This is a genomic window from Aeromonas sp. R9-2 (assembly GCF_040908025.1).
Taxonomy (GTDB): domain Bacteria; phylum Pseudomonadota; class Gammaproteobacteria; order Enterobacterales; family Aeromonadaceae; genus Aeromonas; species Aeromonas veronii.
In genome coordinates this window covers 53,425-153,663 of the sequence record NZ_JBFOCX010000029.1, presented here as the reverse complement: position 1 = coordinate 153,663, position 100,239 = coordinate 53,425, and the positions used below count along the sequence as shown (strand labels likewise).

89 protein-coding genes and 1 tRNA gene are annotated in these 100,239 nt (G+C 59.3%); 48 read left to right on the top strand and 42 right to left on the bottom strand.

Features of this window, described 5'->3' with window-relative positions:
* The first annotated feature begins 266 nt into the window (after positions 1 to 266).
* Complete coding sequence (gene tcdA / locus AB5Y71_RS16680) at positions 267 to 1,103, top strand: tRNA cyclic N6-threonylcarbamoyladenosine(37) synthase TcdA (RefSeq protein ID WP_368172038.1); 837 nt, start codon at positions 267 to 269, stop codon at positions 1,101 to 1,103.
* 21 nt (positions 1,104 to 1,124) lie between these two features.
* On the opposite strand, the gene AB5Y71_RS16675 is transcribed toward tcdA, so the two are convergent.
* Entirely contained in the window at positions 1,125 to 1,559 is a 435-nt protein-coding gene (locus AB5Y71_RS16675) for a SufE family protein (RefSeq protein WP_204480576.1), read from the bottom strand.
* 13 nt (positions 1,560 to 1,572) lie between these two features.
* Positions 1,573 to 2,793, bottom strand: coding sequence for an aminotransferase class V-fold PLP-dependent enzyme (locus tag AB5Y71_RS16670; protein ID WP_368172037.1), 1,221 nt, complete (start codon positions 2,791 to 2,793; stop codon positions 1,573 to 1,575).
* 181 nt (positions 2,794 to 2,974) lie between these two features.
* Between AB5Y71_RS16670 and rep the strand changes: the two genes are divergently transcribed.
* Positions 2,975 to 4,987, top strand: coding sequence for a DNA helicase Rep (gene rep / locus AB5Y71_RS16665; protein WP_368172036.1), 2,013 nt, complete (start codon positions 2,975 to 2,977; stop codon positions 4,985 to 4,987).
* A 2-nt stretch (positions 4,988 to 4,989) separates the two neighbouring features.
* Here rep and AB5Y71_RS16660 read toward each other — a convergent pair whose 3' ends face one another.
* The 5 genes from AB5Y71_RS16660 to AB5Y71_RS16640 all read right to left on the bottom strand — a co-directional run bounded on the left by AB5Y71_RS16660 (position 4,990) and on the right by AB5Y71_RS16640 (position 11,038).
* The gene (locus AB5Y71_RS16660; RefSeq protein ID WP_368172035.1) at positions 4,990 to 7,266 is read right to left on the bottom strand and encodes a putative bifunctional diguanylate cyclase/phosphodiesterase; all 2,277 of its coding nucleotides are present in this window, start codon (positions 7,264 to 7,266) and stop codon (positions 4,990 to 4,992) included.
* Between the two features lie 84 nt (positions 7,267 to 7,350).
* The gene (locus AB5Y71_RS16655; RefSeq protein ID WP_058056430.1) at positions 7,351 to 7,806 is read right to left on the bottom strand and encodes a cytochrome c5 family protein; all 456 of its coding nucleotides are present in this window, start codon (positions 7,804 to 7,806) and stop codon (positions 7,351 to 7,353) included.
* Positions 7,807 to 8,003: 197 nt separating this feature from the next.
* Entirely contained in the window at positions 8,004 to 9,032 is a 1,029-nt protein-coding gene (gene tdh, locus AB5Y71_RS16650) for an L-threonine 3-dehydrogenase (protein WP_368172034.1), read from the bottom strand.
* Between the two features lie 55 nt (positions 9,033 to 9,087).
* Positions 9,088 to 10,278 (bottom strand): glycine C-acetyltransferase, encoded by a 1,191-nt coding sequence (locus tag AB5Y71_RS16645; RefSeq protein ID WP_368172033.1) that lies wholly within the window; start codon positions 10,276 to 10,278, stop codon positions 9,088 to 9,090.
* A gap of 115 nt (positions 10,279 to 10,393) precedes the next feature.
* Positions 10,394 to 11,038, bottom strand: coding sequence for a TetR/AcrR family transcriptional regulator (locus tag AB5Y71_RS16640; protein WP_005340848.1), 645 nt, complete (start codon positions 11,036 to 11,038; stop codon positions 10,394 to 10,396).
* 158 nt (positions 11,039 to 11,196) lie between these two features.
* Here AB5Y71_RS16640 and rfaD point away from each other — a divergent pair, with 158 nt between their 5' ends.
* The 6 genes from rfaD to AB5Y71_RS16610 all read left to right on the top strand — a co-directional run bounded on the left by rfaD (position 11,197) and on the right by AB5Y71_RS16610 (position 18,276).
* A complete protein-coding gene (gene rfaD / locus AB5Y71_RS16635) occupies positions 11,197 to 12,153 on the top strand; it encodes an ADP-glyceromanno-heptose 6-epimerase (RefSeq protein ID WP_040069912.1) in 957 nt (318 codons plus the stop codon).
* 118 nt (positions 12,154 to 12,271) lie between these two features.
* Positions 12,272 to 14,032, top strand: coding sequence for a polysaccharide deacetylase family protein (locus AB5Y71_RS16630; protein WP_323918340.1), 1,761 nt, complete (start codon positions 12,272 to 12,274; stop codon positions 14,030 to 14,032).
* Between the two features lie 39 nt (positions 14,033 to 14,071).
* Complete coding sequence (locus AB5Y71_RS16625) at positions 14,072 to 15,391, top strand: O-antigen ligase (RefSeq protein ID WP_120416324.1); 1,320 nt, start codon at positions 14,072 to 14,074, stop codon at positions 15,389 to 15,391.
* The gene (locus AB5Y71_RS16620; protein ID WP_120416325.1) at positions 15,388 to 16,119 is read left to right on the top strand and encodes a glycosyltransferase family 25 protein; all 732 of its coding nucleotides are present in this window, start codon (positions 15,388 to 15,390) and stop codon (positions 16,117 to 16,119) included. The genes AB5Y71_RS16625 and AB5Y71_RS16620 overlap by 4 nt, the downstream gene beginning before the upstream one ends.
* Position 16,120: 1 nt before the next feature.
* Entirely contained in the window at positions 16,121 to 16,831 is a 711-nt protein-coding gene (locus AB5Y71_RS16615) for a glycosyltransferase family 32 protein (RefSeq protein WP_120416326.1), read from the top strand.
* 245 nt (positions 16,832 to 17,076) lie between these two features.
* Positions 17,077 to 18,276 carry a 3-deoxy-D-manno-octulosonic acid transferase gene (locus tag AB5Y71_RS16610; RefSeq protein WP_368172041.1) on the top strand — a complete coding sequence of 400 codons (1,200 nt, stop codon included), beginning with the start codon at positions 17,077 to 17,079 and terminating at the stop codon, positions 18,274 to 18,276.
* Positions 18,277 to 18,317: 41 nt separating this feature from the next.
* Here AB5Y71_RS16610 and AB5Y71_RS16605 read toward each other — a convergent pair whose 3' ends face one another.
* Positions 18,318 to 18,857 carry a hypothetical protein gene (locus AB5Y71_RS16605; RefSeq protein ID WP_227272787.1) on the bottom strand — a complete coding sequence of 180 codons (540 nt, stop codon included), beginning with the start codon at positions 18,855 to 18,857 and terminating at the stop codon, positions 18,318 to 18,320.
* Positions 18,858 to 19,156: 299 nt separating this feature from the next.
* Here AB5Y71_RS16605 and AB5Y71_RS16600 point away from each other — a divergent pair, with 299 nt between their 5' ends.
* From AB5Y71_RS16600 to AB5Y71_RS16575, 6 genes are all read left to right on the top strand, one after another.
* A complete protein-coding gene (locus AB5Y71_RS16600) occupies positions 19,157 to 19,873 on the top strand; it encodes a substrate-binding periplasmic protein (RefSeq protein WP_368172032.1) in 717 nt (238 codons plus the stop codon).
* Between the two features lie 59 nt (positions 19,874 to 19,932).
* Complete coding sequence (locus tag AB5Y71_RS16595; protein WP_005357044.1) at positions 19,933 to 20,754, top strand: AraC family transcriptional regulator; 822 nt, start codon at positions 19,933 to 19,935, stop codon at positions 20,752 to 20,754.
* Positions 20,755 to 20,794: 40 nt separating this feature from the next.
* Positions 20,795 to 21,430 (top strand): LysE family translocator, encoded by a 636-nt coding sequence (locus tag AB5Y71_RS16590; RefSeq protein ID WP_368172031.1) that lies wholly within the window; start codon positions 20,795 to 20,797, stop codon positions 21,428 to 21,430.
* A gap of 57 nt (positions 21,431 to 21,487) precedes the next feature.
* A complete protein-coding gene (locus AB5Y71_RS16585; protein ID WP_368172030.1) occupies positions 21,488 to 22,618 on the top strand; it encodes a PotD/PotF family extracellular solute-binding protein in 1,131 nt (376 codons plus the stop codon).
* A 390-nt stretch (positions 22,619 to 23,008) separates the two neighbouring features.
* Entirely contained in the window at positions 23,009 to 23,665 is a 657-nt protein-coding gene (locus AB5Y71_RS16580) for a DUF3313 domain-containing protein (RefSeq protein WP_005340820.1), read from the top strand.
* 265 nt (positions 23,666 to 23,930) lie between these two features.
* Positions 23,931 to 24,443 carry a cupin domain-containing protein gene (locus AB5Y71_RS16575; RefSeq protein WP_368172029.1) on the top strand — a complete coding sequence of 171 codons (513 nt, stop codon included), beginning with the start codon at positions 23,931 to 23,933 and terminating at the stop codon, positions 24,441 to 24,443.
* A gap of 100 nt (positions 24,444 to 24,543) precedes the next feature.
* Here the strand turns inward: AB5Y71_RS16575 and AB5Y71_RS16570 are convergent, their stop codons facing one another.
* Positions 24,544 to 25,044, bottom strand: coding sequence for a DUF1993 domain-containing protein (locus AB5Y71_RS16570; protein WP_194494868.1), 501 nt, complete (start codon positions 25,042 to 25,044; stop codon positions 24,544 to 24,546).
* 311 nt (positions 25,045 to 25,355) lie between these two features.
* Between AB5Y71_RS16570 and ydfZ the strand changes: the two genes are divergently transcribed.
* The 3 genes from ydfZ (at position 25,356) to AB5Y71_RS16555 (ending at position 26,931) form a co-directional block, all read left to right on the top strand.
* On the top strand, positions 25,356 to 25,553 hold the full coding sequence (gene ydfZ / locus AB5Y71_RS16565; protein ID WP_005342516.1) for a putative selenium delivery protein YdfZ: 198 nt from the start codon (positions 25,356 to 25,358) through the stop codon (positions 25,551 to 25,553).
* Positions 25,554 to 25,756: 203 nt separating this feature from the next.
* Positions 25,757 to 26,194, top strand: coding sequence for a DUF2846 domain-containing protein (locus AB5Y71_RS16560; protein ID WP_017788673.1), 438 nt, complete (start codon positions 25,757 to 25,759; stop codon positions 26,192 to 26,194).
* 209 nt (positions 26,195 to 26,403) lie between these two features.
* Positions 26,404 to 26,931, top strand: coding sequence for a transposase (locus tag AB5Y71_RS16555; RefSeq protein ID WP_368172028.1), 528 nt, complete (start codon positions 26,404 to 26,406; stop codon positions 26,929 to 26,931).
* 78 nt (positions 26,932 to 27,009) lie between these two features.
* Here AB5Y71_RS16555 and AB5Y71_RS16550 read toward each other — a convergent pair whose 3' ends face one another.
* Positions 27,010 to 27,969: a hypothetical protein gene (locus AB5Y71_RS16550; protein ID WP_368172027.1), complete on the bottom strand. Its 960-nt coding sequence runs from the start codon at positions 27,967 to 27,969 to the stop codon at positions 27,010 to 27,012.
* Between the two features lie 180 nt (positions 27,970 to 28,149).
* The gene (gene uvrD / locus AB5Y71_RS16545; RefSeq protein WP_255939153.1) at positions 28,150 to 30,321 is read right to left on the bottom strand and encodes a DNA helicase II; all 2,172 of its coding nucleotides are present in this window, start codon (positions 30,319 to 30,321) and stop codon (positions 28,150 to 28,152) included.
* Between the two features lie 507 nt (positions 30,322 to 30,828).
* On the opposite strand from uvrD, the gene AB5Y71_RS16540 reads away from it, so the two are divergent.
* From AB5Y71_RS16540 to AB5Y71_RS16525, 4 genes are all read left to right on the top strand, one after another.
* Positions 30,829 to 31,827 (top strand): BMP family protein, encoded by a 999-nt coding sequence (locus AB5Y71_RS16540; RefSeq protein WP_005340803.1) that lies wholly within the window; start codon positions 30,829 to 30,831, stop codon positions 31,825 to 31,827.
* An 85-nt stretch (positions 31,828 to 31,912) separates the two neighbouring features.
* Positions 31,913 to 33,478, top strand: coding sequence for an ABC transporter ATP-binding protein (locus tag AB5Y71_RS16535; protein WP_043821432.1), 1,566 nt, complete (start codon positions 31,913 to 31,915; stop codon positions 33,476 to 33,478).
* Positions 33,478 to 34,596, top strand: a complete 1,119-nt coding sequence (locus AB5Y71_RS16530; protein ID WP_042656568.1) for an ABC transporter permease — start codon at positions 33,478 to 33,480, stop codon at positions 34,594 to 34,596. Before AB5Y71_RS16535 ends, AB5Y71_RS16530 begins: the two co-directional genes overlap by 1 nt.
* 2 nt (positions 34,597 to 34,598) lie before the next feature.
* Complete coding sequence (locus AB5Y71_RS16525; protein WP_021230728.1) at positions 34,599 to 35,564, top strand: ABC transporter permease; 966 nt, start codon at positions 34,599 to 34,601, stop codon at positions 35,562 to 35,564.
* Positions 35,565 to 35,830: 266 nt separating this feature from the next.
* Here the strand turns inward: AB5Y71_RS16525 and AB5Y71_RS16520 are convergent, their stop codons facing one another.
* Entirely contained in the window at positions 35,831 to 37,822 is a 1,992-nt protein-coding gene (locus tag AB5Y71_RS16520; RefSeq protein WP_368172026.1) for a bifunctional 2',3'-cyclic-nucleotide 2'-phosphodiesterase/3'-nucleotidase, read from the bottom strand.
* Between the two features lie 363 nt (positions 37,823 to 38,185).
* Between AB5Y71_RS16520 and AB5Y71_RS16515 the strand changes: the two genes are divergently transcribed.
* Positions 38,186 to 39,127 carry a hypothetical protein gene (locus AB5Y71_RS16515; protein WP_368172025.1) on the top strand — a complete coding sequence of 314 codons (942 nt, stop codon included), beginning with the start codon at positions 38,186 to 38,188 and terminating at the stop codon, positions 39,125 to 39,127.
* Positions 39,128 to 39,207: 80 nt separating this feature from the next.
* Here AB5Y71_RS16515 and mgtE read toward each other — a convergent pair whose 3' ends face one another.
* From mgtE to argS, 10 genes are all read right to left on the bottom strand, one after another.
* Complete coding sequence (gene mgtE, locus AB5Y71_RS16510) at positions 39,208 to 40,632, bottom strand: magnesium transporter (RefSeq protein WP_244774793.1); 1,425 nt, start codon at positions 40,630 to 40,632, stop codon at positions 39,208 to 39,210.
* 146 nt (positions 40,633 to 40,778) lie between these two features.
* Positions 40,779 to 42,179, bottom strand: a complete 1,401-nt coding sequence (cysG, locus tag AB5Y71_RS16505) for a siroheme synthase CysG (protein ID WP_244774791.1) — start codon at positions 42,177 to 42,179, stop codon at positions 40,779 to 40,781.
* Between the two features lie 12 nt (positions 42,180 to 42,191).
* On the bottom strand, positions 42,192 to 43,004 hold the full coding sequence (nirC, locus tag AB5Y71_RS16500) for a nitrite transporter NirC (RefSeq protein WP_368172024.1): 813 nt from the start codon (positions 43,002 to 43,004) through the stop codon (positions 42,192 to 42,194).
* Positions 43,005 to 43,061: 57 nt separating this feature from the next.
* On the bottom strand, positions 43,062 to 43,379 hold the full coding sequence (gene nirD / locus AB5Y71_RS16495) for a nitrite reductase small subunit NirD (protein WP_005342540.1): 318 nt from the start codon (positions 43,377 to 43,379) through the stop codon (positions 43,062 to 43,064).
* Positions 43,379 to 45,925, bottom strand: coding sequence for a nitrite reductase large subunit NirB (gene nirB, locus AB5Y71_RS16490; RefSeq protein ID WP_368172023.1), 2,547 nt, complete (start codon positions 45,923 to 45,925; stop codon positions 43,379 to 43,381). Before nirB ends, nirD begins: the two co-directional genes overlap by 1 nt.
* Positions 45,926 to 46,189: 264 nt before the next feature.
* Positions 46,190 to 47,518, bottom strand: coding sequence for an HslU--HslV peptidase ATPase subunit (gene hslU / locus AB5Y71_RS16485; RefSeq protein WP_368172022.1), 1,329 nt, complete (start codon positions 47,516 to 47,518; stop codon positions 46,190 to 46,192).
* A 66-nt stretch (positions 47,519 to 47,584) separates the two neighbouring features.
* Complete coding sequence (gene hslV / locus AB5Y71_RS16480; RefSeq protein ID WP_101318598.1) at positions 47,585 to 48,118, bottom strand: ATP-dependent protease subunit HslV; 534 nt, start codon at positions 48,116 to 48,118, stop codon at positions 47,585 to 47,587.
* 186 nt (positions 48,119 to 48,304) lie between these two features.
* On the bottom strand, positions 48,305 to 48,499 hold the full coding sequence (locus AB5Y71_RS16475; protein WP_083243790.1) for a DUF1737 domain-containing protein: 195 nt from the start codon (positions 48,497 to 48,499) through the stop codon (positions 48,305 to 48,307).
* Positions 48,500 to 48,528: 29 nt separating this feature from the next.
* A complete protein-coding gene (locus tag AB5Y71_RS16470) occupies positions 48,529 to 49,374 on the bottom strand; it encodes an SPOR domain-containing protein (protein WP_368172021.1) in 846 nt (281 codons plus the stop codon).
* Between the two features lie 3 nt (positions 49,375 to 49,377).
* Positions 49,378 to 51,123 carry an arginine--tRNA ligase gene (gene argS, locus AB5Y71_RS16465; RefSeq protein WP_368172020.1) on the bottom strand — a complete coding sequence of 582 codons (1,746 nt, stop codon included), beginning with the start codon at positions 51,121 to 51,123 and terminating at the stop codon, positions 49,378 to 49,380.
* A gap of 310 nt (positions 51,124 to 51,433) precedes the next feature.
* Here argS and AB5Y71_RS16460 point away from each other — a divergent pair, with 310 nt between their 5' ends.
* The 3 genes from AB5Y71_RS16460 (at position 51,434) to AB5Y71_RS16450 (ending at position 53,404) form a co-directional block, all read left to right on the top strand.
* Positions 51,434 to 52,000: an LON peptidase substrate-binding domain-containing protein gene (locus AB5Y71_RS16460; protein ID WP_100652269.1), complete on the top strand. Its 567-nt coding sequence runs from the start codon at positions 51,434 to 51,436 to the stop codon at positions 51,998 to 52,000.
* Positions 52,001 to 52,140: 140 nt separating this feature from the next.
* A complete protein-coding gene (locus AB5Y71_RS16455; protein WP_005355542.1) occupies positions 52,141 to 52,710 on the top strand; it encodes a sigma-70 family RNA polymerase sigma factor in 570 nt (189 codons plus the stop codon).
* Positions 52,703 to 53,404: a ChrR family anti-sigma-E factor gene (locus tag AB5Y71_RS16450; protein WP_201995021.1), complete on the top strand. Its 702-nt coding sequence runs from the start codon at positions 52,703 to 52,705 to the stop codon at positions 53,402 to 53,404. Before AB5Y71_RS16455 ends, AB5Y71_RS16450 begins: the two co-directional genes overlap by 8 nt.
* 66 nt (positions 53,405 to 53,470) lie before the next feature.
* Here the strand turns inward: AB5Y71_RS16450 and bacA are convergent, their stop codons facing one another.
* The 5 genes from bacA to galE form a co-directional block, all read right to left on the bottom strand.
* Positions 53,471 to 54,286, bottom strand: coding sequence for an undecaprenyl-diphosphate phosphatase (bacA, locus tag AB5Y71_RS16445; protein WP_005355537.1), 816 nt, complete (start codon positions 54,284 to 54,286; stop codon positions 53,471 to 53,473).
* 115 nt (positions 54,287 to 54,401) lie between these two features.
* Positions 54,402 to 55,391 (bottom strand): galactose-1-epimerase, encoded by a 990-nt coding sequence (gene galM / locus AB5Y71_RS16440; protein ID WP_368172019.1) that lies wholly within the window; start codon positions 55,389 to 55,391, stop codon positions 54,402 to 54,404.
* Complete coding sequence (galK, locus tag AB5Y71_RS16435) at positions 55,388 to 56,536, bottom strand: galactokinase (RefSeq protein WP_368172018.1); 1,149 nt, start codon at positions 56,534 to 56,536, stop codon at positions 55,388 to 55,390. The genes galM and galK overlap by 4 nt, the downstream gene beginning before the upstream one ends.
* Positions 56,533 to 57,591 (bottom strand): UDP-glucose--hexose-1-phosphate uridylyltransferase, encoded by a 1,059-nt coding sequence (locus AB5Y71_RS16430; RefSeq protein WP_368172040.1) that lies wholly within the window; start codon positions 57,589 to 57,591, stop codon positions 56,533 to 56,535. The genes galK and AB5Y71_RS16430 overlap by 4 nt, the downstream gene beginning before the upstream one ends.
* 60 nt (positions 57,592 to 57,651) lie before the next feature.
* Positions 57,652 to 58,665 carry a UDP-glucose 4-epimerase GalE gene (gene galE, locus AB5Y71_RS16425; protein WP_368172017.1) on the bottom strand — a complete coding sequence of 338 codons (1,014 nt, stop codon included), beginning with the start codon at positions 58,663 to 58,665 and terminating at the stop codon, positions 57,652 to 57,654.
* Between the two features lie 202 nt (positions 58,666 to 58,867).
* Here galE and AB5Y71_RS16420 point away from each other — a divergent pair, with 202 nt between their 5' ends.
* From AB5Y71_RS16420 to AB5Y71_RS16395, 6 genes are all read left to right on the top strand, one after another.
* Positions 58,868 to 59,875, top strand: coding sequence for a substrate-binding domain-containing protein (locus AB5Y71_RS16420; protein ID WP_088868202.1), 1,008 nt, complete (start codon positions 58,868 to 58,870; stop codon positions 59,873 to 59,875).
* Positions 59,876 to 60,064: 189 nt separating this feature from the next.
* On the top strand, positions 60,065 to 63,124 hold the full coding sequence (locus tag AB5Y71_RS16415; protein WP_368172016.1) for a beta-galactosidase: 3,060 nt from the start codon (positions 60,065 to 60,067) through the stop codon (positions 63,122 to 63,124).
* A gap of 276 nt (positions 63,125 to 63,400) precedes the next feature.
* Complete coding sequence (mglB, locus tag AB5Y71_RS16410) at positions 63,401 to 64,387, top strand: galactose/glucose ABC transporter substrate-binding protein MglB (RefSeq protein ID WP_005340747.1); 987 nt, start codon at positions 63,401 to 63,403, stop codon at positions 64,385 to 64,387.
* Between the two features lie 53 nt (positions 64,388 to 64,440).
* Positions 64,441 to 65,961 (top strand): galactose/methyl galactoside ABC transporter ATP-binding protein MglA, encoded by a 1,521-nt coding sequence (mglA, locus tag AB5Y71_RS16405; protein ID WP_069527674.1) that lies wholly within the window; start codon positions 64,441 to 64,443, stop codon positions 65,959 to 65,961.
* Positions 65,962 to 65,977: 16 nt separating this feature from the next.
* The gene (gene mglC / locus AB5Y71_RS16400) at positions 65,978 to 66,988 is read left to right on the top strand and encodes a galactose/methyl galactoside ABC transporter permease MglC (protein ID WP_005342585.1); all 1,011 of its coding nucleotides are present in this window, start codon (positions 65,978 to 65,980) and stop codon (positions 66,986 to 66,988) included.
* A gap of 51 nt (positions 66,989 to 67,039) precedes the next feature.
* Positions 67,040 to 68,773: a methyl-accepting chemotaxis protein gene (locus AB5Y71_RS16395; RefSeq protein ID WP_368172015.1), complete on the top strand. Its 1,734-nt coding sequence runs from the start codon at positions 67,040 to 67,042 to the stop codon at positions 68,771 to 68,773.
* A gap of 67 nt (positions 68,774 to 68,840) precedes the next feature.
* Here the strand turns inward: AB5Y71_RS16395 and trmA are convergent, their stop codons facing one another.
* Positions 68,841 to 69,974, bottom strand: a complete 1,134-nt coding sequence (gene trmA / locus AB5Y71_RS16390; RefSeq protein WP_236322909.1) for a tRNA (uridine(54)-C5)-methyltransferase TrmA — start codon at positions 69,972 to 69,974, stop codon at positions 68,841 to 68,843.
* Between the two features lie 170 nt (positions 69,975 to 70,144).
* Here trmA and AB5Y71_RS16385 point away from each other — a divergent pair, with 170 nt between their 5' ends.
* The gene (locus AB5Y71_RS16385) at positions 70,145 to 71,287 is read left to right on the top strand and encodes a DUF5610 domain-containing protein (RefSeq protein WP_368172014.1); all 1,143 of its coding nucleotides are present in this window, start codon (positions 70,145 to 70,147) and stop codon (positions 71,285 to 71,287) included.
* A gap of 89 nt (positions 71,288 to 71,376) precedes the next feature.
* The gene (locus AB5Y71_RS16380; protein ID WP_042059505.1) at positions 71,377 to 71,910 is read left to right on the top strand and encodes an ATP--cob(I)alamin adenosyltransferase; all 534 of its coding nucleotides are present in this window, start codon (positions 71,377 to 71,379) and stop codon (positions 71,908 to 71,910) included.
* Positions 71,911 to 72,010: 100 nt separating this feature from the next.
* Here the strand turns inward: AB5Y71_RS16380 and malZ are convergent, their stop codons facing one another.
* The 9 genes from malZ to AB5Y71_RS16335 all read right to left on the bottom strand — a co-directional run bounded on the left by malZ (position 72,011) and on the right by AB5Y71_RS16335 (position 80,298).
* Positions 72,011 to 73,840 (bottom strand): maltodextrin glucosidase, encoded by a 1,830-nt coding sequence (gene malZ, locus AB5Y71_RS16375; RefSeq protein WP_368172013.1) that lies wholly within the window; start codon positions 73,838 to 73,840, stop codon positions 72,011 to 72,013.
* Between the two features lie 5 nt (positions 73,841 to 73,845).
* Complete coding sequence (locus tag AB5Y71_RS16370) at positions 73,846 to 74,676, bottom strand: HDOD domain-containing protein (RefSeq protein WP_005355498.1); 831 nt, start codon at positions 74,674 to 74,676, stop codon at positions 73,846 to 73,848.
* 88 nt (positions 74,677 to 74,764) lie between these two features.
* Positions 74,765 to 75,181: an META domain-containing protein gene (locus tag AB5Y71_RS16365; protein WP_108542636.1), complete on the bottom strand. Its 417-nt coding sequence runs from the start codon at positions 75,179 to 75,181 to the stop codon at positions 74,765 to 74,767.
* 165 nt (positions 75,182 to 75,346) lie between these two features.
* Entirely contained in the window at positions 75,347 to 76,708 is a 1,362-nt protein-coding gene (gene yegD, locus AB5Y71_RS16360) for a molecular chaperone (RefSeq protein WP_064339148.1), read from the bottom strand.
* A gap of 104 nt (positions 76,709 to 76,812) precedes the next feature.
* Entirely contained in the window at positions 76,813 to 77,802 is a 990-nt protein-coding gene (locus AB5Y71_RS16355; protein ID WP_005340720.1) for a 2-hydroxyacid dehydrogenase, read from the bottom strand.
* Between the two features lie 74 nt (positions 77,803 to 77,876).
* On the bottom strand, positions 77,877 to 78,371 hold the full coding sequence (locus AB5Y71_RS16350; RefSeq protein ID WP_005355485.1) for a CreA family protein: 495 nt from the start codon (positions 78,369 to 78,371) through the stop codon (positions 77,877 to 77,879).
* 26 nt (positions 78,372 to 78,397) lie between these two features.
* Positions 78,398 to 78,844, bottom strand: a complete 447-nt coding sequence (locus AB5Y71_RS16345) for a DUF962 domain-containing protein (RefSeq protein ID WP_368172012.1) — start codon at positions 78,842 to 78,844, stop codon at positions 78,398 to 78,400.
* A 62-nt stretch (positions 78,845 to 78,906) separates the two neighbouring features.
* Positions 78,907 to 79,764, bottom strand: coding sequence for a hypothetical protein (locus AB5Y71_RS16340; RefSeq protein WP_199415565.1), 858 nt, complete (start codon positions 79,762 to 79,764; stop codon positions 78,907 to 78,909).
* Positions 79,765 to 79,911: 147 nt separating this feature from the next.
* Positions 79,912 to 80,298, bottom strand: a complete 387-nt coding sequence (locus AB5Y71_RS16335) for a TraR/DksA C4-type zinc finger protein (protein WP_005356952.1) — start codon at positions 80,296 to 80,298, stop codon at positions 79,912 to 79,914.
* Between the two features lie 478 nt (positions 80,299 to 80,776).
* Between AB5Y71_RS16335 and AB5Y71_RS16330 the strand changes: the two genes are divergently transcribed.
* The 9 genes from AB5Y71_RS16330 to AB5Y71_RS16290 all read left to right on the top strand — a co-directional run bounded on the left by AB5Y71_RS16330 (position 80,777) and on the right by AB5Y71_RS16290 (position 89,975).
* Entirely contained in the window at positions 80,777 to 82,108 is a 1,332-nt protein-coding gene (locus tag AB5Y71_RS16330; RefSeq protein WP_088868211.1) for a glutamine synthetase family protein, read from the top strand.
* A 186-nt stretch (positions 82,109 to 82,294) separates the two neighbouring features.
* On the top strand, positions 82,295 to 83,656 hold the full coding sequence (locus AB5Y71_RS16325) for an aspartate aminotransferase family protein (RefSeq protein WP_111900450.1): 1,362 nt from the start codon (positions 82,295 to 82,297) through the stop codon (positions 83,654 to 83,656).
* A 53-nt stretch (positions 83,657 to 83,709) separates the two neighbouring features.
* Positions 83,710 to 84,807: an extracellular solute-binding protein gene (locus tag AB5Y71_RS16320; RefSeq protein ID WP_139747019.1), complete on the top strand. Its 1,098-nt coding sequence runs from the start codon at positions 83,710 to 83,712 to the stop codon at positions 84,805 to 84,807.
* A gap of 119 nt (positions 84,808 to 84,926) precedes the next feature.
* A complete protein-coding gene (locus AB5Y71_RS16315; RefSeq protein ID WP_139408855.1) occupies positions 84,927 to 86,012 on the top strand; it encodes a polyamine ABC transporter substrate-binding protein in 1,086 nt (361 codons plus the stop codon).
* Positions 86,013 to 86,090: 78 nt separating this feature from the next.
* The gene (potA, locus tag AB5Y71_RS16310; protein WP_216952652.1) at positions 86,091 to 87,245 is read left to right on the top strand and encodes a polyamine ABC transporter ATP-binding protein; all 1,155 of its coding nucleotides are present in this window, start codon (positions 86,091 to 86,093) and stop codon (positions 87,243 to 87,245) included.
* Positions 87,242 to 88,147 (top strand): ABC transporter permease subunit, encoded by a 906-nt coding sequence (locus tag AB5Y71_RS16305; RefSeq protein WP_216952653.1) that lies wholly within the window; start codon positions 87,242 to 87,244, stop codon positions 88,145 to 88,147. Before potA ends, AB5Y71_RS16305 begins: the two co-directional genes overlap by 4 nt.
* The gene (locus AB5Y71_RS16300) at positions 88,147 to 88,989 is read left to right on the top strand and encodes an ABC transporter permease subunit (protein WP_368172039.1); all 843 of its coding nucleotides are present in this window, start codon (positions 88,147 to 88,149) and stop codon (positions 88,987 to 88,989) included. Before AB5Y71_RS16305 ends, AB5Y71_RS16300 begins: the two co-directional genes overlap by 1 nt.
* A 49-nt stretch (positions 88,990 to 89,038) precedes the next feature.
* A complete protein-coding gene (locus AB5Y71_RS16295; RefSeq protein WP_368172011.1) occupies positions 89,039 to 89,743 on the top strand; it encodes an MOSC domain-containing protein in 705 nt (234 codons plus the stop codon).
* Positions 89,744 to 89,898: 155 nt separating this feature from the next.
* Positions 89,899 to 89,975 (top strand) — tRNA-Pro (locus AB5Y71_RS16290).
* Between the two features lie 259 nt (positions 89,976 to 90,234).
* Here the strand turns inward: AB5Y71_RS16290 and AB5Y71_RS16285 are convergent.
* Complete coding sequence (locus AB5Y71_RS16285) at positions 90,235 to 90,762, bottom strand: hypothetical protein (RefSeq protein WP_005356927.1); 528 nt, start codon at positions 90,760 to 90,762, stop codon at positions 90,235 to 90,237.
* Positions 90,763 to 90,886: 124 nt separating this feature from the next.
* A complete protein-coding gene (locus tag AB5Y71_RS16280) occupies positions 90,887 to 91,351 on the bottom strand; it encodes a thioesterase family protein (RefSeq protein ID WP_005355465.1) in 465 nt (154 codons plus the stop codon).
* Positions 91,352 to 91,484: 133 nt separating this feature from the next.
* On the opposite strand from AB5Y71_RS16280, the gene recQ reads away from it, so the two are divergent.
* On the top strand, positions 91,485 to 93,320 hold the full coding sequence (recQ, locus tag AB5Y71_RS16275) for an ATP-dependent DNA helicase RecQ (protein WP_042081697.1): 1,836 nt from the start codon (positions 91,485 to 91,487) through the stop codon (positions 93,318 to 93,320).
* 67 nt (positions 93,321 to 93,387) lie between these two features.
* Here recQ and AB5Y71_RS16270 read toward each other — a convergent pair whose 3' ends face one another.
* The gene (locus AB5Y71_RS16270) at positions 93,388 to 93,690 is read right to left on the bottom strand and encodes a cytochrome c (protein WP_139430082.1); all 303 of its coding nucleotides are present in this window, start codon (positions 93,688 to 93,690) and stop codon (positions 93,388 to 93,390) included.
* Between the two features lie 105 nt (positions 93,691 to 93,795).
* Between AB5Y71_RS16270 and AB5Y71_RS16265 the strand changes: the two genes are divergently transcribed.
* From AB5Y71_RS16265 to AB5Y71_RS16255, 3 genes are all read left to right on the top strand, one after another.
* The gene (locus AB5Y71_RS16265; protein WP_368172010.1) at positions 93,796 to 95,223 is read left to right on the top strand and encodes a YdiU family protein; all 1,428 of its coding nucleotides are present in this window, start codon (positions 93,796 to 93,798) and stop codon (positions 95,221 to 95,223) included.
* A 10-nt stretch (positions 95,224 to 95,233) separates the two neighbouring features.
* A complete protein-coding gene (locus tag AB5Y71_RS16260; protein WP_368172009.1) occupies positions 95,234 to 95,521 on the top strand; it encodes a DUF3630 family protein in 288 nt (95 codons plus the stop codon).
* A 159-nt stretch (positions 95,522 to 95,680) separates the two neighbouring features.
* On the top strand, positions 95,681 to 96,355 hold the full coding sequence (locus tag AB5Y71_RS16255; protein WP_368172008.1) for a 7-cyano-7-deazaguanine/7-aminomethyl-7-deazaguanine transporter: 675 nt from the start codon (positions 95,681 to 95,683) through the stop codon (positions 96,353 to 96,355).
* A gap of 269 nt (positions 96,356 to 96,624) precedes the next feature.
* On the opposite strand, the gene rraA is transcribed toward AB5Y71_RS16255, so the two are convergent.
* Positions 96,625 to 97,110, bottom strand: coding sequence for a ribonuclease E activity regulator RraA (gene rraA / locus AB5Y71_RS16250; protein WP_005340678.1), 486 nt, complete (start codon positions 97,108 to 97,110; stop codon positions 96,625 to 96,627).
* A 146-nt stretch (positions 97,111 to 97,256) separates the two neighbouring features.
* Here rraA and AB5Y71_RS16245 point away from each other — a divergent pair, with 146 nt between their 5' ends.
* A complete protein-coding gene (locus tag AB5Y71_RS16245) occupies positions 97,257 to 99,110 on the top strand; it encodes a methyl-accepting chemotaxis protein (RefSeq protein WP_216976328.1) in 1,854 nt (617 codons plus the stop codon).
* Between the two features lie 122 nt (positions 99,111 to 99,232).
* Positions 99,233 to 99,883 carry a chromophore lyase CpcT/CpeT gene (locus AB5Y71_RS16240; RefSeq protein WP_005340675.1) on the top strand — a complete coding sequence of 217 codons (651 nt, stop codon included), beginning with the start codon at positions 99,233 to 99,235 and terminating at the stop codon, positions 99,881 to 99,883.
* 101 nt (positions 99,884 to 99,984) lie between these two features.
* Here the strand turns inward: AB5Y71_RS16240 and rpmE are convergent, their stop codons facing one another.
* Complete coding sequence (gene rpmE, locus AB5Y71_RS16235) at positions 99,985 to 100,200, bottom strand: 50S ribosomal protein L31 (protein WP_005340673.1); 216 nt, start codon at positions 100,198 to 100,200, stop codon at positions 99,985 to 99,987.
* Positions 100,201 to 100,239: the final 39 nt, after the last annotated feature.

Genomic DNA, 100,239 nt, shown 5'->3' with positions numbered 1-100,239 from the left:
ACTCAGAAGTGAAACGCGGTAGCGCCGATGGTAGTGTGGCATTCGCCATGCGAGAGTAGGACACTGCCAGGCACCCAATACAAGGAACCCCGCTCGATGAGCGGGGTTTTTTATTGCCTGCAATTCAGCAAATAGTCTGATAATTGACCGTTCATTCTCTCTTCTCCGCCGTTTTCTCTGTTTTCCCTCCCCGATTTTCTCCGGTTATGCCATCGCCGCTGGCTCTGGTTGCCGTTATAATGGCCGCCCTCAAGCAAGGTGGTGGTATGAAAGCAGAATATCTACAGCGATTCGGGGGCATTGCCCGTCTTTATGGTCAGAACGCCTTGCGTTCCTTTAGCCAGGCCAAGGTCTGTGTGGTGGGGATCGGCGGCGTTGGCTCCTGGGCGGCGGAGGCGCTGGCCCGTGCCGGTATCAACCAGATCACCCTGATCGACATGGACGATATCTGCATCACCAACACCAATCGCCAGATCCACGCCATGAAGGGTACGGTTGGTCGCCTCAAGACCGAGGTGATGGCCGAGCGCATTCGCTCCATCAATCCGGATTGCGAAGTGATCGAGGTAGACGATTTCGTCACTGCCGATAATCTGGCCGAGCATATCAAGCGGGAGTTTGACTATGTGGTGGACGCCATCGACTCAGTCAAGGCCAAGGTGGCGCTGATTGCCTTCTGCAAGCGCAACAAGATACCGGTAATTGTGGCCGGTGGTGCTGGCGGGCAGATGGATCCGACCCAGATCACCGTGGCCGATCTGGCCAAGACTATTCAAGACCCGTTGGCGGCCAAGGTTCGCTCCGACCTGCGCCGCTTGCACAACTTCAGCAAGAATCCGGCGCGCAAATTCGGGGTGGAGTGTGTCTTCTCAACCGAGCAGCTGAGCTATCCGGATGGCAATGGTGGTACCTGTCAGGCCAAGGCAGCCAGCGATGGCACCATGAAGATGGATTGCGCCTCCGGCTTTGGCGCTGTGACGCCGGTGACGGCAACCTTTGGGCTGGTTGCCGCGTCCCGGGTATTGAAGAAGATTGCCGAGCGGGGGGCCCGTGCCGAGAAAGAGGCCGGGAATGAAGAAGTAGGGTCGATTGGCGAAGCCTAATCGACCTCTGCACAAAGCGGATTAGACTGCCTGCTCCCGGATCGCCAGCACGATCGCTCTGAGCCCGTTACCTCGTGACGGGCTCAAGTGTTTCTCAAGTCCCAGTTCGCTGAAATAGTCTTCCATATCAAAAGCCTGGATCGCCGCAGACGATTGGTGGTTGAGTGCCGCCAGCACGATGACGATAAGGCCCCGCACGATGCGAGCATCGGAATCACAGGCAAAGTGCCAGCAGCCATCCTCGCTTTGTTCTCCCTTCAGCCAAGCCTGGCTTTCACACCCCTTGAGGCGAAACTCCTCCTGCTGCCATTCGCCGGGTAGCGCTGGCAGCTGCTTGCCGAGCTGGATGATGAGTCGGTACTGGTTCTCCCAGCCATGAGCGGCGGCAAACTGCTGGCGGATGGTGTCGGCGTTGGGCTCAAGGCCAATCTGGGTATAGCTTGCGAGGTCACTCATTCGGTTGTCTGCCTTAGAAGAAGTCACTGAGTTTGTGCAGGGCGGCCAGCAGGGCGTCGACATCGTCCCGATTGTTGTAGCAGGCCAGCGAGGCGCGCATCGTGCCGCCGATCCCGAGCGACTCCATCAACGGCATGGCGCAGTGATGGCCGACTCGCAGGGCGATCCCCTGCATATCGAGCAGGGTAGCGGCATCCTGCGGGTGGATATCCTCGAGCAAGAAAGAGACAGCACCGGTGCGCTGATTGGGTTCGCCGATCAGACGAAGCCCCGGCACCTGTTGCAGACCTGCGACCAGATAGTCGGTCAGTGCCTGTTCATGGTTGGCGAGCCATTGCTGGTCTTGCCCCATCACAAAGTCGATGGCGGCGGCGAGGCCGATAGCGCCAGCGATATGGGGGGTGCCCGCCTCGAATTTGAAAGGCAGGGTATTGAAGGTAGTGCCGCTGAAACTGACCCGATCGATCATCTCGCCACCTGCTTGCCAGGGCGGCATCCGCTCCAATAGCTCGGTGCGGCCCCACAACACACCGATGCCGGTCGGGCCATAGAGTTTGTGGCCGGAGAAGGCGTAGAAGTCGCAGCCGATGGTTTGCACATCCACCTCGAGATGAGCCACCGCCTGGGCACCGTCGATCAGCGTCACGGCGCCAACCGTTTTGGCGGCCGCCACCATCTCTTTGACTGGATTGACGGTACCGAGGGCATTGGAGACGTGGGTCACGCTCACCAGCCGGGTACGTGGCCCCAGCATGGCGTGATAGGCGGCCAGATCGAGATCGCCCCGTTCATCGAGGGGGATGACCCGGATCACCGCTCCTGTGCGTTGGGCGACCAGCTGCCACGGGACGATGTTGGCGTGGTGCTCCAGCGTGCTGAGGATGATCTCGTCCCCCGCTTTGAGCTCGCTCATCCCCCAGCTCTGGGCTACCAGATTGATCGCTTCTGTGGTACCACGGGTCCAGATAACTTCGTGGCTGCGGGGCGCATTGATAAAGCGGGCGACCGTCTCGCGGGCAGCCTCAAAGGCGCGGGTAGCGCGGCCACTCAGAGCATGGGCGGCACGGTGCACATTGGCGTTGTCGGCCCGATAGTAGTGAGCGATGGCATCCAGTACCGCGCGCGGCTTCTGGGTGGTGGCGGCGTTGTCCAGATAGACCAGAGGGTGGCCGTTTACCTCCTGCGCCAAGGCCGGAAACTGGCTGCGCAGTTGGTCGTGCTGTTGCTGATTCATGCTCCCCTCATCATCTGGAAAAAGTCATCATCTCGAAAGGTCGGCCATGATCCTGAAAATAGCGCCCGAACACAAGGCGCGATAAGCCCGATTGGCGGTTGCCTGCCGTGCAGCAGGTACGGCTCATCGAGTGATTTCTGGTACAATGCCGCCCCTCATCATAAGCCAAGAGATCCGGCCCATGAAGCTCAACCCCAATCAGAACGAAGCGGTCAAGTATGTCTCCGGCCCTTGCTTGGTGCTGGCGGGTGCCGGATCGGGCAAGACCCGCGTCATCACCAACAAGATTGCCTATCTGGTGCAGCAGTGCGGCTACAACGCGCGCAACATTGCCGCCGTCACTTTCACCAACAAGGCGGCACGGGAGATGAAGGAACGGGTTGGCCAGACTTTGGGTCGCAAGGAAGCGCGGGGGCTGATGGTCTCCACCTTCCATACTCTGGGGCTCGAGATCATCCGCCGGGAGCACAAGAGCCTGAATCTGAAGGCGAACTTCTCCCTGTTCGACGACACCGATCAGCTGGCGCTGCTGAAAGAGCTGACCGAGGCGGAGCTCGACAACGACAAGGACAAGCTCTCGGCCCTCATTACCCAGATCTCCAACTGGAAGAACGACCTTATTCTGCCTGCCCGTGCGATGCGTATCGCCCGCGGCCCGGAAGAGGTGCTGATGGCCCAGCTCTATGAGCGTTATCACCGCCAGATGGTGGCCTATAACGCGCTGGATTTTGACGACCTCATCGTGATGCCGACCCTGCTGCTCAAGAGCAATCAGGAGGTGCGCGAGCGTTGGCAGAACAAGATCCGCTACCTGCTGGTCGACGAGTATCAGGACACCAACACCAGCCAGTACGAGCTGGTGAAGCAGATCGTCGGCGAGCGCGCCCGCTTCACCGTGGTGGGGGACGATGACCAGTCCATCTACTCCTGGCGCGGCGCCAAGCCGCAGAACCTGGTGCTGCTGAACGAAGACTTTCCGAACCTGCGGCTCATCAAACTGGAGCAGAACTACCGCTCCAAGGGGCGCATCCTCAAGTGCGCCAACATCCTGATCGCCAACAACCCCCATGTGTTCGACAAGGTGCTCTTCTCCGAGCTCGATTACGGGGTGCCGGTCAAGGTGCTGTTTGCCAAGAATGAAGAGCATGAGGCGGAGCGGATCGCCGCGGAAATGATGGGCCACAAGTTTATGAACCGCACCCGGTTCAAGGATTACGCCATCCTCTATCGGGGCAACCATCAGTCGCGCATCTTCGAGAAGGCGCTGATGACTAACCGGATTCCTTACCGCATCTCCGGCGGCACCTCGTTTTTCTCCCGCACCGAGATCAAGGACATCATGGCCTACCTCAAGTTGCTGGTGAATCCGGACGAGGACACTGCCTTCCTGCGGGTGGTCAACTTGCCGCGCCGCGAGATTGGCCCCACCACGCTGGAGAAGCTGGGCCAATACGCCAACCAACGGGGCAAGAGCCTGTTTGCCGCCAGCTTTGAGTTGGGGCTGGAGCAGCACCTCTCCGGGCGGGGCCTCGTGGCCCTGCAGGCATTCACCAACTGGTTGGTTCGCCTTGGCGATCAGGCGCTGCGCGGCAATCCGGTGGAGGCGGTGCGGGACATGATCAAGGAGATCCACTACGAAGAGTGGCTCTACGAGACCTCGCCCAGCCCGAAAGCGGCCGAAATGCGGATGCAGAACGTCTCCACCCTCTATCGCTGGATCACCGAAATGCTGGAAGGGGATGAGCTGGAGGAGTCGATGACGCTGGCTCAGGTGGTCACTCGCCTCACCCTGCGCGATATGATGGAGCGCAACGAAGGGGAGGATGATGCGGATCAGGTGCAGTTGATGACCCTGCATGCCTCAAAGGGGCTGGAGTTCCCCTATGTCTACATGGTGGGGATGGAGGAGGGCTTGCTGCCTCACCAGACCAGCATAGATGAAGATAATGTGGAGGAGGAGCGGCGTCTCGCCTACGTGGGGATCACCCGGGCCCAGACCGAACTGACCTTCACCCTCTGCAAGGAGCGGCGTCAGTTTGGCGAGTCGGTACGGCCAGAGCCGAGCCGCTTCCTGCTGGAGCTGCCGCAGGATGATCTTGAATGGGAAAACCAGAAGAAGGTGACTGCCGAGGAGCGCCAGCAGAAGGGGCAGGTCGGTGTTGCCAACCTGCGGGCGTTGTTCAAGAAGGATTAACCCTAAGGATTGGCCGGGGTCAGTAGCGGCACTATGTCTGCTCCCGGCATGGGCGGAGAGATATAGCGCCCTTGCCCCATTCGGCAGCCAATATCAATCAGCTTCTGCAACTGCTGCTGGTTCTCGATCCCCTCGACGACCAGGGTGTAATCGAGATCCTGACAGATATCCCGCATGGCGCGGATCAGCGCCAAATCTTTGGGCGATTGCAGCATCCTCTGGGTAAAGCTGTCATCCACCTTGATGTAGTCCACCGGGAAGTGGAATAGGGCGTTGAGGGAGGAGAAGCCGGTCCCAAAATCGTCGAGGCTGATCTGGATGCCCTTGGCGCGCAGCTCGTGCAGGGATGCCAGCGCATCGGAATCTTGCCGCGACAGCTCCCGCTCGTTGAATTCAAAAATCAGATAGCCGGGGGCGACCCCTTCCTCTTCGATGATCCCCATCAGTCGCATGATGTGGTCATGGTTGACCAGATGCTTGCCCGACAGATTGATGGCGATCTTGAACTTGCCCTGCCCGGAGATTGGCAGCCAGTTCTTCAGTTGCTGACAGGTGTGGCGCAGGATCTGGTAATCCAGCTCCAGAATCAGGCCGCACTGCTCTGCCAGCGGAATAAAGTCGAACGCATCCTTCAGGATGCCCTCCTCGGTCAGCCAGCGCGCCATCACCTCCAGTCCGGTCAGGCGGCTATCCTGCAGCCGGATCACCGGTTGGAAATAGGGGACGATACGCCCCTCCCGCAGGGCTCTGGCCAGCATCTCTTCCGGCGAATTCCAATTCTGGTTGATGCAATCATCCGAGTAGCTGACGATGCGACTGCGACCATTGCGCTTGGCCTGATACATGGCCAGATCGGCCTGATGGAGCAGCTGGCTGATATCTGAGGTTTGCTCGGAGACGCTTGATACCCCCAGACTGACGGTAATGCTCAACTCGTTGCCGAGTAGCCGGAACGGGTAGGAGAGACGGCTGATAATGCGGTTGAGCACCGGGCTGATGTCATCGTCGCTCTTGCTGCTGTCCAGATAGATGACAAACTCGTCGCCCCCCAGTCTGGCCACCAGATCGTTTTGTCGGATACAGGTCTGCAGGCGGCGGCTCACCTCCTTGAGCAGCTGATCGCCAGCACTGTGGCCCAGGGTGTCATTGATCTGCTTGAAGTGATCCACATCGATAAAAATCACCGCGAATCCCGGCGACTTGTAGCGGTTGTAGTGGGTCATGGCGTGGTTGAGGTGGTTCATCAACAGCGCGCGGTTGGGCAGTTGTGTCAGCGGGTCGTGAAGTGCATCGAATTGCAGCCGCCGTTCCAGCTCCTGATGCTGCTTGAGTTGCTTTTGCAGCCTGAGGTTGGTCTGACGCAGCTGTTGCAGCCGCTGGTTGATGGAGTCTTCGGTATTAATGTCGTTGAGCTGCTGGCGGATCCGTCTCAGCTCCAGCAGCAGGGTGAGCTGGCCACGCAGAAAGTCGAGAAACAGCTTGTCGTCGGTCTCCAGCGGTTGAGCCGTGCTGATGATGAAGTGGGCGAAGTACTGTTGTTGCAGCCGCAGCGGCATGCTGTGCCAGTAGCGGGACTCCCTGTTCACCTCGATATTGCTGGTGCTGTGGCACAAGCCGCTGATGAACTCGTCTCCCTGATGGGGATGGGCAGGGTAGATCTTTTCCAGCTTCTGACTGGTTAACCTGACCAGCAGCATGTCCTCTATGGTGAGCATCTGGCGCAGTACCGCCTCCAGTTGGGAGAAGAGCGCCTGAGCCGGCAGGGTATTGGCGAGCCGCATGATGCGGCTGATGCTCTCGATTTTCTTTTTCCAGTTCGGGTCTTTGCGGATCAGCGGTGAAGGGAGCTCGGTGAGATGGGATCCCGCCTGGGTTTCGGTCAGCCGTTTGGCCAGACACTCCAGCAGCAGACGCAGGGTTGGCAGGTCGGCGGGGGTGCCACGCGCCAGCAACCACTGTATCTGGCCATGCTCGATGGGGAAGACGCACCACCCTTCGGCCTCATCCAGCTGGGTGAGCTGATCGGTGATGCGGGACTGCTCCCGGCCCAGCTGTTGCTTGAAGATGTCGCTGACCTTGTAGGCGTAAAGCCAGTTCAGACCGGTATCGGAGAGGCCCAGCATGCCGAAATGTTGCAGCGGGCAGAGTTGGTCAATCTGCTGGATCAGGGAATCGTAATCGTCAGACGTGGCGGTTTGTGGCGCCGGGAAGTCCATAATGGCAGAGACCAACGCCAACAGAGGAGTTGAGTAGTGGGGTTCGATGGATTGGGACGACATGTGCAACTCCCGATATGTCTACCTTACAAGAGTAGTCGGAAGCCGATAGATTGAAAGGGCCGCAATTGCGGCCCTTTCAAATACTTACAGCTTGTCGATCATGTAGTGGATGGCGTTTTCAATCTCTTCATCACTACAGTTCGCACAGGTGCCGCGCGGAGGCATCATGCCGGACTTGCCGGTAAAGCCTTCGATGGCATGTTTCTTGAGAGTATCAATGCCCTGGGCGATGCGAGGATCCCAGGCTGCCTTGTCACCCCGTTTGGGGGCACCAGCGGCGCCGGTGTCGTGACAGGCAAAGCAGGCGCCCTTGTATACCGTTTCGCCATCGCGGGGACCGGAGGAGGCGGTCGCAGCAGGTGCAGCACTCGCGCCGGCAATACCTTCCAGATCCTTGGCGGTATAGACCTGACCGATTGGTTTGATCCGCTCGGCAATGGCTTCCGGTGACATCTCATCGGCAGCAAGCACTGCCCCAGACAAGCTGGCGGCCGTCATCCCGACAGCCAGCAAATAGCTCAGTTTTTTCAACACGCTCATATACTCCCAGCAGTCTTTTATTATCCATGTAAACGACGGGATTATAACCGAATAGTTACAGCCATTTAAACGCTTGTGTGTGAAGTGTTAAACACTCTGCGTACAAAGTTTTGGCCGATATCACGGCAATTTGGGTGGAGGAGATAAAAAGAAACCCGGCATTCGCCGGGTTTCGAGTAACCAAGGGGTGAAACGGCCTATTTATCCCAGCTCAGGATCACCTTGCCGGAGTGGCCGGAGCGCATCGCATCGAACCCCTGCTGGAATTCGTCGATGTGGAATCTGTGGGTGATGATGGGGGAGAGATCCAGCCCGGACTGGATCAGGCTGGCCATTTTGTACCAGGTCTCGAACATCTCGCGGCCATAGATCCCTTTGATAAACAGCCCCTTGAAGATCACCTTGTTCCAGTCGATGGCCATGGTGGAGGGGGGGATACCGAGCATGGCGATCTTGCCGCCGTGGTTCATCTTGTCGAGCATCTCCTGGAAGGCGCTCGGGACGCCAGACATCTCCAGCCCCACATCAAACCCTTCGGTCATGCCCAGCTCGCTCATCACGTCGGCCAGCTTCTCCTTGGCCACGTTGACCGCGCGGGTGGCGCCCATCTTGCGGGCCAGCTCCAGCCGGTATTCGTTGACGTCGGTGATCACCACGTGGCGCGCGCCCACATGGCGGCAGACGGCGGCAGCCATGATGCCGATAGGGCCCGCCCCGGTGATGAGCACATCTTCACCCACCAGATCGAAGGAGAGGGCGGTGTGCACCGCATTGCCGAACGGGTCGAAGATGGCGGCCAGCTCGTCCGGGATGTTGTCCGGCAGCTTGAAGGCATTGAACGCGGGGATCACCAGATACTCGGCAAAGGCACCCGGGCGGTTGACGCCAACGCCAATGGTGTTGCGGCAGAGGTGAGTGCGGCCAGCGCGACAGTTGCGGCAGTGGCCACAGGTGATGTGACCTTCACCGGAGACCCGATCGCCGATGGCGAAGCCGCGCACCTCCTGACCGATTGCGACCACTTCGCCGACATATTCGTGGCCGACCACCATGGGTACCGGAATGGTCTTCTGGGACCACTCGTCCCAGTTGTAAATGTGGATATCGGTGCCGCAGATGGCGGCTTTGCGGATCTTGATCAGCAGGTCGTTGTGGCCGAGCTCGGGAGTCGGTACATCCGTCATCCAGATGCCGACCTCTTTGTGCAGTTTGGAGAGTGCTTTCATGGCTGTTCCTTCAATATGAATGCAGAAAAAAGGGGCTGCAGCCCCTTGATTCAAATCAGATAACGCCGAGTTCACGGCCGATGCGGATAAAGGCGTCGATCGCCTTGTTCAGCTGCTCGCGGGTGTGAGCGGCAGACATCTGGGTGCGAATGCGGGCCTGACCCTTGGGCACGACCGGGAAGGAGAAGCCAACCACATAGATGCCGGCTGCCAGCATGCGGCTTGCCATTTCGGAGGCCAGTTTGGCATCCCCCAGCATCACCGGAATGATGGCGTGGTCGGCGCCAGCCAGAGTGAAGCCTGCGGCGCTCATCCGCTCGCGGAAGTAACGGCTGTTCTCTTTCAGACGTGCGCGCAGGTCGTGACCTTCCGCCAGCATGTCGATCACCTTGATGGTGGCGGCAACGATGGAGGGGGCCAGCGAGTTGGAGAAGAGGTACGGGCGGGAGCGCTGACGCAGCCAGTCGATCACCTCTTTCTTGCCGGAGGTATAGCCGCCGGATGCGCCGCCGAGCGCCTTGCCCAGGGTGCCGGTGATGATGTCGACCCGATCCATCACGCCGCAATATTCGTGGGTGCCGCGACCGTTTTCGCCGATAAAGCCGACGGCGTGGGAGTCATCCACCATCACTAGCGCATCGTATTTGTCGGCCAGATCGCAGATGGATTTGAGGTCGGCGATGACCCCATCCATGGAGAAGACACCGTCGGTGGCGATCAGCTTGAAGCGGGCGCCATCGGCATCCGCCTGTTTGAGCTGGGCTTCCAGTTCGGCCATGTCGTTGTTGGCGTAGCGATAGCGCTTGGCCTTGCACAGCCGCACGCCGTCGATGATGGAGGCGTGGTTGAGGGCATCGGAGATGATGGCATCTTCGGCGCCGAACAGGGTCTCAAAAAGACCGCCATTGGCATCGAAACAGGAGGAGTAGAGGATGGTGTCTTCGGTGCCGAGGAAGGCGGACATCTTCTGCTCCAGCGCTTTATGCTGGTCCTGGGTGCCACAGATGAAGCGCACCGAGGCCATGCCGAAGCCGTGGCTGTCGAGTCCCTGATGGGCGGCAGCGATCAGATCCGGGTGGTTGGCCAGCCCCAGATAGTTGTTGGCACAGAAGTTCAGTACCTGCTCACCGCCGACGGCGATGCTGGCCTGTTGGGCGGAGGTGATGATGCGCTCCTGCTTGTACAACCCTTCAGCTTGCACCTGGTTCAGTTGCTCGGTCAGGTGACGATAGAATCCGTTAGACATCCTCGATCCTTATTGGCTATTTCAGCTGCGTATCAACAGAGGGCGACATTTTACTGCAATCTGTTGCGGTAAATTCAAATGATTGTGCTGATATTCAACAAATGTGAAACAGATCTCACCCAGCTGGTTGGGCCAGCTGACGGTAGTGCTGTTCCAGTTGCTGGATCTGTCCGGCCACCTGGGGTTGCACATAGGGGCGCAGCAGGAACAGCACCTTCAATACGCCTTGATAGAGCAGCGGTTTGGTGATGCGGGTGTTGGGGGCCTGGGCAATCTGGAAGGGGATCCAGCAGGTCACCACCATCTTGATGGTCTGTCCCAGATCCGGCAGGTCTTCATCGCTGACATCGATAATGCCCCCTTCGCGCAGGCTTCTGAGCAGTGCGACCACGGAGGAGCGCATCTGCTCCTGGGCCTTGAGGTACTTCTGTTGCAGCGGTTCGTCACGGCTCAGGATGTCCGGCAGGTTGGCGTAGAAGAAGCGGAACTGCCACATCAGATAGAAGATGGCATCCAGATAGCCCATCAGATCCTGCAGGGTGATTTCACGATTGCGGGTCGGCACGAAGCTCTCGCTCAGGTGACGGGCATACTGGTCGAAGATGGAGTGGATGATGTCTTCTTTATTGCGGAAGTGGTAGTAGAGGTTGCCAGGGCTGATGCCCATGTGCGCCGCAATATGGTTGGTGGTGATGTTGCGTTCACCCTGATCGTTGAACAGCTCGGTCGCGCTGTGAATGATCCTGTCTCTGGTTTTCATCACTCATTCCTCCAACAGGTTCCGCTCGGGGCATTTTTGAACAAGGTCGAATCCCCGGACGGCCCGTGATAAACTTTTCGGCAATTTCAAATTGGCTCACTATACACAGCTTTAACAAGCAGTCACATGTAGCCATCAACGTACGAGAGGCAAACTCCATGATCGTAGTAACTGGCGGTGCTGGCTTTATCGGCAGCAATCTGGTCAAGCAGCTGAACGCTCAAGGACGGACCGATATCGTGGTCATTGATGACCTGACAGACGGCACCAAGTTCGTCAACCTGGTCGATCTGACCATCGCTGACTACATGGACAAAGACGAGTTTCAGGCTCGGATCGTCTCCGGTGACGAGTTTGAAGAGTGGGACAACGGTATCGAGGTGATCTTCCACGAAGGCGCCTGCTCTGCAACGACCGAGTGGAACGGCAAGTTCATCATGGAGGTCAACTACGAGTACTCCAAGGATCTGTTCCACTACTGCATCGAGCGTGAAATCCCGTTCATTTACGCCTCTTCTGCCGCGACCTATGGTGGCCGCAACGACAACTTCATCGAAGATCCCAAGTTCGAACAGCCGCTCAACGTCTACGGCTACTCCAAGCAGCTGTTTGACCAGTACGTGCGCCGCTGGATGCCGGAGATCAACTCTCAGGTCGTTGGCCTCAAGTACTTCAACGTCTACGGCCCGCGCGAGCAGCACAAAGGCTCCATGGCTTCCGTTGCCTTCCACCTCAACACCCAGGTGAAGAAGGGCGAGAATCCCAAGCTGTTCGAAGGTTGCGATGGCTTCCCGAACGGTGGTCAGATGCGTGACTTCATCTATATCGACGACGTCTGCAAGGTAAACCTGTGGTTCTGGCAGAACCCGCAGCACTCCGGCATTTTCAACTGCGGTACCGGCCGTGCCGAGCCATTCCAGAACGTGGCCGAAGCGGTGATCAAGCATCATCAGAAGGGGTCTATCGAATACATCCCCTTCCCGGATCACCTCAAGGGTCGCTACCAGAGCTTCACCCAGGCTGACATGACCAAGCTGCGCAGCGTGGGTTATGACGCCGAGTTTAAAACCGTTGCCGAAGGGGTAGCGGATTACATGGCTTGGCTCAACCGCTAACAGGTGAGCACAACGCGGCAGTTTGAGCGCAAAACCGGAAGTGGGCACTCGCCTGCTTCCGGTTTCTGGTCTCTGTGGCTGCTTGCCGTTCCTCTCTTCTCTACCGGGTAACCGCGCGATGAATATATTGATGGCACTCTCCCAGCTCGAGGTAACGGGAGCTGAGGTCTATGCCACCACGGTTGGTAACGAACTGACCCGGCGTGGTCACAACGTCTTTTATGTATCAGATACCCTGACCAAGCCGACTCTTGGCCCCGTCTTCAAGCTGAGATTCAACAAGCGCAGCATTCTGCGCCGCTTCTGGCACGTCTTCTACCTTATCTATCTCATCAAGAAGCATCATATTCAGTTGGTGCATGCTCACTCCCGCGCCTCCGGCTGGAGCAGCTATGTGGCTTGCAAGCTGACTGGCACCCCGATGATCACCACGGTGCATGGTCGCCAGCCGGTGCACGCTTCGCGCAAGGCCTTCCATGCACTCGGCTATCGTGCGGTTGCCGTTTGTGAAGATATTGCCCATCAGATAGTCGACAATCTGGGGGTGGATCCCGCGATAGTGCAGGTGCTGCGCAACGGTATCGAAACCGACAAATTCCAGCCTGTGCCAGCGCCGGACAATCCCAAGCCGGTGATCGCCATCATTGGCCGTTTGAGCGGCCCCAAAGGGGAGCTCTGTTATCGTCTGCTCGATGAAGTGCTCGACCTGGATACCTGTCGGGTGCGGATTGTCAGCGGTACCAAGGTACCGGAGCGCTTTGCCCGTTTCGAAGGCCGTGCCGAGTTTGTCGGTTATGTCGATGATGTGCCCGCTCTGCTGGCGAGTTGCGATCTGGTGATTGGTGCCGGTCGGGTAGCGATGGAAGCACTGCTCTGTGGTCGGCCCGCCTTTGCCATTGGTGAAGCCAGGGCCATTGGTCTGGTGACGGAACGAAATCTGGACGAGGCGCTGGCCAGCAATTTTGGCGATATCGGTCCCAAGGATCTGGCTATCGATTTTGCTGCCCTGAAGGGAGAAATCGAATCCGCCCTCGCAAGCAAGGTGGTGCCGGAAGTCATTCGGCAGCGCATTCAGGATGAGTATGGCTTGCAGGGGGTAGTATCCGGCCTCGAAACCATCTATCAGGATGCCGTAGTCGAAACCCTGCGCCGCGAGATGCCCGTCATCATGTACCACCGTTTTATCGAGCAGGATAGCGAGAAAGGAGTGCATGGCACCTGGATGCCGATCACCATGTTCGAGAAGCATCTGCGACTGATGAAGTGGCTAGGCTACGAAACCCTGACTTTCCGCGATTTGGCGGACAAAGGCTTTATCCACCGTCTGCAATACGGCAAGAAGTATCTGATGATCACCGCCGATGACGGCTATCAGGACAACCTGACCCGCATGCTGCCACTGCTGGAAAAATATGGTTACAAAGCTGTGGTGTACGTAGTCACCGGCGAAGGTTATAACCGTTGGGATGTGGAGCATCCGACCAATCCGGATACCAAGGTCTCATTGATGAGTGGTGAGCAGGTCAAGGCGTTGGCCGCCAGCGGTCATGTGGAAATTGGTGGGCATACCCTGACCCATCCCCGCTTGAGCAAGCTCACACCCGAACAACAAGCCCATGAAATTCAGGAGAATAAACGCCAACTGGAGGCCCTGCTTGGCCATCCGCTGCTCTCATTTGCCTACCCTTACGGAGATATGAACGAGAGTGCCAAGGAGCAGGCTATCGCCGCCGGGTATCGTTTTGCTGTCGCTACCAATAGTGGCCCCAAAGCAATGCACCAGGACCCTTTCCAGATCCGCCGGATTGCTATCTTCCCCCGTACTGATGTATTCGGGCTGTGGCGAAAAATTCGCGGAAATTATGTGTTCAGGAAGTGAACTGATAGCTTCCTGCCATACTCAAGGTAATTAATAGGTATGACAGACTCTATAAAGCGATACTTGGAGAGTGACCGTTGCTCATCATTAATGTTTCTCTCCATTATATGCTACGTGATGTTCAAAGATTCATTTCAGGTTGTTGGCGATTTCTTTCAAACCGTTATGATTATTGGTGGTTTGGTAGCAATAGCAGTGTATCGGGATTTCTTTTCCAGAAATGTAGTATTTTGGTTGCTAGTAATTGGAGGAGTAATTCAGTTCGCAAGCTGGTTTATGTCAACTAGAACTATACCTGAACTCGCACAGCCTACTCCTAATCTCAAACCGTTTTCTTATTTAATGGTGTTTCTTGTCGTGGCTTTCTGGCTAAAGGGGTCACTTAAGAGATCGATCGTGACACTACTTGCATTTTCTGTTGGTAGTGTTTTTACGTTGTTTTATTACTCTGATTTTTTTGAACAATTTATAATTGGAATGCACGGTAGTCGAGTAGACTTTGGCTATAGAAATGCGCAGCATGGTTCCTTGATAATAGGCGCAGCTTTCATTTGTACACTTTGGTTTATATATACTATTGCGCCACGGAAAATAAATAACAAAGGTATTGTTGTTTCAATATCATGTTTGTTTTTGGTTCTTTTAGGGGCATTGTTGATGATGTTACAGTCAAGACAATCTTGGCTGGCAGTGTTCATATCTATATTTTTGATACCATTGTTATATGCTTATTTTAGAGACAGGGTTTCACTCAGAAAGATTATCATGCTCTATGGTATATTATTCGTCATCGGAATTCTCATATACCATGTTGATTTTGTTCATAATCGTATTTATGCTGGCTTTTCACATCCAGGTGATTTACATAACATGTTATCAGGGAACTGGCGGGAGGTGAAAGATATAAGTATTGGTGTCAGGCTACAGACATGGCTGGAGGCGATTAATTGGTTTTACTCTCATCCTATTTTTGGTACTGGTGATGGCAGCCGCGCTTTAGTTATTACTCAGTCAACTGTTTTGCCTGACTATATTAAGGCGGAATTTAGACATCTGCATAATTCAAATTTTGAAACTGCAGTTTCTTATGGTGCAATGGGGCTCGTATTCACCTATGTACTGATGTTTTATCCTGTATACAAGGCTGTGAGGAGTAATGCTCCTACCTTAATAAAAGGTATTGCCATTAGTTTCTTGATCTATTGGCTAATAATTAATAATTTTGAATCGTTCTTATATATGCGTTCAGGTCAATGGGTTTTCAACACCTTTATGGGAACAGTGTATTCATTTGCATTATATAGTGACTTTCTTGAATATCAATCTCGCCGAAATAAATTGGACGAATATAATATATGAAAATTTTTATTGTCAGCTTAAAAAATGCTGAGTCTCGCCGTGAACGAGTTAAGCGAGTTTTGGCAGAACTTGATGTTGAGTTTGAATTTTTTGATGCAATAAATGGTTTTGCTGGACTGCCCGAAAGATTACAAGGGTGTCCGGATGATATGCACCGAAAATTATTAAGAAGTCGTCCACTGACTCCCGGTGAGAAAGGCTGCTATGCAAGTCATTATTTACTATGGGAGAAATGCATAGAGCTAAATGAGCCGATAATTATCCTTGAGGATGATTTTCTACCGACAAGATATTTCTGTGATATATTCGAAGCCCTACCTAAACTACATGAAAAATATGAGTATTTGAAGCTGGAGCCGCAGATCGGTGACGCGACGGCACTGGAATATGAGCATGGAATACAAACAATGCTCTGGCATAACAATGTTAGGTGGACGACGGGATATAGTATTAATCCTGAAGGAGCCAGAAAGCTGGTTGGTTGCAGTAGCAGATGGCTATGTTCAGTAGATAACTTTATTGGTGAGTCATATCGACACAAAGTCCAGTCAGTCGGTGTGCTGCCATATGCAATATATAGCCCTGGTGATATGGAGAGTGGAATTCAAAACAAGGTGGCCTTGGCTAAGGTGCCGCTACTTTTTAAGGCATCTCGAGAAACATATAGGTTTTATCGCTTTGTAAGAATGTATTTTTGGAATAAAAAATATAAAAATCAGAAGGGATAACATGAAAGCTTCAAAAAATAATACAGGAATAGGTTGTGATAAAATACATGCAATATGGTTGGGGGACCGCTTGCCACCACTTGCACATGTATGTATTGATGATTGGAGTAAGCAGGGGTATGAATATAAAATATGGTTAGATTGCGACCCTAAAATAAAAGATTGGATAGCTGGGTGTGAATTTTCAAGGCGATGCTATGAAAAGGGGCTCTATGCTTTTGTGACTGATTATCTTCGCTTGAAAATTCTTGCTGAAGAGGGCGGTCTATATATGGATACGGATGTTACAATAAATAAAAACCCGTTTGGTATTTTCCATGAATATAATTTCGGGGTTGGTTATGAAGAGGGTGATAGAATTGGTACGGCAATAATTTACGCCAAGCAGGATTCTTCTACATTAGCACGGTTGATCCATTTCTACGAGAATGAAATCATGAAGTCAGAGCTCTATATGGGGCCTGATATTATGACCCATATTCTTAAAAGTGAGTCGATTGTAGAAAATGTTGGGGTTTTTGATAAACATTATTTTTATGATTATAGTGGCGAAAAAATAAATTACACTCCACACCCAGATAGATATGTAACACACTGGTTTCAACATAGTTGGAAACGCTCAAACGGATTAGTATTTCTGAAATCAAAACATAAGGGTATGTTGGGGTTTCTATATGAATATCAAAAAGAGCTATTTCGCTTCAGGAGTTAAGGAATGATACGCTTTTTACATTCATTCTTAACGCTTGATGTCGATGATAAAATGTGAGTTGCAGTTGGGAAACGTTGGTGAATAACTGTTAAAGTTCCAGTCAAATTTTTCTGGTTGGTATGAATTTGATGGTTGTGTTTAGTGAGCGCTACAGCAAGATGATGTTTGGGGCCGTTATTTTGTCTGGGCTGATGTTATCTTGGTTGTTCTTTAGCCACCAACTCCTCACCGGCGACCAGACCCAGATGCTCTACAAGGGCTACCTTGGGGCTTATGAGGGGGTCTGGCTCAGCTATGGCAATGCGGCGAGTGCGGTGGGCAATGTGCCGGGGAGTTTGTCGGCCTGGCTGATCGGCGGGCCGCTGCTGCTGTGGGATTCTCCCTATGCCCCCATGGTGTTGCTGCTGGCGATGCGGTTGGTCGGATTCCTGCTGTTTGATGCGGTGATCCGTCAGGTGTTTGATGACAGGGTGCGTCTGCTGTTTCTGGTGCTCTGCTGGCTCAACCCCTGGTTCCAGTACGAGAGTCTGCTCTACAACCCCTCCTATCTGTTCCTCTTCTCGGCCATGCACTGCTGGTCTGCCTGGCATATGCGCGAGCGGGCCTCCTTTTGGCACATGATCGTTCACCTGCTGGCCATCGGTATGGCGATGCAACTGCACTACTCCTGGCCGCTGCTGGCGGTAATGTCCACCTATCTGTTCTGGCGCCGCATTCTCAAGGTGAGCTGGAGCGGGGTGGTGGTGGCTATCCTGCTGATCGGTGCCTCCCTGATCCCTTACGCCATGGAAGTGATGAGCAACAGCCATATCACCCAGAACGTCGATCCCGAGGCGCGCCAGCGCTATATCGGCTGGGGGCTGGTGCATGTCTATCCGGTGCTGAAATCAGTGCTCTACTGGCTGCGTTACGGCTCCTGGCTGTTTGCCAGCAAGCTGGTCAACGATACCCAGTTCATCTGGTTGGCGGGGCACGAATACCTGCAGATGGCGGCAGTCTGGCTGTGGCGGGTGGTGATTTACGGGGTCGGCTCGGCGACCGTATTGCTGGCGGCCAAGGCCAACTGGCAGCTGTGGCGTGAGCTCAAGCCGCGCCTGCTGCGCAGCGACCGCGCGCCAGTGGATGGTGAAAGCTGGCTCGGTCTCTATGCACTGGCGGCGGTGCTGGCTGTGCTGGTGAGTGCGGCGCTCTCACCCATCATCTTCAACTACTGGCACCTGATGCTGATCTTCCCCTACGCCCTGTTCCCGATCCTGCTGTTGCTGGTGCGTTGGAGCCGCCGTTACCCGCAGTGGGTTGGCAAGGGGCTGCTGGCAGCCACCCTGTTCTGCACCGCGGTGAACCTGATCGCGGCGTGCGACAGCACCAAGTTCTCCTATCAGGCGGACTATAAAACCCAGGTGCTGGAGTATCTGCAAGAGATGAAGCTGCAACCCAAGCAGTGAGTCATTCACGGCCAGCCCCGATCTCGGGGGGCTGGCTGTCACTATTCTAAACGGTCCATATGGGCGAAGTTTTTGGCTTCGGCAACCCAACCCTCACGCCCCTGCTTGTCCCGGATTTTTACCCACCACTGGTTCTGCGGTGACCGGCCGTATCTGATCTCTTTGCGCGCATAGTCATAATCGAGAATGAAGGTTTTGCCCTTGTACCAGAACAGGCTATTGCCTTCGCCCAGTCCGCCGAGGATATAAAGCGTTTCCCCTGCCTTCATATTCAACAGCGGCCCTTTGCCCTCCTTGCTGTAGCCCAGCTTGACCGATCTGAGTATTTCGACGATCCCCGGTTGTTCGGTAATGACGACCCCGGTCAGCCCTTCCACCTGCTGGCCGCGGGGTAGCCGGAACAGCGCTTTGGCCGTCAGGGATGGCTCGGCTCTGACGATCACCTCTTGCTTGGTAGTCCACGACTGATAGGTACAACCTTCAAACGGGCAGCGACCCCAGTCGTAATAGGGCAGGCGCGGCTTTTCATCAGAACTTACAGTCGCAGCAAACAACGACAACAACAGCAAAAACAGTCTCATGAATTTACCTGTCCAGCGGGGCGCTCACCCGCCGGTTTGATGAATGGGGCCGCACTATATCTCAAGAGACCAAAATCCATCAAAGCAGCGGGATTATTGATTTTCACCGCAATAAAACGGGGACCCATTGGTCATTGGAGTAGGGGGCGAAAGAGGCCGAAGCGCGTCGGGAGCGGATAGCCCGCCCCTTTGCCTTGTGCCATGCTGATGGCTATCAGGGCATCGGGTCGGCACCTATGGGCATCTCTCGTTCGGGCACGCGTTTGTTATTACTGCTATCGGCACTTCTTCTCCCTCTTATGACCATCAGCCAGGCCGTGGCGATCAACGCGCCACTGCGGGGATGTGTCTTCCAGCTGGCGCCGCTGGTCACCATCGATCAGCAGGGCGAGGTCTCCGGGCCGGTGATCGACTACTTTCGCCGTCATATCGAACCCGCGATCGGGCGCACCATCGAGTGGCAGGGGCTCAATGTGGCGCGGCTGCTCAGCAACCTCGAGAGCGGCGAGTGCGATCTGACCCCGCTGCTGAGTTACAGTCCCGAGCGTGCTCGTCACTTTCGCTATATCGACCCCCACCTGTTGCTGTTGCGGCCGGTGCTGGTGGTACTGGTGCCATCGCGACTTCACGCGGTCGAGCGGCAGGAAGATCTCTACGGCACCACCATCGGCTGGTCGAGTCAGGCGATCGTGCCGCTGCTGTTGCAGCATCCGCAGATCCACATCGACACCCTCTCCCAGCTCAGCTGGGAGCATGGCAACATGCAGAAGTTGCTGCGTGGGCGGATTGATGCCGCGCTCTTCTCCAACGATATCTCCGCCAACCATTTTCGCGCCAAGCTCCCTGCGGCGACCCGCCTCATCTACCTGCCGGTCACCCCGCTGCAGGTGCATATCGTGCTGAACAAGTCGTTGGGGGATGGCAATCCCGAACTGGTGCAACATATGCGTCAGATGGTGGAGCGGGTGCCGCTCGCCTCGCTGGTGGAGCCAACCCCGCGGCTGTGGGGGCGTTGAGAGGGGTTGCGTGCAATAATCTACAAGTCCAAGGCCCGCTTCTGGTGTATCTATAAGCCATGAATACCACCGATTCCCTCATCCGCTACTGGCAATCCCCGCACCTGCCGGGGGTCGAGCTGTCACACTCCCACCACAGGGCGTTCAGCTACGGCCGCCATGTCCATCTCGACTACCATATCGGGCTGGTGCAGCGGGGTGGCCAGAAGTTTATCCACAAGGGAAACAGCCACCATCTGGTGCGCGGGGTGCTCTCTACCGTCAACCCGGACGAGGTGCACGACGGCCTCAGCCTGCTGCCGGAAGGGTACGAGGTGCGGGTCTTCGCCATCGATCCGCAGCAGCTGGCGCTCTGGCTGCCGGAGCAGCCGGAACCCTTCTTCGACAAGGGATTGCAGAGCCGCCCCGACCTCTATCAGGGCTTTGCCCAGCTACACGGCTATCTCGACAACCCCAAGGCCGATGGCCTGCTGATCGAGAGCCAGCTGCTCGCCCTGCTGGGGGAGCTGCTGCATCTGGCCCCCGAGGTGCACCAGCTTGCCGATCCCCAGTTGCGATTCCTGCGCGACTACCTGATGGCTGCCCTCGACGAGCCCCACTCGCTGGAAGAGCTGGCGGGGCTGCTCGGGCTCGATCGTTTCGCCTTCCTGCGCCAGTTCAAGAAGCGCAGCGGCATGACCCCCTACGCCTGGCTGAAACGGCTGCGGCTGGAGCAGGGCAAGCGGCTGCTGGCGAGCGGCATGGCGGTGAGCGAGGTGGCGCTGGCGGTCGGTTTCTTCGATCAGAGTCACTTCCACCACGGCTTTCGCCAGGCATTCGGTCTGACACCCGCCGAATTTCGTGCCCAGATGCAATCTTTTACAAGCCGCGCCCCCCGCTGATCCGCCATGCTGGCTCTCCGTCGTTAAAGCGAGAGTTGTTATGCTGACCAGTTTGTTCGTTACCCTCGGCCTGATGCACCTGATTGCACTGGCCAGCCCCGGCCCCGATTTCGCCCTGATCCTGCGCACCAGCCTGCACCGGCCGACCGCCCTTGGCGCGGCGCTGGGCATCTCGCTGGCGATCATGGTGCACGCTACCCTCAGCCTGACCGGGATCAGCATGCTGATCGCCAGTCACCCGCTGCTGTTTATGGTGATCAAGTGCTGCGGTGCCCTCTATCTGGGCTGGTTGGGGTGGGGCGCCCTGATGGCGGCTCGCCAGCAGAGCAGTACAGTGATGGCCAGCGCCGCCAACGAGCTGCGCGGCTGGGGCAGGGGCGTGCGCACTGGCCTTGCCACCAATCTGCTCAACCCCAAGGCGCTGGTGTTCTTTATCGGTCTGTTGGCCGCCATGGTGACGCCAGAGGTGGATGGGATGACCCGCAGCCTGCTGGTGGGCGAGCTCTTCATCATCTCCCTCTGCTGGTTCGGGCTGCTGGCGTGGAGCCTCTCCACCGATCGTGCCCAGCGCCTGCTGCTGCGGGTGCAGCGGCCACTCAATCTGGTGACCGGCGTGCTGTTTGCGGTGGTCAGCCTCTCCATTCTGGTGAGCATGGGGGCCGAGCTGATGGTCTGACGGGTGGGCGCATGGGCCTATACTCCAACAAGGTTTACCTGTCAGGAGTACCCGGCCATGCGTCTACTGCCTCTTTGCTGGTTGTTGGGGATGACCCCGGCTCTGGCGGCCCCGGTTCAGCTCAAATTGCTGGAGTGGGGCTATCTGCCAGCGGGTTATGAACAACAGTTTGCCGACTACGCCAACGCCCATGGGGTGGAGGCGACGGTCAGCCGGATCGAGCCGCTGCTGACCGATTTCGACAGCGTCTACCGCGCCCTGCGCACCCGCAGCGCCGATGTGGTGCTGCCGACCAGCTACTTCTACAAGGCCCATCACCAGCCGCTGTTCAAGCTGCTGCTCCCCATCGATTTCAGCCGTCTGCAGCACTACGCCGAGGTGAAGCCCGCCCTCAAGAACACCGAGTATGACAAGCAGGGGGAGCGCAACTACTCGGTGCCCTTCTCCTACGCCATGTTCAGCCTCGCCTATGACAGCAAGCAGGTGCCGCAAGCGCCCACCAGTTGGCAGGTACTCGCCAACAGCTCGCTGCCGGGTCAGTTTGCCGAGTTCTGCGACCAGTTCGAGCCGCTGCTCTTTTCGGTGCTGCTCTCGCTGGGCAAGTCGCCCGCTCTGTTTGCCAGCGGCGAGATGCTGGCCGACAAGACCTTGCAGCAAGAGGTGGAGCAGCAGCTCTCGCAGCGGCTGCGAGCCAGTCGCGGCTTCTGGTTCAATCAGGCCAACCGCTGTGAGGATCTGCGCCAGCAGACCTTTGCCACCACCTGGGGGCTGGAGCTGGTGGAGTGCAACAAGCAGAACGATCAGCAGTGGCGGATCGCCATGGTGCAGGAGGGGGCCATCTATGCCCTCGATGCGATCTCCATCGCCCGCCATGTCGGGGATGATCCCGCACGGCTCAAGGCCGCCTACCTGCTGGTGGATTTTCTGCTGAGCGCGCCGCTGCAACGCCAGATGCTGGTGGGCACGCCCACCATCTCGGCCAGCAATATTGCCTCCCGGCCGCCCCTCAGTCCGCAGGAGCAGGCGGTGCTGCCGGATCGCCCGCTGCCGGAGTTTGACGAGCGACTGCTGGTGCCCGCGCTGCCTGCCCATATCAAGAATCGCTACAAACGGATGGTACAGCAGGCGATCGTCGCCAGCGGCAAAGAGGGGCTGGTCAAGCAGTGTCCCTGGGATCTCGATAACTGATGGGGGTGCCTGTCGCTTGTCCGGCGGCAGGCAAGTTTGCGCAAGATGGCTGATGATCGGTCATCGCGTGTTCCAGGGCATTCCCCCATTCAACCCACGCCGCTCGTTGGCCCCCATCGTTTGAAAAAACTGCGCGCTTACCGCAGCCCCAATTAGCCGGATTAAACAATCAAACCCTCGCCAGATTGCCGTTCGTACCTTGGCTGACCCTGTATAAAAGCACCGCAATTGTGACAACTTGGATGTGAGCTGAACAATCCTGATCTGTCCCTTGTAGGAAGGTGATGAATAGGTTATTTCTCTGTGACATTGGCGGCATCCGGCACGGGTTCTCCAGCCATGTGGTGCGAAATCCACAGCAAAAACAAACAGTAAAATGCAGGAGCAAATATGAAAAAGGTCGTGATGGTTGCCGTGGCTGCGGCCCTGCTGGGTGGCTGCGCCGTCAAGAATCAGGTATCCCACAGCTTGCAGGCGATCCCGCTGACAGCCTTCCAGCAGAGCGAGAGCAACCCCAATCAGCGCGTCTACAAGGAGCCGGGCGTTGACCTGCGCCAATACAATGAGGTGCTGCTCGATCCGCTGCAGTTTATTCGTCAGGAGAATGGTCAGTGGTATCTGCTGACCGCCAACGAACAGAACCAGATTGGCCGCTACTACCACGACAAGTTCCAGAGCGAGCTGATCAAGCAGGGCGTCAAGATCGCCACCGCCCCCGGCCCGAAAGTGATGCGGATCCAGGCCGCCGTCACCAACTTCGACCTGACCCGCCCCGACCCCAAGCTGCGGGATCTGCTGCCAGCCAAGATCGCCATCAACGTCACCCGCGAAGTGATCGGCAAGGAGCCTTACCTGCTCAAGGTGGGCAGCATGGCCCAGCTGCTCGACTCCCGGAGTGGCAAGCTATTGGTACGGGTGATGGATGCCCGCGAGAGCACAGATACCACCCACAAGGATGAGCCCATCACCGCCGAGGAGATGGAGAAGATGATCGACCAGTGGGCGGCCAGCCGCGCCAAACAGCTGGCGGACAATCTTGGGAAATAAGAGCGGAAAATCAGCCTCAGAAAACCGGTGCAGACAGATCGAGAGAGGGAGCCAGCGGCACCCTCTTTTTGTCTCCATTTTTGTCCGCACCGCTGCCGCTGGCATGGCCGCGTAGCCCTTGCGGGATAGGCGATCGGCCCGTCGCCGAGTCCGCCGTTTCGCTGTCAGCGGTGAAACCGGCTGCCGATTTCTGCTTTTCTCGCCCGCATTCTGGCAGTTAGGATGACCCCTCCCGTGACCACATCCTCATAGAAAAGGAACCGCTATGACCCGCCACCCCTGCATCAAACACTGGCGCGAGCTGCAAGAGCAGACGCCGCGCTACTACTCCGGCAGTCAGGAGCCCCTTTCTCGCGGCTGCGCCCTCGGCAAGCACTTCGGCTTTAGCCGCATCGGCATTCACCACGAGATTGTCGAGCCAGGCCACCGTACCAGCTGGCCCCACGCCGAGAAGACCGAGGATGAGTTCGTTCACGTGCTGGAAGGGACGCCGGATGTCTGGCTCGATGGCGTGCTCTATCGGCTGCAACCGGGGGACTCGGTGGGCTTCAAGGCCGGTGACGGGCTGGCCCACGCCTTTATCAACAACACCGAGGAGATCGTCCGCCTGCTTTGCATTGGCGACACGGATCGGGAGGACAACCGCATCCACTACGCCGTGCATCCCGAGCGCAATATCACCCTTGGCAAGCTGCACTGGGATGATGTGCCCGAGCGCGAGCTGGGGGATCACGACGGCCTACCCGACAAGCTGCGCAAGCGCAACGGCCCCTTCTAGGGCGCAGCTCTTCTGCGTACCAGCCCAGCACCACCCGATATAAAAAAGCCTGCCGCGTGGCAGGCTTTGCTATCTGTTTGCCGCCTGTAGCGAGCGGCGCTTATTGCAGGTTGAGCCCGCCCAGATAGTCGCGCTTGCCGAGATCGACCCCGGCGCGGCGCAGCAGGGCGTAGGCCATGGTGAGGTGGAAGTAGAAGTTGGGAATGCCGTACTCATGGACGCAGGTATGGCCATCCATCCCCTTGCCGCCCGCCCAGTGGGGCACGTAACGGCCGCTGGCGTACTGGCTGTAGTCCGCGTCCAGCTTGCCTTGCAGATAAGTTATGGTCTTGCCGATATGGGCGCGCAGATCCGCCATGGTTTTGGGATCATCGCCCATGGCCGGCAGTTCGCTGTGGCTGGCGGTGGCGACCACGGCGCGGGCCGAATCGCAGCAGATCAGTACCTGCTTGGCCAGCGGCAGCATATCGACGATCAGCCGCTCGCCGAAGAAGTTCTCCACGTTGAACTGCTTCGCCGCAGCGTGGGCCTCGGCCTTGGCCAGGCAGTGGTCGAGGTTGGTCAGCATCTTGATGAACTGGGCGGTAATGTCGCGATTCATGAGCACTCTCCATCTTGTTGAAACAGCGGCCCGCTTGCGCGGCCACAGTGAATGAGACTGGCTAATCGGCCACCAATATACCCCAACCGCTGCCGGGTTCGAGCCCGCCGCGACGAAAAGGGCAGGGTAGCGTTACTTCGCGCGACAGCCGCTGGCCAAGCAGTTCTGCTCGCTTTTTGAACCTGCGAGTCCCTTATCGCCCCTTTTTTGATCTGTGACATAAATCACCTTTTTTCAGGGGCGTAGGCTGAATGCCGTTGTCCTGGACAGACGCCTGCGCATCCGCCAGGACACAAGAAAAGGAGAATGAAATGAAGATCTATGACCGTAACCGCAATGTGCTGAATCTGGGTCAGCGCGTCATGATTGCCGCCACTGGCGCAGTCGATTTTCTGAAAGAGGCCCACACCGACAATATGACCCCCTATCAGGCGGAGCATGAGAAGTGCGTGCTGCTGGCAAACTCCGGTGAGCGCTACGCCCCCATCGAGTTGATTAGACTAGGCTGATCCCTTTCCCTGTCACCCTACTCTTTACAATTCACCCGACCGCCGCGCCCCATCTGGCGGCCGGGTTTCTGAGTTCCCCCCTTCATCCCACCAAATGCCGAAAAATTGAACCGGGTCACACCCCGACCGATTTGAGTGATTGTCAGCCAGCGCAGGCTCATGCGAACCTTTAAACCCCGTTAACTCACTAAAAAATAACGACTATGTTCAGGCAAATAATGATGAGTGCCGCCCTGCTGTCGGCGGCGCTGCTTTCCGGTTGTGCTTCCGTACCTATGGCCGATGCCACCGCAGACGCTCAGGCCAAGCAGTTTGTGGCGCCCAAGGATGCGGCCAACCTCTATATCTATCGCAACGAGACCTTCGGTGCCGCCGTCAAAATGCCGCTGCTGGTGGATGGTATGGCGGTCGGCGATACCGTGGCCCACACCTACATCCTCAAGCAGGTGACACCGGGCAGCCACACCATCACCTCCAAGTCGGAGAACGATGCCACCCTGACCCTCAGCACCGAGGCGGGTAAAAACTACTACGTCTGGCAGGAGGTCAAGATGGGCCTGCTAATGGCCCGCTCCAAGCTGAGCCAGGTCAGTGAGGAGGAAGGCAAGCAAGGGGTGATGGAGAGCAAGTTGGTCAAGTGACCAGAGGCTTCCACCAAAAACAAGGCGTAGCTCCACCAGTTACGCCTTTGCCCGAAAGTGAGTGTTCCAGATTTCCTGTCCATGTAGGTTCGATTAGCGAAGCGTAATCGGACGATCGCGTAAGTAACATCCGCATCATCACGGCCCGCAAGCAGATCGAAGTGAGGCAAGGCTATGCTTGGCTTTTCAGTCTCAACGAGGGGAAAGGGATGGCCAATTGGCGGCGGGCATGGTGGCCCGGAGGAACCTGGTTCTTTACCGTCAACCTGCTGGAGCGGCGCAACAACCGGTTGCTGGTGGAGCAGATCGACCTGCTGCGCCGCAGCGTTGCCAAGGTGCAACAGGCTCACCCCTTCGCCATTCACGCATGGGTGGTGTTGCCCGACCATCTCCACTGCATTCTCTCTTTGCCGGAGGGGGACACCGATTTCCCCCTGCGTTGGCGGCTGATCAAAAGCCACTTTTCCCGCGCCCTGCCGGTCAATGAGCGGCGCAGCCAGACGCGGCTACGTCACGGGGAGCGGGGCATCTGGCAACGCCATTATTGGGAACACCTGATCCGGGATGAGCAGGATTACCGCCGCCATATGGATTACGTCCATATCAACCCGCTCAAACATGGTCATGTCACGCGGGTGGCAGATTGGCCGTATTCCACCTTCCATCGTTACGTGGCGAATGGCGTCTATCCGCCGGATTGGTGCGGGTCGGTGGATGGGGTGGGGGGATTGGAGTAAATCTATCAAGGGTTATGCCAATGTGAACGTCCGATTACGCGATCGTCCGATTACGCTTCGCTAATCGAACCTACGGTCCTACCTACCGTAAGAAAGAATCTGGGGTACATAAATACTGTGCTTCAAATCGATCTTTAATTTGTAGGAAGCTAAAGCGAATGCTGCATTCAAGGACTTTTCTGCTGAATCCTTATCCACTTTCTCATTTCGATGAGCAAAACCATTACGTGCATTCTTAGCTTGCGTTATCAATGCAATAACAGATGAATACTCACGATAGTTAGCAGTGCTTTGTACTTTTGATAGCATGTCATCGAACTTCGGTGAGTTCCCATTTTTATTCATGTTGCCATTTGCTTCTCTTAAGAAAATATCAAGTATGATATGCTCTATGATAAACCAAGAGAGAATTAATGAGGTGCTGTAGTCACTATTTAAATACTCGCTTTCAGATTTTGATAGAGTGTTTAAGCATTCAATTCCCTTCTCATCTAAACGTTCTAAAACATCAAAAGCCTTTTTGTATGCATCAACATAAATTTGGCCATCTCGACTTTCTAATTCTTTGAACTCAAGATTCATAGCTGAGGTTACATTAGGGCATGTCGGGATGAATGTTGTTGGTTCATCGAGGTTTTGACCGCTTTCACCGAAGAATTTCATGCACATGGTTTCATGAAGGGTGATTTCTATTGGGATAATTGGCGTGGCACAGCCTGAAGTGTAATCCTTTGATGTCAAAGCTAGTAGATAGTTAAAGACATTAGCGACCTTAATTAAATTTTTACGCAATTCAACAGTTTTGAAAAAGTCATCCTGTTGTGTTGTTGCTAGTCTCTTTGTGTTGCTTGATATCCAAACCATACCCGGTCTTGTTACTATTATAGAAAGATCTTTCCCTTCAGCAGCAAAAACCACATCTCTTATAAAAAGAGATTTATTTTTTCTGGTATTAAAGTCATACCAATGCTCATCAGCATCTACTACAACCCAAACATATGGTTTTGGTGTAAAACCTAAAAAGTAAACGTTATTCATTAGCGTTGCCTGGTAATTAATTTGAATGCATTAATAACACTTGTTGTAACCTGATGCCAGCATCGTAGGTTCGAATAGCGAAGCGTATTCGGACGATCGCGTATTTAAAGTTGTCGCGATAGGCAATATAAAAATCAACCCGGCCTAAGCCGGGTTGGTTTTTTCAAAAAGCAGGAAAAATCAGAGTGCTTCCAATCTGGCATACGCCGTCACCAGCCACTTGGCGCCGACGTCATCGAACTGGATCTGCACCCGGCTCTGCTGGCCGACCCCTTCGAAGTTGAGCACGATTCCTTCCCCGAATTTCGGATGGAGCACCCGCTGGCCGAGCTTGATGCCGCTGGCGTCAAAGCTTTGCTGCACCTCGTTCTGGCTAAAGCGGCCGTACTGGGTGGGGCGGCTGACCTGAGTGCGCAGCCGGATCTCTTCCAGACACTCGGCGGGCATTTCGCGGATAAAGCGGCTCGGCTTGTGGAACATCTCGCGGCCGTAGATGCGGCGGCTCTCGGCATAACAGATGTAGAGCTTCTCCATGGCGCGGGTCATGCCGACGTAACAGAGGCGGCGCTCCTCTTCCAGCCGGCCCGACTCCTCGGTGGATTGCTGGCTGGGGAACATCCCCTCTTCGACGCCGACCAGCAGCACCAGCGGGAACTCCAAGCCCTTGGCGCTGTGCAAGGTCATCAGCTGCACCGCGTCGGCATATTCGTCCGCCTGATTCTCGCCGGACTCCAGCGCCGCGTGGGCGAGGAAGGCGGAGAGATCGCTCATATCTTCCAGCTCGTCCGGGCGCTGGTACTGGCGGCAGGCGGTGACCAGTTCGTCCAGGTTCTCTACCCGCGCCTGGGATTTCTCGCCTTTTTCCGCCAGATACATCGCCTTGAGGCCGGAGTTCTGGATGGCGATATCAGCCTGCTGGTGCAGCGGCAGCAGGGAGACCTGCTCCTCCAGCGCGTCGATCAGCTCGACAAAGCCGCGCACCGCGTTGCCGGCGCGACCGGTCAGCACCTTGTCATTGAGCAGCGCCTTGGCCGATTGCCACAGGTTGAGCCCCTGATCGCGGGCGTTGCCGCGCAGGATCTCGAGGGTGCGATCGCCGATGCCACGGGTCGGGGTGTTGACCACCCGCTCGAAGCTGGCGTCGTCGCCACGGTTGTTGATAAGCCGCAGGTAGGCCATGGCGTCTTTAATTTCCTGCCGTTCGAAGAAGCGCAGGCCGCCGTAGATGCGGTAGGGCATGGCGTCCTGCATCAGTGCCTCTTCCAGCACCCGCGACTGGGCGTTGGAGCGATAGAGAATGGCGCAGTCGGCCAGGAGGCCACCTTTTTCCTTCCAATCCTTGAGGCGGCCGACCACGAAGCGCGCTTCGTCCACCTCGTTGAAGGCGGCGTACAGCGAAATCGGCTCGCCCTCGGCCCCTTCGGTCCACAGTTCTTTACCAAGGCGCTCGGCGTTGTTGGCGATGACGCTGTTGGCCGCTTTGAGGATATTGGCGGTGGAGCGGTAGTTCTGCTCGAGGCGGATGGTCTCGGCGCCCTGATAGTCGGTCAGGAAGCGCTGGATGTTCTCGATCTTGGCGCCGCGCCAGCCGTAGATGGACTGGTCATCGTCGCCGACGATCATCACCTTGCCGCTGTTGCCCGCCAGCATCCGCAGCCAGGCGTACTGGATGCCGTTGGTATCCTGAAACTCGTCCACCAGGATGTTCTGGAAGCGGTCGCGGTAGTGCTCGAGGATGTGCGGCTTGTTCAGCCACAGCTCGTGGGCGCGCAGCAGCAGCTCGGCAAAGTCCACCAGACCGGAGCGATCGCAGGTCTCCTGATAGGTCTTGTAGATCTGCTGATAGGTGCGGGTGACGGGGTCACCGTAGAGGTCGATGTCGCCGGGACGGAGGCCTTCGTCCTTCTTGCCGTTGATGTAGCCCATCACGGCGCGCGGGGCCCAGTGCTTCTCGTCGAGGTTGAGCGCCTTGAGCACCCGGCGAATGAGACGGTACTGGTCGTCGGAGTCGAGGATCTGGAAATCCTGCGGCAAGCCCGCATCAAGATGGTGGGCCCGCAGCAGGCGGTGGGCGATGCCGTGGAAGGTGCCGATCCACATGCCGCGCACGCCGTCGCCGATCACCTTCTCGACCCGGCCGCGCATCTCGGCCGCCGCCTTGTTGGTAAAGGTGACCGCGATGATGGAGAAGGGTGAACAGCGTTCCACCTGCATCAGCCAGGCGATACGGTGCACCAGCACCCGGGTCTTGCCCGAACCGGCACCGGCCAGCACCAGCAGGTTGCTGCGGGGCGCCGCAACGGCATCTCTTTGCTTGTCGTTGAGCCCGTCGAGCAGGGTTGAAACGTCCATCACCACTCCTGTTTATTTATACAGGCGGGGATTATACGGCCATCCCCCCTGCCAGACCAAATCCAAACTCGGGGGGAAGGGAGAGATGGGGGCTTGCAGGGGGGCCGATGCGGCCATTTTTGGCTGGCGCAGAGAGAGGAGGACGGGGAGGTTTCCAGCTGTAGCCAATCCTTGCTCGTGCGGTTTGTGGGGATTTTGCGAGCCGGATCACGGGCTTGCCGGGGGGCTGGATGAATAAGAGGGGAAAACGGTTTACAGTAACTTGCTGAACAATAAGAGAAATGTCGTTTGGGTCTTTTGGTTGTTAGCATAAAAAACTGAAAAGTAGCTAAAAAACAACTGCTTATAAGGTTATTTGCTTAGAATTCAAACCGTTAACGCAAACGTTTTTCCCTTATCATTTGCTTGACCCGCATCGGGGCTGACTTAGAGTAAGCCTGCGTGCTAGATAGCCTGCTCTGACAGGCAAGCAAGTTCCCTCACTTAATAACAATCAAGGATACGATCGTGACTAAAGTGCTCAAACTGGCCACCGTGGCCTCCCTCACTCTCGCTGCTCTCTCTGCTCAGGCTGCTTCCGAGCCGGCCGTGATCTATGACACCGCGGGCAAGTACGACAAATCATTCAACGAAGCCGTGTTCCGTAACGGCGTCGAGCTTTACAACAAGGACAAAGGGGTAAAGGTCAAAGAGTTTGAGCCCCAGAACGAAGCCCAGCGCGAGCAGGGTCTGCGTCGTCTGGCCAGCCGTGGCAACGGCCCGATCGTAGCGGTCGGCTTCAACATGGGTTCTGCGGTAGAGAAGGTTGCGACCGAATTCCCGAAAACCCAGTTCACCATCATCGACATGGTGGTCGACAAGCCGAACGTCCAGTCCGTCATCTTCAAGGAGCATGAAGGTTCCTTCCTGGTGGGCGCACTGGCTGCCATCGCCTCCAAGAGCGGCAAAGTCGGCTTCGTGGGTGGCATGGATATCCCGCTGATCCGCAAATTCCAGTGCGGTTACGAGCAGGGTGCCAAGTTCGTCAATCCGAAGATCGAAGTGTTCCAGAACATGGCGGGCTCTACCCCGGCCGCGTTTGCTGACCCGGCGAAAGGTGCCGAGCTGGCCAAGTCCCAATTCGCCAAGGGCGCTGATGTGGTTTACGCCGCAGCCGGCGGTACCGGTATCGGTGTCTATCAGGCAGCCAAGGACAGCGGCAAGTTCGCCATTGGTGTGGACTCCAACCAGAACCACCTGCAACCGGGCACCATGCTGACCTCCATGGTCAAGTCTGTGGGGCTGGCCGCTTACCAGACCTGGGATGACGCTGCCAAAGGCGAGTGGAAGCCGGGTATCAAGAACTTGGGTCTGGCCGAAGGCGGTGTGGATTGGGCGCTCGACAAGGACAACGAGAAGCTGATCACCCCGGAAATGAAAGCCAAGGTGGATGCCATCAAGGCTGAAATCATCGCTGGCAAGGTCAAGGTTCATGACTACATGAGCGATAACACCTGCAAATACTAATTAGATAGTTGCTACGACTCTCAACGCACCACCGGCCCGCACGGGCCGGTTTTTAGTCTTATTTCATGAAACGCAGGGCTGCATCATGGACCAGACAGATCGCTATGCCATCGAATTAAGAGGTATCGATAAGCGGTTCGGCGAAGTGTACGCCAACAAGCTGATCGACCTTAAGGTTCGCAAAGGCAGTATCCACGGCATTGTCGGCGAAAATGGCGCCGGTAAGTCCACCCTGATGAGCATCATTTATGGTTTCTACCATGCCGACAAAGGCGAGATGCTGATCGACGGGAATCCTTTCAAACCCCATGGCTCACAAGATGCGATTGCCGCAGGCGTGGGCATGGTTCACCAGCACTTCATGCTGGTCAATAACTTCACCGTATTGGAAAACGTCATCCTCGGCGCTGAGAACGGCTGGCACCTTCAGCAGAGCGTGGCGTCAGCCGAAAAGCTGCTGGGCGAACTGGCGCGGGATTATGGCCTCGACGTGCCGTTGCACGAGAAGGTCGAAGATCTGCCGGTTGGCTTGCAACAGCGGGTCGAAATTCTCAAGGCGCTCTATCGCGGCGCCCGCATCCTGATCCTCGACGAGCCGACCGGGGTGCTGACCCCGCAAGAGGCGGATCACCTGTTCGAGGTGCTGAAAAAACTGCGGGATCAGGGGGCGACCATCATCCTTATCACCCACAAGCTGCGGGAGATCCTGGCCATTACCGATCAGGTTTCCATCATGCGCCGTGGCGAGATGGTGGCCCACGTCGCCACCAAGGATACCGACAAGGAGCAACTGGCCGAACTGATGGTGGGCCGCAAGGTGCGCCTCAAGGTCGACAAGGGGCCAACTCAGCCCGGTGAAGCCAAGCTGAAGATCGAAGGGCTCAGCTACGTCGACGCCAGCAAGGTGGAGCGGGTCAAATCGGTCAGCTTCGAGGTGCGGGCCGGTGAAGTGGTCGGCATCGCCGGGGTCTCAGGCAACGGCCAGTCCGAACTGCTCAGTCTGCTTGGCGGCATTCTCAAGCCGAGCAAGGGTGGCTTTACCATCAGCAGCCGCAGCGGCGTGCACAAGGTGAGCGCGGAGCACCCGGCCGATCCCGAGCTGGTGCGCAACTACGGCCTCGGCCATGTGCCGGAAGATCGCCACAAGATGGGTCTGATCAACCGCTTCGAGGCGAAAGAGGCCTTTATCCTCGGTTATCACCGCCGCCCGCAATACAACAAGGGGTGGCTGCAGAACAAGGAGGCGATCCAGCAGGATTGTCAGGCCAAGATGGAGAAGTGGGACGTGCGCCCGCCCCATCCCGATCACAAGACCGCCAACTTCTCCGGTGGCAACCAGCAGAAGCTGGTGATCGCCCGTGAAGTGGAGCAGGACCCGGATGTGCTGTTGATCGGCCAGCCGACCCGCGGGGTCGACATCGGCGCCATCGAGTATATCCACCAGCAGATCATCGCCATGCGTGACAAGGGCAAGGCTGTCTTGCTGGTCTCGGTGGAGCTGGACGAGATCATGAGCCTCGCAGACCGGATTCTGGTGATTGCCGACGGTCGCATCGTCGGCGAGCTGGATGGTGCTAAGGCGGATGAGCGCACCATTGGTCTGATGATGGCGAACATAGTGCCGGACGAAGTTGCCAAGGAGGCCCACTGATGAGCCAAGTACGTATTCCTGCCTGGGTCTCCGTAGGCGTCTTGTCTGCGGTCAACATCCTGCTGGCCTTCCTGGTGTCGGCCATTCTGTTCTACTACCTCGACATCAACCCGGTCGATGCCGCCAAGATCATGTGGTACGGCGCGTTCGGCACCGGTGAAGGGGTCGGCTTCACCCTCTACTACGCAACCGGCTTTATCTTTACCGGTCTGTCGGTGGCGGTCGCCTTCCACGCCGGTCTGTTCAATATCGGTGGTGAAGGTCAGGCCTATATCGGCGGGCTCGGTGTCGGTCTGGTCTGTCTGACGCTCGGCGATGTGCTGCCGTTTGCCCTGCTGTTGCCGCTCTCCATCATTGCCGGTGGTCTGTTCGGTGCGGCCTGGGCTTTTATTCCGGCCTGGCTGCAAGCCAAGCGCGGCAGCCATATCGTGATCACCACCATCATGTTCAACTTCATCGCCGCCTCGCTGATGGCCTATCTGCTGGTTGAGGTGTTCAAGCCGCCCGGTTCGATGGCGACCGAGAGCAAGGTGTTTGCCGAGGCAAGCTGGCTGCCCAAGATGAGCGGGATGGCGAGCCTGTTCGGGATGGATATCCCCAACAGCCCCCTCAATATCAGCTTCTTCTGGGCGCTGATCTGTGCGGCGCTGGTGTGGGTCTTTATCTGGCACACCCGCTGGGGTTACGAGATCCGCTCGGTCGGCGCCAGCCAGAGCGCCTCCGCCTACGCCGGTATCTCCTATCCCAAGGTGGTGATCCTGGCGATGGTGATCTCCGGCATGCTGTCGGGCTTCTTTGCCCTCAACGTGCTGCAGGGTGAGCTGCACCAGATCAAGCTCAACTTCGTGGAAGGGTTCGGCTTCACCGGTATCGCGGTGGCGCTGATGGGGCGCAACCATCCGGTCGGCGTCATCATCGCCAGCCTGCTGTTCGGTTTCCTCTATCAGGGGGGCGCAGAGCTCAGCTTCGAGTTCGGTGTCGACCGCAACATCGTGGTGGTGTTGCAGGGTCTGGTGATCCTGTTCTGTGGCGCCCTTGAGCACATGATGCGTCCGCGCATCGAGCAGCTCTATCTGGCGTTTGCCAACCGCTCAGCCGCGCAAGCTAAAGGAGTCTGATCATGTTTGAAATTCTGATCCTGATGCTGGATGCGACCATCCGTACCGCGCCGCCGCTTATTCTGGCCGCCATGGCGGGCATGTTCTGCGAGCGCTCCGGGGTGGTCAACATCGCGCTGGAAGGCAAACTGCTGGCGGCGGCGTTCGCCAGCGGTGCGGCGGCGGCGGTCTCCGGTTCTGCCTGGATAGGTCTGGGTGCCGGGGTGGGTGTCTCCATCCTGTTTGCCCTGATGCACGGCTTTGCCACCATCACCCACCGCGGTGATCAGGTGGTGAGCGGCATGGCCATCAACATTCTGGCGGCCGGTCTGACCGTCACCCTGGGCCGTTACTGGTTCGATCAGGGTGGCCAGACACCGGCGCTCTCCGGTGATGCCCGTTTCGCCCCCATCGATCTGCCCTATGCCAAGGAGTTGTGGGATGTGCCGGTGATCGGCCAGCTCTACAGCGAGCTGCTGAGCGGCCACTCCCTGCTGGAGTACGTGGCGTTCGCCTGCGTGCCGCTGGCATGGTGGGTGATGTTCCGTACCCGCTTCGGTCTGCGGCTGCGGGCGGTGGGCGAGGCGCCCGCAGCGGTCGATACCGCCGGTATCTCTGTGGTGCGGATGCGCTATACCGCGCTCCTTATCGGCGGCCTGCTGGCCGGTATCGGTGGCACCTATCTGGCGGTGGCCCAGACGGCCCAATTCATCCCCAACATGAGTGCGGGCAAGGGCTTTATGGCGCTGGCGGCGCTGGTGTTCGGCAAGTGGCGCCCATGGAATGCCATGGCCGCCTGTCTGCTGTTCGGCTTCCTCGATGCGGTTGCCATCCGGCTGCAAGGGGTCAGCATCGGTGGTTTCGCCATTCCGGTGCAGGCCATCGAGGCACTGCCCTACATCCTGACCGTGTTCCTGCTGGCCGGTTTTATTGGCCGCGCGGTGGCACCGAAGGCACTTGGTACACCTTATGTGAAGGAGCGGGAGTAGCGCCCTCTATCGCGATACTCCCACCCACGCAAATAACGGCAGGCCCACTTCGGTGGGCCTGTTTTTTTATGGGCGGTATGGGGCAGACCAGCCGGGATCTGGATGGTTCTACAGAGGGAGGCGATGGTGTGAAGGGATAAAGGGGCTGCGTGAGTTGCTGCGGGTAGCGGCTGGCTTACAGGTGCATATCCCGCTGCCAGTACCATTAAAAACCCCCTCTTATCAGGAGGGGGTTGCAGAGGTTATTGCCGGATGAACCCTGAGGCTCAGGGAGCCAGCACCAGCTTGTAGACGCCAAAGCCGGGGTGTTTGGCATCGGTGGGCGGCAGGGTCTCTACATAGTTCAGCTTGCCACCGGTCAGGGCTTGCGCCTCGCTGCGTGGCGAGCTGTAGATGCGCAGATCCAGATTGGCGGGCAGGGGGGCCAGCTGCCAGTTGTTGTCTGCCGGGGGCTCGAAACCGGCCGGATTCTTCTCTGCCAGATCCTTGAGGTATTCGGAGAGCACTTCGCGGGTTTCGAACTGATCTTCATGGACGATCACCTTGGCGTTGATGCCCGGGAAGTTGCCACCACCGCTGGCGCGGTAGTTGTTGGTCACCACGTAGAACATCTGGGCCGGGTCGATCGCCTTGCCCTGATAGGTGAGGTTGGTGATGCGGTAGCTGTCGCTCACCTTGTTGCCATCCACATCGTAACGGGCGGGTTTGGTCACATCGACCTGATAGTTCACCCCGTCGATCACGTCGAAGTTGTAGGTGCGGTACTTCTCGTTCACCAGCCACTGGGTGGCGGTGCTGGCGGCATCGATCTTGTTGAACTGGACGGCGCTCTTCTCCAGCCACTCCTGTACGGTCGCGCCATTGATGGCGACCACCTGCAGGGTGTTGGGGTAGACATAGAGGTCGGCCACGTTGCGCAGGGAGATATCGCCAGCCGGTACATAGGTGAAGTCGGTCGGGCCGTTGCGACCGCCACGGAATGGCGCGGCGGCGGAGAGGATGGGCCATTTCTCCTTGAGCTGACCATCCTGTTGCAGTTTCTTGGCATGCCACAGCTGAGCGTCGCTGACGATCTGGATGGAGGGGTCATCCTGCACCAGCGCGAAGAAGCTGTGGATTGGCTTGGTGATCTTGCTGAGGGGCTCGTCCAGCCACTGGTTGGCCTGCTCGTGCTCGGCAATGACCTGATCGACTACCGCCTGATCTTCGGTGTTGCTGGCGCTGCTGTCGATTTTGCGCAGCTGGGACTTGCTGGAGGCCACTTCCCAGCGACCCTCTTTCCAGGTCATGTGCAGGTCGATGATGCCGAGGTGGTTGCCCCAGACGCCCGGCATCACGGTCGGTACGCCCGCTAGGGTGCCTTTCTCGTTGTCCACGTCGGTCATGTTGGGGTAGTCACCCGGGAAGGTGCGGTGGGCATGGCCCAGCAGCAGGGCATCAACCCCCTTCACCTTGGCCAGCGGCAGTGCGGCGTTCTCCATCATGGGTTCGCGCGGGTCACCTATGATGCCGGTGTGGGCCACGACCACGACGATGTCTGCACCCTTGGCGCGGATTTCGGGTACATAGTGCTCGGCGGTCTCGACCATATCGGCCACCACCACCTTGCCTTCCAGATTGCGTTTGTCCCACTGGGTGATCTGGGGCGGAGTCAGCCCCAGCACCCCGACCTTGATGGTCTGGGTATTGCCGTTGGCATCCTTCACCTGACGATCCAGCACCACATAGGGTTTGAACTTCTGCTTGCTCCAGTCGATGGTGCCCTTGCCATCACGGCTGAAGGCATCGGCCTGGAAGACGTTGGCGTTGATGTAGGGGTAGTTGGCCCCTTTCAGGGTCTCTGAAAGGAAGTCGAGACCGAAGTTGAATTCGTGGTTGCCCAGGTTGCCGACATCATAGCTCATGGTGTTGAGCGCCTTGATGGCGGGGTGGGTCTGCTTGCTCAGCCACTGCTGTTTGACCTGCTGGTCGTGGATATAGTCGGCCAGCGGGGTGCCCTGGATCAGGTCGCCGTTGTCGATCAGCAAGTTGTTGGCGTTCTCTTCGCGGGCCTTGCGGATCAGCACAGCGGTGCGGGCAAAGCCCAGCGAGGCATCCGGCTTGTTCTGGTAGTAGTCGTAGCTCAGCAGGTTGGAGTGGATATCAGAAGTTTCGATCAGCCGCAGGGTGAGATCACCGGGGGCCTGAGAGTTGTTGTCATCACAGCCGGACAGCAAAAAGATAACTGCCACCGCGCTCAGTTTGAGGGTGGTTTTCATTGTTGGATTCTCTTGTTATGGGTATGCCAGCGTGGTGCATTCTATCGACAGCAAAAGAATCCGATTGTGAGCAGGCTGGCAATTCGGGCTAATTACCCTCCTGTTAATAGAGTTATGACTCTGATTTTAATCTCTTTTTTTGTCTTTCTTTAGGGCCGCCACCCTCAACGCTATTTCACTGTTAGTCACCCTGTTGTCGTCACCGCTATGCGGTCGGGGCAAGCTGCGTGGCCAAGCGCTTCTGCGAGGCTGTAATGGTTGGTTACAGATCTCCATTCGACTGATAGATGACCTTTCCCTTAAATTCAGCGGCGATTGATTGCATCTAAAAAATTACAAAGCGACAGCAAGGAATAAAACCTCATGAAAATGCACAACAAAGCGCTGCTGGCCATCGCCTGCGCCGCCGCCCTGTCTGCCTGTGACAGCGAAAAAGCTGCCAACAGCATCGCCAAACGGGTGCCACTGGCCCTGCCGGAGGCGGGTCTTTACCAAGCGAATCTGATGAGCCGCGACGGCGACAAGGCGACGCCGCGCATGATCAAGGATCTGGATGGTCTGGCGCTGGTCTACCCGAAGGGTGAAACCGTGCAGCACTGGGGTGTCTGGGTGGATCATCTGGTGGGCAAGGTCGAGACCAACAGCCAGTGGCTGGGTCAGGCTGACCAGAAAGCCGACAAAGACGGGATCTACCCGGTGCAGTTGATCCGCAACAGCGAACGGCTCGGCACCAGCACGGCGCTCAGCTCGGTGACCAACGACCACAACCTCATCACCTTCCAGGATCAGCCGGTCATCGATCTGCAGGGCAAGGAGATCAAGCGCTGGGTTTTTGATTTCACCCGCACCGGCACCAAGTTCTCCGACAACTCCCCCATCTATTCCGGTTTCAGCGGTCATGTGGCGGTGACAGCCCTGACCACCAAAGCGGTGACCACGGCCAGCTGGAGTGCCACGGGCAGCGATGGCTTCAGCAGCGACATGGTGGGCAAGGTGGATACCACCAACAACGGCGGCAAGCTGACGGTAGCGATCGAGTTCCCGGCGGCAGGTTGTACGCTGGTGGGCGAGGGGAGTGCCACTGCAGGGTTGAGCAAGCTGACCATGACCGGGTTTGGCAAATGCAACTTCAAGCAATCCGCTGCCGCCACGCCGATCGAAAACCTCTGGAATGCCGCTCTGGCCCGGGCGATGGATAACAGCGTTGCCTATGTCACCACCTTTACCACGGATGCCAAAAAAGAGGCGCTGGTCATCGGCTTCCCCGACACCAATGGCTTTCTGATCACCGCTGACAAGCGATAAGCAGCTAACGGCAGGGGCGGGCAAACGCGCCTGAAACAACAAGGGAGCCAATGGCTCCCTTGTTGTTTTCAACGCACGGTTCACAGCAGGAACAGGGTCGCCAGCCCGAGGAAGATAAAGAAGCCGCCGGTGTCGGTGATGGCGGTGATCATCACGCTGGCTCCCACCGCTGGGTCGCGGCCGAGGCGGGTCATGGTCATGGGGATAATCACCCCCATCAACGCCGCCACCAGCAGGTTGAGCATCATGGCCAGGGTCATCACGGCGCCCAGCGCCGCATCCTGATAGAGCAGATAGGTGGCAATGCCCATGGTGCCGCCCCACACCAGCCCGTTGATAAAGGCGACGCCAAGTTCCCGCAGCAGCAGGAAGGAGAGATTGCCCGCCTGAATGTGCTGCAGCGCCAGCGCCCGCACTATCATGGTGATGGTCTGGTTGCCGGTGTTGCCGCCGATCCCGGCGACGATGGGCATCAGGGCCGCCAGTGCCACCAGCTGGGAGATGGTGTGCTCGAACAGGCCGATCACCCGCGAGGCGACAAAGGCGGTGCAGAGGTTGATGGCGAGCCAGGCCCAGCGGGTCTTGACCGCCTTGGAGACCGGGGCGAATACGTCTTCATCCTCGCTGATACCCCCCATCCGGCGCAGGTCGGTGTCACTCTCCTCATAGACCAGATCCACCACCTCTTCGACGGTGAGGCGGCCCATCAGCTTGCCCTTGCCATCCACCACGGCGGCGGAGAGCAGGTCATCCCGCTCGAAGGTGCGGGCCGCCGCTTCGTCGTTATCCTCCGGATCGAAGGTGACCGGATCCCGCTCCATCACGTCGCTCACCAGGGTGGCGGGTTTGTGCAGCAGTACAGTGGTGAGCGGCAGCTCCCCCAGCAGATGGTTGCGTCGATCGATGACGAACAGCTTGTCGGTGTTGGCGGGGATCTTGCCGCGCAGCCGCAGATAGCGCTGCACCGTGGCGAGCGTCACCTCGGGGCGGATGGTGATGATCTCGAAGTCCATCATGGCGCCGACGGTGTGCTTGCCGTAGCGGATCACCTCGCGCACCCGATCCCGCTCGGCGGGGGCCATATAGGTGAGCAGCCGCCCCATCAGGTTGCGTGGCAGGTACTGGCCCAGATAGATCTGATCGTCGATATCCAGGGTGCGCAGGGCGTGCAGCAGCTCCTTGTCGCTCATTCCGCTGATGAGGCTGTCCCACACCGTCTCCGACGCTTCGACCAGGATCTGGCCGCGCTTCTCCTCCTCCACCAGTGCCCACAGGGCATGACGCTCATCGGGCGGCAGCGACTCCAGCGCATCGGCGACGTCGGCGGCAGGCAACCCGTTGACCAGCGTTGTGAGTTCGCAGGTCTGATCGCGCTGCTCGGCATCCTGCACCACCTGCGGATCGAGCAGGCTGTCGGTGAGGGCATCATCGCGCAGCAGCAGAGTGAGAATGCGGGATCTGTCATCCGCGCGCTGCCGGGCGCTGTTCTTGATGGGAAGAGACATGGGATGAATTCCTGAGATGGTAGCCAAGGGCTCAATGCCCATAGGATACCAGACTTAAAACAACAGGTTATGACCGTGATGGGAGAAGAGGGGGGTAAAAGTGAGGCCACCTGCTGGTGGCCTCATGGTGAGTTGCCGAGGATACCTCAGGCGAGGGCTCGCTGGCGCTGTGATGCCTCGCCAAACCAGGCGAGCCGGTCGGCCAGGGTTACCACAGAACCCACCATGATCAGCGCCGGGCTTTCGACCCCCACCGCCAGCGCGGGCAACTGGTCTAGGGTGCCACGAATGACCCGCTGGCAGGGCTGGGTGCCGCGTTCGATCAGCGCCACCGGGGTGTTGCCTGCCTTGCCGTGAGCCAGCAGCTGCTCGCGGATGGTGGCACAGGATGAGAGCCCCATGTAGAAGACCAGCGTCTGCTTGTCTTTGGCCAGCAGCGGCCAGTCGAGATCCCGGGCGCCCCCCTTGCCGTGAGCGGTGACGAAACGCACGCTCTGGGCGTGATCGCGGTGGGTGAGCGGAATGCCGGCGTAGGCGGCGCAGCCGCTGGCCGCAGTGATCCCCGGCACCACCTGAAAGCCGATGCCGCTGCCGACCAGCGTCTCCAGCTCCTCGCCGCCACGGCCGAAGATAAAGGGGTCGCCCCCCTTCAGCCGCACCACCCGTTGCCCCTTCTGCGCCTCCTCCAGCAAGAGCTGGTTGATCCCCTCCTGCGGCACGCAGTGGTTGCCCGCCTGCTTGCCGACGAAGATGCGCTTGGCATCCCGGCGCACCAGCGCCATCACCTCGTCGGAGACCAGTCTGTCATAGACCACCACGTCAGCCTGCTGCATCTGGCGCAGGGCGTGCAGGGTGAGCAGGCCCGGATCGCCGGGGCCAGCTCCCACCAGCACTACTTCGCCAGCGCTCTGGCTTTCGTCGGCAAACAGGTTGTCGGCCAGCTGGTGGGCAGAGGCGCTATCGCCCCGCGCCAGCGCCTGACCGAGCCGATCCGCCCCGAGCAGCCGCTCCCAGAAGCGGCGCCGCTCGCCCATGCTGGCGAAGCGGGCCTTGACCCGATCCCGCAGGCTGCCGGCAAAGGTCGCCACGGCCCCCAGATGTTGCGGCAGCATAGCTTCCAGTTTTTCCCGCAGCAGCCGGGCCAGCACCGGCGCCTTGCCACCGGAGGAGATGGCTACCATCAGCGGTGAGCGGTCGATGATCGACGGCATGATGAAGCTGGAGCGTTTCGGGTCATCCACCACGTTGGCAAAGATCCGCGCCTGATTGGCGCTCTGGTAAACCAGCGCATTCACCTCGCGCCGATCGGTTGCTGCCACCACCAGCCACTTGCCCGCCAGTTGCTGCGGTGCAAATTCACCCGCCAGCCACTCGATGCTCCCGTTGGCAGCCAGTTCCGCCAGCTCGGGGTCGAGCTCGGGTGCTACGACTGTGAGGTGGGCACCGGCATCCAGCAGCAGGCGCGCCTTGCGCTCCGCTACCTCGCCGCCGCCGACCAGCAGCACGGGTTTGTTGTCGAGTCGGCAAAAGATGGGCAAGTAGTCCATGGGGCCTCCGGATCAGGCGGTTCGGGTCTGGTTGGCGGTGCTGGTGGTCTCGCTCATTGCGACCGGGCGCTCCGCCTTGGGGGTGGCATACCAGTAGCCGAGGCCCATAAAGAGGACGCCGGAGACGGTGTTGCCCAGGGTCACCCACAGCAGGTTGTGGCCGATGCCGCCCAGGGTATAGGCATCGGAGTGGGCGCCGAACCAGGAGAGGGCGAACAGGGTCATGTTGGCGATGGAGTGCTCGTAGCCGGAGGCGATAAAGGCCAGCAGGCACCACCAGATAGCGATGAAGCGGGCAGCCCCTTCGGTGCGCAGCGCCATCCAGATGGCGAGGCAGACCAGCCAGTTGCAGAGGATCCCCTTCATAAACAGGGTCAGCGCCGGGGCCTGGGTTTTGGCCAGCGCCACCTTGTGGGCCAGACTGCCTGCGTCCGGCAGCAGGCTGCCGCCGTAGGAGTAGATCAGAGCCACCACAACGGAGCCAATCAGATTGCCCGCCCAGGTCTGCGGCAGGATGCGCAGCAGGTCGGCCATGGTGATCTTGCCCGTCTTCACCCCGAAGGTGAGGAACATGGTGTGGCCGGTAAACAGCTCGGAGCCGGCGATGATGACGAGCGTCAGGGCGATGCCGAAGGTGGCCCCCATCACCAGCGGCCGTATGGCGGGATCCACCAGATTACCGAGGGTGAAGATGAGGATGATGCCGAGGCCCACATAGGCCCCCGCCATGGCGGAGCTGAGCCAGAAGCCGAGCTTGTCGCTGCGCTCGAAGCGGTTGATGCGGGCCGCGTTGGCGGCGCACTTGTTGATGGTTTCCGTGTACATCTTGTGAGTCCTTGAAAGGGCTGCCCACAGGCAGCCCGAAAGAGAGTGAAATCGGCGTTAGACGGCGACCCAGATCTGCTGGTCGCGTACTTCAACGGGGTAGCTTTGAACCGACATGGCGGGATTGTCGAAACAGTGGCCGTCGCTCAGGCGAAAGCGCTGCTTCTTGAGCGGGCTGGCCACCCAGAGTTCGCCGTCGTGTTCGCAGATCAGGCCCCGCGACAGCACGTTGGCGGCGAAGAAGGGATCCCGGTTGTCGATGGCGAACACCTCGGCGGCCGCGCTCGGGCGGAACAGGGCGATCTGGCGACCCTCAATGAGTGCGCAGACACCGGTTCCCGGCAGAATGTCGTTGAGTTGGCAGGCAAGTTTCATCATTTGGTCTCCACCTCGATCTGGTAGACGGGGATGCGCTCGGCCGGGGTCGCCGGTCGATGCTGGTCGCGTTCGGCGACGAACTGGACGTCCGGATCGCGCTTGTCGCTGTTGATGAAGTGGCTGAAGCGCTTGAGCGCCTCCTCTTCGTTGAGGGTGCGCGACCATTCGCACTCGTAGCTGTCGATGAGGGTCTGGATATCGCGCTCCAGCGTCTCGGCCAGCCCCAGCTTGTCGTCGACGATCACTTCGCGCAGGTAGTCGACGCCCCCTTCCAGATTGCCGAGCCAGACCGAGGTGCGCTGCAGTTTGTCGGCGCTGGTGACGTAGAACATCATAAAGCGGTCGATCAGCTTGATGAGGGTCTCTCGGTCGAGGTCAGACGCCAGCAGGTCGGCGTGGCGCGGCTTCATGCCGCCGTTGCCGCCCACATAGAGGTTCCAGCCAGCGTCGGTGGCGATGATGCCGACATCCTTGCCCTGCGCTTCCGCACATTCGCGGGTACAGCCGGAGACGCCGAACTTCATCTTGTGCGGGGTGCGAATGCCCTTGTAGCGGTTCTCGAGGAAGACCCCGAGGCCAACGCTGTCCTGCACGCCGAAGCGGCACCAGGTGCTGCCGACGCAGGTCTTGGCCATGCGCAGCGCCTTGGCGTAGGCCTGACCTGTCTCGAATCCTGCCGCCAGCAGCTTGCGCCAGATGGCGGGCAGATCATCCTTCTGGGCCCCGAACAGACCGATGCGCTGGGCGCCGGTGATCTTGGTGTAGAGCTTGTAGTCGCGGGCTACTTCGGCCACCGCCAGCAGCCCTTCCGGGGTCACTTCACCACCGGCCATGCGCGGGATGACGGAGTAGCTGCCGTCCTTTTGCATGTTGCCGAGGAAGATGTCGTTGGTGTCCTGCAGCGGGATATTGCGCGGGCTCAGCACATGCTCGTTCCAGCAGGAGGCGAGGATGGAGCCGACGGTCGGTTTGCACACCTCGCAGCCATAGCCCTGACCGTGTTTGGCCAGCAGTTCGTCGAAGCTCTTGATCCCCTCCACCTTGACCAGATGGAACAGCTCCTGACGGGAGTGGGGGAAGTGGGCGCAGAGGTGGTTGTTGACCTCGATGCCCTGCTTCACCAGTTCGGCGTTGAGCACCTGACTGATGAGCGGCACGCAGCCGCCACAGCCGGTACCGGCCTTGGTCTGCTGCTTGATGGCGGCCAGCGTGGTGTGACCCTCGGCCACCGCCTTGGCGATGTCGCCCTTGGAGACGTCGAAGCAGGAGCAGATCTGGGCGCTTTCCGGCAGGGCATCCACCCCCAGCGTCGGCTTGGCACCGGCGTAGGCGGGCAGGATCAGGGTGTCCGGGTGGCTCGGCAGCGGCAGGGCGTTGAGCATCATCTGCAGCAGGTTGCCGTAATCTTCCACGTCACCCACCAGCACGGCACCGAGCAATCGGCTGTTGTCCTCGCTCACCACGATCTTCTTGTAGACGCCGGCCTGATCGTCCTGGAACACATAGCTGTGGCTGCCCGGGGTGCGGCCGTGGGCATCACCGATGGAGCCGACGGAGACGCCGAGCAGCTTGAGCTTGGCGCTCATGTCTGCCCCTTCGAATCGGCTGTCGCCGCCGAGCAGATGGTCGACGGTGATCTGGGCCATCTTATAGCCCGGTGCCACCAGCCCGAAGAAGCGGCCCTGCCAGGCGGCGCACTCGCCGATGGCGTAGATGTCGGGGTCGGAGGTGAGGCAGTGATCGTCGATGACGATGCCGCCGCGCTCGGCGATGGCGAGATCACCGTAACGGCCGAGGGTATCTTGCGGGCGAATGCCGGTGGAGAAGACCACCACGTCCACTTCCAGCTGGCTGCCATCGGCAAAGGCGAGGCGGTGTTTCGCCTGCTCGCCGCCATGCATCAGGATCTCGCTGGTGCTCTTGCTGGTGTGTACCTGCACGCCCATGGATTCAATCTTGCGGCGCAGCAGCTGGCCGCCCTGACCGTCGAGCTGCTCGGCCATCAGTACCGGAGCAAATTCCACCACGTGGGTCTCTAGACCCAGTGCCTTGAGGGCACCGGCCGCTTCGAGGCCAAGCAGGCCGCCCCCGATCACCACTCCGCTCCTGCCACTTTTGGCGGCGCTGCGGATGGCTTTCAGATCCTCGATGGTGCGATAGACGAAGCACTCGTGGTGCTGACTGCCCGCAATGGGCGGCACCCAGGGGTAGGAGCCGGTGGCCAGCACCAGCTTGTCGTACCCGACCACAGTACCCTTGTTGGAGTGCACTTCGCGGTTGGCCCTGTCGATTTTTTTCACCGCTTCGCCGAGCAGCAGGCGGATGCCGTGCTTGTCGTAGAAACCGGGTTTGACGAGGGAGAGATCTTCGCTGGTGTGATGGGAGAAGTAGGAGGAGAGATGGACGCGATCGTAGGCGGGGCGGGGTTCTGCACCGAAGACGGTGATCTCGTAGCGGCCCGGGGCGGCCCGCTCGATCAACTCTTCGATGAAGCGGTGCCCCACCATGCCGTTACCCACAACGACCAGTCTGACTTTGCTCATGATTGCCTCTAGTTTGGAGTAATAAAACATCATTCTGGGGCTAGGCTACCCAGTCAGTCGGGGCGGGCAATTGATGCAAATCAAGTGTCTATTTATATATCTCATCAGGGGTAATTCGATAAAATTCAAAGATATACAAAAATAGGTATACCAGTTGAGTGTTTTGCAGCTGGGTGCGAGTGGGACATAGAGAGAAGGGGGCTATGTCTTAAAATGCAAAACGCCCCCATTTCTGGAGGCGTTTTTTTACAAACGGAACTGCGCTTACAGAATAAAGCGGCTCAGATCCTCATCCTCGACAAGCGCACCGAGGTGGGCGTTGACGTAGTCGGTGTCGATGACAAAGGTCTCGCCGGACTTCTCGGAGGCGTCATAGGAGATATCTTCCATCAGGCGCTCCATCACGGTGTGCAGACGACGGGCACCGATGTTCTCGGTACGCTCGTTGACCTGCCAGGCCGCTTCGGCCAGACGGCGGATGCCATCCTTGGTGAACTCGATATTGACCCCTTCGGTGGCCATCAGCGCCTTGTACTGATCGGTCAGGGAGGCGTTCGGCTCGGTCAGGATCCGCTCGAAGTCATCGGTAGTCAGCGCGGTCAGCTCGACCCGGATCGGCAGACGGCCCTGCAGCTCGGGGATCAGATCTGACGGCTTGGCGATCTGGAAGGCGCCGGAGGCGACAAACAGGATGTGGTCGGTCTTGACCATGCCGTGCTTGGTGTTGACGGTGCAGCCCTCGACCAGCGGCAGCAGGTCGCGCTGTACCCCTTCACGGGAAACATCGGGGCCCGAGCTCTCGCCGCGTTTGCAGATCTTGTCGATCTCGTCGAGGAAGACGATGCCGTTGTTTTCAACTGCGGCGATCGCTTTCTGCTTCAGCTCTTCCGGATTGACCAGACGGGCCGCTTCCTCTTCGATCAGCGTCTTCATGGCCTCTTTGACCTTGATCTTGCGCTTCTTCTTCTGGTTCTGGCCCAGGTTCTGGAACAGTCCCTGCAGCTGGTTGGCCATCTCTTCCATGCCCGGCGGGGTCATGATTTCGACGCCCATCGGGGAGGCGGAGAGCTCCAGCTCGATCTCCTTGTCATCCAGCTGACCTTCCCGCAGCTTCTTGCGGAAGATCTGGCGGGTGTTGGAGTTGTCGGCTTTCTCTTCCTCACCCCAGGTGTTGCGCGGGTTGGGCAGCAGGGCGTCGAGGATGCGCTCTTCGGCGGCCTCCTCGGCGCGGTATTTCATCTTCTCCATCTCGGTTTCGCGCACCAGCTTGATGGCGGCATCGGTCAGATCGCGGATGATGCTGTCCACTTCCTTGCCGACATAGCCCACTTCGGTGAACTTGGTCGCTTCCACCTTGATGAAGGGGGCGTTGGCCAGCTTGGCCAGACGACGGGCGATCTCGGTCTTGCCGACACCGGTCGGGCCAATCATCAGGATGTTTTTCGGGGTTACTTCATGGCGCATCTCTTCATCGAGTTGCATCCGGCGCCAGCGGTTGCGCAGGGCAACGGCAACGGCACGCTTGGCATCGGCCTGACCAATGATGTGTCTGTCCAGCTCGTGGACGATTTCTCTCGGGGTCATCTCGGACATGATGGTGTTCCTGTATCCGGGGCGGGCAGTGCCCGCCCCTTGGAGAATGGGGGTTGGCTGGTGGCCTTATTTGGCTGTGTAGTCCAGCACTTCGATGGTGTGGTTGCCATTGGTGAAGACGCAGATGTCGCCCGCAATCTTGAGGGACTTCTCGACAATGGTCCTGGCATCCAGCTCGGTGTTTTCCAGCAGGGCGATGGCGGCGGACTGGGCGAAGTTGCCGCCGCTGCCGATGGCGATGAGATCGTGCTCCGGCTGCACCACGTCACCGTTGCCGGTGATGATGAAGGATTTGTGTTCGTCGGCCACGGCCAGCAGCGCTTCGAGGCGGCGCAGGGCGCGATCGGTGCGCCAATCTTTGGCCAGCGCCACGGCGGCGCGCTCCAGATTACCCTGATGGGCCTGCAGTTTTGCTTCGAAACGCTCGAGCAGGGTGAAGGCGTCGGCGGTACCACCGGCAAAACCTGCCAGTACCTTGCCGTTATAGAGACGATGAACCTTGCGGGCGTTGCCCTTCATGACGGTATTGCCAAGAGAGACCTGGCCATCGCCACCGATGACGACCTGACCGTTGCGGCGAACTGAAACTATGGTAGTCACTTTACTTACCTCGCTTGAGCCGAATGACGGCCTGACTGTGCATGGCAAGAAAGATGGGGATGGCAAACGGGCTTTTCAACCCTGCCTTTGGTCGGGATAAACGGGGTAGCAATCAGGGTGGGTGCGAGTGACACCAAAAGAACAGGGCCGGGTGTTGCCACCCGGCCCTGCTGCAAACTATCCGCATTATTTTGTTTCAGACCAGACTACCGCTTGGCACACGATCACAGTTTGGCCATTGAACGTCGCCGAGGGAGAACCATACAGCGTGTAGCCTTGAGCTAGTGCCTCGCTGACACGAAAACAAAATGTCGCGTCATCAGGCCCAGTAATTAAGCGGTAAACCGGAAGGCCATTTGGTGGCTGTTTCGAATTTGTCATGCTCTGGTTCTCCTGCTGGTGACAGTATGCTAACCCTTCTTGGGAATGCAGCCGCTGATACCGGAGCTCTGCAGCTTGCTGTTGGCCGCGTCGGCGGCCGCCTTGCCGTTGAAGGGGCCCACCATCACCTTGTAGACGGTACCGTTGGCGCCATTGATCACCTGCAGGCTGGAAGAGAGGCCGGCGGTGAAGGCGATACGCGCCTTGAGCGACTCTGCGGAATCCTGCGAGCGCAGGGCGGCGCACTGCATCATATAGCGACCACTGTCGGCGGCTGCGGTCTGGGCTGGCGGGGTGGCCGCTTTGGCCTTGGCCGCTTCGGCGCGCTCCCGTTCCAGCTCGGCGCGGATCTCCCGCTCCATCCGCTCCCGTTCGGCCTTGCGGTCGATCGCCTGCTCTTGCGCGTTGGCAACCGGTGCGCCCGAGGTGGAAGGGGTGGTCGCCGGATTCGGCTGATAGGGCTTGGGCTGGCCGATGGGCGTTCCCGGTTGGGGAATGTCGGTCGGCACCGGCTGAGGCAGTTTTTCCGGCTGCAGGGTCAGGGTATCTGCCGGTGGTGGCGGCAGCACACCCGGCTGGGTCGGCGGCTCTATGATATCGACCTGCTTGTTCTCAAGCCGTTCGATGTAGCTCCACTTCTCCTGAGGCAGCCCGTTATTCTGCGCTTTTGGCTTGTTGGCCTTTACCTGCTCCTCAATGGTGGGGGCATCATTACCCTTGCCATTGATCATGTAAAGGAAGCCACCAAAGCCTGCCAGCAGTGCCACGACCAGCAGCACTGGAATAACAGGAAAGCGGCGAGGGGCCGCTTTCTTGGTATTGCGGCCACCCGCCCGACGTCGCGGGCGGCTGCCGACATAATCCCGGGTTGCCATCTATTACATGCGCTCCAGGGTATGGATGCCCAGTACGCCGAGGCCCAGTTTCAGCACCTTGGCGGTAGCGGCGCACAGCAGCAGACGGCTCTGACGGGTTGCCTCGTCCACGCCATCCTTGTTGATCGGGCAGGCTTCATAGAAGGTCATGAAGTTGCCGGACAACTCGTACAGGTAGGTACAGAGCAGGTGCGGCATGCCTTTGTCTGCCACGCCGTTGACCGCGTCGGAGAACTGGATCAGCTTCTGGGCCAGCACCTCTTCCGCCTCTTCGTTCAGGGTTACATTACCGCCAAGAGTCTCGGCATCGATGTTGGCCTTGCGGAAGATGGACTGGATCCGGGTGTAGGCATACTGCAGGTAAGGAGCAGTGTTGCCTTCAAAGGAGAGCATCATGTCCCAGTCGAAGATGTAGTCGGTGGTACGGTTCTTGGAGAGATCCGCATACTTCACCGCCCCCATGGCGATGGCGTTGACCACGTTGGCCTTCTCTTCGGCGGAGAGGTCGCTGTTGCGGCTTTCCAGCAGGGCGGCGGCGCGCTCTTCGGCCTCGTTCAGCAGATCAACCAGCTTGACGGTGCCACCAGAGCGGGTCTTGTAGGGACGGCCATCCTTGCCCAGCATCATGCCGAAGGCGTGGTGCTCGAGCGGGACGGATTCCGGCACATAGCCCGCTTTGCGGGTGATGGTCCAGGCCTGCATCAGGTGCTGGTGCTGACGGGAGTCGATGAAGTACATGACACGGTCGGCGCCCAGGGTTTCATAACGGTATTTGGCACAGGCGATGTCGGTGGTGGTGTAGAGGAAACCGCCATCGCTCTTCTGGATGATGACGCCCATGGCCTCGCCATCCTTGTTCTTGAACTCGTCCAGGAAGACAACGGTGGCGCCTTCGCTCTCGACCGCCAGCCCCCTGGATTTCAGGTCGGCCACGATCTCCGGCAGCATGTCGTTGTACATGGACTCGCCCATGATGTCCTTGTTGGTCAGGGAGACATTCAGGCGGTCGTAGTTGATCTGGTTCTGTTCCATGGTCATGTCGACCAGCTTCTTCCACATGGTACGGCAGTACTCATCGCCGCCCTGCAGCTTGACCACATAGTTACGGGCACGCTCGGCGAAGGCTTCGTCTTCGTCGTAGCAACGCTTGGCCTGGGTGTAGAAGGCTTCCAGATCCTTGAGTGCCATGTCGCTGGCGTGCTCGTTGGACATCTTCTCCAGATAGGCGATCAGCATGCCGAACTGGGTGCCCCAGTCGCCGATGTGGTTGGCGCGGATCACTTTGTGGCCGAGGAATTCCAGCGCGCGAGCGGCCACGTCACCGAGTACGGTGGAGCGGATGTGGTGCACCGCCATCTCTTTGGCCACGTTGGGGGCGGAGTAGTCCACCACCACGGTTTGTGGCGCGGGCAACCGTACGTTGGCGTTGGCAGAGGTCACCATGGCCTCGACCTGACCGGCCAGCCAGCGCTGGTCGAAGAAGAAGTTGATGAAGCCGGGACCGGCGATCTCGACCTTGGCGATCAGGTCGGAGGCTGGCAGGTGCTCGATGATGGCAGCCGCCAGCTCACGGGGATTCTTGCGGGCCGGTTTGGCCAGCAGCATGGCCAGGTTGGTAGCCAGGTCGCCGTGAGCTTTTTCCTTGCATCGGTCTACTTGCACGCGGGCTTCCAGGTCCGCCGGCAGGACGCCTGCTGACTTGAGATTGGCTACCGTTTGTTCAAGTAGATGATGAATATGCTCTTTCATAACTGACCACCAAGGTTGCGCGTCGAAAAATGACTGATATATAAGGGCGTGAATTTTACCCGCATCGGCCCGAGAAAACTATAGGGATGACCCGCCGCTCGCTGTCGGGCGGATATTTCACTGCGTTTGGCGCCATATTCCAGAATATTGGGCGGAAATTACGGTGCTTATCCATTTCTACTGCATATCGAAGCGGCTTGTCCAGGCTATTTTCCCCTGATTGTTAAGGGTTTTTCCTTTCCGATGACGGGAATGATCTCCTCCCTCTGGCCCGGCGTATCAACAGAGGTTCCCAACCGAGGAGTTTGCGATGCGACTGGCGCTGTTTCCCCTATCTGCTCACCTGCTGCCCGGCGGCATCATGCCGCTGCGGATCTTCGAACCGAGATACCAGCGGATGATTGCCGAGGCGGGGGAGTCCGGCTTTGCCCTCTGCATGGTGGACCCTCGCCAGCCCGACGCCCTGCGCAACATGCTGCCCATCGCCACCCGGGTCACCATCATCGATTTCGATCGGCTGCCGGACGGCATGCTGGGGATCACGGTGCAGGGGATGGAGCGGGTGCAAATAGAGGATCTGTGGCAGGAGCAGGATGGCCTGCGTATCGGCGAGGTGACGCCGCTGACGGCCTGGCCGCCCCGCCGGCTCCATCCCGATCAGCAACCGCTGGTCGAGGCGCTGCGGGAGGTGTTTGCCGACTATCCCGACTATGCCGCCCTCTATCCCGCCCCCTGCTGGGACGATGGCAACTGGGTGGCCCAGCGCTGGCTGGAGGTGCTGCCGATCCCCCCCGAACAGAAGCAGCTGCTGCTGGCCGCCGCCGACAATCAGCCCGCCATCGCCCTGCTCAAGGGGGTACTGGTGGCCAGTCACTGATTTTTTCTGACCCGCTGATCCGCCACTGCCGCAGCGTCGTACAAGTCATCACCACAGCATGTTCGACAGCACACCAAAGGGATGGCGCAATGGCATATACTGGCCAACCACACTCGACCATACGCAGGACCTCGCCCGTGATGGATAACCCGGATGGCGACCTCAAATCTCTGCTGATCAGGGTGGCAGAGCAGGCCGACAAGGCTGCTTTTGCCCGCCTGTTCCAACACTTTGCGCCGCGCATTCGCAGCTACGGCCTGCGCCACCTCGGCAGCGAAGCCAACGCCATGGAGCTGGTGCAGGAGACCATGCTGCTGGTGTGGCAAAAGGCGCGCCTCTACCACCCCGAGAAGGGGGCGCCGACCACCTGGATCTACACCGTGATGCGCAACCAGTGCTTCGACATGCTGCGCCGTCGTCGCGCCAGCAAGGAGGATCTCTGTGCCGAGGAGCTGTGGCCGGTGCTGGAGTTTCAGGCCGAAGAGGAGCATCTGAGCGGGGGTGAGGATGCGGTGCTGACCCGTCAGATGGCCCACTATCTGGGCACCCTGCCGGAGCCGCAACAGCAGGTGGTGCGCGGCATCTATCTGCAGGAGTTCTCCCAGCAGGAGCTGGCGGAGCGACTCGGCGTGCCGCTCGGCACCATCAAGTCCCGCCTTAGACTGGCGTTACAGAAATTGAAAGAGCAAGTGGAGCAAGGCCATGATTAAAGCCCATCCGACCGACCCTATGCTGCGTGCCTTCGCCGCCGACGAGCTCCCTCTGCCGCTGGCGGTGGGGCTCTCCGCCCACTGTGAACTCTGCCCCGATTGTGCTGCCCGACTGAAGACATTCGAAGAGGAGCTGGCGCAGCAATATCTTGCTTCGCCAGCAGAGCCCGAGCTGGACTCCCGCGATGAAGATGAAGTAGCGCTGGATGCCGGATTCGACGCCATGCTGGCGGAGATTCTGGCCCAGCCGCTGGCTGAGCCCCTCTCCGAGCCAACATATGACCAGCCCCGAGTCCAGCCCGGCGAGCTGGAGGTGGCCGGTCACGCCTACCGTTTGCCACGGGTGCTGGCCCGCTACCGTTCGCCCAAGTGGCGCCATATCGGGGCTATTCGTCAGCAGAGTTTGCCGCTGGACGAGATGGGGGCACGCGCCAGCCTGCTCCATATCGAAGCGGGCGGCCGCATCCCCGAGCACACCCATCAGGGCTATGAGCTGACCCTGCTGCTGGCTGGCAATATTCAGGATGGCGATACCCTTTACAAGGCGGGGGATTTCATCTGGCGTGATGCCAGCCACTCCCACAGCCCGCATACGCCGGACGGTTGCCTCTGCTACACGGTGCAGGATGCGCCGGTGCAGTTCACCAAGGGGTTGTCGCGGCTGCTGAATGGCATCAGCCAGCACCTCTACTGAGCACTATGACGCCATAGAAAAAGGGACCATATTGGTCCCTTTTTTCATTTGATTGCTGGTTGCCGGTCAGGCTACAAACACCAGATAGACGGCGAATGCCACGATAAAGCGGTAGATGGCGAACGGGATAAAGTCGATGCGGCGGATCAATGTCAGGAAGGTCTTGATCGCAAACATCGCCACCACGAAGGCGGTGATAAAGCCCACAGCAAACATCGGGAAGTCGGCCATCGAGAGGAAATCGCGGCTCTTGTAGAGATCAAGCCCACTGGCCGCCACCATCATGGGCACCGCCATGATGAAAGAGAACTCGGCGGCGGCGTGACGACTGATCCCCATCAGCATGCCACCACTGATGGTGGCGCCGGAGCGGGAGAAGCCGGGCCACAGGGCCAGACACTGGAACAGACCGATGCCGAACGCCTGCTTGTAGCTGATGTCATCCAGGGTTTCGGCTGTGACGGCCGGGCGGAACTTCTCGGCGATGATCAGCAGGATGCCCCCCGCGACCAGCGCGTACATTACGGTCTGCGGACCAAACAGGTTGGCCTTGATCCAGCTGTGGATGGCCAGACCGACCACGATGGCGGGCATCATGCCGAGGATGACATGCACCAGCGACAGGGTCGCGTGATCCCGGGACGGCTTCTGGCCGAAGTGGATGCCAATCAGGCCAAACAGGCGGCGCCAGAAGACGGCGACCACGGCGAGGATGGAGCCAAGCTGGATCACCACTTCGAAAGTGGCAGCCTTGGGCCCTTCAAAGCCCAGCAGATGGCCGACGATAATCATGTGGCCGGTGGAGGAGACGGGGAGGAACTCGGTCAGCCCCTCGACGACGCCCAGAATAAAGGCGACCAGCAGGCTATAAGTGTCAGTCATCGAACAAACAATCCTTAACTTCGTTGATGTAAAAACGCCCCGAAAGGGTCTCGGGGCGGCATATCTTGCTCGATTGTGACTGCTGAGGCTATGTAAAAATCATGAATTCTTTAAGTTAGTCGCGGATAAAGCGGTAGCGGGTCTGGTGGTGATAACGCTCGCCAGGCAGCAGCCAGGGGTTGCCCAGCTCGGGGCGATTCGGGCTGTCCGGTAGCTGTTGCGCCTCAAGACAGAAGCCGTCGTGATCCCGGTGCGACAGGCCGCTGCGGTTCGGGGTATTGGCCAGCCAGTTGCCGGTGTAAAACTGCAGCGAGGGTTGGTTGGTGTAGACCTCCATCGCCAACTGCTTGTCGCCAGAGACTATCCGAGCGGCCCATTCTGATGTCGGGCCGTTGAGCAGAAACGCATGATCGTACCCCTTGGCCTGTTGCTGCTGGGGATGGTTCAGCCAATCCTGGCCAATCAGGCGCTCGCGGCGCAGATCGAATGGCCCCTCCACCGGAGTGATGGCGATCGGCAAACCGATCGGGTCGGTCGGCAGGAAGTGGTCGGCATTGATGCTGATGAGGTGGTCACGGACATCTCCGCCATCGGTTTGCCCATCGAGATTGAAGTAGGCGTGGCTGGTGAGGCTGACCGGGGTTGTGGCATCCGTGCTGGCCACAAAATCGACCACCAGATCGCTCTGCTCCAGCCGGTACTCCAGGGTGACCAGCAGATTGCCGGGAAAGCCCTGATCCCCCGCCCGGGAGAGCAACGCCAGCTTGACCCGATCCGCCTCCAGCTCCTTGATTTGCCAGCGCTGGCGATGAAAGCCTGCCTGCCCGCCGTGCAGACAGTTGGGGGCCTGATTGGCATTCAGCGGCCAGCGCTGTCCATCACGCACCAGCTCGGCACCGCCGATGCGGTTGGCAAAGCGTCCTGCCACCGCGCCCAGCCACACCTGCTGGATGGGATAGGTGTCGTCGGCACAGCCCAGCAGCACTTCACGCCGTTTGCCCGCCACCGGCAGGGTGAGGGAGGTGAGGGTGGCGCCGAAGTCGAGGCCGCGCAGCCGCAGCCCCTCTTCATTTTCCAGCTCGAATGGCGTCATGGCGCTGCTCATAGCTTGCCTGCACCGGCGCTGGCAGAGCAGACGTAGCAGTCGGCCTTGAGGCCCGAGATGGCCGGATACTCCGCCTCGACGGCGGCAATCACCTCGGCCACTTGCTCGGGACGCAGCAGGGCGACCACGCAGCCGCCGAAGCCGCCGCCAGTCATCCGCACGCCGCCTTCGGTGCCGATCCTGGCCTTGATGATCTCCACCAGACCGTCGATGGCGGGCACTGTGATTTCGAAGTCATCGCGCATGGCGGCGTGCGATTCGGCCATCAGCTCGCCGAGTCGTGTCAGATCGTGGCTCGCCAGCGCATCGGCGGCCGCCAGGGTGCGGGCGTTTTCACCGACGATGTGGCGGGCACGGCGATAGCAGGTCTCATCCAGCCCGGCTTTGCCCGCTTCCAGTCCGGCCAGATCGAGGTCGCGCAGCGCCTTGACCCCGTAGTGACGGGCGGCCGCTTCGCACTGCTGGCGACGGGTGTTGTATTCGCTGTCCACCAGACCGCGACGCACGTTGGAGTTGACGATCAGCACTGCCAGATCGCTTGGCATGGGGATGAGACGGGTCTCCAGCGAGCGGCAGTCGAGCAGCAGGGCATGATCCGTTTTGCCGCTGGCGGAGATCATCTGATCCATGATGCCGCAGTTGCAGCCGACGAACTTGTTCTCCGCCTGCTGGCCGTTGAGGGCGATCTCGGCCTGGCTGATATCGAGCCCCAGCGCTTCTTTGAATGCCTGACCGATGGCTACTTCCAGCGAGGCAGAGGAGGAGAGCCCCGCCCCCTGCGGCACGTTGCCGGAGACCACCAGATCGAGGCCGCGCAGGGCATAACCGCGCTCCTGCAGATACTTCACCACGCCGCGGATGTAGTCGCTCCAGCGTTGGCTGGGGTGGTGCTCGATGGGCTGGTCGAGGTCGAACTGGTCGCGCTGGTTGTCGTAGTCGGCGGCGATCACCTGCACTTGCCGGTCATCGCGCAGGCCGATGGCGACGCAGGTCTCGTAGTCGATGGCGCAGGGCAGCACGAAGCCGTCGTTGTAGTCGGTATGTTCACCGATGAGGTTGACGCGGCCGGGGGCGCGCACCAGCAGATCGGGCGCTTTGGCAAATTGCTCGGCAAAAACGGTGCTGACGCGTTGGCTGGGGGTCATAGGGCCTCCTCATTGGTGTGGCTGGTCTGGTTGTAGTGAACGGGGCTCAGGGCACGCAGCCGCTCGGCAGCCTGCTCGGGGGTAAGGTCACGCTGGGTTTCGGCCAGCATCTCGAAGCCCACCATGAATTTACGCACGGTGGCGGAGCGCAGTAGTGGCGGATAGAAGTGGGCATGCAACTGCCACGCCTCGGGGCAATCCGATTTGGGCGGGGCAAAGTGCCAGCCCATGGAGTAGGGGAAGCTGCACTCGAACAGGTTGTCGTAACGGCTGGTGAGCTCCTTGAGCGCTACCGCCAGATCCTGTTGCTGGGCCTGGGTCATATTGAGCATGGAGGGGACGTGCGCCTTGGGCAGCAGCAGGGTTTCGAACGGCCAGGCGGCCCAGAAGGGGACCACGGCAAGCCAGTGTTCGGTATCTACCACGATGCGCGAGCGATCCGCCAGCTCCCGCTCCACATACTCCAGCAGCATGGGGCGGCCATGCTCGGCCAGCCAGTCACGCTGGTGCTGCTCTTCGCGGGCGATCTCGTTGGGCAGGAAGTCGCTGCCCCAGATCTGGCCGTGGGGGTGCGGGTTGGAGCAGCCCATAACGGCCCCTTTGTTTTCAAATACCTGTACCCACTCCCACTGGGCCGACAGCTCGGCGACCTGATCCATCCAGGTGGTGATCACCCCCTCGATGGCGGGCAGCGGCAGCTCGGGCAGGGTCTTGCCGTGATCCGGCGAGAAGCAGATGACCCGGCTGTTGCCGCGGGCGGCCTCCAGTTTCAGCAGGGGATCGCTGGCGCTATTGGCGGCCGGGGTATCCTGCATCAGGGCGGCGAAGTCGTTGGTAAAGACGAAGGTGCCCTGATAGTCGGGGTTGATGTCGCCGGTGACCCGGGTGTTGCCCGCGCAGAGGAAACAGTCGGGATCGTGGGCCTGTTTGGGGGCCTGACTCACCTTCTCCACCTGTCCCTGCCAGGGGCGTTTGGCCCGGTGGGGGGAGACCAGCACATACTGGCCGGTCAGCGGGTTGAAGCGGCGATGGGGATGATCGACGGGGTTGAACATCATCTCTCCTGAATAAGGTATTGAAAAATAGGGGCGTCTATTAACAGGGAGCAGGCAGGCCTACTCCTCGTAACCGTTCGGATTGGCGGATTGCCAGCGCCAGCTGTCGGCGCACATGGCGTCGATGTTGCGGGTCGCCCGCCAGCCCAGCTCGCGCTCGGCCTTGGCCGGATCGGCCCAGCTGGCGGCGATGTCGCCCGGGCGACGCGGCTCGATGCGAAATGGCAACGGCTTGCCACAGGCAGCAGAGAAAGCGGCGACCAGCTGCAACACGCTCTGGCCCTCGCCGGTGCCCAGGTTGTAGGTGTGCACGCCACCCTTGCCGGCGCAGTGTTGCAGCGCCTTGACGTGCCCCTCGGCGAGATCCATCACGTGGATGTAGTCGCGCACACCGGTGCCGTCCGGGGTGGGGTAATCGTTTCCAAAGACAGACAGGCAGTCGCGACGGCCGATGGCGACCTGGGTGATATAGGGCATCAGATTGTTGGGGATCCCCTGCGGGTCTTCCCCCATGGTGCCCGATTCGTGAGCGCCGACCGGATTGAAGTAGCGCAGCAGGGTCATGCTCCAGTGGGGCTCGGCCAGCTGCAGATCTTCGAGGATCTCCTCGATGATCAGCTTGGATCGCCCGTAAGGGTTGGTGGCGCAGCGAGGGAAATCCTCGCGGATCGGCAGGCTAGCTGGATCGCCATAGACGGTGGCCGAGGAGCTGAACACCAGATTGTGCACGCCAGCCCGCTTCATCGCCTGTAGCAGGGTGAGGGTGCCGCCGAGGTTGTTCTCGTAGTAATCCAGTGGAATGCGGGTCGATTCACCGACCGCCTTGAGGGCGGCAAAGTGGATCACTGCATCGATCTGTTGCTCGGCGAAGATCTGCTCCAGCAGGGCGGCATCGCGAATATCTCCTTGATAGAAAACGGGTTGTTGGCCGCTGATGGCGGCGACTCTGGCCAGCACGCTGCGCTTGCTGTTGCCGAGGTTGTCGACCACCACGGGATTCATGTCTGCCGCTTGCAGGGCCAGACAGGTGTGGCTGCCGATATATCCGCAACCGCCGGTGACCAGAACGTTCATCTTGCTCTCCACTGAAAAAGTGTCTGGAAGCAGTCTAGCCGAGGGTGTGGCGACCAAACTGTGAGCTTGCTTGCAAAACAGTGTAAACGATTACACTGTTTTTGTGATCATCCTGACGGCAGATATGCGTTTCACCCCTGTTTTCAATGGGTTTGCTGGGTATAATGGCGCTCTATTGCACAGTGAAAGAAGTGAAAACAGCATGAGCACCATCAAGGATGTCGCCCGTTTGGCCAATGTGTCGGTGGCAACGGTTTCACGGGTGATGAACAACTCCCCCAAGGCCAGCGCCGCGTCTCGCGAAGTGGTGCAGAAGGCCATGGCCGAACTGGGCTACACTCCCAACGCCAACGCGCGGGCACTGGTCAGCCAGACTTGCGACACCATGGGGGTAGTGGTCGGTGACGTGGCCGATCCCTTCTTCGGTGCACTGGTGAAGGGGGTCTCCGGCATCGCCGTCGAGCAGAACCTTCACCTGCTGATGGGTAACGGTTTTCACAAGGCGCGTCAGGAGCGTGAGGCGATCGAGCTGCTGATCGGCAAACGCTGTGAGGCGCTGGTGGTGCACAGCAAGGCGCTGAGCGACGAAGAGCTCTGCGACTACGCCATGCGGGTGCCCGGTATGGTGCTGATCAACCGCGATATTCCAGCCCTCAAGGGACGCTGCATCGCTCTCAACAATCGGCTGGGTGCGGCTACGGCGACTCGCCACTTGATCGAACTGGGTCACCGCCATATCGCCTTTATCAGCTCGGATCACGCCATCGAGGATGCCACCTTGCGGCTGCAGGGCTATCAGGATGGACTGATGGAAGCCGGTCTGGCAGCCGATCCCGAGCTTATCGAGAGCGGCACGCCAAACGAGGAGGGGGGGGAGCGTGCCATGCTCAACCTGCTGGCCAAGGGGCTCAAGGTGACCGCCGTGGTGGCCTATAACGATGCCATGGCGGCTGGCGCCATCTCTGTGCTGGCGGACAACGGCCTGCGAGTGCCGGAGGAGGTCTCGGTAGTGGGCTTCGATGACATCATCTATGCCAGATATTTGCGCCCCAAGCTCTCCACCATGCGCTATCCCATCGAGCTGATGGCGGCCCAGGCGGCTAAGCTGGCCATTCAGCTGGCGGCGGGGGAGAGTGACGCGACCCAGAGCCGGATCTATACCCCCACCCTGATCAATCGCCACTCGGTGGCACCGGTTCGGGCCGGATAGCCCCCTTTTGCGGCCCTGTTCGGGGCCGTTTCTTGCACAGTTATTGTTTTACCTATTTTTAATCATTTTTACTCCGCTTTACTTAACAAAATCGGTGTAATCGTTTACATCTGTGTGAGCGAGATCGCCGTTCCCTGCGTCATACTTCTCTAGACTGAATACGTTTTCCAATCAGCAGGGAGAGAGTGAATGCTCAGGGAGATAGTGGCGCGTCAGGATTGGCAGACTCAGGCCATTACGTCGGTAAACCGGCTGGCTGCCCATACCCCCATGTTCAGCTGGCGCAGCGAAACGGATGCCAGGGGGGATCTGGCCTCTTCCTCCCGTCTCTTGCTCGATGGCGAGTGGCGCTTCTCCTTCTTTGCCGCTCCCGAATTGGTGCCCGAGAGCTGGCTGGCGCAGGATCTGGTGGATGCTTGCCCCATTACAGTGCCGGGCAACTGGCAGCTGGATGCCGCCTATCCGGCTGCGCGGCCGCTCACCGATGGCCCCATCTACACCAATATCAAGTACCCCTTTCCCTGCGATCCGCCGCGGGTACCGGCAGAGAACCCCACTGGTTGCTACTCCCGCGAGTTCGATCTGCCCGCCGGCTGGCTGGCAAGCGGTCAGAGCCGGATCATCTTCGACGGGGTGAGCAGCGCCTTCCACCTCTTCTGCAACGGCCGCTGGGTCGGTTACTCCCAGGACAGCCGGCTGCCCGCCGAATTCGATCTGACCCCATATCTGCAGAGCGGTCGCAACCGGCTGGCGGTGCTGGTGCTGCGCTGGTCCGACGGCTCCTATCTGGAAGATCAGGATATGTGGTGGCTGTCGGGGATCTTCCGCTCCGTCAGCCTGTTGCACAAACCGACCCGCCATCTGATGGATATGCGGGTGACGCCTGAACTGGATGCCTGCTATCGGGATGGCCGTCTCAAGATTGCACTGCAGGTGGCTAATGGGGCCGGTCTGTCGGTGGAGGCCAATCTCTATGACGGTGGCGAGCGGGTCGCGACCCTGCGCCAGCCGATCGGTACCCAAGCCATTGATGAAAAAGGGGCGTATGACGATCGCGCCGAGTTCTGGCTCGACGTGGCTGCGCCGCGCAAGTGGAGCGCCGAGACGCCCCATCTCTATCGCCTGACCCTGACCCTGCTGGACGAGCAGGGCCAGGCTATCGAGAGCGAGGCGTGCGATGTAGGCTTTCGGGTGGTGGAGATCCGTGGCGGCCTGCTGCGGGTCAACGGGCAGCCGCTGCTTGTTCGCGGTGCCAACCGTCACGAGCATCACCCTGCCAAGGGTTATGCCATTGATCGCGCCACCATGGAGCGGGATCTGCTGCTGATGAAGCGGCACAACTTCAATGCGGTGCGCTGTTCCCACTATCCCAACCACCCCGACTTCTATCGCCTCTGCGATCGGCTCGGTCTCTATGTGGTGGATGAGGCGAATCTGGAGACCCACGGCATGACCCCGATGGGGCGGCTGGCGCGGGATCCCGCCTGGAGCAACGCCTTTCTGGAGCGGGCGACCCGCATGGTGGCACGGGATTTCAACCACCCCTCGATCATCATCTGGTCGCTGGGCAACGAGTCGGGTTACGGCCCGGCCCACGATGCCATGTATGGCTGGATCAAGCGCAGCGACCCGAGCCGTCCGGTGCAGTACGAGGGGGGCGGGGCCGATACCCCGGCCACCGACATCATCTGCCCCATGTATGCCAGAACCCATCAGGATCAGCCTTTCCCGGCGGTGCCAAAGTGGGCGCTGGCCAAGTGGATCGGCCTGCCCGGCGAGCACCGGCCGTTGATCCTCTGCGAATATGCCCACGCCATGGGTAACAGTCTGGGGGGCTACGCCCACTACTGGCAGGCGTTTCGCGATCATCCACGCCTGCAAGGCGGGTTTGTCTGGGATTGGGTCGATCAGGGGCTCGACAAATACACCGCCGATGGTCGCCACTACTGGGGCTATGGCGGCGATTTTGGTGATGTGCAAAATGATCGCCAGTTCTGCTGCAACGGTCTGCTGTTCCCGGATCGCACCCCCCATCCCACCCTGTTCGAGGCAAAACGTGCCCAGCAGCCGTTCCGCTTCACCCTGCTTGAGCACACCCCGCTGCGGGTGCGGATCGAGAGTGAATACCTGTTCCGCTCCACCGATAACGAGCGGCTTTGCTGGCAGGTGTGCGAGAACGGCCATGTGCAGCTGCAGGGGGAGATCTCCCTTGAGCTGGTGCCACAGGGAGTGGTCGAGTTGACCCTGAGCGAGAGGCTGCCCCCCTTTGCGGCAGGCTCACTGGCCTGGCTCGATCTGGCCATCGTGCAGCCACAGGCCACCCTCTGGTCGCAGGCGGATCACAAGGTCGCCCGTCAGCAGTTCACCTTGCCGACCCCCCTTGCTCTGCCAGCGCAGGTCGCTGCCGCCACCCTGAGCGAGCAGCCGGATGGCTGGCGGATCACCACCGCAAACAGTCAGTGGCGGCTCGACAAGCAGAGCGGTCGCATCACCAGTTGGCAAAAATCGGGGCAGGAGCAGTTGCTGGCGCCGATCATGGATCACTTTTACCGCGCGCCGCTCGACAACGACATCGGCACCAGCGAAGCGGATCACGCTGACCCCAACTCCTGGATTGCCCGCTGGCAGGGCTGTGGCCTCGGTCAGTGGCAGCACCGCTGTCTGGGGATCGCGGTCGCCGGAGGGGATATCCGGGTCAGCCATGGCTACTTCCACCACGATGAGCTGCTGCTGGTGAGTCACTGGCATCATCACTTTACCGACGATGGCGCCATGAGCCTCGAGATAGAGACCGAGCTGGCACAGGTGCTGCCGTCGCTGCCGCGGATTGGCCTGCTGCTTCATCTGGCCGAGGTGCCAGCACGAGCCGAATGGTTGGGACGCGGCCCTCACGAGAACTATCCGGATCGCCTGCTGGGCGCCGATCTGGGTCGCTGGAGTTTGCCGCTGGAGGCGATGCATACCCCTTACATCTTCCCGAGCGACAACGGCTTGCGCTGTGATACCCGCCAGTTGCAGCTGGGCAGCACGACGGTGAGCGGCACCTTCCATTTCAGTGCCAGCCGCTTCAGTCAGCAGCAGCTGGCCGCCGCCCGTCACCAGAGCGATCTGGTGGCCGAAGCAGGGCTGTGGGTCTGTCTCGATGGCGCCCACATGGGGGTGGGCGGGGATGACTCCTGGAGCCAGAGCGTGCGTCCCGAGTATCAACTGCTTGAGCGCCGTTACCGTTGGAGCTGCACTCTCCGTTAATCCAGCTATTGAAGCGACTGCCTAGCCAGTGCGCCATTTTGACAACAGACCAGTAACGACTAGCCTCAATGCTGTGGGAAAGATTGAGTCTCAAATCTGATTTTTATTTATATGTATTTGAAAAATAAATATAAAGTTTCAATGTAACAGAGTGTAAACGTTTTCATTTTGTCGTCATGATCACAGAAGAAATGACAACAAACTGATTACATTGATTGGCGCTTGCTCAATTGCTCGCCACCCTACAACACAGATAGACACATCGGAGCACACATAATGAAAAAACTGACCACAGTTGCCGCCCTGCTGATGGGCATGATGGCTGGAGCCAATGCCCAGGCTGACACCCGTATCGGGGTAACCGTCTACAAGTACGACGACAACTTCATGGCGGTCGTGCGCAAGGCCATCGAGAAGGAGGCGGCAGCCACTCCGGGGGTGGAACTGCTGATGAACGACTCCCAGAACGACCAGTCCAAGCAGAACGACCAGATCGACGTGCTGCTGGCCAAAGGGGTGAAGGCGCTGGCCATCAACCTGGTAGACCCGGCTGCGGCCCCGGTGGTGATTGAGAAAGCCCGTGGCGAAGATATCCCGGTGGTCTTCTACAACAAGGAGCCGAGCGCTACCGATCTGGCTAGCTACGACAAGGCCTACTACGTGGGCACCGACTCCAAGGAGTCAGGGATCATCCAGGGTCAGCTGATTGCCAAACACTGGAAAGCCCATCCGGAGTGGGATCTGAACAAGGATGGCGTGATCCAGTTCGTGTTGCTGAAAGGGGAGCCGGGCCACCCGGATGCCGAAGCGCGCACCTCCTACGTGGTCAAGACCCTGAACGATGGCGGCGTCAAGACCGAGCAACTGCACATGGATACCGGTATGTGGGATACCGCCATGGCGAAAGACAAGATGGATGCCTGGATCTCCGGCCCCAACGCCAACAAGATCGAAGTGGTCATCGCCAACAACGACGGCATGGCAATGGGTGCGGTCGAGTCACTGAAAGCCCAGGGCAAGACTGCCATTCCGGTATTCGGCGTCGATGCGCTGCCGGAAGCGCTGGCCATGGTCAAGAGCGGTGCCATGGCGGGTACCGTGCTGAACGATGCGGCCAACCAGGCCAAAGCCACCTTCGAGCTGACCAAGAATCTGGCTGAAGGCAAACCGGCCGGTGAAGGCACCAAGTGGAATATCGTCGACAAGGTAGTACGTGTTGCCTACGTCGGTGTGGATAAAGACAACCTGTCCCAATTCGAGTAATTCCCTCCTCCAGGGCAAGGGAGATCCCCTTGCCCTTTTTTCAACCAGATGTGATGGCTGATATGACAACACAGCAACAATCAGAATGGCTGTTGGAGATGATTGACGTCAGTAAGAGCTTTCCCGGCGTCAAGGCACTCGATAATGTCAATTTACGGGTCCGTCCTCATTCTGTGCATGCGTTGATGGGCGAGAACGGAGCGGGAAAATCCACACTGCTCAAGTGCCTGTTCGGCATTTACGAGAAGGATCAGGGCAAGATCTTCTTCAAGGGGCAGGAGATCAACTTCACCTCCTCGAAAGAGGCGCTGGAAAATGGCGTCTCCATGGTGCATCAGGAGCTCAACCTGGTGTTGCAGCGTACCGTGATGGACAACATGTGGCTCGGCCGCTACCCCACCAAGGGGTGGTTTATCGACCACGGCAAGATGTATGACGACACCAAGCGCATCTTCGATGAGCTGGATATCGACATCGACCCCAAGGTGAAGGTCGCGACCCTGTCGGTCTCCCAGATGCAGATGATCGAGATCGCCAAGGCGTTCTCCTACGACGCCAAGATCGTCATCATGGACGAACCCACCTCCTCCCTGACCGAGAAAGAGGTGAACCACCTCTTCAAGATCATCAACAAGTTGAAGGAGAAAGGGTGCGGCATCGTCTACATCTCTCACAAGATGGAGGAGATCTTCCAGCTCTGTGACGAGATCACCATATTGCGGGATGGCCAGTGGGTGGCAACCCAGCCGCTCAAGGGCATGACCATGGATCAGATCATCGGCATGATGGTCGGCCGTGAACTGACCCAGCGTTTCCCGGAAAAGACCAACCAGCCGAAAGAGGTGATCCTCGAGATCGAACACCTGACGGCGAAGAACCAGCCTTCCATTCAGGACATCACCTTCAACCTGCACAAGGGGGAGATCCTCGGCATCGCCGGACTGGTGGGGGCCAAGCGCACCGACATCGTCGAGACCCTGTTCGGTATTCGCGATCGCAGTCAGGGCAGCATCAAGCTGCACGGCAAAGAGGTAGCCAACCACAACGCCCACGAAGCGATCCGCAACGGCTTTGCGCTGGTGACGGAAGAGCGCCGCTCCACCGGTATCTACTCCCGACTCGATATCGCCTTCAACTCCCTGATCGCCAACATGGACAGCTACAAGGGCTCCATGGGGCTGCTCAGCGACAACAAGATGAAGAGCGATACCCAGTGGGTGATCGACTCCATGCGGGTCAAGACGCCGACCCAGCAGACCCAGATCGGTTCCCTCTCCGGGGGCAACCAGCAGAAGGTGATTATCGGCCGCTGGCTGCTGACCCAGCCGGAGATCCTGATGCTCGACGAGCCCACCCGCGGCATCGACGTCGGGGCCAAGTTCGAGATCTATCAGCTCATTCTGGAGCTGGCGAAGAAGGACAAGGGGATCATCATCATCTCGTCAGAGATGCCGGAATTGCTGGGGATCACCGACCGCATCATGGTGATGAGCAATGGCCGGGTCGCCGGGATCGTCAATACCAAAGAAACTGACCAGAGCGAGATACTGCGCCTGGCATCTCTGTACCTCTAGAGACAGGAAGACATTTATGGAGTCGGCTAAAAATTTCAATCTGATGCAGGCGCTCAAGGAAAACGCCATCTATCTGGTGCTGCTGGTGCTGCTCATGGTCATCGTGATCCAGGAGCCCTCCTTCCTGAGCCTCACCAACTTCAGCAACATCCTGACCCAGTCCTCGGTGCGGGTCATCATAGCGCTGGGGGTGGCGGGCATCATCATCACTCAGGGGACGGATCTCTCGGCCGGTCGTCAGGTCGGTCTGGCGGCACTCATCGCGGCAACCATGTTGCAGGCGCTGACCAACGTCAACAAGGTGTTCCCGACGCTGGGGGAGGTGCCCATTCCGGCGGTGATCCTGCTGGTGTGTGTAGTGGGGGCGCTGATTGGTCTGGTCAACGGTCTCATTGTGGCCTACCTGAACGTTACCCCGTTCATTACCACCCTGGGCACCATGATCATCGTCTACGGTATCAACTCCCTCTACTTTGACTCGGTAGGGGCGTCGCCGGTGGCCGGGTTTGACCCCCGCTTCTCCAGCTTCGCCCAGGGCTTTATCCGGATCGGCGGCTTCAAGCTCTCGTACCTCACCTTCTACGCGGCCATCGCCAGCGTCTTTGTCTGGGTGCTGTGGAACAAGACCCGCTTTGGCAAGAACATCTTCGCCATCGGCGGCAACCCGGAAGCGGCCAAGGTCTCCGGCGTCAACGTGGCGGTCAATCTGGTGATGATCTATGCGCTGGCTGGGGTCTTCTACGCCTTCGGCGGCATGCTGGAAGCGGGCCGGATCGGTAGTGCCACCAACAACCTCGGTTTCATGTACGAGCTCGACGCCATCGCGGCCTGCGTGGTGGGCGGGGTGTCGTTTGCCGGCGGGGTGGGAACGGTCGCGGGTGTGATCACCGGCGTACTTATCTTCACCCTGATCAACTATGGCTTGACCTATATCGGCGTCAGCCCTTACTGGCAGTTCATCATCAAGGGCGGCATCATCATTCTGGCGGTGGCATTGGACTCCATGAAGTACGCCAAGAAGAAATAACGATTGGCAGAGAGGGTTGGTGTTGCCAGCCCTCTCTTCTGGAGGGAACCCATGCCATTCAAGGTCAAGATTTACCTCTTGCTGCTACTGGCCATTCTGGTCACCATCGGCACCGCCGGGCTCAGCGTCAACCACTTCATCAGTGGCTACATTCGCACTCAGGCCACCCACAACATCAACGAGCAGATCACTCTGGTCAAAGAGAAGCTGGCCAGCGACATCAATCAGAAGATCCTGTTGGCCGCCAACCTCAACTTCGGGGTGACCAACGTCAAGAAGACCCTGCAAGAGACCGGCTTTCACAACATCGTCAAGGTGATCGGCGACATGGCCTTCGATGTGAACGGGGTCATCAACGACAGTGCCAAAGTCGATGCCCTGCGCAAGCTGATCCCCGCCGCCAACAACCAGATCACCGTCAGCCCGCTGCAACAGGTGGATGGCAAGTCGGTCATCACCATTCTGGTGCCACGCGGTGCCGATTCCGCCTATCTCTACTACCTCGACATGAGCGAGTTCAAAAGCCTGCTGGAGAAGATGAGTGGCGATGGCCGCTACTTCTCGCTGGCCGACAGTCAGGGCAACAGCCTCTATGACAGCAAGCCGCAGGGGGAGAGCGAAGCGCGCCCCAACCAGCTGGATATTCGCGGCAGCAGCTGGACGCTGACCGGCTACATCGATCTTGACTACATCCGGGCCATGACCCGGGCTCTCAACGGCCAGATCATCATGGCGCTCTGCGGCGTGGCGATCGTGGTGATGGTGCTGGCGATGCTGGCGCTCAACGTGGCATATCGCCCCATCCTCTCGCTGCGGGATCTGGTGCTGGAGCTCTCCCGTGGCAGCGGCGATCTCACTCGCCGGCTGGCGGTAACCAGCAAGGATGACCTCGGTCAGATCTCGGCCGGGATCAACCGCTTTATCGAGCGGCTGCAGGAGATGATGGGGGAGGTGCGGCAGGCGAGCGGCCAGCTCAACAGCGGCATCGAGGGGTTGGCCAGCCAGACCGGCGCCGCCCAGTCCCTGCTGGCGGATCATGTACGCGAGACCGAGCAGGTGGTGACCGCCATCAACGAGATGAGCCGCACCGCGGTCTCCGTCTCCGAGAGTGCGGCCAGCACCGCCCGGCTCACCGGCCAGAGCCAGCAGCTGGCGAGCCAGTCCCGTCAGGTGGTGGATCAGGCGATGGCCAGCGTGATGGCGCTGGTGGACGAAGTGGAAGCCACTGCCCGCTCCATCGAAGCGATGCAGCAGGATGTGCAGCAGATTGGCTCAGTGCTCGGGGTGATCGGCAGCATTGCCGAACAGACCAACCTGCTGGCCCTCAATGCCGCCATCGAGGCGGCCCGCGCTGGTGAACAGGGTCGTGGCTTTGCGGTGGTGGCAGACGAGGTGCGTTCCCTCGCGGCCCGTACCCAGCAGAGCACAGCGGAGATCCAGACCATGCTGGCCAGTCTGCAGCGGGGCACCCGAACTGTGGTGGATGCCATGGGCAACACCAAGCAGAGCTGTCAGGGGGCGGCCGAGAACACTACCAGGGTCAACGAGTCGCTGGATCTGATGGCAGGGGAAGTGGTGGAGATCAACGATCTCATCAGCCATATCGCCACGGCGGCGGAGCAGCAGAGTGCGGTGGCCGAAGAGATCAACCGCAACATGAGTGCCATCGCCGAAGTGATCCGCCAGCTGACCCACAACGGGGAAGCGACGGTCGCCAGCTCCGCGGCGATGCAACAGACCTACGACCGGCTGCGGGAGATCGTGGGCCACTTCCGGCTGGAGTGAGGCCGGTGTTCAGTCAATAACAAAACAGGGCCATCCGGCCCTGTTGTTGTTTTCCTGTCTGCCTGAATCAACCGGCCTTACGGCGCAGATAGACCCCGGCTTCCATGTGATGGGTCCAGGGGAACTGGTCGAACAGGGCGAAACGGGCGATCTCGTGGGTCTCGCCCAGTACCGCCATGTTGGCCTGCAGAGTCTCGGGGTTGCAGGAGATATAGAGGATGTTGTCGTACTCCTGCACCAGCTTGACGGTGGCATCATCGAGACCGGCGCGGGGCGGGTCGACGAAGATGGTGTTGCACTGGTAGCTCTTGAGATCGACCCCCTTGAGGCGGTTGAACTCCCGCTCACCACGCATCGCCATGGTGAACTCTTCGGCCGACATGCGCAGGATGATCAGGTTGTCGACGCCGTTGGCGGCGATGTTGAACTGGGCAGAGTCGACGCTCGGCTTGGCTATTTCGGTGGCCAGCACCTTGCGGAAGTTCTGCGCCAGCGCGATGGAGAAGTTGCCGTTGCCGCAATAGAGCTCCAGCAGGTCCCCTTCGCTCCCCTTGGTCACATCCAGCGCCCAGGCCAGCATCTGCTCGTTGATGGCGGCGTTGGGCTGGGTGAAGCTGTTCTCCACCTGCTTGTAGATGAGCTGGCGACCCGCCACGTTGAGCTGTTCGATGACAAAATCATCCCCCAAACAGATCTTCTGCTTGTGGGCGCGGCCAATCAGTTGCAGCTCGAACCCCTTGGCGCGCAGATCGGCCTGCAGCGCTTCGGCGGCCTGTTGCCATTCGGCCTCCAGCTTGCGGTGATAGAGCAGGCTGACAATGATCTGGCCGGACTGGGTGGAGAGGTAGTCAATCTGGAACAGCTTGCGGCGCAGCACCGGGTGTGGGCGCAGCCCCTCCAGCAGCAGCGGCATCAACTGGTTGATGAGGAGGCTGGCGGTAGGGAAGTGGTCTATCTTGATGATCTCTTTGGTCGCCGGGGCATACATGCAGTGGAAGAGGTCATCCCCTTCGTGCCAGATGCGAAATTCGGCGCGCATCCGGTAGTACTCCGCCGGTGAGCTGTGCACTTCCAGCGCCGGGAGGGTGAAGCCGGCAAACAGCTCGGTGAGGCGAGCGCGCTTTTCGTCGAGTTGGGCCTGATAGTCGGCCGCGGTTCTAGGCGCCGGAGCGTTCGCGGAAGGCTGTTGGGACTGGGTCATAAATACCTCACATGCACACCGGCCGGGCCGGGTCGAAATCGGGGGAAGGCAACAGGCCACCCAAAGGGGCCCGATTTTAAAAGCCAGCCGCAGATTGTCCAGCATTTTGTGGTCAAGAAGTGTTCAGTCAGGCCGATAGCTGATCTACAGGCATGGTGGGAGGACACATTATGCAGATCGAAGGCGTGGGCGCAGCCCAACCCAAGGGAGTGGGTGTTTCTCCCAAATCGCCCCAACAGGCGGAGCAGAAACAGGTCAAGAGCGAGGAGGAGGTCTCCTTGCACAAGCCGCCCAAGTGGGCGCAGGTGCTGATCCAGCAGGCGTTGCAGTTCTCGCTGGAGATCAACGGCCAGGGCTATCAGGCTCCGAAGGTGAAAGAGCCCGAGGAGATCACGCCGGAGACCCTGTTCGACTTCCAGTCGGTGGCTGACAACGTGCTACAGTTTGTGACCGGGCGGCTTGGCGCCGCACGGGCTGATGGCAAATCCGACGACGACCTGACCGGGATGATGGAGCAGGCCCGCAAGGGGGTCGACAAGGGCTTTGACGAGGCGAAGAAGCAGCTCGGCAAGTGGGCGACTGACAACGACGATATCAAAACCGGTATCGATCAGAGCTACAAGCTGATCCAGAAAGGGCTCGAGGAGTTCGAGAAGGAGTTCTTCGGCAAGGTCTCTCCGACCGACATGGGACAGGCCGAGATGGCCAGTCGCCAGCAGGGGTATCTGGAGATCCAGACCAAGGATGGCGACAAGGTGGTGCTACGCTTCAACGACAGCTGGCAGACCAAGTCCCAGAGCAGCGAGAGCGGCAGCCAGTTCAGCCTCAAGTCGAGCCAGAGCTTCAGCTTCTCGCTGGAGGGGGATCTCAGCAGCGACGAGATGGAGTCCATCGGCAAGCTGGTCAAAGGGATCGACGAGCTGGCGGGGAACTTCTTCTCCGGCAACTTCGAGGATCTGCTGGACAAGGCGGGCGAGCTGAAACTGGATGACAGCCAGCTGGCCTCCTACTCCCTCAAGCTCAAGCAGAGCGTCAAGCTGAGCCAGACCTATCAGGGGGCGCACTCCCTGCAGGATCTGATCAAGCCGTTTGCCGACTATCTGCCGAAGCTGGATCAGGTGCAGAAACAGGCGGATACCCTGCTGCCACCATCCCAGCAACAGGCGCTGACCCCGGCCGTGCTGGCCGCGAGAGGAGAAGAGGAACCGGCGCAGGTCGATCGCTTCACCAGTTTCAACCAGCGGATGCTGGAGGCGCTGCGGATGATCAACCAGTTCCAGCCCTCCACCGAGCCCGCCAGTAAGAACGCCTGAGCCACAGCGCGTAACGCAAGTAATGACCTGCCGTTTGCCAGCCCTTTCCGGGGCTGGCAAACTGGCCTTTTCTCCAATCCGGTTGCCCCATGAACCCCAAGAAGCCAAGAGACAAGCGCGAGCTCTGCTACCCCTTTATCTTCGAAACCTCGCTCAAATGTGATTTTGAAATCGCCACCGACGAGCTCTGCTGTCAGGTCGGGGCCGTGCTGTCACACCTTGCGCCGGATGCCGATACCGAGCCCATGCTGGTGGATCTCGCGGCGTTGCAGCGGCTTATCTACAACCTCAACGGCTCGGTACGCGGCAAGCTGGGGATCTTCGATGCAGACCTTGAGTGGCTCAAGGCCCGTTATGACCACTACAACGAGGCGAGTCGCGGCAGCGTCACCGGTTTTGTGCTGCCACAGGGGCCACAGCCCATTCCCACCCTCCATCTGTGCCGCTGCGGCAGCAAGAAGGTGGTGCGGCTGTTGGTCAGGTTGGAAGAGAGCGGGGTGGCCTTCGATCCCATTCTCTATCGCTTCGCCAACCTGCTGGCCAACTTCTTCTTCGTGCTCACCGTCTACCTCAAGCAGCGCTGGCAGGTGCCGGAAGTGCCCTACGTCAGCATCAACTACTGATGGCGGCAGGTTAGGGGCCAGACGTCATGGTGGATTCAACGGAATAAAAAAACCGGAGCCTTGGGCTCCGGTTTTGCTTTTCAGCGCGTAAGTTGCCCGCTCAGCTGGAGATCAGCACCCGGGCCGAGTTGGCCGGGATGGTGAGCTGCACCTCGCCCTGCACCACTTCAAACTTCTCGCCGTTGAAGGCGTCAGTGAAGCGGCTGGCAGGGCTGGCGGTCTGCCACAGGGGCAGGCTGATGGTGCGCGGCTCGCTCGGGTGGCGGTTGCAGGCCACTACCACCTGATCGCTTTGCAGGGTGCGGGCAAACACATAGCTGTGGGGGCCGGCATAGAGGGTCTGGATATCGCCACGGCGCAGGGAGGGGCGCTGACGGCGGATCTGGATCAGCCGGCGATAGTGGTCGTGCAGCACGTGATCCCAGTCTGTGGTATCCCACGGGAAGCAGCGGCGACAGTCCGGGTCGTTGCCGCCAGAGAGCCCCACTTCATCGCCGTAGTAGATGGACGGCACACCGATATAGGTGAGCAGCAGGGTGGCCGCGAGGCGCATCCGCTGCTTGTCCTCGCCCAGCAGGTGGAGGAAGCGCGCAGTGTCGTGGCTGTCCAGCAGGTTGAACTGGGTCAGCTGGTTCTTGAACGGGATGTGGGCCCGCGCCAGCTTGAGCCAGCGATCCAGCTCTTCGGCGCTGATCTTGATGGGGTGGTAGGCGATGTCCTTACCGGCCAGGAAGGCGCGGATCGGATGGGCGAAGCCGTAGTAGTTCATGGCGCCGTCCTCCTGATCCCCCTGCAACCACTGGCTCGCCTCGAAGAAGTGCTCGCCGAGCACGTAGGCGTCCGGGTTCTCCTGCTTCACCGCGCCGCGAATGGCGCGCACGTGGCCGCTGTTGCCTTCGGCGGTGCCGCGCTCACCCAGCATGTGGATGACGTCAAAGCGCCAGCCATCGATCTGGTAGGGGGCGCGCATCCAGTAACGGAGTATGGCGTCATCGGCCCGATAGACGGCGTCCTGTACCTTCTCGCAGGAGAAGTCGAGCTTGGGCAGGCTGCGAATGCCCTTCCAGCTGACGTAATCCCCTTCTTTATCAAAGGTGTAGAAGCTGCGCCACGGGGAGTCCGGGTTGCTCTGGGCCCCCAGTGGCGGGCAGAACCAGGGGTGCTCGGTAGAGGTGTGGTTGACCACAGCATCGAGGATGATCTTCATGCCGCGCTGGTGCAGGTTGCGGGTCAGCTCGGCGAACTGCTCGTTGCTGCCGAGGTGGGCATCCACCTTGAAGTAGTCCTGAGTGTCGTACTTGTGGTTGCTCGGCGAATCGAAGATGGGGTTGAGGTAGAGCGCCGTTACCCCGAGAGATTGCAGATAGTGCAGCTTGGCATCGATCCCCGCCAGATCGCCACCGTAAAACTCGCAGGCGCCGTGGCCCTCTTCATGACGGCTGACCGGCTCGCCCCACGCCTTGCTGATCACCGCTTTGCCACGGTACTCGTACTCGTGATGCTTGACGCTCAGCGACGGATCGCCGTTGCAGAAGCGGTCGGGGAAGATCTGGTAGAACACCTGATCCTGCACCCAGGCCGGTGGCTGGTGCAGGCTGTTGAAGCGAAAATGTTGCTCCCGTGGCGGCATGGACGCGCTGACGCCCGCTCCGTGCAGCCACCACTGTTCCTCGTCGGTGAGGCACTTGAAGCTGTAGAGGTGGATATCCTGTCCCTTGATGAGCGGCAGGGTCGCCTGCCACACCTGCAGCCGATCGCGGGTGGAGACCGCTGTCATCGGGATCAGGCACTCCTCGTTATTCGGCTCGTGGCGCAGCCACACTTCGCGGATCGGCGCATCCAGCTCGCTAAAAAGAGTCAATTGCAGTGCGTCGGCGCTCTCTTTGAACCAGGGCGCCACCTGGGGATGAAACAGAAACGGATGGGTCATGATGCTTATTGAGTCAGAAGATCGGCGAGGGCATTACCCTGTTCATGCAATGTTTCGAGCTGGCCTGCCAGCGACTTGGGATCCAGTCCCAACTGGTCGGCGAGCGGTTTGGGGAAGCGGGCGATGATGGCCTGGGCAGGCACGCCCGCGTTCCAGGCGAAGGAGATAAACACGGCGAGGCGGATCAGCACCGCCTCCTTGCTGACCGGATCGTGGGAGAGCGGGTCAAGCTGTTGGGAGATGGCATCGACGAAGGCCTCGGAGAGGTTCCAGCGCCGCGCCAGCTCGGCACCGAGCTGGGCATAGTCGTAGCCCAGCATCTCCCGCTGGGCCTCGACCCGGCTGCTGCCGTTCTGGATCGCCATGTTGATGAGCTCGGCCTCTTCCGGCAAGGTGCTCTGGATAAGCAGTTCGCCGATGTTGTGGATCAGGGCGCAGGTGAAGGCGGTCTCGGGATCCATCACCTTGGCCTCCTGCGCCAGGGTTTTGGCGATGGTGGCGACCTGGAAGGTCTCGGTCCAGAACTTGTTCTTGTCGAAGCTGGGCGGGGCCTTGAAGGTGCCGATGATGCCAGAGGCGACCACCACGGAGCGCAGCCGGTTGAAGCCGAGCCGGATCACCGCCTGTTCGATGGAGGTCACTTCGTTGCCCCTGCGCAGGGCGGCCGAGTTGGCCATCCGCAGCACCTTGACGCTGATCACCTGATCCATGGCGATCTTGGCCGCAATCTCGTCGATGCGGGCATTCTCGTCGTTGAAGCTCTGCATCAACTCGTGTAGCAGCTTGGGAATAGTGGGGAGTTGTTTGATCTTGTCAAACAGGCGATCCATCGACATGGCTGAGGCAGCCTCCGTTGCGAACTCTGCCTCATATTGTGCCACAGCCGGACAACATGTTCCTGTTTGTGATGCGGCTTTGTGAGCGCTAGAACACCCAGTCGCGCAAGGTGTATTCCAAACGGTGCTGTTTGCCCTGCAGGATCAGGTTCTGACTGGTGCCGCTCAGGGTCGCACCCTCGGTAAGGGTGGTCAGTACGGCCTGTTCGATAGTGTCGAGCGGTGGCATGCAGGCCATTTCGGTACTGCCCAGACTGGTGACCCACAGTTTGTCATCTTCCAGATGGCCCTGACCGAAGTAGCGGTTGCAACCGGCGATGCCGTTGACGGTGAAGTGCTCGCCGATCTCGAAATCGGGGGGATTGTCGCGGGGGGCCTCAATCGGTTGGCCATCCAGTTTGCTCAGTACCCAGTGGTGGTGTTGCAGATCTTGCTGAACAAAGGTGGTCGAGCTGCAGCCAGCGAGCAGTAACAGGGGGATCAGCAAAAAGGGCAATCTGGGCATGAGGGGGCTCCGGTTGGGGGAGCGTCAAGAATACCCTTTTTGGGCAGTCGGGAGCAGGGCGGGAGAGGGGACGACCGACCGCTTCTGTCGCCCCTTGCCCCGCATGACTGTCGCTTAATGGCAACACCTTGGGGATGTTGCCATCGATTTACGCTATCTCAGGGCTCAGTTGGCGAACAGCCGCTCGGCATAACGGGCGAGACCGGCGGCCACCGAGCCGAAGTCATCGCCACCCTCAAGCGGGATGGACGGGAGCTTCTGGCGGATAAAGCTGGCGATCAGCGGCGAGCGGGCGCTACCGCCGGTGACGAAGATGCGATCCGGCTGCACACCGGCGGCGGCAATCGCTTCGTCCATCAGCTCGCCAATTTTCTCCAGCAGCAGGGCCGAGGCGTTGGCCAGCTGTTCGCGGGTCAGCTCCGCTTCCAGCCCTTTTTCCAGCTCGGCCAGCGACTGGCGATTGAGCTCCTGCTCCGAGAGGGCGATCTTGCCCTGCTCGGCACGCCATACCAGCTGGTGGCTCAGCTTGTGGGCCCGCAGGCTGGCCAGACGTCCCAGCTTGCTGCCGGGCTGGCTGTCGAGCTGCAGATCCTGCAGCTGGCGGGCGGTGTCGAGGCTGTAGAAGCGGCTCTGGGCGCTGACGTCGTTGATGGCGGCCGCATCCCAGAACAGCGGGTGGGGCAGCGGCTTGCCGGTCTTGAGGGTCTCGTGCATGCCGAGCAGCGGCATCATCCCCTCCACCGTCAGGCGGATATCGAAGTCGTTGCCGCCGATCCGCTGGCCGCTGTGGCCGAGCAGATCGCCGCTGCGATCCAGCTGATCGCGGTAGCTGGGGCCCATCCGCAGCATGGAGCAGTCGGTGGTACCGCCGCCGATATCCACCACCAGTACCACGGCGTCTTCGGTGAGGCGCGCCTCGAATTCAAACCCGGCCGCCACCGGTTCGTAGAGGAACTCCACCTGCTCGAAACCGGCCAGACGGGCTGCCTCGGTCAGGATGGCGATAGCTTGCTGGTTGCTCTCTTCCCCCGCCAGACCCTGGAAGTTGACCGGACGGCCGATCACCGCCTGGCGGATCGGGGCGCCGAGCTGCTGCTCCGCCTGCTGGCGGACATGGAGCATCATGGCGCAGACGATGTCTTCAAACAGGGCGATCTGGGGGGCCTTGAGGCCATAGGCGCCGAGGAAGGATTTCGGCGATTTGATGTAGTAGCCGTCGTCCGGCTCTTCCAGATAGCGCTCCAGCGCGGCACCACCAAAGCTCAGCTCGTCGATCAGTCCCTCTTCGCGCATCTGGCGGCGAACCATCTGGGCGCGGGTGACCACGGGGCCACGCAGCTTGAGGTACTCCGCCTGCTGGGCGGGGGCCAGCCCTTCGGCCAACAGACCGGCGATAGCATCCCGGTGGGGGGCATGCAGGGTGGAGGGGAGATAGCGGGATGCACCAAGATTCAGCAGCCTGGGGCTACCTTGTTCCATCACGGCCACGGCACAGTTGGAGGTGCCGTAATCAAATCCGATAAACATGGGCGCCAGACTCCTGAATAAAAAAGGGGGGCTAGCCTACCCGAAGGCGCCGGGTCTCACAACCCGGCGCACCGCAATGAAGAGCAGGATGAAGGGATTAGCCCTTATTCCACTTCGTTGTCGCAGCGGCCCTGGCTCTCGATGGCACGGATATTACCGAGGGTGGTATCGGCGATGGCATGCAGCGCCTCGCGGGTCAGGAACGCCTGATGGCCGGTGAACAGCACGTTGTGGCAGGCTGACAGGCGGCGGAACACGTCATCGGTGATCACTTCGTTGGACTTGTCGGAGAAGAAGAGATCCTCTTCCTCTTCGTAGACGTCCAGCCCCAGTGCGCCGATACGGGAGGTCTTGAGTGCCTCGATGGCGGCGTTGGAGTCGAGCAGGCCGCCACGGCTGGTGTTGATGATCATCACCCCGTCCTTCATCTTGGCAAATGCCTCCTTGTTCAACAGGTGGTAGTTCTCTTTGAACAGCGGGCAGTGCAGGCTGATGATGTCGGATTGGCGGAACAGGGTATCGAGATCCACGTACTCGGCTCCCAGCTCGATGGCTGCCGGATTCTGGTAAGGATCGTTGACCAGCAGGCGAACCCCGAAGCCCTTGAGGATGCGCAGAGCGGCCAGACCGATCTTGCCGGTGCCGATGACGCCAACGGTCTTGCCATGCATGTTGAAGCCGACCAACCCTTCCAGCGAGAAGTTGGCGTCGCGGGTGCGCTGATAAGCCTTATGGATGCGGCGGTTGAGGCACATCATCATGCCGACGGCGTGTTCTGCGGTCGCCTCGGGGGAGTAGGCGGGCACCCGCACCACTTTCAGCCCCAGCTCTTTGGCGGCGGCCAGATCCACGTTGTTGTAACCGGCGCAGCGCAGGGCAATCACCTGGGTGCCGTTGGCAGCCAGTTCGGTTAATACCTCGCGGTCGGCATCGTCATTGACGAACAGACACACCACCGGGAAGCCGTGAGCCAGTCGGGCCGTTTTGGCCTCCAGCCGCACATCGAAAAACTCTAGGTCGAAGCCGTACTGGCTGTTGGCCTGGTTGAAATGCTCTTTGTCATAGCTCTTGGTACTGAATACGGCGACTTTCATGGTATGTGCTCCGCAGCGTGTGTGTCGTCAAATTACAACAAAATGGGTCAGCTATCACCGGACAAACCGGCTGGTTATTGTCCCCATGGCATGATGGGAACGGCGCTGACTGCACTCTTGTACGAACCATCCACCAGTTTGGTGCTGTAGGTCAGGTAAACCAGTGCATTGCGTTTCTTGTCGTAAAAACGCACCACTTTCTGCTCCTTGAACACCAGCGAGGTGCTGACATCGAACACCTCTTCTCCCGCCTTCAGCTTTTCGGGCAGGGTGATGGGGCCGATCTGGTGGCACGACAGGGAGGCGTGGGAGGGATCTTCCGCCAGGCCCAGCCCGCCTTTGACGCCACCTGTCTTGGGGCGCGCCAGATAGCAGGCGACGCCGTCGATGCGCGGGTCGTCGAACGCCTCCACCAGGATCTTGTGGTTGGGGCCAAACAGCTTGAAGGCAGTGCTCACTTCACCGACCGGGTCGGCCTTGTCGGCCAGCGCCGGGCCGGCAAACAGGGCCCCCAGCAGCAGGGGCAGGGCGCGGCGCAGGGCATTATGTCGCGTGTGGTTATGTGTCATGGTCTCTCCTGTTGGCCCGGCACTCCTCAATAGGGAATGCCCAGGCGACGATAGAGGCTGGCAAGCACCCAGGCGGGGCCTATCAGCAGAAATTGCAGGTCAGCGAGGAAGGAGGGGCGTTTGCCCTCGATCTTGTGGCCGACAAACTGGGCTATCCAGAGAATCACGAACGCTGCCACGGCGGGCCACAACAGCGGCCCCTGCCATTGGTGGCAGAAGGCCAGCCCGAGCGCGGTCAGCCCGGCCATCCCCGCGAACAGCGAAAACGACAGTTGCAGGTAGAACAGCAGCACCGGAATGGCTGCCACTGCCGCCCAGTTGAGGGGCTCTGGCAAGGGCCCGTGTGGCAGACACCAGAGCAGCGCCAGCGAGCAGATATAGATGCCCGGCACCGCCAGTTTGTGGATGGCGACGTTGACCGGATGGCGATGACTCTGGCCGTACTGCGCAAACCACTCCTGGATTCCCTTCATGGCACCTCCCTGGCGCACTGTGTTCTCGCTGCCTGACCTTCGTGGCTAGGCGCTCGGGATGCTTATCCCTGCGGTGGATACTCCCAATATTGGGCCGGAATGGATTTTAGCAACGGGGTCATATCCGGATTGGGCAGTGCGATGGTGACCCGCTGATCGAGGTTGGCGCTGGCGAGCGCTTCGCGGATCTTGGGGTTGTCATTGAAGAACTTCATAAAACTGCCATCGGCATAGGCCCGCTCCAGCCCGGTCTGAATCGCCTTGGCCAGCTTGGGGTATTCGGGGCTGACGAAGAAGAACTGGGCGAAGGGGTAGCGGATCAGCAGATGCTGCTCGATGGCGAGGTTGGGATACTGCGCCACAAGCTCGCTGCGCTCGGCGAAGATTTCCACCAGGGCGCGCGGGAAGAAGTCGATCTTGTCGCCGTCGTTGATAAGGCGAAACAGGCTGCTGTATCGGCCGGATAAGGTCGGGATCCCCGCATTTTCCAGAATTTTGTTATCGGCCCAACCGACCCCTTGCGCCGCCTTCAACTGTTTGAGGTCGGCCAGGGTATTGATCTGGTTGAACTTCTCTTGTGCATCCGCGTGGATGAAGGACAGCCGCAATCCTTCCAGCCCGCGAAACAGCGGAATGGGGACGGCAATCAGGGAGGATTCGAGTGCGCTGGAGGTGCCCATCCAGAAGACGTTGATGGTCTTGCCCTTGCTTAGCTGCTGCTGGAGGGTGAACTGGTTGAGGTCGAGTTCGACAGGCTGGATGCGAAAGGGTTGCCCGGAGCGGGTCAGGGCCAGTTCCAGCAGCTTGTACTGGTACTCCTGGTCAAGATTGTTGACGGGACGGCTGGGGACCTTGACCGTCAGAACCTGTGCTTGTGCCAGCAGTGGCAGGCACAAACACAGCTTGATGAGCCATTTCACTCTCTGTTCTCCTGTAGATTCCGGAAGGTGTCCGGAGTCTAACAGAACTTGTCACCATCTTGCTGCGAGGCGTTGTGCAAGGTTTGAGCGCGGGGCCCTGCCTTGCTGGCGTCTGTTGCACCAGAATGGTGACGGTTCTTCGAAGAATCAGGCGACGCGACGGAACACGTGGGTATCGTTAAATTCCTTGGTGCTCTGGCATTCGACGCAGAAACGGGATTCCGGACGGGCATGCAGCCGCTTGAGGGAGATCTCGTCACCGCAAGATTCGCAGTAACCAAAATCCCCTTCGCTGATGCGCTTCAATGCGCCCCGCAGCTTGCGCAGGTGCAGCTTGTCGTGCTCGATGCGGTTCAGCTCCAGACGGCGGGCTTCCTCGATACTGGCACGGTCAATTTCATCAGCCATCTCGTTGGTGTCGGTGGCGATGGCCTGGCTGGCCTGGGAGTTCAGGCGCTCTTCGAGCTCGACGATCTGTCGCTCGATCTGCCCCTTGTAAAAGGCCAGTTGGTCTTCAGTCATGAAATCACACATACGATTAACTACCAGTCAGTTTACTAACCCAATTATCCCTGTTTATGGGGGCTGTCTGCCTACAGACCAAGCCCTTGTATCCCGATTTGCACCTGTTTCATGCAAGAGAGTGCAAATCAGGGCGGGCCTTGTACCAAAAAAATGCAGCCAAGCAAAGCAAATAGGATAAGGATTGTGCGCCCTTACAAAAAAATGGTCCGTTCCTGCGGGGGATTGGTCGGGATCTGGCGCCTGCTTCACCCTCTGTTGGCATCGCCTTTGCAACGATGAGAGGGGGGCTTCGTACGGATTTGAGTGTTTAGTATTTGGTGCCGCCTTGGTCATTATATGCGCCGTTATTTATAGTTTTTTAAACACGCCCGCTTGACATTGCCCTTGATGGCGGGCTTTTATGGTGATGTTGATTACAATTTTATAACAAGGGTGTTCCATATATTAGACACCCTTGCCAATGGCAACCGTAAAGTCGGGGTTTAACATGGACAGTATCAAAGGCTGGATGGAGAGCAATCGCATCACGGAAGTGGAGTGCCTGTTCCCGGATTTCACCGGCAACGCCCGGGGCAAGATCATCCCAGCCAACAAGTTTTTGCGTGAAGGGGGCATGCGTCTGCCCGAGGTGATTTTCACCCAGACGGTGACCGGCGAATATCCGGATGACGACAGCATGATCGACCCGCTGGAGCGGGACATGCAGCTCTATCCTGACCCCAACACCATCCGTTTTGTCCCCTGGGCGCTGGAGCCCACTGCACAGGTGATTCACGACTGTTTCGACGTCAACGGCAAGCTGATCGACATCGCGCCGCGCTCCGTGCTGCGTCGGGTTCTGTCATTTTACGAGAAGCAGGGCTGGAAGCCGGTGGTGGCGCCCGAGCTGGAATTCTATCTGGTCACCCGCAACGAGGACCCCGACTATCCGCTGGTGCCGCCGGTCGGTCGCAACGGCCGCCCTGAGACCGCCCGCCAGTCGTTCAGTATCGATGCGGTCAATGAGTTCGACCCCATCTTTGAAGACATGTATGACTACTGCGAGGCGCAGGAGCTGGAGGTGGACACCCTGATCCACGAGTCGGGCGCCGCCCAGATGGAGATCAACTTCCTGCATGGTGATGCCATCGATCTGGCGGATCAGGTGTTCCTGTTCAAGCGCACCATGCGTGAAGCCGCTCACCGCCACGGCATCTATGCCACCTTCATGGCCAAGCCGATGAGCGACGAACCGGGGTCGGCCATGCACATCCACCAGAGTCTGGAAGATGTGAACGGCCACAACCTGTTCGGCACCCCGAGCGGCGGTAATAGCGAACAGTTCATGCACTTTATCGCCGGTCTGCAGAAATACACCCCGGCGGTGACCGCCCTGCTGGCCCCCAACGTCAACTCCTACCGCCGCCTCACCTTTGGCGAGAGCGCGCCGCGCAACGTCCAGTGGGGGGTCGAGAACCGCACTTGTGGCCTGCGGGTGCCCTTCTCCGACCCGAGCGCGCGGCGGGTGGAAAACCGCTTCGCCGGTGCCGATGCCAACCCCTATCTGGCACTGGCTGCCACTCTGGCTTGTGGCTATCTCGGCATGATGGAGAAGCTGGAGCCGCTGCCGGAGATGAAGTCGAGCGCCTATGACCTGCCCTACAGCCTGCCCCGCTCGCTGGAGGAGGCACTCAGCCATCTCGAACAGTGCGAGCCCATCAAGGAGATGCTGGGTGAGCGCTTCACCCGCGCCTTCGTCGCGGTTAAACGCAAAGAGTACGAGACCTACTTCGGGGTGATCAGTCGCTGGGAGCGGGAGTTCCTGCTGCTGAACGTCTGATCCCCCTGTAACGGGGAGGCCGGAGTCGGCCTCCCCGGTCCCTGTATCGAAGAGACCTAAACGCGAGTCAGGTGGCGGCAGCCACCTGTGAGTGGTTGTGGCTGCGAGCATGCAAGCCCGCCTGACTACTCACCTGACTATTTGACGACTGAATCTTGCTAAATCGAAGGAACCGAGGAGCAACAAATGCAGCAGACAACCCGTGAGTGGCAACAACTGGATGCCAGCCACCACCTGCACCCCTTTACCGACTTTCAGGCCCTGAACAAGAAGGGCTCGCGCATCATTACCAACGCCAGCGGCGTCTATCTGGAAGACTCCGAGGGCAAACGCATTCTCGACGGCATGGCGGGCCTGTGGTGCGTCAATATGGGCTATGGCCGCCAGGAGCTGGTGGATGCCGCTACCCACCAGATGCAGCAGTTGCCCTACTACAACCTCTTCTTCCAGACCGCTCACCCGCCGGTGATCGAGCTGGCGACCCTGCTGGCCGAGGTGACGCCAGCCCATCTCAACCACGTCTTCTTCACCGGCTCCGGCTCCGAGTGCAACGACACTGTGCTGCGGATGGTGCGCCACTACTGGGCCAGCAAGGGGCAGCCTGACAAACAGGTGATTATCAGTCGCCACAACGCCTATCACGGATCCACCGTGGCGGGGGCGAGTCTGGGCGGCATGAAGGGGATGCATGCCCAGGGTGGTCTGCCCATTCCCGGCATAGTGCACATCGATCAGCCTTACCACTTCGGTGAGGGACAGGGGATGAGTGCCCACGACTTCGGGCTGGAGCGGGCCCGTCAGCTGGAGCAGAAGATTCTGGAGCTGGGGGTGGACAAGGTGGCTGCCTTTATCGGCGAGCCGATCCAGGGGGCGGGCGGCGTCATCATTCCGCCTGACAGCTACTGGCCGGAGATCCAGCGCATCTGCGATCACTACGGCATCCTGCTGATCGCCGACGAGGTGATCTGCGGCTTTGGCCGTACCGGCCACTGGTTTGCCAGCGAAGGGTTTGGCATCAAGCCGGACCTGATGTGTCTGGCCAAGGGGATCACCTCCGGTTATCTGCCGCTCGGCGCTGTGATGGTGAGTGACCGGGTTGCCAAGGGGTTGGTGGAGGAGGGGGGCGAGTTCAACCACGGCTTCACCTACTCGGGTCATCCGGTCTCTTGCGCCGTGGCGGTGGCCAACATCCAGCTTATGCAGAAAGAGAGCATAGTTAAGCGAGTGCATGATACTATCGGCCCCTATTTGCAGCGCCGCTGGGCGGAGCTGGCCGATCATCCACTGGTGGGAGAAACCCGAGGTAAAGGATTGGTCGCCGCGCTGGAAATCGTTGAGGACAAGCAGACCAACCGGCGTTTTCCGGCTCAGGCAAATGCGGGGATGACCTGCCGGGAGTTCTGCTTTAACAATGGCTTGGTGATGAGGGCGGTAGGCGATACCATGATCATATCGCCCCCCTTGGTCATCACCGAGGAACAGGTTGATGAATTGGTCGATCTGGCCAGGCGCAGTCTGGATCTGACAGCCGCAAAGCTGAAGGGTTGAGGTGGGTCGGGCAGGTTGGCATGCGCATACAATTTGCTTAGGAGACAAGGATGATGTCTTTCAAAACAGGAGTGATCGCTGCCTCTGTGGCTCTGGTCATGGCAAGTGCCGGAGCAATGGCTGAAGAGAAGGTGCTGCACGTCTACAACTGGAGCGACTACATAGCGCCGGATACCCTGGATAACTTCCAGAAGGAGACGGGGATCAAGGTGGTCTATGACGTGTTCGACAGTAACGAGGTACTGGAAGCCAAGTTGCTGGCGGGTAGTTCGGGCTACGATATCGTGGTGCCATCCAACCCCTTCCTGGCCAAGCAGATCAAGGCGGGCGTGTTCCAGAAACTGGACAAGTCCAAGCTCTCCAACTGGCAAAACATGGATGTCGACCTGCTCAAGGCGCTCGAGCCGAGCGATCCGGGCAACCAGTACTCCATCCCCTATCTGTGGGGCACCATCGGCTATGCCTACAACGCCGAGAAGGTGAAAGCCGTGCTGGGGGCTGATGCCCCGGTCAACTCCTGGGATCTGGTGTTCAAGCCGGAGAACATGGCCAAGTTGAAAGAGTGTGGCGTCTCCTTCCTCGATTCACCGACCGAAATGCTGCCGGCTGCCCTGCAATATCTGGGCTTCAAACCGGATAGCCAGAAACCGGCCGAGCTGAAGAAGGCTGAGGAGCTGTTCCTCTCCATCCGTCCCTATACCGCCTATTTCCACTCCTCCAAGTACATCTCGGATCTGGCCAACGGCAACCTTTGCGTCGCGGTCGGTTACTCCGGTGACTTGCAGCAGTCCAAGGCGCGGGCAGCCGAGGCCAAGAATGGCGTCGCGCTCACCTACACCATTCCGAAAGAGGGGGCAGGCAGCTTCTTTGACATGATCGCCATTCCGGCGGATGCCAAGAACGTCGAGGCGGCCCACACCTTCATCAACTACCTGATGAAGCCCGAGGTGATCGCCAACATCACCAACGTGGTGCAGTTCCCGAACGGCAACAAGGCGGCGACCCCGCTGGTGGATGAGGCGATCCGCACCGATCCGGGTATCTACCCTGATGCGGCAACCCTGCAGAAGATCTACACCTTCCCGGATCTGCCGGCCAAGGTGCAGCGTGTGATGACCCGCAGCTGGACCAAGATCAAGTCTGGCAAGTAAGTAACGAATGCCCCTCCCGGTCCGCAGTTCGGCCGGGAGGGTAGTGATGCCATCCATCCGGATGGGCCGCGCGAATGGATGCGCAGACGGTCAACCACTGAAACAGGAGAACTGACACCGTGAATACAACCAGATTGCTAACCATAGCGCTGACCATGGGATTGGCGAATGTGGCCCAGGCTGCCCCTGTGCTGCACTTCTACAACTGGTCTGACTATATCGGCGAGACCACCCTCAGCGATTTCCAGCAGGCGACCGGGATCAAGACCGTCTATGACGTGTTTGACTCCAACGAGACCCTGGAAGGCAAGTTGCTGACGGGGCGGACCGGTTACGATTTGGTGGTTCCCTCCAATAATTTCCTGGCCAAGCAGATCAAGGCGGGAGCCTTCCAGAAACTGGATAAATCCCTGCTGCCCAATCTGGCCAACCTGGATCCCGTGCTGCTCAAGCAGCTCGACAAGGTAGATCCGGGTCATCAGTACGCGGTGCCCTATCTGTGGGGGACCAACGGCATCGGCTACAACGTCGACAAAATCAAGGCGGTGCTGGGAGTCGACAAGATTGACTCCTGGGCCACCATCTTCGAACCGGAAAATATGGCGAAACTCTCTCGCTGCGGCGTCGCCTTCCTCGACTCTGCCGACGAGATGATCCCTGCTGCCCTCAACTACCTCGGGCTCGATCCCAACAGTCATGCGACGGGGGATATCAAGCAGGCCGAGGCGCTGCTGATCAAGGTGCGGCCCTATGTGGCCTACTTCCACTCCTCCAAATACATCGGCGATCTCGCCAATGGCGACATCTGCGTGGCGGCCGGTTTTTCCGGCGACATCCTGCAAGCCGCTGCCCGCGCCGATGAAGCTGGCAAGGGGGTGAAAATTGCCTACAGCATTCCGAAAGAGGGGGGCAATCTCTGGTTCGACATGATGGCGATCCCGTCCGATGCCACCAATGTCAAAGAGGCGCACGCTCTCATCAACTACGTCCTGCAGCCCGAAGTGATCGCCAAGGTCAGCGACTATGTGGGCTATGCGAATCCCAACTCAAGGGCGGGCGAGTTTATGGATGAGGCGGTGCGCAACAATGAGGAGGTTTATCCCCCTCAGGCTGTGCTGGAGCGACTCTATGTGCAGGAAGCACATCCTCGCTCGGTACAGCGTCTAATCACCCGGAGTTGGACCAAGATCAAGTCCGGTACCTAACCTTGGTGCCCGTTCGGGGGCGCCAAATCGCTTTTATGAATCGGCCGCAAGGCCGGTATCACGTTGGGGAGTTTGGTAATGGCGATAGCCTCCAGTGCCTACAAGAAAGCCCTCGAGGGCAGTCAGCAGCGCAAAGAAGTGCTGGTGAAAATTGATCGGGTAAGCAAGCAGTTCGACGAAACGCTGGCGGTCGATAACGTATCTCTCAATATTCACAAGGGGGAGATTTTCGCCCTGCTCGGCGGGTCCGGTTCCGGCAAATCGACCCTGCTGCGGATGCTGGCCGGTTTCGAGCGCCCGACCGAAGGGCGGCTGTTCCTCGATGGGGTCGACATCACCGACATGCCCCCCTATGAACGCCCCATCAACATGATGTTCCAGTCCTACGCCCTGTTCCCCCATATGACGGTGGCCCAGAACATCGCCTTTGGCCTCAAGCAGGATGGCCTGCCCAAGGCCGAGATCGATGCCCGGGTGGAGGAGATGCTCAAGCTGGTGCAGATGACCCAGTATGCCCGCCGCAAACCGCATCAGCTCTCCGGTGGCCAGCGTCAGCGGGTGGCGTTGGCTCGTTCCCTGGCCAAGCGTCCCAAGTTGCTGCTGCTGGATGAACCCATGGGGGCGCTCGACAAGAAGCTGCGTTCCAAGATGCAGCTGGAGCTGGTTGAGATCATCGAGCGGGTCGGGGTTACCTGTGTCATGGTGACCCACGATCAAGAAGAGGCCATGACCATGGCGGAGCGGATCGCCATCATGCATCACGGTTGTATTGAGCAGATCGGTAGCCCGATGGATATCTACGAAACCCCGGCCAGTCGGCTGGTGTGCGAGTTCATCGGCAACGTCAACCTGTTCGACGGCCTGCTGGTGGAGGATGAGCAGGACCACGCCATCATCGCCTGTGCCGATCTGGAGCAGCCCATCTATGTGGGCCACGGGATTAGCTCCCGTGCCGAGAACAAGAAGGTGACCTACGCCCTGCGGCCGGAGAAGCTGCTGATGAGCCTGCAAAAGCCGGCCGAAATCGAGCATCCGGACTTCAACTGGACCAAGGGCGAGGTCTATGACATCGCTTATCTGGGCGGACACTCGGTGTACCACATCCAGCTGCCCTCGGGCAAAATCGTTCAGGCTTTCATCGCCAATGCCGAACGCCACGGCAAGCGGCCAACCTGGGATGACCAGGTGTTCCTCTACTGGGAAGATGACAGCGGCGTGGTGCTGCAATCATGAAGATCTTGCAACGACTGAAGCGGGGCGGAGGGCGCCGGCTGGTGATCGGCATCCCCTTCTTCTGGCTGTTCCTCTTCTTCCTGCTGCCCTTTGTCATAGTGGTAAAAATCAGTTTTGCGGAAGCGGATGTGGCGATCCCGCCCTACACCGACGTGGTGAGCTGGGCCGACAATCAGCTCACCATCCTGCTCAATATGGGGAACTACCTGCTGCTGCAGGAGGATGAGCTCTATATCGCAGCCTATCTGGGCTCCCTCAAGATGGCCTTCGTCAGCACCCTGCTCTGCCTGTTGATTGGCTATCCGATGGCCTACTCCATCGCTCGGGCCAACAAGGAGACCCAGACCGTTCTGCTGTTGCTGATCATGATGCCGACCTGGACCGCCATTCTGATCCGGGTCTATGCGTGGATGGGGATCCTCAGTAACAACGGCCTGCTCAACAGCGTCTTGCTGGGGATCGGGCTGATTGACGAACCGCTGCAGATCCTCAATACCAACCTGGCGGTCTATATCGGCATCGTTTACTCCTATCTGCCCTTCATGGTGCTGCCGCTTTACGCCAATCTGGTCAAACACGATCAGAGCCTGCTGGAGGCGGCCTCCGACCTAGGGGCCCGCAACCTGACCCGTTTCTGGCAGATCACTGTGCCGCTCTCCAAAAACGGCATTATCGCCGGCTGCATGCTGGTGTTTATTCCGGTGGTGGGGGAGTTCGTTATTCCGGAAATGCTGGGTGGCCCGGAGACCCTGATGATCGGTAAGGTGCTATGGCAGGAGTTCTTCAACAACCGCGACTGGCCGGTCGCCTCTGCACTGGCGGTGGTGATGCTGGCGGTGCTGATCATTCCGATCATCCTCTTCAACCGTAACCAGGCCAAAGAGCTGGAGGGCAAGGCATGATGAGACGTTTCGGTTTTGCCAAGCTGATGCTCTGGCTTGGGCTGCTGTTTATCTACCTGCCCATGATCATCATGGTGATCTACTCCTTCAACGCCTCCAAGCTGGTGACGGTGTGGGGCGGATGGTCACTCAAGTGGTACTTCGGCCTGCTCGACAACAAGCAGCTGATTGGATCCGTGTTCCGCTCGCTGGAGATCGCTTTTTACACCGCGATCGCCGCGGTGGCGCTGGGGACGGTGGCGGCATTCGTGCTGACCCGAATTCCCCACTTCCGTGGTCGCACCCTGTTCGGTGGCATGGTGACGGCACCGCTGGTGATGCCCGAGGTGATCACCGGTCTGTCGCTGCTGCTGCTGTTCGTGGCGATGGCCCAGCTGGTGGGATGGCCCGCCGAGCGGGGCATGTTGACCATCTGGATCGCGCACACTACCTTCTGTACCGCCTACGTAGCCATCGTTGTGTCGGCGCGGTTGCGGGAGCTGGATCTCTCCATAGAGGAGGCGGCCATGGATCTTGGCGCCAAGCCGTGGAAGGTGTTCTTCCTGATCACCATCCCGATGATCGCCCCCTCGCTGGCAGCAGGCGGCATGATGTCGTTCGCCCTGTCGCTGGATGATCTGGTGCTGGCGAGCTTCGTCTCCGGCCCGGGCTCCACTACCTTGCCGATGGAGGTCTTCTCGGCGGTGCGGCTCGGGGTTAAACCCGAGATCAACGCGGTGGCCAGCCTGATCCTGCTGTCGGTATCGCTCTTTACCTTCGGCAGCTGGTATCTGATGGCCAGGGCGGAGAAGCGCCGTCGCGCCGAGATCGCCATGAGCAACCAGATGCAGGCAGTCGCCTGACTCGTCAGATGATAAGATCCGCCTACTCTCGTCAATCCGGAGGATGAGTATGCGGATCTCCTTTTTCAGTGGTCGTGGCACCGAGCTGGTGCCCGGCCTCACCAGCGCCATTCACAAGCAACCGATCTCTGCACCAGTTCGCTGTACCTTTGCCGGTCTGGAAGGGGATGAGCAGTGTGACACGCGCCACCACGGTGGCCCGGATCGGGCGCTCCACTACTATCCGGCCGATCACTATCTCTGGTGGCAGACCTGGCAAACCGCGCTGGGCTTGCCTGCGCCACGTACAGCCTGGCAACCTGCCGCCTTTGGCGAGAACCTCTCCGGTCTCGGGCTGACCGAGGTGCAAGCCTGCATTGGCGATGTCTATCGACTCGGCGAGGCGCTGATCCAGATCAGCCAGCCGAGATCCCCCTGTTTCAAGCTCAACCAGCGCTTTGGCTATGGCCAGATGTCGCAGGTGATACAACTGAATGGCCGTTGTGGCTGGCTGCTGCGGGTGCTGGAGGAGGGGATGGTGTCGCCGGAGTCGGCCATGGAGCTGGTAGACAGACCCTATCCCGAACTGACGGTGAAGCGCACGGCGGATATCCTGTTCAATCAGGTGCGCAATGAAGCGGATCTGCTGATGTTGCTGGAGAATCCGGCCCTTTCCCCCAACTGGCGCCAGCATGCAGCCGACTGGCTGGAGCATGGCACTGTGGCTGACTGGCAGCGCCGTCTGCTGGGGCCAGCCTCCCTGCGCCTGGCCTGACGTCCGGTTGCCGGAATGTCACCAGCTGGCTGCAGTCCGGTAAACGGGTGAAAAGAGTGCTGAATAGTTGAGCAAATGGCACTTTTTTTCCTGCCAAACGCAAAAAAGGCTTGTGTCGGGTCTGGGCTTTCGGTAAATTCCCGTCCCGCAGACATCGGTGTGTAGCGCAGCTTGGTAGCGCACTTCGTTCGGGACGAAGGGGTCGGAGGTTCGAATCCTCTCACACCGACCAAATTTGAAAAGGCCGCTCAATTGAGCGGCCTTTTTGCATTTTCTTTCCAGTTACTCAGCTGTTCTTGAGCAGCTGACCTGTTACCTGGCCAAGTGATCAGACTTGGTGTATGCAGGGTCGAAGCAAGACCACAGACATTAAAAGGGCCACCGCTCGGTGGCCCATCGGTGGAGTCTGATCCTGACTCCGGCACTCTAGATTGTGGCAATCTCGCTATGGGTCTTGTCTATGGTGCCCTCCTTGCGCGCAAGGCGCTTACTCAGATATGCCAGTGCTGATGCCGCAAAGCCTTGAAACTGTGTTGAGGCAGCAAGGCCGCGTGCTTGGGGTACTCACTAATGAAATGTTCTATTCCCTCCATCAGTTGTGCACGTAATGAAATCACGGGCTCATGCCAGGCTTGCAGGCATAGATGGCCGGGGATCAACTGCTCCTGATAATCTTCCAGCAGCTGCTCTGGCCAGGGTTCAATACCGGAATTGCGTTGCAGCAAATAGTGGGCGGCGGGTTCACGGGCATAAATGAACTGAATTTGGGCCAGGTCGCGTTGGCATAGCGTTTGACTGTTGATGTGACAGGTCAAATATTTTCCCGTTTTCAGATCCAGAAAGTGACCGCGTTGCCGACAGGGTACGATGCGATACCAAGGCAGGGGTGAGGAGAGAGAATACCCCTCAAGCTCCTGTTCCAACCAGTGGCGACACTCGGGTGTCTGCACCTCGTCGAGCATGGACTCGAGCTGTGTCAACAAGGCTCTGGATGGTTTGATGGCCAGTTTCGCACTCATCGCCTGCAATCCTCCCTCTGCACACAATCCCGACTACCAGTATGGACCTTGTTCGGCCAGAGGGGGTAAGGAATCTAATGATTAAAAGTGGATTAGCCGCGTGGTTTTTATGCACTAATTTGGTTCAACCCACCAGATAGGTACCAGTGCCGAAGGCGATGTGGGTGCCCTCTTCGTTGTGCAGCTCCATCCGGGCGACGGCCACCTTGCTGCCAGCCCGGATGATGTGGGCGGTGGCGATAAACTCGTTGCCGCGTCCCGGGCGCAGGTAATCCACCCGCAGATCTATGGTGCCTAGGCGGGCGAAGCGCTCCTTGAGATAGCTGGGGGAGAACTCCTCCAGCTCGTCGATGCAGGAGGCCGCGACTATCATGCCGCCCGCCACATCCAGCAGCGTGGCGGTGACACCGCCGTGCAGGATGTTGTGGAAAGGGTTGCCGATCAGCTTCTCGTCCATCTTGATACGCAGCTCCACCTTGTCGAAGTCGTAGTGGGTCACCTGCATGCCGATCAGTTTGTTGAAGGGCATCTTCTCGGCAAACAGGTTGGCAATGCCACTGAGCGCCATCTTCTTGAGCATCTGTTTCATTCTCTGATCCCAATCCTTGTCATCAAAGTCGAGCAAAAACTCCAGCCAGTCTGCAACAGTTCCTTAACAGTCGCAATGGCAGGTTTATTGTGGGCGGCGGCTGCTTTAGAATGGCGACCCCAAAGGAGAGCCCATGACCGCGATTGCCGAAACCCTGCCAGATCCTCAGCCAGAGAGTCCGCTTGCCTTGCTGCAGGCGGTCTTCGGGTATCAGCAGTTTCGACCGGGTCAGCTCGAGATCATCGAGCAGATCGTCGCGGGGCGCGATGCGCTGGTGCTCAAGCCCACCGGTGGCGGCAAGTCGCTCTGCTACCAGATCCCGGCACTGTTGCGGCCCGGGCTCGGGGTGGTGGTCTCTCCACTGATCTCCCTGATGAAGGATCAGGTCGACAGCCTGCGTGCGAACGGTGTGGCGGCGGTCTACATCAACTCGGCCCTCAGTCGGGAGGAGATGATTCAGAACTTCGCCGCCATGCGCCGCGGCGAGATCAAGCTGGTCTATGTCTCCCCCGAGCGCTTGCTGCAGCACGAGTTTATGGATCGGCTGGCCGAACTGCCGCTCGGGCTGTTCGCCATCGACGAGGCACACTGCGTCTCCCAGTGGGGCCACGATTTCCGGCCTGAGTATGCGGCGCTGGGGCGACTCAAGCAGTGGTTCCCGCAGGTGCCGGTGGTAGCACTGACCGCCACTGCCGACGAGGCGACCCGCAGCGACATGCTGCACCGGTTGGAGCTCAACGATCCCTTTATCCACACCGCCAGCTTCGATCGCCCCAATATCCGCTACAGCCTGGTGGAGAAGTTCAAGGCGGCCGAACAGTTGTTGCGTTACGTGCAGAGCCAGAAGGGCAACTGCGGCATCGTCTACTGCTCCAGTCGCAACCGGGTGGAGGAGGTGGCCGAGCGGCTATCCCGCCACGGCTGCAAGGCCGCGCCCTATCATGCGGGGCTGCCGCTCGAGCAGCGCCAGCAGACCCAGGATGCCTTCCTCAAGGATGACATCGAGATCGTGGTGGCGACGGTGGCGTTCGGTATGGGCATCGACAAACCCAATGTGCGCTTCGTGGTGCACTACGACATCCCGAAGAACATCGAATCCTACTATCAGGAGACCGGCCGCGCCGGGCGCGATGGCACTCCCGCCGAGGCGCTGCTGCTCTACGATCCCGCCGATATCGGCCGGGTACGCCGCCTGCTCGACAACATCGAGAACCCGCAGCAGCTGCAGGTGGAGCAGTACAAGCTCAACGTGATGGCCGCGTTTGCCGAAGCGCAGACCTGCCGCCGTCAGGTGCTGCTCAACTACTTCGGCGAGTACAACGACAAGCCGTGCGGCAACTGCGATATCTGCCTCGATCCGCCCAAAAGTTATGACGGCACCGAAGATGCCCAGAAGGCGCTCTCCTGCGTCTGGCGTGTGGGGCAGAATTTCGGGGTGGGTTATGTGGTGGAGGTGCTGCGCGGTTCCCTCAACCAGCGCATCAAGGATCACGGCCACGATAAGCTGTCGACCTACGGCATCGGCAAGGATCAGAGCCACGAATACTGGATGAGCGTGATCCGCCAGCTGATCCACAAGGGGCTGCTGACCCAGAACATCACCCGCAATCTGGTGCTGCAGCTGACCGAAGCGGCCCGCCCCGTGCTGCGTGGTGAGGTGAAGCTGGAGCTGGCGGTGCCCCGCTTGCAGCCCATCTCCAGCCGCAAGGAGAAGCGCAATGGCCTGCTCGACAACGCCAACTACGACAAACGGCTGTTCAAGGAGTTGCGCGGCCTGCGCAAGCAGATTGCCGAGGACGAAGAGGTGCCGCCCTACGTGGTGTTCAACGATGCGACCCTGGTGGAGATGGCTCAGCTGATGCCGATGACCGAAGACGAGATGCTGGCCATCAACGGTGTCGGGCACCGCAAGCTGGAACGCTTTGGCGAAGCCTTTATGGATCTGATCATCGACTACTGCCGGCGGTAGGGTCGATTAGGCAGCCTAATCGACCACGGTAAGCGCGGCTCGGAAGAACCAAGGGTTAGACGCGAGGTTATTTCAGGTTGGCGTAGAAGGCCGCCAGATTGTCGATATCCGCATCGGTCAGCGGCGCCATGAAGGGGTCCATCAAGGGCTCTTTGCGGGTGCCATCCTTGAACGCTTTCAACTGTTTCACCAGATAGGCGGCATTCTGACCCGCCAGATGGGGATAGTTGGGGATCATCGCCTTGCCTTCCACGCCGTGACAGGCGGCACAAACCGCCGCTTTGGCTTTGCCGGCTTCAATATCGGCAGCCTTGGCCTGATGACCCCACGCCAGTGCCAGCAGGGGCAGGGCATATACCCATTTTTGCATCTTCTTCTCCTTGAATTGAAAAATGATGGTCGCCAGTTAGCGCAAGCATGGCTGACGGCAGTATAAAGAGTGACACGAGCATACGCAGGGACGAATGGCACAACCATGAAGTTGATCAACACTTTTGCGACCGAGTTGCCCTGGGCCTGTGAACCCGTGGTCCCCCAGCCGCTGCAGCAACCCCGGTTGCTTCATCTCAACCGGGCTTTGCTGGATGAGTTGGGGCTGGGAGGCATCAGCGAGGCTGACTGGATCGCCTGTTGTGGCGAGGGAAAAGTGCTGCCCGGTATGCAACCGGTAGCGCAGGTCTATGCCGGCCATCAGTTCGGGGGTTATAGCCCCCGGCTTGGGGATGGTCGCGCGCTGCTGCTGGGTGAGCAGCTGGCGCCGGATGGTCAGCGTTGGGATCTCCACCTGAAGGGAGCAGGAAAGACGCCGTTCTCCCGTTTTGGTGACGGCCGCGCCGTGCTGCGCTCCAGCATTCGCGAATATCTCGCCTCCGAGGCGCTCCATGCCCTCGGCATCCCGACCACGCGGGCGCTGGTATTGGTGGGGAGTCAGGAGCCTGTTTATCGGGAACAGGCTGAGACCGGGGCGACCGTGCTGCGCACCGCCCCCAGCCATCTGCGCTTCGGCCATATCGAGTATTTCGCCTGGAGCGGGCAGGGAGAGAAGATCCCGCATCTCATCGACTATCTGCTGCGCCACTACTTCCCCGAACTGGAGAGTGGTGCCGAACTGTTTGCCGAAGTGGTGCGCCGCACCGCGCGCCTGATTGCAAAATGGCAGGCGGCGGGCTTCTGTCACGGGGTAATGAATACCGACAACATGTCGCTGCTCGGCCTGACGCTGGATTACGGCCCCTACGGCTTTATCGATGCCTACGTGCCGGACTTTGTCTGCAACCACTCGGATCCGGCGGGCCGCTACGCGCTGGATCAGCAGCCTGCGGTCGGTTACTGGAATCTGCAAAAGCTGGCGCAGGCGCTGGCTGGCCATGTAGACGGTGATGCGCTAGCTGCTGCGTTGGCCCAGTACGAGCAGCAGCTGATGCTGCACTACTCCGAGCTGATGCGGGCCAAACTCGGACTGGCGGTGTGGGAGGAGGATGACCCGGCTCTGTTCCGCGAGCTGTTCCGGTTGCTGGCGGCCCACAAGGTGGATTACCACCTGTTCCTTCGTCGTCTCGGTGAGGTAACGCAAGAGGGGGCGTGGCCTACATCTCTGCTGGCCCTGTTGTCTGAACCAAGTGTTTGGCAGGAGTGGCTGGAACGCTATCGGGCGCGGCTAATGCGCGAAGGCAGCGAGGATGCCGTGCGCAAGGCGCAGATGGATGCCATCAATCCCAAGTATGTGCTGCGTAATGCGCTGGCCCAGCAGGTGATAGACGCCGCCGACGCAGGGGATATGCAGCCGTTCGAGCGACTGTTCGCCGCCTTGCAGCGCCCCTATGATGAACAACTCGAATATGAGGATCTCGCCACCCCAACTCCGGCATGGTATTGCGGTGGTGAGCTCTCCTGCAGTAGCTGAGAGACAGGGAATGAGTTGGCAAATCAAACAGGTAGATAGCGAAGCTGGCGTAGTGACGCTGGATTGTCCGGCGCTCGACTGGGACATGTTTCCGCTGTTGGCGCAGGCCTTGCTGCGAGAGTGGGAGCTGCAGCCGCTCGAGCAGGATGCGGGGGCCGATCGCCATAGCTGGTTGCTGGCGTTTGAAGGGAGCCAGTTTCGGCTGGAGTATGAACACTACAGCGGCTGCTGGCTGGAGGCGGTGCGCCCGGCGGATCGGGAGGCACTGCTCTGGCTCGCCAGACAGCACAAGGCGTGATTATCGCCTGCCAGGCCAACTTTGCCGCTGGCCAACTTGGACAAGCGTAATCGCATAAAGATTGAACTATCGGTTTGGGGGCGTATAATCTCGCCCCTCGATTATCGCCAATGGTGGCGATATGGGTTCCCTAACCCCATTAACCAAAAAGGTCACAAGATGAATCTGACCCCTGCGCAGTACCAAACGGCGCTCGTTCGCCTATCGTTGTTCCACATTCTGATCATTGCCAGCAGCAACTATCTGGTGCAGCTGCCGATCACCGTGTTTGGCTTCCATACCACCTGGGGTGCGTTCAGCTTCCCGTTTATCTTCCTGGCGACCGACCTGACGGTGCGGATCTTCGGTGCTGGTCTGGCACGCAAGATTATCCAGACCGTGATGCTGCCAGCGCTGGCGGTCTCCTATGCGCTCTCCGTACTCTTCTTTGAAGGGAGCTTCCAGGGCGTTGGTCATCTGGCCGAGTTCAACCTGTTCGTAGCGCGTATCGCGCTGGCCAGCTTTATGGCCTATCTGGTAGGGCAGTTCATGGATGTGGTGGTGTTCAACCGGCTGCGTCTGCTCAAGCAGTGGTGGATTGCACCTGCGGCCTCCACCCTGTTCGGTAATCTGGTTGATACCATCGCTTTCTTCAGTGTGGCCTTCTGGCGCACCACAGATCCTTTCATGGCAGAGCACTGGGTCGAGATCGCAACTGTCGATTACGTATTCAAGTTGCTGATAAGCCTTGGTTTATTCGTGCCGCTCTACGGTGTCTTGTTGCGCTACCTCAGCCGCAAGCTGGTGGGCGAGGCCGGATTACCCAGCCTGCAAACGGCCACCCGGCAAGCCTGACCAGATTGACCACCCTTCGCGGTGGTCAATTTTTTGCACTTTCTGCAAATAGCGCTTGCCTAGTTAAATGAGAATGATTATTGTTAACTTGTTTTCCGGGAAAGACTTCATTCGTTCCAACGTGATGGACTTCTTGTGAAGGCACGACATTGCTCACATTGCTTCCAGTTAAGGGCCAGTTTATCTGGCCCTCTTTTTTTGTCATTTTTCAGAAAGTTGCAGGCATAAAAAACGGGAGCCAAGGCTCCCGTCGTCACGCTGTCTGTGGCTTACTCGATATCGAGTGCCTCGGGGGAGAGGATCACCCCTGTGGTATCGGCGTAGAGGTGGTCGTCGGGCAGGAAGGTCACCCCACCGAAGTTGACCGGCAGATCGGTCTCCCCTACATCCTTGCTGTCGGCACCGACCGGAATGGCTGCCAGTGCCTGAATACCGATATCCAGATCTTCCAGAATATCGACTTCGCGGACGCAGCCGTAGCAGACAATCCCTTCCCAATCGTTCTCTGCTGCTGTTGTGGCGATGTCGCTGTCGATCAGGGCACGGCGCATGGAACCACCGCCATCGATCAGCAAGACGCGTCCCAGTCCGTTCTCTTTGACGAGTTCACGGATAAGACCATTCGATTCGAAGCATTTGACGGTGGTGATGACGCCGCCGAAAGAGGCACGGCCGCCGAAGGAGCAGAGCATGGGTTCAAGCACATCCACCATGTCCTGATAGATGTCGCACAGTTCAGAAGTATTGTATTCCATAGTGTCAAATCCACGGCTGGAAACAGGTGCAACCAGTATAAGGAGTGGGTGTGGCATTTCAATGAATATTCCTTGCACAGATCACCTGTCGCCGCTTTTCTGCATAAGCTCAATGCAGTTCACTGCCAGTTTGCGAGAGGTCCATCGTGCTTATCCGTCATAAGTTGATCCTGAATACCGTGCTGGTTGCCGTTGCCATGCTGGTACTGAGCGGCCTGTTTATCTACTCCAGCCAGGTGCACCGTCACCTGACCGAAGCCCAGCGCAATATCGACCAGCTGGAGATCGCCATGCTCAACCTGCGGCGGGCCGAGAAGGATTTTCTGATCCGCAAGGATATGACCTTCGTCGAGCGCTTCAATCAGGGGCTCTCTGACTTTCACCAGCACAACCGGGAGCTGGTGACCGATGACAATCTGGCGGCTGTCGAGGGGGAGCTGACCAGACTGGATCAGCAGATCAGCGGCTATGGCAAAGCCTTCAACGATCTGGTGGCCCAGCAGCAGAAGATTGGTCTGGGACCGGAGGAGGGGCTCTATGGCAAGCTGCGGGCGGCGGTGCATGAGGTGGAGAATGGGCTCAAGCAGCTGGATCAGCAGGTGTTGCTCATCACCATGTTGCAGCTGAGACGGGCGGAGAAAGACTTCATGCTGCGCTCCGATATCCAGTATCTGGAGCGTTTCGAGACCTTGCACAAGAGTTTTCAGGATAGTCTTGCCACTTTGCCGGAGGCGGATCGCGGCAAGCTGGAGCAGGCCAGCAAGCAGTACCGGCAGGACTTTGTGGCGCTGGTGCAGGGGATGCAGGTACTGGGACTGAAAGAGGATGAGGGGCTGCGCAACCAGATGCGGGATCTGGTGCATCAGACCGAACAGGGGTTTGCCGCCGTCGATCAGCACATTGTCGCTGAACTGGAGCGGCAGAGCGCTCGCCTCAACAGCCTGATGCTGGTCTGTGGCGGGGTGATTGTGGTGCTGATCGGCATCATGAGCGTGTTGCTGGGGCGCAGCATCGACCGTCCCATTACTCAAGTGAATGATACCGTCAACCGCATTCGTAAGGATAATGACCTGCGCCTGAAGATAGATCTGCGCGGGGCAGATGAAATGGCCCAGCTGGCAGGCAATCTCGACGTGATGCTGGGCGGGTTTCGCGATCTGATCGGCGATGTGAAGCAGAGCGTGCACACCCTGACCGAAGCAGCGGATCACCTCTCGGCCAACGTCAAGCGCACCAGTGAAGGGGCGGCGCGCCAGCTGCAGGAGACCGACATGGTGGCGACCGCTTCCACCGAGATGGGCTCCACCATCGAAGAGATCGCCCGCAACACCGAGCAGGCGGCCAACAATGCGCAGGCGACCAACAACAAGGCGATGGAAGGGCGGACTGCGGTCGAGAATACTGTCGAGCAGATCCGCTCGCTGGCGGGCAATCTGGAGAGCTCATCCCGCGAGGTGAGCCAGCTGCAAAAAGAGAGCGAGACCATCGGCTCCGTGCTTGACGTGATCCGTGGCATTGCCGAGCAGACCAACCTGCTGGCCCTCAACGCGGCTATAGAAGCAGCCAGGGCAGGGGATCAGGGGCGCGGCTTTGCGGTGGTGGCCGATGAGGTACGCAATCTGGCCATCCGTACCCAGAAATCGACCCAGGAGATCGCCGGCATCATCAGCTCGCTGCAGAAACAGACCGGCAGCATCGTCGAGGTGATGGCAACCTGCCGCGAGCAGGGCAACCGCAGCTCGGATCAGGCCAGTACTGCAGGGGAGTTGCTGGGGCAGATCACTCAGGATGTTACCAACATCATGGACATGAGCACCCAGATTGCCGCCGCCATCGAACAGCAGAGTTTGGTGGCCAACGAGGTGAACCGCAACGTCAACAACATCCGCGACATCGCCCAGGAGTCGAGCATCATGGCGGAGGAAAATGCGAGATCCAGCGAGGGCCTCAACGAGCAGGCCCAGCTGCTCAACAAGGCGGTGGCAAAATATCGGGTTTAGTGAGCGGACTGGCATCCTTGTGAGGTTTTTACACCAGAGTGGCAATGATTTGATCGTAATGGCTGTTATTGGGGAAATTCGCTCATATAATCGCCGCCACTATGATGATTCGGAAGGATTCGATGGCAAAGTTGCTGGTGGCCGTATTCGGGCTGCTCTGTTCCTGTCTGGTGTTGGCAGGATCGGCGCCTCAGGCTACCCCACTCAAGCCCGGTATGGAGCCGCTACTCAGCTGGTTCAACGGGGCCTTTACGAGCCGGGAGCAGGCCAGTTACGACAGCCGCTTTACCAGTGCCGAGCTGCGCCTGATGGAGATCTGGCCCGGCTATCAGGGCTATCGCTGGGTCTATGCCGAGCAGTACCTGAGTCTGCGCTCCGTCCGTCCTTTCCGCCAGCGCATCTATCGCTTCTCCCCCGCCCCTGACGGGCGGATCCTGATGGCAGAGCTGACCATGCCCCGTGCCACCGATTTTGCCGGAGCCTGGCATGATCCCGCCCTGCTCGACAGTCTGACCCCGCAGCAGCTCTCCTTGCGCCACGGTTGCGAGATCTGGCTGACCCGCACTCCCTCCGGCGAATATGCCGGTCATACCCGGGTGGGCCACTGCTCCACCGATTTTGGTGGTGCCACGACGCTGGTGCAGCATATCTGGATTGGCCCCGACAGCGTCAGACTGCTGGATCGCGCCTATGACAACGCAGGGAGCCCGCGCTGGGGTAGCCCGGGTGAGGGGTATGTCTATTTGCGCCGTTCCAAAGGGTTTGGCCAGTAGGGGCGAGTGCGTCTGGCTGCGGGAACATGAAGGATGTAAAGACAGGGATCGTAAAAAAGGCGCCCGATGGGCGCCTTTTTCAGAATTCTTCAGAAGTAAAATTACTTCTTGGTGGTCATCGCACCGAAACGCTTGTTGAACTTGTCTACGCGGCCGCCGCTAGAAACTTCTTTCTGCTTGCCGGTGTAGAACGGGTGGCACTCGGAGCACACGTCCAGGTTCAGATCTTTACCGATGGTAGAGAAAGTGTTGATGACGTTACCGCAAGAGCACTTGGCGGTGATGGCTACGTAGTCAGGATGGATACCAGCTTTCATGGACAACCTCAATTAATAGGCCGTGTCGCCATCCGATCT

Coding starts and splice junctions, on each gene's coding strand:
- galM (WP_368172019.1), bottom strand. CDS start 55,391: ATGAGCAGCGCCATGACGCCATTCGAGCTGGAAAATGAAGAGGGGCTG.
- malZ (WP_368172013.1), bottom strand. CDS start 73,840: ATGACCCATCCGTTTCTGTTTCATCCCCAGGTGGCGCCCTGGTTCAAA.
- AB5Y71_RS16530 (WP_042656568.1), top strand. CDS start 33,478: ATGAGCCAAGTACGTATTCCTGCCTGGGTCTCCGTAGGCGTCTTGTCT.
- AB5Y71_RS16420 (WP_088868202.1), top strand. CDS start 58,868: ATGAGCACCATCAAGGATGTCGCCCGTTTGGCCAATGTGTCGGTGGCA.
- AB5Y71_RS16475 (WP_083243790.1), bottom strand. CDS start 48,499: ATGACAAATTCGAAACAGCCACCAAATGGCCTTCCGGTTTACCGCTTA.
- AB5Y71_RS16395 (WP_368172015.1), top strand. CDS start 67,040: ATGCCATTCAAGGTCAAGATTTACCTCTTGCTGCTACTGGCCATTCTG.
- AB5Y71_RS16300 (WP_368172039.1), top strand. CDS start 88,147: ATGAGACGTTTCGGTTTTGCCAAGCTGATGCTCTGGCTTGGGCTGCTG.
- AB5Y71_RS16285 (WP_005356927.1), bottom strand. CDS start 90,762: ATGAGTGCGAAACTGGCCATCAAACCATCCAGAGCCTTGTTGACACAG.
- AB5Y71_RS16655 (WP_058056430.1), bottom strand. CDS start 7,806: ATGAGCGTGTTGAAAAAACTGAGCTATTTGCTGGCTGTCGGGATGACG.
- AB5Y71_RS16525 (WP_021230728.1), top strand. CDS start 34,599: ATGTTTGAAATTCTGATCCTGATGCTGGATGCGACCATCCGTACCGCG.
- mglA (WP_069527674.1), top strand. CDS start 64,441: ATGGCTGATATGACAACACAGCAACAATCAGAATGGCTGTTGGAGATG.
- AB5Y71_RS16595 (WP_005357044.1), top strand. CDS start 19,933: ATGAATACCACCGATTCCCTCATCCGCTACTGGCAATCCCCGCACCTG.
- AB5Y71_RS16585 (WP_368172030.1), top strand. CDS start 21,488: ATGCGTCTACTGCCTCTTTGCTGGTTGTTGGGGATGACCCCGGCTCTG.
- AB5Y71_RS16570 (WP_194494868.1), bottom strand. CDS start 25,044: ATGAATCGCGACATTACCGCCCAGTTCATCAAGATGCTGACCAACCTC.
- AB5Y71_RS16320 (WP_139747019.1), top strand. CDS start 83,710: ATGTCTTTCAAAACAGGAGTGATCGCTGCCTCTGTGGCTCTGGTCATG.
- galE (WP_368172017.1), bottom strand. CDS start 58,665: ATGAACGTTCTGGTCACCGGCGGTTGCGGATATATCGGCAGCCACACC.
- AB5Y71_RS16455 (WP_005355542.1), top strand. CDS start 52,141: ATGGATAACCCGGATGGCGACCTCAAATCTCTGCTGATCAGGGTGGCA.
- AB5Y71_RS16660 (WP_368172035.1), bottom strand. CDS start 7,266: ATGTCGTCCCAATCCATCGAACCCCACTACTCAACTCCTCTGTTGGCG.
- bacA (WP_005355537.1), bottom strand. CDS start 54,286: ATGACTGACACTTATAGCCTGCTGGTCGCCTTTATTCTGGGCGTCGTC.
- AB5Y71_RS16350 (WP_005355485.1), bottom strand. CDS start 78,371: ATGACACATAACCACACGCGACATAATGCCCTGCGCCGCGCCCTGCCC.
- AB5Y71_RS16385 (WP_368172014.1), top strand. CDS start 70,145: ATGCAGATCGAAGGCGTGGGCGCAGCCCAACCCAAGGGAGTGGGTGTT.
- AB5Y71_RS16675 (WP_204480576.1), bottom strand. CDS start 1,559: ATGAGTGACCTCGCAAGCTATACCCAGATTGGCCTTGAGCCCAACGCC.
- AB5Y71_RS16600 (WP_368172032.1), top strand. CDS start 19,157: ATGACCATCAGCCAGGCCGTGGCGATCAACGCGCCACTGCGGGGATGT.
- cysG (WP_244774791.1), bottom strand. CDS start 42,179: ATGGACTACTTGCCCATCTTTTGCCGACTCGACAACAAACCCGTGCTG.
- AB5Y71_RS16430 (WP_368172040.1), bottom strand. CDS start 57,591: ATGTTCAACCCCGTCGATCATCCCCATCGCCGCTTCAACCCGCTGACC.
- AB5Y71_RS16550 (WP_368172027.1), bottom strand. CDS start 27,969: ATGAATAACGTTTACTTTTTAGGTTTTACACCAAAACCATATGTTTGG.
- AB5Y71_RS16240 (WP_005340675.1), top strand. CDS start 99,233: ATGGCAAAGTTGCTGGTGGCCGTATTCGGGCTGCTCTGTTCCTGTCTG.
- AB5Y71_RS16580 (WP_005340820.1), top strand. CDS start 23,009: ATGAAAAAGGTCGTGATGGTTGCCGTGGCTGCGGCCCTGCTGGGTGGC.
- AB5Y71_RS16620 (WP_120416325.1), top strand. CDS start 15,388: ATGAAAATTTTTATTGTCAGCTTAAAAAATGCTGAGTCTCGCCGTGAA.
- AB5Y71_RS16670 (WP_368172037.1), bottom strand. CDS start 2,793: ATGAATCAGCAACAGCACGACCAACTGCGCAGCCAGTTTCCGGCCTTG.
- AB5Y71_RS16260 (WP_368172009.1), top strand. CDS start 95,234: ATGAGTTGGCAAATCAAACAGGTAGATAGCGAAGCTGGCGTAGTGACG.
- AB5Y71_RS16415 (WP_368172016.1), top strand. CDS start 60,065: ATGCTCAGGGAGATAGTGGCGCGTCAGGATTGGCAGACTCAGGCCATT.
- AB5Y71_RS16335 (WP_005356952.1), bottom strand. CDS start 80,298: ATGTGTGATTTCATGACTGAAGACCAACTGGCCTTTTACAAGGGGCAG.
- tcdA (WP_368172038.1), top strand. CDS start 267: ATGAAAGCAGAATATCTACAGCGATTCGGGGGCATTGCCCGTCTTTAT.
- tdh (WP_368172034.1), bottom strand. CDS start 9,032: ATGAAAGCACTCTCCAAACTGCACAAAGAGGTCGGCATCTGGATGACG.
- ydfZ (WP_005342516.1), top strand. CDS start 25,356: ATGAAGATCTATGACCGTAACCGCAATGTGCTGAATCTGGGTCAGCGC.
- rfaD (WP_040069912.1), top strand. CDS start 11,197: ATGATCGTAGTAACTGGCGGTGCTGGCTTTATCGGCAGCAATCTGGTC.
- yegD (WP_064339148.1), bottom strand. CDS start 76,708: ATGTTTATCGGATTTGATTACGGCACCTCCAACTGTGCCGTGGCCGTG.
- AB5Y71_RS16640 (WP_005340848.1), bottom strand. CDS start 11,038: ATGAAAACCAGAGACAGGATCATTCACAGCGCGACCGAGCTGTTCAAC.
- AB5Y71_RS16355 (WP_005340720.1), bottom strand. CDS start 77,802: ATGAAAGTCGCCGTATTCAGTACCAAGAGCTATGACAAAGAGCATTTC.
- AB5Y71_RS16380 (WP_042059505.1), top strand. CDS start 71,377: ATGAACCCCAAGAAGCCAAGAGACAAGCGCGAGCTCTGCTACCCCTTT.
- nirB (WP_368172023.1), bottom strand. CDS start 45,925: ATGAGCAAAGTCAGACTGGTCGTTGTGGGTAACGGCATGGTGGGGCAC.
- AB5Y71_RS16610 (WP_368172041.1), top strand. CDS start 17,077: ATGCTCTACAAGGGCTACCTTGGGGCTTATGAGGGGGTCTGGCTCAGC.
- AB5Y71_RS16270 (WP_139430082.1), bottom strand. CDS start 93,690: ATGCAAAAATGGGTATATGCCCTGCCCCTGCTGGCACTGGCGTGGGGT.
- AB5Y71_RS16605 (WP_227272787.1), bottom strand. CDS start 18,857: ATGAGACTGTTTTTGCTGTTGTTGTCGTTGTTTGCTGCGACTGTAAGT.
- AB5Y71_RS16325 (WP_111900450.1), top strand. CDS start 82,295: ATGCAGCAGACAACCCGTGAGTGGCAACAACTGGATGCCAGCCACCAC.
- recQ (WP_042081697.1), top strand. CDS start 91,485: ATGACCGCGATTGCCGAAACCCTGCCAGATCCTCAGCCAGAGAGTCCG.
- galK (WP_368172018.1), bottom strand. CDS start 56,536: ATGACCCCCAGCCAACGCGTCAGCACCGTTTTTGCCGAGCAATTTGCC.
- AB5Y71_RS16645 (WP_368172033.1), bottom strand. CDS start 10,278: ATGTCTAACGGATTCTATCGTCACCTGACCGAGCAACTGAACCAGGTG.
- nirC (WP_368172024.1), bottom strand. CDS start 43,004: ATGTACACGGAAACCATCAACAAGTGCGCCGCCAACGCGGCCCGCATC.
- mglC (WP_005342585.1), top strand. CDS start 65,978: ATGGAGTCGGCTAAAAATTTCAATCTGATGCAGGCGCTCAAGGAAAAC.
- potA (WP_216952652.1), top strand. CDS start 86,091: ATGGCGATAGCCTCCAGTGCCTACAAGAAAGCCCTCGAGGGCAGTCAG.
- AB5Y71_RS16555 (WP_368172028.1), top strand. CDS start 26,404: ATGGCCAATTGGCGGCGGGCATGGTGGCCCGGAGGAACCTGGTTCTTT.
- uvrD (WP_255939153.1), bottom strand. CDS start 30,321: ATGGACGTTTCAACCCTGCTCGACGGGCTCAACGACAAGCAAAGAGAT.
- AB5Y71_RS16460 (WP_100652269.1), top strand. CDS start 51,434: ATGCGACTGGCGCTGTTTCCCCTATCTGCTCACCTGCTGCCCGGCGGC.
- AB5Y71_RS16370 (WP_005355498.1), bottom strand. CDS start 74,676: ATGTCGATGGATCGCCTGTTTGACAAGATCAAACAACTCCCCACTATT.
- AB5Y71_RS16365 (WP_108542636.1), bottom strand. CDS start 75,181: ATGCCCAGATTGCCCTTTTTGCTGATCCCCCTGTTACTGCTCGCTGGC.
- AB5Y71_RS16560 (WP_017788673.1), top strand. CDS start 25,757: ATGTTCAGGCAAATAATGATGAGTGCCGCCCTGCTGTCGGCGGCGCTG.
- AB5Y71_RS16575 (WP_368172029.1), top strand. CDS start 23,931: ATGACCCGCCACCCCTGCATCAAACACTGGCGCGAGCTGCAAGAGCAG.
- AB5Y71_RS16280 (WP_005355465.1), bottom strand. CDS start 91,351: ATGAAACAGATGCTCAAGAAGATGGCGCTCAGTGGCATTGCCAACCTG.
- AB5Y71_RS16295 (WP_368172011.1), top strand. CDS start 89,039: ATGCGGATCTCCTTTTTCAGTGGTCGTGGCACCGAGCTGGTGCCCGGC.
- AB5Y71_RS16590 (WP_368172031.1), top strand. CDS start 20,795: ATGCTGACCAGTTTGTTCGTTACCCTCGGCCTGATGCACCTGATTGCA.
- AB5Y71_RS16345 (WP_368172012.1), bottom strand. CDS start 78,844: ATGAAGGGAATCCAGGAGTGGTTTGCGCAGTACGGCCAGAGTCATCGC.
- AB5Y71_RS16515 (WP_368172025.1), top strand. CDS start 38,186: ATGAAAATGCACAACAAAGCGCTGCTGGCCATCGCCTGCGCCGCCGCC.
- AB5Y71_RS16625 (WP_120416324.1), top strand. CDS start 14,072: ATGACAGACTCTATAAAGCGATACTTGGAGAGTGACCGTTGCTCATCA.
- mgtE (WP_244774793.1), bottom strand. CDS start 40,632: ATGTCTCTTCCCATCAAGAACAGCGCCCGGCAGCGCGCGGATGACAGA.
- rpmE (WP_005340673.1), bottom strand. CDS start 100,200: ATGAAAGCTGGTATCCATCCTGACTACGTAGCCATCACCGCCAAGTGC.
- nirD (WP_005342540.1), bottom strand. CDS start 43,379: ATGAAACTTGCCTGCCAACTCAACGACATTCTGCCGGGAACCGGTGTC.
- rep (WP_368172036.1), top strand. CDS start 2,975: ATGAAGCTCAACCCCAATCAGAACGAAGCGGTCAAGTATGTCTCCGGC.
- AB5Y71_RS16265 (WP_368172010.1), top strand. CDS start 93,796: ATGAAGTTGATCAACACTTTTGCGACCGAGTTGCCCTGGGCCTGTGAA.
- trmA (WP_236322909.1), bottom strand. CDS start 69,974: ATGACCCAGTCCCAACAGCCTTCCGCGAACGCTCCGGCGCCTAGAACC.
- AB5Y71_RS16470 (WP_368172021.1), bottom strand. CDS start 49,374: ATGGCAACCCGGGATTATGTCGGCAGCCGCCCGCGACGTCGGGCGGGT.
- AB5Y71_RS16615 (WP_120416326.1), top strand. CDS start 16,121: ATGAAAGCTTCAAAAAATAATACAGGAATAGGTTGTGATAAAATACAT.
- mglB (WP_005340747.1), top strand. CDS start 63,401: ATGAAAAAACTGACCACAGTTGCCGCCCTGCTGATGGGCATGATGGCT.
- AB5Y71_RS16330 (WP_088868211.1), top strand. CDS start 80,777: ATGGACAGTATCAAAGGCTGGATGGAGAGCAATCGCATCACGGAAGTG.
- hslU (WP_368172022.1), bottom strand. CDS start 47,518: ATGTCCGAGATGACCCCGAGAGAAATCGTCCACGAGCTGGACAGACAC.
- argS (WP_368172020.1), bottom strand. CDS start 51,123: ATGAAAGAGCATATTCATCATCTACTTGAACAAACGGTAGCCAATCTC.
- AB5Y71_RS16305 (WP_216952653.1), top strand. CDS start 87,242: ATGAAGATCTTGCAACGACTGAAGCGGGGCGGAGGGCGCCGGCTGGTG.
- rraA (WP_005340678.1), bottom strand. CDS start 97,110: ATGGAATACAATACTTCTGAACTGTGCGACATCTATCAGGACATGGTG.
- AB5Y71_RS16520 (WP_368172026.1), bottom strand. CDS start 37,822: ATGAAAACCACCCTCAAACTGAGCGCGGTGGCAGTTATCTTTTTGCTG.
- AB5Y71_RS16450 (WP_201995021.1), top strand. CDS start 52,703: ATGATTAAAGCCCATCCGACCGACCCTATGCTGCGTGCCTTCGCCGCC.
- AB5Y71_RS16630 (WP_323918340.1), top strand. CDS start 12,272: ATGAATATATTGATGGCACTCTCCCAGCTCGAGGTAACGGGAGCTGAG.
- AB5Y71_RS16255 (WP_368172008.1), top strand. CDS start 95,681: ATGAATCTGACCCCTGCGCAGTACCAAACGGCGCTCGTTCGCCTATCG.
- AB5Y71_RS16535 (WP_043821432.1), top strand. CDS start 31,913: ATGGACCAGACAGATCGCTATGCCATCGAATTAAGAGGTATCGATAAG.